General features: G+C 36.5%; 101 protein-coding genes, 10 tRNA genes and 2 other annotated features (1 of these 113 running past the window's edge). Of the genes, 75 read left to right on the top strand and 36 right to left on the bottom strand.

What is annotated here, in order from left to right:
- Positions 1–10: 10 nt before the first annotated feature.
- A complete protein-coding gene (locus NMG63_RS00780; protein ID WP_254007142.1) occupies positions 11–1,081 on the top strand; it encodes an NAD/NADP octopine/nopaline dehydrogenase family protein in 1,071 nt (356 codons plus the stop codon).
- Between the two features lie 31 nt (positions 1,082–1,112).
- Here the strand turns inward: NMG63_RS00780 and NMG63_RS00785 are convergent, their stop codons facing one another.
- Positions 1,113–2,255 carry a TraB/GumN family protein gene (locus tag NMG63_RS00785; RefSeq protein WP_254007143.1) on the bottom strand — a complete coding sequence of 381 codons (1,143 nt, stop codon included), beginning with the start codon at positions 2,253–2,255 and terminating at the stop codon, positions 1,113–1,115.
- 159 nt (positions 2,256–2,414) lie between these two features.
- Between NMG63_RS00785 and NMG63_RS00790 the strand changes: the two genes are divergently transcribed.
- The 10 genes from NMG63_RS00790 (at position 2,415) to NMG63_RS00835 (ending at position 16,083) form a co-directional block, all read left to right on the top strand.
- Positions 2,415–2,801: a helix-turn-helix domain-containing protein gene (locus tag NMG63_RS00790; RefSeq protein WP_254007144.1), complete on the top strand. Its 387-nt coding sequence runs from the start codon at positions 2,415–2,417 to the stop codon at positions 2,799–2,801.
- Positions 2,802–2,927: 126 nt separating this feature from the next.
- Positions 2,928–3,041 (top strand) — a sequence feature (ribosomal protein L10 leader region).
- A gap of 35 nt (positions 3,042–3,076) precedes the next feature.
- Complete coding sequence (rplJ, locus tag NMG63_RS00795) at positions 3,077–3,649, top strand: 50S ribosomal protein L10 (RefSeq protein ID WP_123171976.1); 573 nt, start codon at positions 3,077–3,079, stop codon at positions 3,647–3,649.
- 22 nt (positions 3,650–3,671) lie between these two features.
- Positions 3,672–4,043 carry a 50S ribosomal protein L7/L12 gene (gene rplL / locus NMG63_RS00800; RefSeq protein WP_003775867.1) on the top strand — a complete coding sequence of 124 codons (372 nt, stop codon included), beginning with the start codon at positions 3,672–3,674 and terminating at the stop codon, positions 4,041–4,043.
- Between the two features lie 24 nt (positions 4,044–4,067).
- A complete protein-coding gene (locus tag NMG63_RS00805) occupies positions 4,068–4,652 on the top strand; it encodes a class I SAM-dependent methyltransferase (RefSeq protein ID WP_254007145.1) in 585 nt (194 codons plus the stop codon).
- 98 nt (positions 4,653–4,750) lie between these two features.
- Positions 4,751–8,869, top strand: a complete 4,119-nt coding sequence (gene rpoB / locus NMG63_RS00810) for a DNA-directed RNA polymerase subunit beta (RefSeq protein WP_254007146.1) — start codon at positions 4,751–4,753, stop codon at positions 8,867–8,869.
- A 17-nt stretch (positions 8,870–8,886) separates the two neighbouring features.
- Positions 8,887–12,663: a DNA-directed RNA polymerase subunit beta' gene (rpoC, locus tag NMG63_RS00815; RefSeq protein WP_254007147.1), complete on the top strand. Its 3,777-nt coding sequence runs from the start codon at positions 8,887–8,889 to the stop codon at positions 12,661–12,663.
- A gap of 125 nt (positions 12,664–12,788) precedes the next feature.
- The gene (locus NMG63_RS00820; protein WP_013852487.1) at positions 12,789–13,556 is read left to right on the top strand and encodes an inositol monophosphatase family protein; all 768 of its coding nucleotides are present in this window, start codon (positions 12,789–12,791) and stop codon (positions 13,554–13,556) included.
- Between the two features lie 10 nt (positions 13,557–13,566).
- A complete protein-coding gene (locus NMG63_RS00825) occupies positions 13,567–14,334 on the top strand; it encodes an inositol monophosphatase family protein (RefSeq protein WP_254007148.1) in 768 nt (255 codons plus the stop codon).
- Positions 14,335–14,338: 4 nt separating this feature from the next.
- Positions 14,339–15,166, top strand: a complete 828-nt coding sequence (locus NMG63_RS00830) for an alpha/beta hydrolase (RefSeq protein ID WP_238048160.1) — start codon at positions 14,339–14,341, stop codon at positions 15,164–15,166.
- A gap of 68 nt (positions 15,167–15,234) precedes the next feature.
- Entirely contained in the window at positions 15,235–16,083 is an 849-nt protein-coding gene (locus tag NMG63_RS00835) for an AraC family transcriptional regulator (protein ID WP_254007149.1), read from the top strand.
- A 66-nt stretch (positions 16,084–16,149) separates the two neighbouring features.
- Here NMG63_RS00835 and NMG63_RS00840 read toward each other — a convergent pair whose 3' ends face one another.
- Positions 16,150–19,290, bottom strand: coding sequence for a polysaccharide lyase family 8 super-sandwich domain-containing protein (locus NMG63_RS00840; protein ID WP_254007150.1), 3,141 nt, complete (start codon positions 19,288–19,290; stop codon positions 16,150–16,152).
- A 227-nt stretch (positions 19,291–19,517) separates the two neighbouring features.
- Between NMG63_RS00840 and NMG63_RS00845 the strand changes: the two genes are divergently transcribed.
- On the top strand, positions 19,518–20,807 hold the full coding sequence (locus NMG63_RS00845) for a D-alanyl-D-alanine carboxypeptidase family protein (protein ID WP_013852491.1): 1,290 nt from the start codon (positions 19,518–19,520) through the stop codon (positions 20,805–20,807).
- Between the two features lie 98 nt (positions 20,808–20,905).
- Here the strand turns inward: NMG63_RS00845 and NMG63_RS00850 are convergent, their stop codons facing one another.
- From NMG63_RS00850 to nfsA, 3 genes are all read right to left on the bottom strand, one after another.
- A complete protein-coding gene (locus NMG63_RS00850; protein ID WP_367399273.1) occupies positions 20,906–21,925 on the bottom strand; it encodes an IS3 family transposase in 1,020 nt (339 codons plus the stop codon).
- Entirely contained in the window at positions 21,865–22,569 is a 705-nt protein-coding gene (locus NMG63_RS00855) for a helix-turn-helix domain-containing protein (protein WP_254006375.1), read from the bottom strand. The genes NMG63_RS00850 and NMG63_RS00855 overlap by 61 nt, the downstream gene beginning before the upstream one ends.
- A 90-nt stretch (positions 22,570–22,659) precedes the next feature.
- Positions 22,660–23,409, bottom strand: coding sequence for an oxygen-insensitive NADPH nitroreductase (gene nfsA / locus NMG63_RS00860; RefSeq protein WP_254007151.1), 750 nt, complete (start codon positions 23,407–23,409; stop codon positions 22,660–22,662).
- A gap of 92 nt (positions 23,410–23,501) precedes the next feature.
- Between nfsA and NMG63_RS00865 the strand changes: the two genes are divergently transcribed.
- Together NMG63_RS00865 and NMG63_RS00870 are read left to right on the top strand one after the other, a co-directional pair.
- Entirely contained in the window at positions 23,502–24,182 is a 681-nt protein-coding gene (locus NMG63_RS00865) for a DsbA family oxidoreductase (RefSeq protein WP_013852493.1), read from the top strand.
- A 77-nt stretch (positions 24,183–24,259) separates the two neighbouring features.
- Positions 24,260–25,864 carry a hypothetical protein gene (locus NMG63_RS00870; RefSeq protein ID WP_254007153.1) on the top strand — a complete coding sequence of 535 codons (1,605 nt, stop codon included), beginning with the start codon at positions 24,260–24,262 and terminating at the stop codon, positions 25,862–25,864.
- Between the two features lie 62 nt (positions 25,865–25,926).
- Here the strand turns inward: NMG63_RS00870 and NMG63_RS00875 are convergent.
- Together NMG63_RS00875 and NMG63_RS00880 are read right to left on the bottom strand one after the other, a co-directional pair.
- Positions 25,927–27,080 (bottom strand): IS3-like element ISErh1 family transposase gene (locus tag NMG63_RS00875; protein WP_254006834.1). Its coding sequence is split into 2 segments (ribosomal slippage): positions 25,927–26,807 and positions 26,807–27,080, totalling 1,155 coding nucleotides; the frame shifts between segments, so codons are not numbered across the junction.
- Positions 27,081–27,207: 127 nt separating this feature from the next.
- Entirely contained in the window at positions 27,208–28,605 is a 1,398-nt protein-coding gene (locus NMG63_RS00880) for an MATE family efflux transporter (protein ID WP_003775842.1), read from the bottom strand.
- Positions 28,606–28,766: 161 nt separating this feature from the next.
- Between NMG63_RS00880 and NMG63_RS00885 the strand changes: the two genes are divergently transcribed.
- The 6 genes from NMG63_RS00885 to NMG63_RS00910 all read left to right on the top strand — a co-directional run bounded on the left by NMG63_RS00885 (position 28,767) and on the right by NMG63_RS00910 (position 36,018).
- Positions 28,767–29,309 (top strand): NADPH-dependent FMN reductase, encoded by a 543-nt coding sequence (locus NMG63_RS00885; RefSeq protein ID WP_003775841.1) that lies wholly within the window; start codon positions 28,767–28,769, stop codon positions 29,307–29,309.
- Between the two features lie 72 nt (positions 29,310–29,381).
- On the top strand, positions 29,382–30,488 hold the full coding sequence (locus NMG63_RS00890; RefSeq protein WP_254007154.1) for a glycosyltransferase family 1 protein: 1,107 nt from the start codon (positions 29,382–29,384) through the stop codon (positions 30,486–30,488).
- A gap of 86 nt (positions 30,489–30,574) precedes the next feature.
- Positions 30,575–31,135 (top strand): chromate transporter, encoded by a 561-nt coding sequence (locus NMG63_RS00895; RefSeq protein ID WP_254007155.1) that lies wholly within the window; start codon positions 30,575–30,577, stop codon positions 31,133–31,135.
- Complete coding sequence (locus NMG63_RS00900) at positions 31,132–31,695, top strand: chromate transporter (RefSeq protein WP_254007156.1); 564 nt, start codon at positions 31,132–31,134, stop codon at positions 31,693–31,695. Before NMG63_RS00895 ends, NMG63_RS00900 begins: the two co-directional genes overlap by 4 nt.
- 64 nt (positions 31,696–31,759) lie before the next feature.
- A complete protein-coding gene (locus NMG63_RS00905) occupies positions 31,760–32,170 on the top strand; it encodes a helix-turn-helix domain-containing protein (RefSeq protein WP_254007157.1) in 411 nt (136 codons plus the stop codon).
- 299 nt (positions 32,171–32,469) lie between these two features.
- The gene (locus NMG63_RS00910; RefSeq protein WP_254007158.1) at positions 32,470–36,018 is read left to right on the top strand and encodes an LPXTG cell wall anchor domain-containing protein; all 3,549 of its coding nucleotides are present in this window, start codon (positions 32,470–32,472) and stop codon (positions 36,016–36,018) included.
- A gap of 49 nt (positions 36,019–36,067) precedes the next feature.
- On the opposite strand, the gene tpx is transcribed toward NMG63_RS00910, so the two are convergent.
- The gene (tpx, locus tag NMG63_RS00915; protein ID WP_254007159.1) at positions 36,068–36,556 is read right to left on the bottom strand and encodes a thiol peroxidase; all 489 of its coding nucleotides are present in this window, start codon (positions 36,554–36,556) and stop codon (positions 36,068–36,070) included.
- Positions 36,557–36,677: 121 nt separating this feature from the next.
- Here tpx and rlmD point away from each other — a divergent pair, with 121 nt between their 5' ends.
- Positions 36,678–38,045: a 23S rRNA (uracil(1939)-C(5))-methyltransferase RlmD gene (gene rlmD / locus NMG63_RS00920; RefSeq protein WP_254007160.1), complete on the top strand. Its 1,368-nt coding sequence runs from the start codon at positions 36,678–36,680 to the stop codon at positions 38,043–38,045.
- 49 nt (positions 38,046–38,094) lie between these two features.
- Here rlmD and NMG63_RS00925 read toward each other — a convergent pair whose 3' ends face one another.
- Positions 38,095–39,426: an FAD-dependent oxidoreductase gene (locus NMG63_RS00925; RefSeq protein ID WP_254007161.1), complete on the bottom strand. Its 1,332-nt coding sequence runs from the start codon at positions 39,424–39,426 to the stop codon at positions 38,095–38,097.
- A 256-nt stretch (positions 39,427–39,682) separates the two neighbouring features.
- Here NMG63_RS00925 and NMG63_RS00930 point away from each other — a divergent pair, with 256 nt between their 5' ends.
- The 3 genes from NMG63_RS00930 (at position 39,683) to NMG63_RS00940 (ending at position 45,266) form a co-directional block, all read left to right on the top strand.
- The gene (locus NMG63_RS00930) at positions 39,683–44,254 is read left to right on the top strand and encodes an alpha-1,3-galactosidase-related protein (protein ID WP_254007162.1); all 4,572 of its coding nucleotides are present in this window, start codon (positions 39,683–39,685) and stop codon (positions 44,252–44,254) included.
- Positions 44,255–44,340: 86 nt separating this feature from the next.
- The gene (locus NMG63_RS00935; protein WP_123171950.1) at positions 44,341–44,730 is read left to right on the top strand and encodes a pyrophosphohydrolase domain-containing protein; all 390 of its coding nucleotides are present in this window, start codon (positions 44,341–44,343) and stop codon (positions 44,728–44,730) included.
- Between the two features lie 35 nt (positions 44,731–44,765).
- Positions 44,766–45,266, top strand: coding sequence for an HNH endonuclease (locus tag NMG63_RS00940; RefSeq protein WP_254007163.1), 501 nt, complete (start codon positions 44,766–44,768; stop codon positions 45,264–45,266).
- 9 nt (positions 45,267–45,275) lie between these two features.
- On the opposite strand, the gene NMG63_RS00945 is transcribed toward NMG63_RS00940, so the two are convergent.
- The 3 genes from NMG63_RS00945 to NMG63_RS00955 all read right to left on the bottom strand — a co-directional run bounded on the left by NMG63_RS00945 (position 45,276) and on the right by NMG63_RS00955 (position 48,003).
- Positions 45,276–45,551, bottom strand: coding sequence for a hypothetical protein (locus tag NMG63_RS00945; RefSeq protein ID WP_254007164.1), 276 nt, complete (start codon positions 45,549–45,551; stop codon positions 45,276–45,278).
- 148 nt (positions 45,552–45,699) lie between these two features.
- On the bottom strand, positions 45,700–47,472 hold the full coding sequence (locus tag NMG63_RS00950) for a glycerophosphoryl diester phosphodiesterase membrane domain-containing protein (RefSeq protein ID WP_254007165.1): 1,773 nt from the start codon (positions 47,470–47,472) through the stop codon (positions 45,700–45,702).
- 84 nt (positions 47,473–47,556) lie between these two features.
- Positions 47,557–48,003 (bottom strand): CopY/TcrY family copper transport repressor, encoded by a 447-nt coding sequence (locus tag NMG63_RS00955; protein WP_254007166.1) that lies wholly within the window; start codon positions 48,001–48,003, stop codon positions 47,557–47,559.
- A 176-nt stretch (positions 48,004–48,179) separates the two neighbouring features.
- Here NMG63_RS00955 and NMG63_RS00960 point away from each other — a divergent pair, with 176 nt between their 5' ends.
- On the top strand, positions 48,180–48,821 hold the full coding sequence (locus tag NMG63_RS00960) for a LytR/AlgR family response regulator transcription factor (RefSeq protein ID WP_238048265.1): 642 nt from the start codon (positions 48,180–48,182) through the stop codon (positions 48,819–48,821).
- A gap of 62 nt (positions 48,822–48,883) precedes the next feature.
- Complete coding sequence (locus NMG63_RS00965) at positions 48,884–49,885, top strand: ketopantoate reductase family protein (protein WP_254007167.1); 1,002 nt, start codon at positions 48,884–48,886, stop codon at positions 49,883–49,885.
- A 37-nt stretch (positions 49,886–49,922) separates the two neighbouring features.
- Here NMG63_RS00965 and NMG63_RS00970 read toward each other — a convergent pair whose 3' ends face one another.
- A complete protein-coding gene (locus NMG63_RS00970; protein WP_013852509.1) occupies positions 49,923–50,480 on the bottom strand; it encodes a TetR/AcrR family transcriptional regulator in 558 nt (185 codons plus the stop codon).
- A gap of 138 nt (positions 50,481–50,618) precedes the next feature.
- Between NMG63_RS00970 and NMG63_RS00975 the strand changes: the two genes are divergently transcribed.
- Positions 50,619–51,284, top strand: a complete 666-nt coding sequence (locus NMG63_RS00975; protein ID WP_003775812.1) for a peroxiredoxin — start codon at positions 50,619–50,621, stop codon at positions 51,282–51,284.
- A gap of 83 nt (positions 51,285–51,367) precedes the next feature.
- Here NMG63_RS00975 and NMG63_RS00980 read toward each other — a convergent pair whose 3' ends face one another.
- The gene (locus NMG63_RS00980; RefSeq protein WP_238048267.1) at positions 51,368–51,925 is read right to left on the bottom strand and encodes a thioredoxin domain-containing protein; all 558 of its coding nucleotides are present in this window, start codon (positions 51,923–51,925) and stop codon (positions 51,368–51,370) included.
- A 140-nt stretch (positions 51,926–52,065) separates the two neighbouring features.
- On the opposite strand from NMG63_RS00980, the gene NMG63_RS00985 reads away from it, so the two are divergent.
- The 15 genes from NMG63_RS00985 (at position 52,066) to NMG63_RS01050 (ending at position 63,853) form a co-directional block, all read left to right on the top strand.
- Positions 52,066–52,869, top strand: a complete 804-nt coding sequence (locus NMG63_RS00985) for a putative RNA methyltransferase (RefSeq protein ID WP_254007168.1) — start codon at positions 52,066–52,068, stop codon at positions 52,867–52,869.
- The gene (locus NMG63_RS00990; protein ID WP_003775809.1) at positions 52,866–53,480 is read left to right on the top strand and encodes a pentapeptide repeat-containing protein; all 615 of its coding nucleotides are present in this window, start codon (positions 52,866–52,868) and stop codon (positions 53,478–53,480) included. The genes NMG63_RS00985 and NMG63_RS00990 overlap by 4 nt, the downstream gene beginning before the upstream one ends.
- Positions 53,481–53,498: 18 nt before the next feature.
- The gene (locus NMG63_RS00995) at positions 53,499–53,897 is read left to right on the top strand and encodes a restriction endonuclease (protein ID WP_254007169.1); all 399 of its coding nucleotides are present in this window, start codon (positions 53,499–53,501) and stop codon (positions 53,895–53,897) included.
- Positions 53,898–53,906: 9 nt separating this feature from the next.
- On the top strand, positions 53,907–54,041 hold the full coding sequence (locus NMG63_RS09165; protein WP_256478986.1) for a hypothetical protein: 135 nt from the start codon (positions 53,907–53,909) through the stop codon (positions 54,039–54,041).
- A 58-nt stretch (positions 54,042–54,099) separates the two neighbouring features.
- Positions 54,100–54,305, top strand: a binding site (T-box leader).
- A 34-nt stretch (positions 54,306–54,339) separates the two neighbouring features.
- Positions 54,340–56,742 (top strand): leucine--tRNA ligase, encoded by a 2,403-nt coding sequence (leuS, locus tag NMG63_RS01000; RefSeq protein WP_238048270.1) that lies wholly within the window; start codon positions 54,340–54,342, stop codon positions 56,740–56,742.
- Between the two features lie 77 nt (positions 56,743–56,819).
- Positions 56,820–57,140, top strand: a complete 321-nt coding sequence (locus tag NMG63_RS01005; RefSeq protein WP_238048271.1) for a hypothetical protein — start codon at positions 56,820–56,822, stop codon at positions 57,138–57,140.
- A gap of 39 nt (positions 57,141–57,179) precedes the next feature.
- The gene (locus NMG63_RS01010; protein ID WP_238048272.1) at positions 57,180–57,821 is read left to right on the top strand and encodes a CpaB family protein; all 642 of its coding nucleotides are present in this window, start codon (positions 57,180–57,182) and stop codon (positions 57,819–57,821) included.
- A 139-nt stretch (positions 57,822–57,960) separates the two neighbouring features.
- Positions 57,961–58,788, top strand: a complete 828-nt coding sequence (locus NMG63_RS01015; protein ID WP_437124118.1) for a CpaF/VirB11 family protein — start codon at positions 57,961–57,963, stop codon at positions 58,786–58,788.
- Positions 58,782–59,600 carry a beta-carotene 15,15'-monooxygenase gene (locus NMG63_RS01020; protein ID WP_254007170.1) on the top strand — a complete coding sequence of 273 codons (819 nt, stop codon included), beginning with the start codon at positions 58,782–58,784 and terminating at the stop codon, positions 59,598–59,600. The genes NMG63_RS01015 and NMG63_RS01020 overlap by 7 nt, the downstream gene beginning before the upstream one ends.
- 235 nt (positions 59,601–59,835) lie before the next feature.
- Positions 59,836–60,318: a hypothetical protein gene (locus tag NMG63_RS01025; protein WP_254007171.1), complete on the top strand. Its 483-nt coding sequence runs from the start codon at positions 59,836–59,838 to the stop codon at positions 60,316–60,318.
- On the top strand, positions 60,315–60,467 hold the full coding sequence (locus tag NMG63_RS01030; protein ID WP_238048275.1) for a hypothetical protein: 153 nt from the start codon (positions 60,315–60,317) through the stop codon (positions 60,465–60,467). The genes NMG63_RS01025 and NMG63_RS01030 overlap by 4 nt, the downstream gene beginning before the upstream one ends.
- 387 nt (positions 60,468–60,854) lie before the next feature.
- Positions 60,855–61,628 (top strand): type III pantothenate kinase, encoded by a 774-nt coding sequence (locus NMG63_RS01035; RefSeq protein ID WP_238048276.1) that lies wholly within the window; start codon positions 60,855–60,857, stop codon positions 61,626–61,628.
- A 56-nt stretch (positions 61,629–61,684) separates the two neighbouring features.
- Positions 61,685–62,485, top strand: coding sequence for a metallophosphoesterase (locus NMG63_RS01040; protein WP_254007172.1), 801 nt, complete (start codon positions 61,685–61,687; stop codon positions 62,483–62,485).
- Between the two features lie 115 nt (positions 62,486–62,600).
- Positions 62,601–62,942: a PadR family transcriptional regulator gene (locus NMG63_RS01045; RefSeq protein ID WP_238048278.1), complete on the top strand. Its 342-nt coding sequence runs from the start codon at positions 62,601–62,603 to the stop codon at positions 62,940–62,942.
- Entirely contained in the window at positions 62,939–63,853 is a 915-nt protein-coding gene (locus tag NMG63_RS01050) for a permease prefix domain 1-containing protein (protein ID WP_254007173.1), read from the top strand. Before NMG63_RS01045 ends, NMG63_RS01050 begins: the two co-directional genes overlap by 4 nt.
- An 8-nt stretch (positions 63,854–63,861) precedes the next feature.
- Here NMG63_RS01050 and NMG63_RS01055 read toward each other — a convergent pair whose 3' ends face one another.
- The 6 genes from NMG63_RS01055 to NMG63_RS01080 form a co-directional block, all read right to left on the bottom strand.
- Positions 63,862–64,311 carry a low molecular weight protein-tyrosine-phosphatase gene (locus NMG63_RS01055; RefSeq protein WP_254007174.1) on the bottom strand — a complete coding sequence of 150 codons (450 nt, stop codon included), beginning with the start codon at positions 64,309–64,311 and terminating at the stop codon, positions 63,862–63,864.
- Positions 64,312–64,323: 12 nt separating this feature from the next.
- Positions 64,324–65,025, bottom strand: a complete 702-nt coding sequence (locus NMG63_RS01060; protein WP_254007175.1) for an LrgB family protein — start codon at positions 65,023–65,025, stop codon at positions 64,324–64,326.
- A 2-nt stretch (positions 65,026–65,027) separates the two neighbouring features.
- Positions 65,028–65,378, bottom strand: coding sequence for a CidA/LrgA family protein (locus NMG63_RS01065; protein ID WP_238048389.1), 351 nt, complete (start codon positions 65,376–65,378; stop codon positions 65,028–65,030).
- A gap of 156 nt (positions 65,379–65,534) precedes the next feature.
- Positions 65,535–65,610, bottom strand: a tRNA-Lys gene (locus NMG63_RS01070).
- 4 nt (positions 65,611–65,614) lie between these two features.
- Positions 65,615–65,690: transfer RNA gene (locus NMG63_RS01075), tRNA-Thr, on the bottom strand.
- 30 nt (positions 65,691–65,720) lie between these two features.
- Positions 65,721–65,796, bottom strand: a tRNA-Val gene (locus tag NMG63_RS01080).
- A gap of 204 nt (positions 65,797–66,000) precedes the next feature.
- Here NMG63_RS01080 and glpK point away from each other — a divergent pair.
- Positions 66,001–67,506, top strand: coding sequence for a glycerol kinase GlpK (glpK, locus tag NMG63_RS01085; protein ID WP_254007176.1), 1,506 nt, complete (start codon positions 66,001–66,003; stop codon positions 67,504–67,506).
- 27 nt (positions 67,507–67,533) lie between these two features.
- Here glpK and NMG63_RS01090 read toward each other — a convergent pair.
- The 10 genes from NMG63_RS01090 to NMG63_RS01135 form a co-directional block, all read right to left on the bottom strand.
- A protein-coding gene (locus tag NMG63_RS01090) for an IS3-like element ISErh1 family transposase (RefSeq protein WP_123171090.1) occupies positions 67,534–68,687 on the bottom strand; the annotation gives its coding sequence in 2 pieces (ribosomal slippage) (positions 67,534–68,414 and positions 68,414–68,687; 1,155 coding nt in all).
- Positions 68,688–68,828: 141 nt separating this feature from the next.
- Positions 68,829–69,656 (bottom strand): acyl-CoA acyltransferase, encoded by an 828-nt coding sequence (locus NMG63_RS01095; RefSeq protein ID WP_254007177.1) that lies wholly within the window; start codon positions 69,654–69,656, stop codon positions 68,829–68,831.
- 243 nt (positions 69,657–69,899) lie between these two features.
- Positions 69,900–69,973: transfer RNA gene (locus NMG63_RS01100), tRNA-Gly, on the bottom strand.
- Positions 69,974–70,151: 178 nt separating this feature from the next.
- Positions 70,152–70,225, bottom strand: a tRNA-Gly gene (locus NMG63_RS01105).
- An 8-nt stretch (positions 70,226–70,233) separates the two neighbouring features.
- Positions 70,234–70,309: transfer RNA gene (locus NMG63_RS01110), tRNA-Lys, on the bottom strand.
- Positions 70,310–70,316: 7 nt separating this feature from the next.
- Positions 70,317–70,400, bottom strand: a tRNA-Tyr gene (locus NMG63_RS01115).
- 14 nt (positions 70,401–70,414) lie between these two features.
- A tRNA-Thr gene (locus tag NMG63_RS01120) sits at positions 70,415–70,490 on the bottom strand.
- Between the two features lie 7 nt (positions 70,491–70,497).
- Positions 70,498–70,573: transfer RNA gene (locus tag NMG63_RS01125), tRNA-Val, on the bottom strand.
- Between the two features lie 240 nt (positions 70,574–70,813).
- Positions 70,814–71,794 carry a phosphate acetyltransferase gene (gene pta, locus NMG63_RS01130; RefSeq protein WP_003775786.1) on the bottom strand — a complete coding sequence of 327 codons (981 nt, stop codon included), beginning with the start codon at positions 71,792–71,794 and terminating at the stop codon, positions 70,814–70,816.
- A 93-nt stretch (positions 71,795–71,887) separates the two neighbouring features.
- Entirely contained in the window at positions 71,888–72,715 is an 828-nt protein-coding gene (locus tag NMG63_RS01135) for a helix-turn-helix domain-containing protein (protein ID WP_254007178.1), read from the bottom strand.
- A gap of 97 nt (positions 72,716–72,812) precedes the next feature.
- Between NMG63_RS01135 and NMG63_RS01140 the strand changes: the two genes are divergently transcribed.
- The 8 genes from NMG63_RS01140 (at position 72,813) to NMG63_RS01175 (ending at position 83,699) form a co-directional block, all read left to right on the top strand.
- Entirely contained in the window at positions 72,813–73,916 is a 1,104-nt protein-coding gene (locus tag NMG63_RS01140) for an ABC transporter ATP-binding protein (RefSeq protein ID WP_254007179.1), read from the top strand.
- A gap of 53 nt (positions 73,917–73,969) precedes the next feature.
- A complete protein-coding gene (locus NMG63_RS01145; protein ID WP_254007180.1) occupies positions 73,970–74,272 on the top strand; it encodes a hypothetical protein in 303 nt (100 codons plus the stop codon).
- Positions 74,273–74,420: 148 nt separating this feature from the next.
- Positions 74,421–74,495: transfer RNA gene (locus tag NMG63_RS01150), tRNA-Gln, on the top strand.
- Positions 74,496–75,014: 519 nt separating this feature from the next.
- A complete protein-coding gene (locus NMG63_RS01155) occupies positions 75,015–76,400 on the top strand; it encodes an InlB B-repeat-containing protein (protein ID WP_254007181.1) in 1,386 nt (461 codons plus the stop codon).
- A gap of 355 nt (positions 76,401–76,755) precedes the next feature.
- Positions 76,756–78,129, top strand: a complete 1,374-nt coding sequence (locus NMG63_RS01160; protein ID WP_254007182.1) for an InlB B-repeat-containing protein — start codon at positions 76,756–76,758, stop codon at positions 78,127–78,129.
- 178 nt (positions 78,130–78,307) lie between these two features.
- On the top strand, positions 78,308–81,400 hold the full coding sequence (locus tag NMG63_RS01165) for an InlB B-repeat-containing protein (protein WP_254007183.1): 3,093 nt from the start codon (positions 78,308–78,310) through the stop codon (positions 81,398–81,400).
- 162 nt (positions 81,401–81,562) lie between these two features.
- Positions 81,563–82,471, top strand: coding sequence for an ABC transporter ATP-binding protein (locus NMG63_RS01170; protein WP_254007184.1), 909 nt, complete (start codon positions 81,563–81,565; stop codon positions 82,469–82,471).
- Positions 82,464–83,699, top strand: coding sequence for an ABC transporter permease (locus NMG63_RS01175; RefSeq protein WP_254007185.1), 1,236 nt, complete (start codon positions 82,464–82,466; stop codon positions 83,697–83,699). Before NMG63_RS01170 ends, NMG63_RS01175 begins: the two co-directional genes overlap by 8 nt.
- Before the next feature lie 51 nt (positions 83,700–83,750).
- Here NMG63_RS01175 and NMG63_RS01180 read toward each other — a convergent pair whose 3' ends face one another.
- Both NMG63_RS01180 and NMG63_RS01185 read right to left on the bottom strand, forming a co-directional pair.
- A complete protein-coding gene (locus NMG63_RS01180; protein WP_254007186.1) occupies positions 83,751–84,536 on the bottom strand; it encodes an aspartate dehydrogenase domain-containing protein in 786 nt (261 codons plus the stop codon).
- Between the two features lie 90 nt (positions 84,537–84,626).
- Positions 84,627–85,166, bottom strand: a complete 540-nt coding sequence (locus tag NMG63_RS01185) for a 4'-phosphopantetheinyl transferase family protein (RefSeq protein WP_254007187.1) — start codon at positions 85,164–85,166, stop codon at positions 84,627–84,629.
- A 135-nt stretch (positions 85,167–85,301) separates the two neighbouring features.
- Between NMG63_RS01185 and NMG63_RS01190 the strand changes: the two genes are divergently transcribed.
- The 7 genes from NMG63_RS01190 (at position 85,302) to NMG63_RS01220 (ending at position 92,794) form a co-directional block, all read left to right on the top strand.
- On the top strand, positions 85,302–86,816 hold the full coding sequence (locus NMG63_RS01190; RefSeq protein WP_254007188.1) for an amino acid adenylation domain-containing protein: 1,515 nt from the start codon (positions 85,302–85,304) through the stop codon (positions 86,814–86,816).
- Complete coding sequence (locus tag NMG63_RS01195) at positions 86,813–87,991, top strand: alanine racemase (protein WP_254007189.1); 1,179 nt, start codon at positions 86,813–86,815, stop codon at positions 87,989–87,991. Before NMG63_RS01190 ends, NMG63_RS01195 begins: the two co-directional genes overlap by 4 nt.
- Positions 87,988–88,218: an acyl carrier protein gene (locus NMG63_RS01200; RefSeq protein ID WP_254007190.1), complete on the top strand. Its 231-nt coding sequence runs from the start codon at positions 87,988–87,990 to the stop codon at positions 88,216–88,218. Before NMG63_RS01195 ends, NMG63_RS01200 begins: the two co-directional genes overlap by 4 nt.
- Entirely contained in the window at positions 88,218–89,735 is a 1,518-nt protein-coding gene (locus tag NMG63_RS01205) for an MBOAT family O-acyltransferase (protein WP_254007191.1), read from the top strand. Before NMG63_RS01200 ends, NMG63_RS01205 begins: the two co-directional genes overlap by 1 nt.
- Before the next feature lie 8 nt (positions 89,736–89,743).
- Positions 89,744–90,694, top strand: a complete 951-nt coding sequence (locus NMG63_RS01210) for an SGNH/GDSL hydrolase family protein (protein ID WP_254007192.1) — start codon at positions 89,744–89,746, stop codon at positions 90,692–90,694.
- Between the two features lie 95 nt (positions 90,695–90,789).
- Positions 90,790–91,485 carry a response regulator transcription factor gene (locus NMG63_RS01215; protein ID WP_254007193.1) on the top strand — a complete coding sequence of 232 codons (696 nt, stop codon included), beginning with the start codon at positions 90,790–90,792 and terminating at the stop codon, positions 91,483–91,485.
- Positions 91,478–92,794: a HAMP domain-containing sensor histidine kinase gene (locus tag NMG63_RS01220; RefSeq protein WP_254007194.1), complete on the top strand. Its 1,317-nt coding sequence runs from the start codon at positions 91,478–91,480 to the stop codon at positions 92,792–92,794. Before NMG63_RS01215 ends, NMG63_RS01220 begins: the two co-directional genes overlap by 8 nt.
- 34 nt (positions 92,795–92,828) lie before the next feature.
- Here NMG63_RS01220 and NMG63_RS01225 read toward each other — a convergent pair whose 3' ends face one another.
- The 3 genes from NMG63_RS01225 to NMG63_RS01235 are packed head-to-tail and all read right to left on the bottom strand — an operon-like array spanning position 92,829 to position 94,411.
- Positions 92,829–93,146: a DUF6693 family protein gene (locus NMG63_RS01225; protein WP_254007195.1), complete on the bottom strand. Its 318-nt coding sequence runs from the start codon at positions 93,144–93,146 to the stop codon at positions 92,829–92,831.
- A 14-nt stretch (positions 93,147–93,160) separates the two neighbouring features.
- Positions 93,161–93,448 (bottom strand): MFS transporter, encoded by a 288-nt coding sequence (locus NMG63_RS01230; RefSeq protein WP_254007196.1) that lies wholly within the window; start codon positions 93,446–93,448, stop codon positions 93,161–93,163.
- A gap of 15 nt (positions 93,449–93,463) precedes the next feature.
- Positions 93,464–94,411, bottom strand: a complete 948-nt coding sequence (locus tag NMG63_RS01235; protein WP_254007197.1) for a linear amide C-N hydrolase — start codon at positions 94,409–94,411, stop codon at positions 93,464–93,466.
- Positions 94,412–94,616: 205 nt separating this feature from the next.
- Between NMG63_RS01235 and NMG63_RS01240 the strand changes: the two genes are divergently transcribed.
- The 5 genes from NMG63_RS01240 to NMG63_RS01260 all read left to right on the top strand — a co-directional run bounded on the left by NMG63_RS01240 (position 94,617) and on the right by NMG63_RS01260 (position 98,405).
- Positions 94,617–96,311 carry a Na/Pi cotransporter family protein gene (locus NMG63_RS01240; RefSeq protein WP_254007198.1) on the top strand — a complete coding sequence of 565 codons (1,695 nt, stop codon included), beginning with the start codon at positions 94,617–94,619 and terminating at the stop codon, positions 96,309–96,311.
- A gap of 27 nt (positions 96,312–96,338) precedes the next feature.
- Positions 96,339–97,073: a class I SAM-dependent methyltransferase gene (locus NMG63_RS01245; protein ID WP_254007199.1), complete on the top strand. Its 735-nt coding sequence runs from the start codon at positions 96,339–96,341 to the stop codon at positions 97,071–97,073.
- A gap of 108 nt (positions 97,074–97,181) precedes the next feature.
- A complete protein-coding gene (locus NMG63_RS01250; RefSeq protein WP_254007200.1) occupies positions 97,182–97,355 on the top strand; it encodes a hypothetical protein in 174 nt (57 codons plus the stop codon).
- A gap of 238 nt (positions 97,356–97,593) precedes the next feature.
- Positions 97,594–98,241: a DDE-type integrase/transposase/recombinase gene (locus NMG63_RS01255; protein ID WP_254006428.1), complete on the top strand. Its 648-nt coding sequence runs from the start codon at positions 97,594–97,596 to the stop codon at positions 98,239–98,241.
- Positions 98,193–98,405, top strand: coding sequence for an integrase core domain-containing protein (locus NMG63_RS01260; protein WP_254006429.1), 213 nt, complete (start codon positions 98,193–98,195; stop codon positions 98,403–98,405). Before NMG63_RS01255 ends, NMG63_RS01260 begins: the two co-directional genes overlap by 49 nt.
- Before the next feature lie 54 nt (positions 98,406–98,459).
- On the opposite strand, the gene NMG63_RS01265 is transcribed toward NMG63_RS01260, so the two are convergent.
- The gene (locus tag NMG63_RS01265) at positions 98,460–99,638 is read right to left on the bottom strand and encodes an ROK family protein (RefSeq protein ID WP_254007201.1); all 1,179 of its coding nucleotides are present in this window, start codon (positions 99,636–99,638) and stop codon (positions 98,460–98,462) included.
- A gap of 223 nt (positions 99,639–99,861) precedes the next feature.
- On the opposite strand from NMG63_RS01265, the gene NMG63_RS01270 reads away from it, so the two are divergent.
- From NMG63_RS01270 to NMG63_RS01325, 12 genes are all read left to right on the top strand, one after another.
- The gene (locus NMG63_RS01270; protein ID WP_254007202.1) at positions 99,862–101,142 is read left to right on the top strand and encodes a PTS sugar transporter subunit IIC; all 1,281 of its coding nucleotides are present in this window, start codon (positions 99,862–99,864) and stop codon (positions 101,140–101,142) included.
- A 21-nt stretch (positions 101,143–101,163) separates the two neighbouring features.
- Positions 101,164–102,063 (top strand): DUF7916 family protein, encoded by a 900-nt coding sequence (locus tag NMG63_RS01275; protein ID WP_254007203.1) that lies wholly within the window; start codon positions 101,164–101,166, stop codon positions 102,061–102,063.
- 21 nt (positions 102,064–102,084) lie between these two features.
- Positions 102,085–104,184 (top strand): family 16 glycosylhydrolase, encoded by a 2,100-nt coding sequence (locus NMG63_RS01280; RefSeq protein ID WP_254007204.1) that lies wholly within the window; start codon positions 102,085–102,087, stop codon positions 104,182–104,184.
- A gap of 181 nt (positions 104,185–104,365) precedes the next feature.
- The gene (locus tag NMG63_RS01285) at positions 104,366–105,931 is read left to right on the top strand and encodes a PTS transporter subunit EIIC (protein WP_254007205.1); all 1,566 of its coding nucleotides are present in this window, start codon (positions 104,366–104,368) and stop codon (positions 105,929–105,931) included.
- Between the two features lie 134 nt (positions 105,932–106,065).
- Positions 106,066–107,460, top strand: a complete 1,395-nt coding sequence (locus tag NMG63_RS01290; RefSeq protein ID WP_254007206.1) for a family 20 glycosylhydrolase — start codon at positions 106,066–106,068, stop codon at positions 107,458–107,460.
- The gene (locus NMG63_RS01295; protein ID WP_254007207.1) at positions 107,442–108,668 is read left to right on the top strand and encodes a family 20 glycosylhydrolase; all 1,227 of its coding nucleotides are present in this window, start codon (positions 107,442–107,444) and stop codon (positions 108,666–108,668) included. The genes NMG63_RS01290 and NMG63_RS01295 overlap by 19 nt, the downstream gene beginning before the upstream one ends.
- A 354-nt stretch (positions 108,669–109,022) precedes the next feature.
- Entirely contained in the window at positions 109,023–109,961 is a 939-nt protein-coding gene (locus tag NMG63_RS01300) for an ABC transporter permease (protein ID WP_254007208.1), read from the top strand.
- An 8-nt stretch (positions 109,962–109,969) separates the two neighbouring features.
- Entirely contained in the window at positions 109,970–110,881 is a 912-nt protein-coding gene (locus NMG63_RS01305) for a carbohydrate ABC transporter permease (RefSeq protein ID WP_254007209.1), read from the top strand.
- 53 nt (positions 110,882–110,934) lie between these two features.
- Positions 110,935–112,380 carry an ABC transporter substrate-binding protein gene (locus NMG63_RS01310; protein ID WP_254007210.1) on the top strand — a complete coding sequence of 482 codons (1,446 nt, stop codon included), beginning with the start codon at positions 110,935–110,937 and terminating at the stop codon, positions 112,378–112,380.
- An 87-nt stretch (positions 112,381–112,467) separates the two neighbouring features.
- Positions 112,468–113,079: a YesL family protein gene (locus NMG63_RS01315; RefSeq protein ID WP_254007211.1), complete on the top strand. Its 612-nt coding sequence runs from the start codon at positions 112,468–112,470 to the stop codon at positions 113,077–113,079.
- Positions 113,057–114,790, top strand: coding sequence for a sensor histidine kinase (locus tag NMG63_RS01320; protein WP_254007564.1), 1,734 nt, complete (start codon positions 113,057–113,059; stop codon positions 114,788–114,790). The genes NMG63_RS01315 and NMG63_RS01320 overlap by 23 nt, the downstream gene beginning before the upstream one ends.
- Positions 114,783–115,343, top strand: partial view of a response regulator transcription factor gene (locus tag NMG63_RS01325; RefSeq protein ID WP_254007213.1) — the 5' end (the start) only. It continues 933 nt past the right edge of the window; the window shows 561 of its 1,494 coding nt (coding positions 1–561); the start codon lies at positions 114,783–114,785; the stop codon falls past the right edge of the window. The genes NMG63_RS01320 and NMG63_RS01325 overlap by 8 nt, the downstream gene beginning before the upstream one ends.

Consider the following 115,343-nt stretch of genomic DNA (forward strand, 5'->3'; position numbering starts at 1 on the left):
AGGAATGAGTATGAAAAATATTGCGATCATTGGTGGCGGAAACGGCGCTCATGCTGCAGCCGCAGATTTAACGCTTAAAGGATTTTCGGTGAACTTAATTGAAGATGCACGATTTAAACATCATATGCAAACGGTTTTTGATTCGTTTCAAATTCACGTAACAGGGGTTTTGGATGGTATTGCGAATCTTAAATCTGTAACAACAGATTTACAAAAAGGTATCGAAGATGCGGAGATTATAATTGTTGCGGTACCAGCCTTTGCTCACAAAGATTACGCTTATCGCCTAGCACCATGCTTGAAGGAAGGTCAAACAGTCTTCATTGTTCCTGGTACATTTGGAAGTTTAATCTTTAAGAAAGCCATGGAAGATGTTGGTAATCAGGCGAATGTTGCCTTTGCAGAAGCTCATACGCTTCCTTATGCGACCCGAATTATCAAACCGGGACATGTCATGATTATGAGTCGCTTTAACCCACTTAAAGTAGGTGTATTACCGGCAAAAGAAACAATGCGAGTATGTCATTTATTGTCCGACCTTTATGATGGCATTCAACCTGTGGAAAGTGTTGTTGCCTGTGGATTAAACAGTTTGAATCCAGTTATTCATGTTCCAGGATGTATACTAAACGCTGGACGCATTGAAAAGGCACAAGGTGAATTCTACTTTTATACAGAAGGATTTACTTCGTGTGTTGTGCGTACAACAGAAACTTTGGATCAAGAACGCATCCATCTTCTAGAAGCTTTCGGATATGATTCTGAAACGGTTAATAAAGGAGTTGGAGGTCCAAATGCATCGGATGATCTTCATAAAGTAATTTCAGAAAATGAGAGTTTTGCATCGATTAAAGGACCTGCCGATGTGAAGGGAAGATATTATTCTGAAGATATTCCTTTTGGGTTAGCTACTTGGGCTAAATTAGCATCACATCTTCATATAGGAACACCAATTATGGATAGTTTAGTGACTTTGGGTTCTTCTATTTTGGAGAAGGATTGCTGGGCAATGGGACCAAGCATGGAAGATTTAGGTCTTAAGGATATGAATATCCAGCAAATTAAAGACGTTATACAGTAAAAGAGTCCAGTGTGAATGCACTGAACTCTTTTTATTTGAATAATGAACCGATTATATTTCCACCGGCGATAAATGTACCGATAGAACTAAACAGGGATGTGATTACAAAAATTAGTAAAATTCGTAAAACTTTATTTTTATACCACATTTTTGCATGTGTTGCGTGTTCGGATAAGGAATCAAAGTCTTCAAAGGTTGGTGGTCTTTGATACGCTTCCATGAGACCTGCAAACATGCCAACACCTAAAACAGGTGAAAGGGTTCCAATCCAAGCGGTAAGTGCGGTCGTGAGGATTGTAAGGGGGTGTGCTAGGCACAAGAGGGCACCTAAGACTGCAAGGCCACCACTTAGTGCAAACCAAACGATAAGGTCATTAAGCGCCATGTGTGGATTTTTAAGCGTGAGGGCAAAAAGTAAGGCGATGATAACGCCGGGCACAATCCATCCGGAAATATTAAACCGTTTTTTAGCGGGGATTTGATTCAAATCGTATAGTGAATGTTCGTGATTAAGAGACTCAATAAGACCTTCGGTATGTGCAGCACCCACCACGATTACGATTTCTTGCTCGGGAAGGGCCTTAATTTTTTCGGCCATATAGGCATTACGTTCATGTAAAAGGCTTTTGGAGATTGCAGGGAGTTTTTCATCCATCTCCCGAACTGCTTCAAACAACAAATCACTCTCTTTTAAATTTTCCACATCAGCCTCGGAAACATTATCATCTTCAAAGACACTAAAAAGAAGTGTGGAAAGAAGTGAGATTTTCTTAAAAAATGTGAGATTACCCCAAATACGCTTAAACGTTACTTGAACATCTCGATCAATATAATGGACTGAAGCATCAACATCTTTAGCACTCTCAATCGCCTGTCTCATCTCTTGTCCAACGGATGTATTGAGATCGTCAGCAAGTTTTTTCTGATAAGAAGAAAGAACCAAGGTGGCGATAAAGGCACCAACCCGTTTGGTTTTTATAATTTGTTTAATATCGATTTCTTTATACTTGTCAGATTCCATGAGATTTCGAGCACGATTATCATCCAATTCAATGCAAACGGCCTGTGGTTGTATTGTTTCAATTGCCTGTTGAACATCAAGAACAGATTGTTTAGATACGTGAGCAGTGGATACAAAATGCAGTGTTTTATCTTTAAATTTAATTGTCTTCATAGTATACCTCGTGTCATCATCATAACAAATTATAAATGCCACCCATAGTACCAAATCTAAATTTACGGTTAAACATTAAGATTACTTAAGAATATAATAAAAAAATGATATATTTTTTTCATTTCTTGTCGATTATAATCAATTCGAGGGGTGAGCACGATGTTAGACGCTAATCTAAAGAAAATACGATTAAAAAGAAAATTAACGCAGCGTGAGCTCGCGAAACGTGTAAATTACTCCCAACAAGCAGTCGCAAAGTGGGAAGTAGGTATTTCAAATCCCGATATTTCAAATCTCGTAAAGATATGTGAGGAATTGAATATTTCTGTTGAGTGCCTATTGTGTCAAAAACCAAAGCATATGCAAGAGTTTGATGAGTGGAGCTTACATTTAGCGTTTTATCATGTATTAAACTTATGCGCAACACATCACGAAATAGGTTTTAATATTCGCGAACTTGATGAGGAAAATAAAATTAGACTTATTAATGACCTGGTGATGTTCTTACGAAAAAAAGCACATTTAATCACAGACGAATGTAAATAAGCGGATGGATCGGACATTCGCTTATTTTATATAACAATGAAGATTATACATATTATTTCGATTTGTTTGAAATAATAGACACTCATATCATAAAAATCTTGACTTTTCGATTAAAGTTGGTAGAATAACTATGTTATCAATTAACCAAAGACAGTAACGGGGCAACCTTAATAACGTTACCGAGGTGAAAGTATAAAACTTTTGAACCTGTCTTTTGGATAGGTTTATTTTTTTTGGTTTAATTTGATTTCCGAGATCGAATGGAGGTGAATCATTTGCGTACAGAAATTTTAGAAAATAAAAAAGCTGTTGTTGCAGAGATTCAAGATAAAGTAATGAATGCCGGATCAACAGTTATTGTTGAGTACCGTGGACTAACCGTAGATCAAATGACTGAACTACGTCGTCAACTTCGTGCAGAAAACGTGGAATTTAAAGTTTATAAAAACTCAATGTTCCAACGCGCTGTCGAAGGCACAGACTTTGAAGGTTTAAAATCCGAATTAACAGGACCTAACGGTGTTGCGTTTGGAGAAGATGCTGTTGCGCCTGCTCGAGTATTAGCTAACTTCGCTAAGAAGAACAAAAAGTTAATCCTTAAAGCTGGTATCGTTGACGGTAACTTAGTAGACCAAGAAGAAATCAAAGAACTCTCAGCATTACCAAACCACGATGGCATGGTTGCTATGTTGGCTGGAATGCTCCAATCACCAATCCGAAGCTTTGCTTACGCTGTATCACAAGTTGCTGAACAACGTGCAGAAGGCGGAGAAGTTGTTGAAGAGGCAGCAGTTGCTGAAGAAGCACCTGTTGTAGAAGAAGTAAAAGAAGAAGCTACAGAAGCTTAATTAAATAGGAGGAAATATTAAGATGGCAAAATTAACATCAGAAGAACTAATCGCTTCCCTAAAGGAAATGACAATCTTAGAATTAAATGAATTAGTAAAAGCAATCGAAGAAGAATTCGGAGTTTCAGCAGCAGCACCAGTTGCAGTTGCAGCAGCAGCAGACGCTGGCGAAGAAGAAGGACCAAGTGAAGTTTCAGTAATCTTGAAAGAAATCTCAGGTTCAAAAGTTGGAGTTATCAAAGCATTACGCGACATCACAGGTTTAGGTATGATGGAAGCTAAAGCATTAGTTGACGGAGCACCAACAGCAATTAAAGAAAACATCAAACCAGCAGAAGCAGAAGAAATCAAAGCTAAACTTGTTGAAGCTGGCGCAGTTGTAGAAGTTAAATAATTAACACGTTAAGAAGGATATTCTGTGAGTCATTACTTTACAGACAATTCTAATTTGAATAAAAACCGGAGAGATATCCCTTTCCGGTTTTTAGACATTAGTTTTTCAGTTATCTCGGATGATGGGGTTTTCTCGAAAGATGGTCTCGATCGCGGTACCGAAGCACTACTCAAGGTTTGTGTGGATCAGCCCTTAAAAGGGAAGGTTGCTGACCTTGGATGTGGTATCGGGGTTGTTGGCGTTATACTTTCGCATTTCTTTAGTGATATTGAATTGACGGGCGTAGATGTTAATCCGCGTTCGGTTGAACTCGCCAATATAAACTATGAAAAATATAATGTGAATGGAATTAATAAAATTCAAGATGGATTGGATGGCTTGTATGACTTTGTAATCAGCAATCCACCGATTCGTGTTGGAAAAGAAAAAATGTATTCTTTATTTGATAATGCTTACGATGTTTTGAACAAAGATGGGATGTTTATCTTTGTGATTCGTAAGTCACATGGAGCAAAGTCTGCGCAAGCGAAATGTGAAGCATTATTTGGTAATTGCGAGTTATTGAAAAAAGAAAAGGGATATTACATCTATTGTGCCTCAAAGCGTTGACTGTAACCCACATTAGTGATAATATATATAATTGCATAATAGTGGATTTATGCGCGTTTTTTTGGTTGTTATAAAAAGTACAGGAAAGGATGGCATAAATGGAGAAAAACCAAGTATATAGTGTAAAGAAATTTGGTAATAAGGCTACCCGTCGTGATTATTCTCAAGTTAGTGGAACCTTAGAATTGCCTAATTTGGTAGAAATTCAAACGGATGCGTATGAATGGTTTAAAAACGAGGGACTCTTTGAAGTTTTTAACGAAATCTATCCTATTCAAAGCTATAATGAAAATGTAAAACTAAAGTTCATTGATTATTCTTTTGGTGAACCTAAATATAACGTAGACGAATGCCGATCACGCGAAGCAAACTATGCTGCGCCACTTCGAGCTACAATGCGTCTAGAAGTAATTAATAAACAAACTGGTGAAGTTATTGAAAAAGAAGAAGAGGTGTTCCTCGGTGATCTTCCTTTAATGACAGAAACAGGAACCTTTATTATTAATGGAGCGGAACGAGTTATTGTTTCGCAAATTGTGCGTTCTCCTGGAGCGTATTTTAAGTCTGAAAATGATGATAAAACAGGTCGTGACACGTTCATGTCCGAATTAATTCCAAGTCGTGGTACTTGGTTAGAATTTATGAGTGATGATCGTAAAGCGGCTAATGGTCGAGTTATTAACATGAAAGTTGACCGTAAGCGTACAATCGTTTCCACAATTCTTTTCAAGTCTTTTGGTTTAAGTCTTGATTTACAAGAAGGTGAAGATGCGTTTGATACACACTCATTTAAAACGTTCTTAAACGCTATGAATTTACCTGTTTATGATGAATGGGAAGAAATTGATAGCGAAAAACGTGAATTCTTAACTTTATATGCGTTACTCTATACAGCATTCTTTGGAAACTATCCTGAGATTGTTAACTCATTAGTATTAGATAAAACTGTTACGTTCGAAGATTCATTACGTGTAATGTATGAAAACCAACGTGCTGATGAAATTCCTACAACTGACGGTGCTATCAACTTGATGAACGCGAAGTTCTTAGATCCACGCCGTTATGACCTTAATAAAGCAGGTCGTTATAAAATTCATAAAAAACTCGAAGTTTACAACCGTGTAAATGGAACAGTTCTTACAAGTGATATTAAAGATATTAACGGTAATGTTGTTTTTGAAAAAGGAACTCACATTACACGCCGTGATGATGTCTTAAAATTACGTGAAGTATTACGCGAAGGCGGACATATGAACGTATTCCCACTTAAGAATATCTTCTCAGCACCTGATGTTCGTGATATTACAGTTGATGGTACGCTTCATTTAGTTGGACGTATTTTATCAAAAGATGTCGATGGTGATGATTTTGAGTTTGAACGCGGAACTGTTCTTACAGCAAGCGACATTGAAACCTTAAAAGGCGAAGATATTCAAATTTATACAGGTATTATGGCTAAAGAAGTCGTGATAACTAAAGATAACGTATGGGCAGTTCTTAACTACTCACAACGCTTATATACTGTTGGACGTATTCTTAATGCTTCTGGCGCAGATATGATGTCTGCAAAAGGTAATTTAGTTGCGGATCGTTTCACACCAAATTACAATGTACCGAAGATTAATAAAACAAATGAAAAATTGATTGTTGATTCATTAGAAGACGGACCTGTAACAATGTGGTTAGTTGGAGCAGCAATGCAAGAATTATTTGTTGCACAAGAAGATGATGAAACAGAAATTGTTAAGATTGTTGGTATTGATCCATTACTTGAAAAAACAACAATCGTAGCTTCAGATATCTATGCTACATATTCATATTTCTTAAACTTCATTGATGGTGTTGGTAATGAAGACGATATTGACCAATTAGGTAACCGTCGTATTCGTACTGTTGGAGAATTAATCCAAAATCAATTCCGTATTGGTTTAAGCCGTATGGAACGTGTTGTTAAGGAACGTATGTCAATCTCTTCAGATTCATCAAACTTAACACCGAAAAATCTTACAAACGTTCGTCCATTAACGGCAATGGTTAAAGAGTTCTTCTCTTCATCTCAATTGTCACAATTTATGGACCAATTGAACCCACTTGCAGAACTTACAAACAAACGTCGTATTTCAGCTTTAGGACCGGGTGGACTTACCCGTGACCGTGCTGGTTTCGAAGTTCGAGATGTTCATACATCACACTACGGTCGTATTTGTCCAATCGAAACACCTGAAGGACCGAATATCGGGTTGATTTCGAACTTAACTTCATATGGAAAAATTGACAAGTATGGATTTATTCAAACACCATACCGAATCGTTACTCCAGATGGAAAAGTTACTGAAGATATTATCTACTTATCTGCAGATGATGAATTTGAATATGTTATTGCGCAAGCGAACGAAGTTCAAGATCACAAACTTGTGAATGAAGAAGTTGTTGTTCGTTACCGTGGTGAAAATATTCTTGCACACCGCGATACGGTAGAACTTATTGACGTGAGTCCAAAACAAATCGTTTCTGTTGCGACCGCAGCGATTCCATTCTTGGAAAATGATGATGCTTCTCGTGCCCTCATGGGTGCCAACATGCAACGTCAAGCTGTTCCGCTTTTAAAACCGAATTCACCATTTGTTGGTACGGGTATTGAACACCGTATTGCGAAGGATTCAGGGAGTGCGGTAATTTGTCATGAAGACGGAATCGTTTCTTATGTTGATGCAAACCGCGTTATTGTAAACGGAGTATCAGGAAAAGAACGTACTTATTTACTACAAAAATTTAGACGATCAAACCAAGGAACATGTATTAACCAAAAACCTTTAGTGGCTCTTGGTGAAAAAGTTTCAAATGGTGACATCCTTGCGGATGGTCCATCCATGCAAAATGGTGAGCTTGCTCTTGGTCAAAACGTTACAGTCGCATTTATGACTTGGAACGGTTATAACTATGAAGATGCGATCATCATGAGTGAACGTCTTGTAAAAGAAGATGTTTATACATCAATTCATATTGAAGAATACACACTTGAAGTTCGTGAGACAAAACTTGGACCTGAAGAAATTACACGTGATATACCAAACGTGAGTGAAGTCGCATGTCGTCATCTTGACGCGCGCGGAATCGTTATGATTGGTGCCGAAGTAAAAGAAGGCGATATCCTTGTTGGTAAAGTTACACCTAAAGGACAAAGCGAAATTTCTCCGGAAGAAAAATTATTACTTGCAATCTTCGGTGAAAAATCACGTGAAGTACGTGATAACTCACTCAAAGTTCCACATGGTGGATCAGGTATCGTTCAAGATATCAAAATCTTTAGCCGCGCAGAAGGGCATGACTTGCCACCTGGAGTAAGTGAATCTGTTAAGGTTTACATCGTTCAAAAACGTAAAATCCATGAAGGTGACAAGATGGCTGGACGTCACGGTAATAAAGGGGTTATCTCTAAGATTCTTCCTGTAGAAGATATGCCATACATGGAAGATGGTACACCTGTTGATATTATGCTTAACCCTCTTGGGGTTCCAAGTCGTATGAACATTGGACAAATCTTAGAATTACACCTTGGTATTGCAGCGAAGAACTTAAATATTAAATTTGCTACAAGTGTTTTCGATGGTATTGAAACAGATGAACTATTCAATATCATGAAAGAAGGTAACGTTTCACCGGATGGTAAGATGGTACTTTATGATGGACAAACTGGTGAACGTTATGATGAACGTATTTCAGTAGGTGTTATGTACATGCTTAAGTTATCACATATGATTGATGATAAACTTCATGCGCGTGCAACAGGACCTTACTCACTTGTTACTCAACAACCACTTGGTGGTAAAGCACAAAATGGTGGACAAAGATTTGGAGAGATGGAAGTTTGGGCGCTCTATGCTTATGGAGCTGCAAACACACTTCAAGAAATCCTTACAATTAAGTCTGATGACGTTAATGGACGTACGAAAACTTATGCCGCTATTCAAAATGGTGAGGATATTCCAGAACCTGGAATTCCAGAATCATTCCGAGTACTTAAACATGAACTCCAAGCACTTGCACTTGATGTGAAATTCTTGGACGAAAACAAAGAAGAAATTAAAGAAAGTCTTGTAGATGGTGATGAAGAAGTTGCTTCAGCACCATCGCAAGATGTTCCGCAACCAGAAATTGTTGTGGAAATTGAAGAAACTAATGAGGTTGAATCACTAAACCTTGATGAGCAAGCGTAGAAGGAGGCGGTAATCTCATGAGTATTAATAATTTTGACTCGATACAACTCGCTTTAGCGTCCCCTGAGCGCATTCTAGAATGGTCTCATGGAGAAGTTAAAAAACCAGAAACAATTAACTATCGTTCACAAAAACCTGAACGAGATGGATTGTTCTGTGAAAAGATTTTTGGTCCTACAAAGGATTGGGAATGTTACTGTGGTAAGTACAAGAAAGTACGCTACCGTGGTGTTATTTGTGACCGTTGTGGTGTTGAAGTAACGAAATCAGCTGTACGTCGTGAACGTATGGGACATATTACTTTAGCTGCACCTGTTGCACACATTTGGTATCTACGTGGTATTCCATCACGAATGAGTTTATTACTAAACATTACCCCTAAAATTTTAGAAGAAGTTGTTTACTTCGTAAAATGGGTAATTGTCGATCCTAAGAAATCAGGATTACAATACAAACAAATTATTGATGACCGCGAATATCGTGAATACATCAATCAATACGGACCAAATGGTTTCGTAGCTCAAGCAGGTGGAGAAGGTATCAAATCCTTGCTTGAAAATATGGATTTAGAAAAAGAACGTAATGAAATTCTTGATTTATTGGAAAATGCTAAAGGGGATAAACGTAAGAAGTTAATTCGTCGTCTTGAAACTGTTGAAGCATTCATTAATTCTGATAACATGCCAGAATGGATGGTACTGACTGAACTTCCAGTTATTCCACCAGATTTACGTCCGATGTTACAACTTGATGGTGGACGTTTTGCTGCTTCAGATGCAAACGATTTATACCGTCGTGTAATTACACGTAATAACCGTCTAAAACGTTTACTTGAAATGGGAACACCACAAGTTATCGTTCAAAACGAAAAGCGTATGCTTCAAGAAGCTGTTGATGCATTAATCGACAATGGCCGTCGTTCAAAACCTGTTACAGGTGCTGGTGGACGTCCTCTAAAATCACTTTCACACAGTCTTAAAGGGAAACAAGGTCGTTTCCGTGCCAACTTGCTTGGTAAACGTGTAGACTTCTCAGGTCGTTCAGTTATCGCTGTTGGACCGGATCTTAAGATGTATGAATGTGGTATTCCTAAAGAAATGGCAATTCAACTCTTTAAACCATTTGTTGTTAATGAGATGAAAGTTCGTGGAATTAGTAATAATGCTAAAGCTGCTGAAAAACTTATTGAACGTCAAGATCCACGTGTTTGGGATATAGTTGAAGAAGTAATTCAAGATCACCCAGTGCTCTTAAACCGTGCCCCTACACTTCACCGTCTTGGTATTCAAGCCTTTAAACCTAAAATGATTGAAGGTCGTGCAATTCGTCTTCACCCTCTTGTAACACCTGCGTTTAACGCGGACTTTGATGGTGACCAAATGGCGGTTCACGTTCCATTATCAGAAATGGCTCAAGCAGAAGCAGAATTGCTCATGCTTGGTTCACGTAATATTCTTGGACCTAAAGATGGTAAACCTATTGTTACACCATCCCAAGATATGGTTCTTGGAAACTTCTACTTAAACATGGAAGAATCCCCAGAAGAATTTGAAGAAAAAGCATTACAATGTGAAGCTCGTGGTGATATGGAAGAAGGCGCAAAATGGCGTCGTTTTGGTGAGAACCAAGGTAAAGCATTCCGTGACATCAATGAGGCACAACTTGCTTATGAACATGAGTTGATTCACTTACATACTCGTATTTGTGTTCGTGCATCATCACTTAAAAAATCAACATTAAGTGCAAAACAAAATGAGATGTATCTTGTTACTACACTTGGTAAATTAATCTTTAACGATATGTTCCCAAGTGACTTCCCATACTTGAACGAAGTGTCACCTGATAACTTCAAAGCAATACCCGATAAATTCTTTGTTGCGATGGGACAAGATGTTCGTGAAATTATCAGTGCAATGCCACTGAATAATGATTTCAAGAAAAAAGATCTCGAAAAAATTATCAAAGAAATCTTTGATCGTTACTCAATTGATAAAACAGCTGAAATCTTAGATAACATTAAAGACTTAGGTTTCCGTTATTCAACTGTTGCGGGTATGACTGTTGCGTTAAGTGATATCAATGTTGCCCCTAACAAAGAAAAATATGTTGAAGAGGGGAAAGAACAAGCTGCTAAATTAATGAAACAATATAAACGCGGACGATTAACAGCTCAAGAGTGGGAAGGTAAACTGATGACTCTATGGGATGGTATTAAAGGACGCGTCGGTGCGGAATTAATGGACGAACTTGCTCGTAAAAACCCTATCAATATGATGGCGACATCCGGTGCTCGTGGTAACGTTTCTAACTTTACTCAGTTATCCGGTATGCGTGGTTTAATGGGTAAACCTACTCAATCAAAATCAAAATCAGGCTATCAATCATCAATTATTGAAGTTCCAATCTACTCATCATTCCGTGAAGGTCTAAACGTTAGTGAATTCTTCGTTTCTACTCACGGTGTGCGTAAGGGACTAACGGATACTGCTCTTAAAACTGCGGAATCTGGATATCTTACACGTCGTCTTGTTGACGTTGCGCAAGATGTTACAATCGTTGAAGATGATTGCTATAGCGATAACGGTTTCCTTGTAGAGGAAATTCTAGATCGTAAATCAAATACAGTTGTTGAATCATTACATGACCGTCTTGTTGGACGATACATTAAAGAAACAATTGTCGATCCAAAAACTAAAGAAGTTATTATCGAAGAAGACGAATATATCGATGAATTTGCTGCGAAACGTATTGTGAATTCAGGAATTAAACAAGTTCGAATTCGTTCTGTATTCTCATGTGAATCAAAACATGGTATCTGTAAAAAATGTTACGGACGTAACATGGCTACAGGTGAAATTGTTGAGGTTGGAGAAGCAGTCGGTATCGTAGCGGCTCAATCAATCGGGGAACCAGGTACACAGCTAACCATGCGTACTTTCCATACTGGTGGGGTTGCGGTTGCTGGTGGAGAAGATATCACTCAAGGTCTTCCACGTGTTGAGGAACTCTTTGAAGCACGTTCACCAAAACTAGGTGCTGCGATTTCTGAAATTTCCGGACGTATTACGGACATCCGTAATGCTGAAGATGGTTTCGGTTATATCATTACCGTCGCAAACGATAAAACATCTGTTGAACACCATACATTACCACATCAACCTGCTCGTGGCTGGTTAAAAGTTGGTTCTGAGGTTTCAGCCGGTGAAAAACTAACAGAAGGTTCTGTAGATCCTAAGAAACTTATGGAATATGCAGGCCGTCTCGATGTACAAAAATACATTCTAAAAGAAGTTAAAAAAGTTTACCAAAGTGGTGGTATCGAAATCTCTGATAAGCACATTGAAGTTATGATTAATCAAATGATGCGTAAAGTTATCGTTATTGACGGACAAGACACAGGAATTTCTCCTGGAGTTCAAATGCACGTTGATAATATGACTCAAATCAATGAAGATATCCTCATGGAAGGTAAGAACCCTGCACGTTATCGTCCAGTGTTACTTGGTATTTCTAAAGCTTCTGTTGAAACTGAATCATTCTTATCTGCTGCTTCATTCCAAGAAACTACAAAAGTTCTTACGGATGCTGCAATCAAGTCTAAGATTGATCCACTCATGGGTCTTAAAGAAAATGTTATCATTGGTAAGAAAATTCCAGCGGGAACAGGTTCTGAATTATACCGTGAATCAACCGAAATGGTTAAAGAATTGGCAGAAATTAAGCGCCAAGAACGTATTGAACGAAATACAATTGAAGAAGAAGATTCAGTTATCAGCGAAATTATTCGCGGATAATAGGACTTTAAAATCAATGCATTTCGAGAATTAAGCTCCTCCATTCAATAATACGAATGGAGGAGCTTTTTTTTATATAGATATTTCATAAGAAAGGTTTATAATGATAAGATGGAGGCGTTACTATGAATAAAAAAGCAGAATTTACGATTAATCTTGTACGCGAAGCCGGCGAACGGATTAAAGACATGATGAAAGAAGACATTAATATTAGTTTAAAATCTTCAAGATCTGATTTTGTAACTAATGTCGACAAACAAACTGAGGTGTTTCTAGTCTCAGGTATTAAGGAAGCATATTCAAATCAAAATTTCTTAACTGAAGAAAAAACCGTAGAAACGATGGGACAAGATCATCTCTGGATTATTGATCCCATAGATGGAACCACAAACTTTATTTACCAAAAACAGAATTTCAGTATTTCTGTTGGTTACTACCACAAAGGGGAACCGGTTTTTGGAATTGTTTACGATGTGATGGCAGATGAAATGTTTGTAGGTATTGTTGGAGAGGGAGCATATCTAAATAACATAAAACTACCCATGCTTGATCAATCGATACTATTAAAAGATTCTATTGTTTCTGGTGATGTATACCGTCCTGGTTTATTTAGCTTAACACCTGAAGAGCTAAAACCCTTATTTATTACCCATCGATTTTTAGGGTCTGGAGCTTTGGAGGTTTGTCATATTGCGGCAGGAAGATGGCAGTCTTATGTCTTTCCAAGTCTAAAGGTTTGGGATTTTGCTGCGGCTGTTATTATCTTACAGTGTGTGGGTGGAACGTATCATTTTGGGGATTTGGAAGATGCCCTTTATTTTGATAATGAAGCACGCGTCTTTATTGCGGCATCCAATCAAAATATAAAAGATAGTTTAAAAGTATTATTATAAGGAGAATCGTATGCAATCAAAATTAGTATTTGCGAAGCAGTTAGTTTATGAAGCAGGAGACTATGTTCGCGAACATATGAAAGAAGAATTAAATATTGATACAAAATCAGCTCGAAATGATTTTGTCACAAATGTGGATAAAGGCACAGAAAAGTTTCTAGCGGATCGTATTAATGCGAAGTATCCCAATCAAAATTTTATAACAGAAGAAAAAATGGTTGCATCTACAGGTCTAGATAATTTATGGATTATTGATCCTATAGATGGTACTTCAAACTTTATATTTGAAAAACGTAATTTCGCGATATCTGTTGGATATTATGAAGATCAAAAACCTGTATTTGGGATTATTTATGACGTAAGTCGTGATGAGATGTATGTAGGCGTAAACGGGGATGGTGCTTATCTTAATGATCGAAAACTGCCAATGCTATCGCAAACAATTACGTTAATGGATTCTGTTGTTTATTCAGATACGAAGACTTTAGACCTTATGTTTGGTGATGCAGTAAAAGCCCATGATGAGTTTATGTCGGTACGTTATATGGGTGCTGCTTCACTGGAAATTTGTGGTGTTGCTGCTGGACGTCATCAAGTGTATCTTTCACGTCGTTTGAAGGTGTGGGATATTGCCGCCGCAACAATCATTCTTGAGGCAGTTGGTGGTGCATTCACTTACGATACATGCGATAATAAGATTATATTTGAAGATAAGAATTTTGAATTTATGTGTGCTTCAAATCCCACTGTGATTCAGGAATTAAAAGATAGGAGATAAGAATATGGAATCTTATTTAAAAATTAATGATGAGGTTTCGCTGCGTTATGCAGCTGATTGTGTTGATAATCCGAAAGCAATTGTTTTAATTAACCATGGTTTTGCGGAGCATATTGGTCGATATGATCACGTTACGGAGCATTTTAATAAGGCAGGACTTAGTGTATATCGTTATGATTTAAGAGGTCATGGTCGTACAGACTCACCGAAAGGTCATATCGATTCATATTTATCATTTATCTCAGATTGTAATGAGATGGTTAAGTTTGTAAAAGATGAGAATATTGGTGTACCTGTTTTTATGTTAGGTCATAGTATGGGTGGTCTTGTTACTACAATGTACGGGATTGCACATCCTTACGAACTAAAAGGGCAAATTTTATCCGGACCTGCAGTAGCACCACTTCCACCCGTGGAAGGAAATATGGGTAAAGTTTTAAATGTTGTTGGTAAGTCCTTTAAGAAGATTAATATTCGAAATGTCGTTGAAGATGATATTTGCTCTGTTCCCGAAGTTGTGAGTGCTTATAAAAATGACCCGGATGTCCTACGTAAAGCTACCGCTGGGTTTATGCGTGAATTTTTAATTAAGGCTCCTGAATTTGTTGCGAAGAATGTATCACGTTATCGTTATCCAGTTTTAATATGTCATGGAGAATCGGATAAAGTGGTTCCAATTGAAGTTGGCGAATGGCTTTATGAAAACATTAGTTCTAAAAACAAACGTTTTATTGCCTATCCGGGACTTTACCATGAAATTCTTAATGAGACGATGTATCCCGAAATTTTGGATACTATGGTTGAGTGGATGTTCCTTCAGTTAAGCAAGTAATTCGGTACCCCAAGAAATGACCGGCTTCATCTTTGTCTATCGTCTATACTATGGGTGGAGGACGTAATATGAACACACTTGAACACTTACAAAATGCGATTGATTATATCGAAACACATCTTGATTCGTCTTTGAAATTAGAAGATATTGCGATACATTCAAATTATTCACCTTACCATTTTCATAATTTATTCTCTGCCTTAACGGGTATGGGGGTTATGGATTATGTAAGGCGAAGACGCTTGAGTGAAGCAGGGATGCTTTTTATAAGACATAAGGCTAAGGTCCTTGATTTAGCGGTGCATTATGATTATGAAAGCGCAGAATCATTTAGTAAGGCATTTAAGAAACAACATCATTACACTCCAAGTGAAATTAAAAAACGAAAAGGTTCGTTACAAACGACGTTTCCAATTAAAATCACACACAATCAAAAAGGAGCAGTTAAGATGAAGATGCGTATTGAAGAAAAAGAATCTGTAAATATAGCGGGGTATCAAAAAACATTTAGTTATGAAAACGGCGCGAATTTAAAAGAAATTCCAATGTTTTGGGATGAAATTAATCAAAGTGCCAAAGATCTTGATTTGTTTAAAATGAATGATCATAAAATAGAGGGTATCGTTGGTTTGTGCCAACAAGCTTCCGATGGTTTTATGACCTATTTAATTGGAACTTCTTGTGATTTTCAAGAGGGACTGGTGAATGTGGAATTACCTAAAAGTAGATGGCTTGTGTTTGATGCAGTAGGGGCATTACCGCAATCCGTGCAAAACACCTGGCGTGATATTGTTTCACTATATTTACCAACGTGTAGCGAAGAGATTGATGGTTCAATGGATTTAGAAGTCTATTCTCAAGAAGATCCCAATAGTGAGTCCTCAGTAACTGAAATTTGGCTTCGAATTAAAGCATAAAAAAACATCTCAGTTTGACTTAATGTCAGACTGAGATGTTTTTGTTTATTGTGGAGCGTTTAGTGATTAAGAATCTTTTCGTTTAAAGAGTAATCCAAGTCCAATAATCATGAATGCAGCAAAGGATCGTGTCTCGGAATGGATACCTGTTTTGGGCAGTGTTTCCAATTCGACATTATCGATTTCAGGTTTTATAATCGGTTTTGAAGGGTCGATGTTTGGTGTTACTTCGACATCTGGTTTTGTTTCTGGTTTTGTCTCTGGTTTTGTTTCTGGTTTTGTTTCTGGTTTTGTCTCAGGCTTTGTCTCGGGTTCTTCTTTGATTTCTTTGAGTTCAAGATGATCGTAGGCAGTCTGAAGTTGTTCTAAGCCTTCTTCAAGATTTTCTAAGGTACGTTCTGTATCATCGATTGTTTTTTGTACACGAGTTCTTGTTTCGGTTAGGTTATTGCTTGTTTCCTCAGTATATTTATTTAAATCGAGGGTATCGATTGTCTTAAAGAGGGACGTGATTTCTGAAATTACTTCGTTTTCAAGTGCCTCAGTATCAAGTCTTAATTCAATAACACTTGATGCACCTTCAAGATCTTTCGTATTGATGGTGAACTGATTTCCATTTTGAGTGATGTTTTCATCCATTTTAATTACAGATTTGTAGGGACGGGTAATGGTTACTTGAATTTCTTCCTCCACATGTTTAGGATCACTTACCGCTATGGTTAAAATACGATTGTTTGTCGTATGTGCAGTAACAGATGCGGAACGGTCAACACCAATTCCTTCTAAATCTGCACCATCAACACCCCAAACATTCATTGCGAAGGCAGTATCTGTTTTGATTGCTTGAATTAAATTTGAATTCTCAAGGATTTCAAGTGTATTGTTTTTTGCATAGTCTTTAATTTGAGTTTCACTGCTGTTTGGTAACATTACGTATTCATAGGCATCATTATCAACAGATTGACCATGGTTAATACCCAGTTTAAAGAAATTAGAGCTGTATTCAATTTTGTCATCAAACATTAAGTTTTGATCTACAAATTTTCCACTGTGTCCGGTTTTACTTATGTCTACATTGGTTTTTGAAGGGAAGTAGTATCCAAAGGTTCCTTTTTCCCCATTATCAAGTGTAACGGTATCACCAGTATTGACTGTTAATTGTATGGTATTGGTGATTGCTGAATTGTTATGTTTAATTTGTGCAGTTTCATCAACTTTACGGTTTTCGATTGTTGTTTCAATAGATGTTGGCGATGTTCCTGTGATGTTTGTTCCCAGTGCTACGATCGCATCATCTAAGAAGAACCATGATTTTTGAGCACGAAGGTCCATACCATTATTAAACGTATTTGTGTTGTAGTATATTCCTGCACTTCCTATTTTACCAGTTGATGAACCACCAACCCATGCTTGTTTGGATAGTTTTCGGTGGAGTGCTTTATTCGCTAATGGACGTGTATCAACGGTTGTTCCTGGAAGGCGATATTTATCAACTGCCGCCCAATAGGTACCATCATATTGATCAATGTCGTTATCTGTGTACAGATAGAGCATACCACTTCCCGTATGCCATCCTTGCATGTTTTCGTTGTTTATGGATTCATAGTTTGAAATTCGTTTTGAGAACATGCTGAGTGCTGCGGTATAGTCGTGATTACGATTTACAACACGATCCATCGATCCATATATTTTCACATGTTGAGTTGACTCAAGTGTTTGGATGGATTCATCTTCAAAAATTTGTTTGGCTTTAACTAAAGATTCGAAATCACGGGTACGATTAAAGTAATCGTGGTAACGATCTGATGCGATAATCCATTCTTTGAGATGTTGTTTGTAAGTAGATTTTAGTGGTTCTGGTGCTGCATCTGCAATCAAAATAATATTTGCGATACTTTCTTTACCTGTATCAAATTCTTGTGCAGTTGGACTCATGTAAGGTGCTCGCGAAACACTACGTCCATTTACCATGGACATCATTTTCCCTTTATACATTAATGGGATATATCCTTCATCAATAAGTGTGTAAATATTTTGCATGGTAGCAGGATCCATCGCCCATGGTGTATCCGCAACGATTGAGGCAATTTTTCCAATGCCTTTTACGAGGTCGTTTCCATAGGTACCAAGGTATGCAATATCTTTATGTTGTACAAGTGATCCATCTTTATAAAGACCGTCACCTGATGATACATATTGAACAACTTCCGGCATTTCTTGATTTACATAATCAAGTAGGGAAGCATCTTGTTTCATAATACCTACGCCTAAAGTGATTAATCCTACATCCGTTTTATTTGCTCCGGTAGCAGGTGCACCGTTGAGTAAGGTTGTAAGGCTTGTGTTATATACTTCAATTCCTTTTAAGTAACGGGTGATATCATCTTGTTCGATATAGTCGTTTACGATGGCTAAGATATCGAGTAGGCGCATTGGAATTCCAATTTGCCAGTCCCACCAGTTTCCGTGAGTTTTAACGGTGAATGGACTTCCGTACATTTGATCATTAATTAAGAAATCAAGTTGTGTCGTGATGAAGTTTAACGTTGCTTCATCTTGGTAGTATTGACTGCCGTAGGTACCAAATGCGATTGCAATGGATTTTAGATTGGTAAACTGGCGGGTGTTGTGAGCGGCAACAGTTTTGTTGTCTTCATTACCCCATGGAAATTCTGGGTTCATATTTTTGTCAAGTGTGTTAAAAGCTTCATCTGCTTTCCCATCCACAACGCGAATATAATCTTGGATGTGTTTATCGTTTAGATTGATGCCTTCGTCACCGACTGCACGTTTTTGCCATCGGGATTCCATCGTGATAAAGTGTGGGTCAAGATTATCGTCTTTTTTGATATCGATCGTAACAGTTTGTACGGTTTCTGAAGTATCTTTCGATTTGATAATGATTGTGGATTTTCCTTCTTTAAGTCCAGAAATAAGACCGTTTTCAGAAATGCTTGCAATCGCTGGTTCGGTAGATTCATAGAGATAGTGGCTCTGTGGATCATTGAGGTACGAAGTAATAAATTTTCGATGGCCTTTTTGTATAGTCAGAGCCAAGTCTTTTGGGTTTACCGGTTTACTTTCGGCATTTAAAAAAAGCGGTTGTTTCTCAGTGATTGTTGTCGGTTCATCTGCATGAATTAACATTGCATTAGAACTCAGTACGAGCGCAAGCCCGGTACAAAGTATTGTCTTGGTATGTTTCATGGTACCCTCCCTTTTGAATACGCTTACAGATGAATTCTACATTTTCCCTTGATGTTGGTCAATCGTTCCATTGAATTCTATAAGTGTTTGGTTGAAAAGTGAAAATGATATTTTCTAAATAAATTTACAAAAAATTTAGGGATTCCTGAAGACAAAGTTTAGTTAAAAGTGGATATGGTTGAAATAACATGAGATAATAAATGCAATATGTGATAAGGGGATGTTGGATGATAAAATATATGCAAGAACATAAATATGGTGTTATGGGTGTTGCACTTGCAGTCACCTTATTAGGTTTAGCGATGATGGCTTACATGATGTCAGGAGCAACAATTCGTGCAGTTGACGATGAAGTTATTTTGGTGGAGAAAGATAGTGATGTTTCTCTATCGCTTTTACATGACAAAATCGCGGTAGATCCAGAAACATCTGAGTATGATGTCGTTGTTGTAAGCGATAATGGAGAATTATCTGTACAAGATCATAATGATATGGTGATTCAGAAGCGTAAACTCGATCTGAAACCGAAAGGGATTTTAGTTGAGGGCGACCTCAAATTACGTATTTTCTTAAAAGAGAATCCCAAACGTGATGTTTTTTTGAATCTTAAAGTAGAAGATACGATTGCTCCTAAAGTGATTGTTTCTTATGAAGGAAATACAGTAAAAGAAGATGAATTATCGATTCAGGTAGGTTCATCAAAAATTACTGCGGTGGCAAAGGATTATGCATTTGGATCACTCACAGAGTCATTGAAAGTAAATGTGAAAGGTTCCATTGATTATGATGAAGCAGGAACTTATGAATTAATCTATAGTGCTGATGATAAAACAAATCAAGTAGAGCGAAAAATCAAGGTCAAGGTACTAGAGGAAGATGTTGAGATTGCGACAGAAACAGAAAAAGCGACTGAGGATGAGAAAACAGAAATACCAAATGATTATGATAGTGGTACATCTTCAGTGGTTGATTCACATTCTGAACTTGTCTTAGTAAATAAGCATCGTTCTTTATCGCGAGATTTTTATCCAAACTTAAGTTATATTCCAGCGGAATACGCGGTTAGTGAGGGTTATGAAGCAACACCAAATACCGTATCATCATTCGTACAGATGGTCGATGCACTTTATGAGGAAACGGGATTATGGTTGTTAGCTACGTCATCCTATCGTGGCTATGATTTCCAAGAAGAATTGTATACGAATTATGTTGCGTCACATGGGCAAGCACAAGCAGATCTAATGTCTGCACGACCTGGCCATTCCGAACATCAAACAGGTTTAGTTATTGACGTAGTGACACCAGGTGGGAATATGTTTGCATTCTCGGAGACTCATCAATCTTTATGGGTAAATCGTAATGCGCATCGTTTCGGTTTTATTGTACGTTATCAAGCTGGTAAAGAACATATAACTGGGTATCAACCCGAAGCATGGCATTTGCGATATGTTGGTACTAAAGCTGCAACTGAAATATACAACAGTGGTCTTACACTGGATGAATATTTGAACCAATAAAAAAGCCTATCACATAATGAACTGCTCCCTGTCAAGTAGACAGGTGAAATAAATAAAATATCCAAGATGATTTATCACTTTATGATGAATCATCTTTTTTATGCTACAAGTGACTGCATTTGTTTTTCTCTAATGTTTGACCAGTAAGCTTCAATCTTCTTGTTAGTTGGAATCGCGTAGACTACAGGTGTCTCTGTTCCTAGCGCTTCAGTTCGAACCATCATTGGTGTTTTGTTTTTGAAGCGTTTCTGAAGTCTCTTGTTGTTATAAAAATCAATATACACTTCAATTGCTTTCTTCAATTCGCTTCTTGTACTGAATTCATTAGGGTAGTACATTTCTGATTTGATTGTTCCCCAAAATCCTTCCATAGGACCATTATCAATACAATGTCCCACTCTAGACATACTTTGCATCACTCCTTGATCTTCTAGCTGTTTCCTAAATGCCCTACTTGTGTATTGGAATCCGCGGTCACTGTGAAATAAAGGTTTTGCCTCTGGATATCTCGCGATAGCTTTATGATAAGTATCAAACACAAGTTGATTATTGTTCCGATCACTTATTTGATACGCCACAACACTTAAATCATAAAGATCAATAATCGCACTGAGATATAGTTTCTTACTTGAACCTTTAATCTTAAATTCTGTGACGTCTGTCAGCCATTTTTCATTCGGTTTTGCGGCAAAGAAATTTCGATTTAAAATATTTTCAGCTGTGATTTCAGGAGTGCTTCGTGAATATTTTTTAGACTTTTGACGAATCACTGATTTCACCCCTAGCATCTTCATGAGTCTATGAATCCTCTTCGAGTTATATTGAACGCTATTCAACTCATTGATCCAATCCGTCATGCGTCGATAGCCTAAGATATGTCCAAATAGTTCATCATAATCAAGAATGAGATTGCAAAGCTCATGATTTTCAATTTCATTGCTTGTTTCAACACGATGCGTCCATTTATAATAACTACTTCTTGCGATTTTAAGTACCTTACACATCCACTGAATACTCCAGCCATGTTTATGATGTAGTTCCTGCACTGCGAGATACTTTACTTCTTGTTTTGCTTTGGAGAATATCGCCCCCTTTCGATTTCCTTCACTTTTTTTAATAGAATGTTCTCGCGTTCTTTCAGTTCGAGTTGTCTTTCAAGTAGTTTTACTTTACGTTCTAAACGTTCTTCATTACTAAGTTGATCTTCTTGTTTTCGCTTGCCACGTTTATCAAGAAGACCATCATCTCCCAATTCGTTATACTTTTTCACCCACTGATAAACCTGAGCATAAGAAAGTTCATAGCGCTCAGCAGTCCCCTTATAATCGTAGTCATGTTCAATACAATATGCGACAATTTCCTGACGCTCCTCAATTGTTGTTTTTCTACCTTTTGTCATATAGACTTCTCCTTTAGGATCGTAATCCTTTATAGTTTCAAGTCTATTATACTTTTTTATCCATCCGCGCAAAACCTCATGGGAACTTATACCATATTTAATACTAATATCTTTAAGAGAACCTGCGCCTTCAAGATAATCCCTAATTGCGGATTCCTTGAGCTCTTTCGAATAACTTTTGTTTCGATCTTTATCTGAAAAAACTTCAATACCATAAGTTTGATACTTTTTCACCCAACTACGTAATGTACTAGAATCAATAGATAATTCTTCAGCTATTTCTGGTGCACCTTTTATGCCATTCAAATATTCATTAATTGCTTGTTCTTTTATTTCGGCTGGATATTTATTCTTTCTCCCCATAGAAAAAGCTCCTCCTTTTTTGTAGTGCCCGATTTTATTTATTTCGGGTGTCTACTTTAAGGGGAGCTTATCATAAGTGATAGGCTTTTTTTACTTAATACCAAGTTTTTGTTTGTTCATTGTTTCTTTTAATTGCATGCGTCCAGGATGTCTTCGACTCATGCTTTGTTTGATTTGATTTGTGAAAGAGTCAATGCGCTTATTTGCATCACGGAGGTCATAATATTCCGTCACGGTTTCATCATAATCGCACATTGCGTTAGTTATTGAGTCGACTTTGGGATAGCGATTCTCAAAATGAATGAGATGTTGCGGCATGCGCGGTTTGAGTTGTGGTTCTTGATTTGGATAACCAAACCCGAGTCCGAGAACTGGAAAAACGTATTCTGGCAGCTCTAACACGTCAATAATTGCCTGCGCATCATTGAGGATACTCCCAAGAAAAACACCGCCCATTCCCATGCTTTCGATGGCTACCATCGTATTTTGGGCTGCAAGGATTGCATCCGTATAACCAATCATCATGCGATCAAAAGTCTGAAGCACTTCGATATCTTCAATGTTTCCTTCCTTCGCAATGGTTGCATTACGATGTTGATCAATAACGAAAATAAATAAGTGTCCAACATGTTCAATATAAGGTTGTGCACCAATTGATGCGATTGCTTTTTTCTTCACTTTGTCTGTAATACTGATAATCGAATAAGATTGCATGTAGTTACTTGTGGATGTCGCTTGTGCGACGGAAACCAAGGTATCAATAATTTCTTGTGATATTGGCTCATCTGTAAATTGTCGTATGGTACGATGGTTGAGTTGTTGTTTAATTGTGTTATTCATAATTCCTCCTTGGGATTATTATACCATGGGGGGCATATTGTTGGCGCTCCAATCGCTTAATAGATACAATAAGAGTCTAAGAGGTGAATGTGATGAAAGTACAAGTATGGTCCGATTTTGTCTGCCCGTTTTGCTATGTGGGAAAAAGACATTTGGAAGAAGCAATAAAGCAATTAGATAAAGATATAGAAGTTGAATTCATGAGTTTTGAATTAGATCAAAATTACGTTGATAATCCGGATTTAAATATTCATGAAATGTTGGCTCAAAAATATAACATATCCGTAGATGAAGCACGTATGAATAATGAGCGTGTTGGTTCAATGGCTCAAAGTGTTGGCTTAAATTATGATTTTGATGCAATGAAATATACGAATACATTTAAAGCGCATAAAGTATTTCAGTATGCGAAGTTAAAAGGTTTAGGGAATGAGTACAGTGAAATGTTAATGGACGCATACTTTTCAAAAGGTGTCTATTTGAATGATTTGGATGCATTAATTGAAATGGGTGCTTCAATAGGGCTTGATGCGGAAGGTATTAAATATGCCTTTGAATCCGACGAATATGGATTAAGTGTGCGTCAAGATGAACAATGGGCTCAAATGATTGGGGCACGTGGTGTTCCGCATTTTGTGATTGATGATCAGGTATCATTATCGGGTGCTCAACCGATTGAAACCTTTAAGTCTGCATTACAACATGTGGAAACACTTAATGCTCAAAAAAATGATTCAATGATGTGTACGGACGGTGTTTGTACCATCGATTAAGAAAGCTAGTTAATCTAGCTTTTTATTTGCACTGCGTACCAGAAATCGTTAAGATATAAGTGGATGGAGGTTCTTCTATGAATAAACGTAAATCTATACAAATTGGTATCGTTATTCTTGTTTTTATCATACTTGATATCTGGTTTGGAAATACTTATCACTATATGGATATTGGATCCATGTTATATCTCAGTACATTTATTTTAGTGATTGCAGGTATTTTATTTATTGACCGAGAAAACTATAAAAAATTCTTTAATACCTTTGGAATTATTGTTGGGGTTTTTGCGGTTGTTTTCTTAGTCGGGAGTGTTACATCATCACGAATGATTAATGCGAAACGTTATGCAAATGTTTTAGGTCAGGTAAGACCTGTGGAATTTAAAGACTTATATGGTGAAGATCACAACATTGAAGTTTCTTATGTTGATAAAGATTCGGCACTCCTTTCTGCAGAGAAAAAAATGGGAGAGTTAAGTGAAGTATCCTCTCGTTTTGATATTAATACGAATGAATTTACTCAGATTAATTATCAAGGCAAGATGGCTCGTGTTGCGCCTTTCGTTTATGCAGATACCTTTAAAAAATATACAAACTTCTCAAGTGGTGTTCCTTACTACGTTCTCGTAACAACAGGAGATGGGAATATGAATGCGAAGTCGGAGATTGTAACGTTACCTTCCCCGATTAAGTATTATCCGGGAGCACCGTTACAATACGATTTAAGACGCCATGTTGCGTTGCATCATAAATTTAGTTATCTCGATGATTGGAATTTTGAGATTGACGATACAGGTCATCCTTACTGGATTGTGCAATCGATTACAAAGCGTGTCGGTATTTGGGGCGCTAAAGATATGGATTCTGTAATTGTTGTGGACGCGGTATCAGGAGAAACTGCTCGATATGAGCTTAATGAGATTCCTGAGTGGGTAGATTCTGTTTATCCAACTGATATGATGTTATCGCATGCGAAAGATCACTTCACACTAAAGGGCGGGTATTTTAACTCCTTTATGCAACAACAAGGTGTGATGGCTGTTGACCAACAAGAGGGTTCATATAACTATGTAAGTATTGATGATGAAATTTATATCTTTACAGGAATTCGGCCAATTAAACTGGATTCAAGTTCTACAACGGGTCTCTTATTTATGAATAAGCGAACCGGTGAGACACTTCAAATGGATTTACCAGGTGTATCCATTACTGCAGCAGAGATGACTTCAGTGGGTTCGATTCAAGAAAAGGGATATACACCTACAACCCCAATTCTTCAGAATGTAGGGGGATTCCCAACATATGTGATGTCTCTAAAAGATACCTCGGGTGTAGTTCGTGGATTCTCAATGGTTAATTACCAAGACTATACGAAGTCGGCTGTTGGTGATACCTATCAACTTTCAGAAAAGAACTATCTCAATGTTATGGGAAATCAAGTGGGTATCGTTCCCGAAGAGATTGTGGAAAAAACAGGTGTTGTTTCAGATGTAAAGCAAGTTATTATTGATGGAAATACACACTATTTCATACGTCTTGAAGGTGAAGAAGCCATATACCAAGCAAATTTAATTCTTAGTGATGAACTTGCGTTCTTAACTAAAGGTGACAAGGTAATGATTACCACCAACGGTTCTAAGATTGTATCCTTTGAAATTGTGAAAGAGAAAGTAAATAATTAAAACAAAACACCATCATTAAACAGGAACTGACCTAGTTCCGTGGGACTAAAGAAAAAACCAAGTTAGGATGAAGTTAACCGATAATTTACGGGCGATTGATATCCTAGCTTTTCTTGTATTCGATTTTCATTGTAATATTTTAAATAGTTTATCACAGTTTGTGATACAATTTCAGTAGAACCCTTTAGTTCTGGGTTTAATTCGAATGTTTCACACTTTAGAGAGGCATGAAACGATTCGATAGGAGCATTATCAGCGGGTGTCCCCTTACGGGACATACTCATGGTAATGCTTTTATTTTTTACTCTAAGTTGATACTCTTTTGATGTATAGACACTTCCTTGATCAGAATGAAGAATACATGGCTGAACGATATCCGGAAGTTGATTTAATGTATCAACCACACATTCTAGGTTTTGTCTGTCACTCAATGTAGACGCAATAATCTCACCATTATATAAATCCATGATCGTAGATAAATAGAGCATTTTATGGCCATAAGGGATGTAAGTGATATCTGTCACCAATTTCTCTAGAGGACGTAGTGATTTAAAGTCGCGATTAATGATATTGGGCATAATGATCTTCGGATTTTTGTTTTTTCGATACCGTTTGACCTTAACACGGCATTGACATTGGTGTTTCTGCATTATCTTTTGAACAGTATTCTTATTGATAATTCTTTCTTTTCGAATTAATGCAGTTATTTTTCGATATCCATAACGAAATTTATTTTCTTTACAAAGTTCAATTACTAATGCTTCATTGACAGAATAATTATTAGACTCTAGTTGCTCTTTTTTAGTCCAACGGTAATACGTTGACTTAGGTACCCCAAAAAGATTCAAGATATCTTTAATTGATACAGTGTTGCGATACTCTTCAACGAGCTTGATGATTATTTCAGGAACCACATCCTTTCTCTTTCCAAATACTTTTTTAATAGTTCAATTTGTTGCTCCAAAGATTTAATTCTAAGTCTTTGTGTTTCTTCGACCGTGTCTCCTTCAGGCCCTTTTCCAAAAGTATATTGCTTGCCTACAGGTTGAGAAAATCGATAGTGTTCACCATTTCGATACCATCTCCACCATGTTTTGACTTGTGTTACATTTTTTATTCCAAGTTCAGTCTGAATAAACCTGCTTGAGTATCCTGCCAATTTCATTTCTATAACTTTCATCTTTGTCTCATAGCTATGCATAGTTCGTGTTCCCATATAAAAACCTCCTATATTGAACTATTTTACAATAATTCTCATACAAGAGGTTTTTTTCTTTAGTCCCACGGAACTAGGTCAGTTCCAACATGATGGTGTTTTTGTATTCGTTAATGTGTAATCTAAACTAAGATTCAAATTCTAATATCAAGGCTTCTTCTTGTTTTTCTTCTTCAGCAAGGTTAACGATCCATTTTTCTTTATTCACAAATCGTAATGCAAGCATCATTTTTAAAACATCTGTGGATTGACCAATAATATAGAGCCATAGAATGCTTAAGTCTGTTGTGTATGTGGCAACACCAACAGCTACGAGGTTAACACACCACATATATCCTGAGTCCAGCATTAAAGTAGAACGTGTATCACCACCAGCACGCAGGATGAAATAACAGGTTGTATTAATTACATAAATACTAAACAGTGGTGCTTGAATTCGTAAGAATGTTTGAGCGGTCCACATTGCTTCAGCAGATACGGAATATATTTTTGGAATCATAAAGGTTGATCCTAAAAGTAAAGTTCCAAATACAGCACTCAGAATTACACCAAAACCAAGGAGTCGATATCCATTTTCGCGTGCTTCATCAAGTTTGTTTGCCCCAAGAGGTTGTGAAACGAGAATGGTAATCGCGACAGACATCCCAGCATTCATGGTAAAGAACATATCTGAGACCGTAGTTGCAATTGAATAACCGGAGATAACTTCAGCACCACGAGTTGCGTAGAATCGAAGTAATAATGCCATCCCTGAAGCCCAAAGCACTTCATTTAAAGCGAGTGGGAATGCTTTTGCGGTAATTCGCTTCACAAGAGTTCTAGAAATATCAAACATATCACGAATTCGTGTTTTAAACGCATAATTTCCAGTAACAAGGAAATAACTAATAAACGTTAACTCAACACATCGTGCAATAAAAGTACCAATAGCACCACCAAGTACACCAAGACGTGGCGCACCGAAGTTACCATAAATCAAACAATAATTAAAACAGAAGTTTGTAATCATTGAAATAACACTTGCGACAAGAGGAGTTTTTGAATCTCCTGTTGCTCTCATTGAACCTGCAATGGACAATGTAAATAGGTTGGGAATAAACGCCAACGCACATACGTAAATATATCTCATACCTTGCTCTATTACTTTTGGATCCTTTACAAAGAACCGGATAATATTTCCTGGAAAAAGTAATGCGAGGATGACGAATGTACTCATTATCAACATAGATGTTAGAATTGAAAACCGGAATGTTTGCTTCATATGTTCTTCGTCTCTTGCCCCGAAGAATTGAGCCATAAATACAGCTGATGCAGCAATCACGCCATTGGTTCCAAAAACAGCGATAATAAAGTAACGATTTACGGTGGCAACACCCGATAATGCATGGTCCCCGAGCTGACCAATCATCAAGTTGTCTAATAAGTTTACAGACGTACTGATAAGTTGTTGTAGCATTAACGGAATTGCAATAAATAAAGCTTTTTTGTAAAAGTCTTTATCGCCTACAAATCGCTTTAGATTCATCGATTCGACCTCCTTCTAAAAACGCTAAGACTATCATATAGAAAGAGCAAGATAATATCAATTAAAAAACACTATTTCATCACATTAATTTAACATTTAATACAGTTTTCAAATACGCGTCCTTAAAATCACGTATACTATAAATAAAAGGAGCGAATACTATGATTAAAATTGTGATGATGGTTGGAAGTTTACGTAAAGGTTCTTACAATATGATGCTGGGGAAACATATCCAAAAACGGTATGCTGATCAGTTAGAAATTGAAATTTTAGATATTGATGTTCCAAACTATAACGGAGATTTGGATAATCCAACGGATACACCAGAGAAGGTAAAAGTCATGAATCAAAAAATTCATGATGCGGATGCAGTATTTATGATAACTCCAGAGTATAATCATGGATTATCAGGTGTTTTAAAGAATGCGATAGATTGGGCCAGCCGTACCCAACCTGGGCTTAAGAATAAACCTGGCTTAATTGCATCATGTTCAATGGGACAAACTGCAGGGGCACGTGGATATTTAAACCTTTATACAGTACTTGATACAATGCCTATGTGGCTCTTACCGGGGAATGATATTCTTATTGGTGCAGTTCATACGAAATTCGATGAATCAGGGATGTTAATTGATGAGGGTACTGTAACGTTTATTGATGGTGTCATGAATCAATTTATAGAATACTATAATCAAGTAAAATAATAACGGTTGAGTGGTATTTTATGGTCATTGCAATCGTTATTTTTAAATGATACGATTATTTTCGAGGTGTCTATGAAACCAATTAAAGTATTATTTGCCCATGGTGGTACGCTTGAAAAAGCAGGTACTGAAGCGTATATGATGAGTGTATTTAGAAATGTTGATCCAAACAAGGTACATATTGATTTTCTTGTTTTTGGATGCAAGGAAGGCCATTATGATAAAGAAGTCATAACAAAGGGTGGAAAGATTTTTAGAATTCCTTTAACACCACAAGAATTTTTTGGTAATTATCCTTCACGTAAAACAATTCTAAAAATGCTCGAAAAAGAGCAATATGATATTATTCACAGTCATATGAATGCATTGAATCCATTGTTGTTTCGATCTGCTCGAAAAATAGGGATTCCGTATATGATTTCTCATTCTCATGGGAGTCGTCATTTTGTTGACAATGTCTTGCTGATTAAATATAAAGATCAATTAATGAAGAAAATTCCTGATTATGCGGATGTGCTTTTAGCGTGTTCAAAAGAAGCGGGAGATTTTCTTTATCCAGACCATGATTATACAATCATGAATAACGGTATTGATCTTGCACAATACGAATATAATGAAGTAACACGCAAACGATTGCGTAAAGAATTAAAGTTGGATGATCAATTGGTATTTGGTCATATCGGACGGTTTAATTTTCAAAAAAATCATAAGTTCCTAATCGAAGTTTTTGCGGAAATTTTAAAAACAAAACCCAATGCGATTTTAGCGCTAGCAGGTGAAGGAGAGTTGCTTGATGATGTGGAGAATCAAGTTAAAAATCTTGGAATCGAAGATCACGTTAAGTTTCTCGGGTTAAGGGATGACATTCCGGATGTATTGCAGGTTCTCGATGTCTTTATGCTACCTTCTGTTTTCGAAGGCTTACCTTATGTATTAGTAGAGGCACAAGCTGCAGGACTTTTATGCTTTGCATCCGATACGATTGATCGTCAAAGTGCTTTGACCGATAACTTTCACTTTCTACCAATCGATAATCCCCATGAGTGGTCGGATTACATTGTTGGGCATTTAGACTATGAGCGTCGAAGTACCCGTGATCAATTGATTGAAAAAGGATTTGACGAAAAAGTAAACGTAAAAAAACTAGAAAAGATTTATGTAAATTTAGTTAAGAAATAAGAGCGTGACATACGCTCTTTTTTTATCGCATTTGCAATCTTGAAAAGATACACGATAAAATAGTAAACAGTGGAAGGTCGTGGATTATGAAAAAATCAGAAGTTTATTGGAAGTTGTTTAAATCATCGTTTCATTTAAGTGCATTTACGTTTGGTGGCGGATATGTCATCATTCCGTTGATGCGGACTAAGTTTGTGGAAGAATTAGAATGGATTGAGGAAGAAGAGATGATGGACCTGATGGCGATTGCGCAATCGTCACCGGGGTCTTTAGCGGTTAATTCATCAATCTTAGTGGGATATAAAATCGACGGAATCATAGGGGCTATGTTTTCCATTCTCGGTACAATCTTACCGCCTTTAATTTTACTTACAATAATTTCTCAGTTTTATGCGGAGTTTAAAGCGAATGTGTTTGTGAATGCTGCATTACACGGTATGCAAGCGGGTGTTGCGGCAGTCATTGTGGATGTTGTGATGTCGATGGCGCGTCAAGTATTTAAACTTAAGCGTACATTGCCCGTTGTTATAATGGTTACGTCTTTTATTGCAGCGTATTTCTTAAAAATTAACGTGCTTTATATTATTATTGCTGCAGGTTTTATAGGAGCCTTGCATCAAGGTAGCACTTCGGAGGTATCGCAATGATTCTTTGGGAACTTTTTATTTCTTTTATGCAAATTGGACTTGTAAGTTTTGGTGGCGGTTATGCTGCCCTTGCGCCGATTCAAAGTCAAGTCGTTGTAGGTCATGGTTGGCTTACGATGACTGAGTTTACTGATTTAATTACCATTTCGCAAATGACTCCAGGACCGATTGCTCTGAATGCCGCTACGTTTGTGGGATTAAGGGTTGCAGGGATTCCCGGTGCTGTAGCAGCAACCTTGGGTAATGTTTTTCCATCGATTGTGATTGTGCTTTTTCTTGCAACGATTTATTACAAATTTAGTGACGTCACCATCATTCAAAATGTTTTGGATGGACTTAGACCTACAGTAGTTGCTTTAATTGCTTCAGCGGGGCTTACAATCCTTATTACAGCGTTTTTTGGTGAAGGAACAATTGATTTTAGTCAGTTTGATGTTTCGAATGGTTTCTTGTTTGTGATTGCAATTATTGGTTTACGAAAATTTAAGTTAGATCCTACCAAGATAATTATCCTTACAGGTCTATTAGGAATTGGTGCAATGGTTCTTGAAAAACTATGATGCAACAAGATGTGTCTTTACGTTTGAGGAGCCGTTTGATAGGCTTTAACTATTAGGAGGCTTTATGAAACTTAGTGATAATTTAAAACGGTTACGAGAGGAGAAATCCCTTACTCAGGAAATGGTCGCACAGTCTTTAAACGTATCACGACAAGCCGTTTCAAATTGGGAACAAGGCAAACGGTATCCCGATGCGATTATGTTGATACAGATATCAGAGTTTTATGGTGTGCCTGTTGATGATTTACTAAAGTCGGATAGGGACTATGCAAAGGCACTAGTTATTGATAAGGCTCGTTTCGAAGAAGTGTTGTTTATAGGAACTCAAATCTTAATGATGATCACGATCTATTTTTGGAATGATGTTCCAGGAATGGTTTTTATATTTATGGGATGTATTCTTGTATCGGCTTATACCGATGAAGTTTGTGAATATATCGAATGGGGCTTAAACAATATTAAAATTAAAAAATGATTGGCAACGATCATTTTTTTGTTTTTTATGACAAAATTGCACGAAATTTAAGAAAGTGTGAGTAATTAGGTGTGAAGGCTTTGATATCTTGCTATTTCGGATAAAAGCGTACTTAAAACTACATCAGTTTATACATAAAAAGTCTTTGTAAATGTCCTACAACCGTAAATATAATTGATTACAATATGCTTAGCGTGAGTTAATATGCTCACAAAATTAATAGAAAAGGAAGGGGGATTGCAGAGGTTTAAGTGTTGGATGTTCGTATATTTTTTTATAAAAACAATGAGGAGAAAAAAATGGACAAAAGAAATGAACATAGAATCCTAAAATGCTTAACCATATTTGTACTGTCGATTGGACTTGTATTTAGTCATGCACGACCAATTTATAGTGATACTCAACCCGTAATCGATTTTGTAAATACTACAGGTGAGTCTGAAGTTATTTCGATGACTGAGTCAAAGGAATATAAAGCGACTGTAATGTTTGAGGGGAAAACACCTGAGGAGCTTAAAGCCTTGGCTGAGAATGCATCTTGGACTTTGACACGAGATGAAGGGGGCCAAAACGAAGAAGATTTTCCATATCAATATTTGGGAGCACCCTTGAATGAGTGGACAGTCTTTAAAACTAAATTTACCACTGCAGGAGATCCTTTATTCAAGGATATTAAAACAGAGGTAATTCCAGGAGGACTACAGTTAACGTTTAAGAATGTGTTAATGTTTGGTGTGAATGGAATAGATGGACGTGAACGACCATTAATCCGAAATGCACTCCTAGATTACACAGGGACTTATGACTTAAAACTGGTAGAGGGCGACCAAGTCTTAGCGACCACTCCTGTTTTATTTAAACCGTATAACAGTTACACACTTTACAGTGAAATCGATCAACGACTGGCAGACCTTGCGGCCTTAGCTTTATCAAAAGGAATTCACGCGGAAGTACGTGAATTTGGCCAAACTGCAATGGGAAGACCGATGAATGCGATCTTTATTGCGGATACGGCTGAGACGCTTTCAAATCATATGGCGTTAAATGAACGTGCAGAATCTGATCCACAATCAGTGATTCAAGATATTGAATCCGGGGCAATCGATTATAAAGTTCCGATTCTCTACAACAACATTCACTCCGATGAAAATCCAGGAATTGATGCGATTATGGAATTTTTAACTGTGATGATTGAGAATGCAGATGGAAGTGTTGAATACCGTCGTGTTAACGGATTAACATCTGAAGGAAAAGCACAAGTCGAAGCAGAAAAAAAGAGCAGAGGTATTAAGTGGTCTGAACTTATTGAGAATGATGTGACTGGTGTAGGTTATATTCGGGATGGGGTTGAAAGTGAAGAACATCCAGGCAGTACCGATGCAGCCGCTGATTTAAGTGAAGAACAACTTTCAAAATTCTATGAAATGGAGCATGTAGACTTAAACATTAAAGCAATGCTTGAGGATGTGTTCTTTATCGTCGTACCTGCTGAGAATGCGGATGCCGCAGCAACAAATGTCCGTACAAATGGAAACGGGTTTGATTTAAACCGTGATAATACATATCAAACACAACCTGAAACTCAAGCAATGGCGCGTCTTATTTCAACGTGGAACCCTGTAAACCTTTATGAAATTCATGGTTTCTATAATCAATTCCAAATTGAGCCGTGCTCACCAACGCATGAGCCAAATGTGGAGTATGATCTCTTTATTGAAAATGCACTCGCTCAAGGAGAGGAATTTGGTGGTGTTGCCATTACCAATAATAAATCAATTAATAGTTTCCAAATGCCAATGCGTGATTACCTTAAGTCAAACAAAAATGGTGGTTATGAATGGGAACCATTTGATGATATGTCTTCAAGTTATACACCACAATATTCAATGTTACACGGTGTGGTAGCTTATACCGTTGAAGTTCCGTATGGAAATGAAGATGCAACCCAAGCTGTTAAGTATGCGTTATTAAACAACGGTCGTTATGTGGGAATGCATAAGAAAGAATTCTATACCAATCAACTTAAAGGTTGGGATCGTGGTATCAAAAATATTGATGCGGACGAAATTCGTCCATACTACGTAAACCAACAAGATGAAAAAGGCGCAGAAGCAGATATCTTCCGTGCACGTTATGAAGAAAACAATAACTTCTTCCCAGAGTATTATGTAATTCCAATGGAACCATCCATGCAAAAAAACTTGCATGCGGCAACTGAAATGATGGAATATTTATTACGTAATGATGTGAAAGTTAAAGTGTTAGGCAATGAAGTAGAAGTTAAGGGAACCAAGTATCCTAAAGGAACCATGCTTGTTGATTTGCATCAAGCTAAACGAAACATGGCCAATGCTGCCCTCTACAATAACATTGTCATTAAAAATTGGACTGACCTTTATTCAGAACCACTTACTGCATTCTCAGAGTTACGTGGCTTTGATATGGATGTGATCACCCAAGTTGGTGCATTTGAAAGCGCAGAATTTGCATGGCTTGATGAAGCGCCAGAAACCGTAACACATGTTGATGGTAAGGGTGAAATTGTGATTGTCTCTAATAACAGCGTCGCTTCGATACAAGCAATCAATGAGTTGCTTAAGTCTGAAGAAGCAGTTGGATTTATAACATCAGGTGATCATAGTGGTGACTTTGTAATGTCTGAGGCAACATTTAATTTGATAGAGGATTCTTATGTACTTCAAGCAACACGAACCAATACAATGCCTAAGGCTCAAGTTATCACAAAATCCGCAAAACTTTATGTACCAGGTGCTGCACCAACATATGCAGTGAAAAAAGACACGGGTGAGCCGTACGGTCATACAAACTACACCAATCGTCTTAATACAAACCTCAATTGGGATTATTATGTTTGGGGACAAGAACTTGGTTTTGACTTGACACGCGATCTTGATGAAGCAGATATTGTGATTGGGAATCGTTCATTACGTGATGATGAACGTAATGCCGTAAATGCCGGAAAATCCTATATTGGATATGGGGGATATGCGCTCGATTCTCTTGAAAAAATGGGATTAGACATCGAAGCAAATTACGACATGAGTTATGATGCACTCACAACGGTGACGTATCCAGAATCCAGTTACATTACAGCGAAATATGCTCAAGACAATGATTATATTATGTATGGTCACGGTGGAAACAGCATCGTTAAAGCACCAGAAGGATCAAAAGTACTCATTAAAACAACCGATGAAGAACCCATTGAAGGCTTTATGTCACAAGAACACATTGATACCTATAAGAATTCAATTCAGGCCATCGAACTTAAAAATGATACACATGACCTTCTCATTTTCGCAAACTCGATTACAAACAAAGCACATCAAAAAGATGATTATCGCTATGTGACCAATGGAATATTCACAAAATATTTAGGTGATACGATGAACATTGATGTTAAAACACCGGAACCAGAACCAAAACCAGAACCAAAACCAGAACCAAAACCGGATCCAAAAGAAACTTTAAAACTTACCGGATTACCGGATAAAGTTCGTGTCGGTGATGTTTTTGTTCTAACACCAAGTAGTGATGACCAAGCTAAGGGTGAAGGATGGGTATATGATGACGTATTCTTCTCCGCAACCTTCAACAGTCCGGCAACCTTTACCGCATTAAAAGCAGGTAGCACAGCCATCACATATACAAATAAAAAAGGTGAGAAAACAGAACTACCTATTACAATCTTAGAAAAAGAAGCAGAAAAACCTGGTGGTAAATTACCAGGAACGGGTGTTACACCGACTCAAACTGCAATTTATGTAGGAATTGGAGTCGTCCTCATTGGAGGTGTCTTCTACTGGTTCTCAAAGAAGAAAAAATAAAATAAAAAAAACGAACATGTTGATTCATGTTCGTTTTTCTTTTATAAAATTAGAGGGTTTTTGTGGCAGCAATCGCTGCTTCGTAATTGGGTTCTTGTGCCATTTCTGGAACTATTTCTGAATAAACAAGTACACCAGCTTGATCAATCACAAAAATCGATCGTGCAAGTACTTCAAATTCAGGAATCCAAACACCATAAGCATCTGCAAATGAGTGATCTTCATCACGCAACATTTCACTATCGATGCCATTGGTTGCACACCATGATGCAAACTCTTCTTTAGTATTATTAGAAATATTCACAATCGTTACGTCTTCAAGTTCGCTTGCAACTTGGAAGAAATGACGCGTCTGTAAATCACAGATACGCGTGTTGATGTCAGGGAAGACACTAAGCAAGACAACTTTCCCTGCAAGTGTTTCCGTCCCTACATAAACATCCTCTAAATTCTTAAGTTTAAATGCTGGTGCTTTTTGTCCAATAACAGGAAGAGATCCTGCTAAAGAAGTTGGAACTCCTTTTTTTGTAATTTCCATATCAATCACGCTCCTTATATCTATTATAGAATTAAAGCGTGTTGCTTGCATCTTGTATGCTTAAAGTTGTGTCAACGGTCCTGATTTATGCTATTCTTAAAGGAAGAAAAAGGTGATGGATATGAAGAAAATACCCGTAATAAAAAATGAACAATTAACACTCGAAGTAAGGGACCTCACATTTGAAGGATTTGGTGTGGTTAAGAAAGATGGTTTTCCAATCTTTGTGGAAAACTCAATACCGGGTGAAACCATAACAATCTCTATCACAAAAGTGACCAAACGTTATGCTTATGGGCGTATTATAAGTATTGAAAACCCATCACCCAAACGTGTAGCGTTGGTAGATAAAGTTGGTACACGTATTGGAACCATGCCGCTTCAACACATGGCATATGATCTCCAATGTGAGTTTAAACAAAATCAAGTTAAAGCGACCTTAGGACGTGTCATTGATCTTGAAGATGTTCTTGTGCTACCAACGCTCGGAATGGAAAATCCATGGCACTACCGTAATAAAGCAACCATACCGGTACAATCCGTAAAGGGCGTATTAGAAACAGGATTCTTTAAACGTGGTACTCATGATCTTATTCCAATCGAAGATTACTATATTCAAGAAGAAGCTCTGGATAAAGCAATCTTAATTATTCGGGATCTACTTCGTCAATATAAAATTACGGCCTATGATGAAACACATCATACAGGATTAATACGAAATATTATGGTCCGACAAGGCCACTATACTCAAGAATTAATGGTGGTTTTGGTTACAAATGGTTCTAAACTTCCTTTCGAAAAAGAAATTGTGAATGCCATTGTGGAAGCATTACCCAGGACGGTAAGTATCGTTCAGAATATTAATACTAAACAAACAAATGTTATTTTGGGAAGCGAACAGAGAATTCTTTTTGGAGAAGATCTATATCATGATCAACTCTTAGGAAAGACATTTAAGATTTCTTCGAAGTCGTTCTTCCAAATCAATACAAAACAAACGGAAGTCCTTTACCAACAAGCCATTGAAATGGCAGAAGTTACAAACGATGATGTTGTCGTAGATGCTTATTGTGGGATTGGTTCAATTACCTTAAACTTGGCAGACAAAGCGAAGTTTGTTTATGGTGTTGAGATTGTTGAAGATGCAATTACCATGGCAAAAGAAAACGCGAAACTAAATCACATTGAAAACGTACAATTTGAGGTGGGAGAAGCCGAAAAAATCATGCCTGCGTGGGTTAAAGAAGGCATTGAAATTGATGTCTTGGTGGTGGACCCACCGCGTAAAGGACTTGATCCTGTATTTATTGAAGCAGCCATTACTTCGAAACCACGTCGCATTGTTTACGTAAGTTGTAATCCAATTTCTCTTGCGAAAGACTTAAGATCGTTTATAGATGGCGGTTATCGCGTTGAAAAGGTACAACCAGTCGACATGTTCCCTCAAACTACACATGTGGAAACAATTGTATTGCTGATTAAAAAATAACGAAAAAAAACAGAGTGAGACGCAAATATGTGCGTTCCACTCTGTTTTTTTATTTCAAGATGTCGTTTAAGGACTCGGTGATTGTAGGATGTGTGTAAATACGATCCCGCAAGATTCGATAATCGAGTTTTAAATCCATGGCAAGGGTTATTAAGTTAATCATTTCATGAGACTCAATCCCAAAGAGAGAAGCACCAATGATTTGATTTGTGGACCGGTCAATTAGGATTTTGAAGAGCCCTTTTGTATTGCCGCTCACATGTGCTTTAGGGATGGTGCTTAGAGGTTGTTTGAACACCTGGTAATCGATGTTTTGTTCGAGAGCTTGTTGTTCAGTAAGCCCAACTCGTGAAAGTGGTGGTGTGATAAACAGGGTATAGGGTACAGATGTTCGATTTTCAGTTGTGCGTTGTCGATCCCCAAAGAGATCATCTTCCACAATGCGGAAATCATCCAAAGATATATAAGTAAACTGTTGTCCACCTTTCACATCACCTAATGCCCAAATGTTGGGCGCATTTGTTTTAAGGTGTGCATCAACGATAATTGCCCCACGTTGATCCCGTTTGATATCTGTATTTTGTAAGCCTAAATCATCAGTGTTTGGCTTACGGCCGATTGCACCGAGTATTTTAGAGGCTCTAATACTGTGAAGTTCATCTTGGGTGATATAAGTTACCAAAGCATGGTCTTGGTAATCATCCACAGCGCTGATCGTAACGCCCATATTAATCGAGATTCCCATATCTGTAAGCGTATCATAAATCGAATTCGCGATATCACGATCTTCACGTGGAAGGAATACCTCTTTTTCATCAAGGATGGTCACATTAGAACCATAAGCCTTAAACATTGAAGCAAATTCCAAGCCAATATATCCAGCTCCGATAATAACTAAATCAGAAGGAAGATTTGTGAGATTCATGGCTTGCGTTGAATCGATAAGATACTGACTGTTTTGAAGCGTTGGGGACTGAGGGGGGATGGGAACAGATCCCGTATTAATAAAAATCCGTTCGGCTTCGATTTGATATGTTTCCATCGCATCGCTTGTTACTTCGAGAATTGTGTTTGAAACAAAACGGGCCGCGCCATCTACAACTGTAATGAGTGGATTGTCACTAAGCATGTGATAATTCTTATTTCGAAGAAGGGAGACCGTCTGGTCTTTCGAACTGACTGCATTTTTAAAGGGGATGTGAGCCTCACTGCCGTGAATTAAAGCTTTTGAGGGAATACATCCAATATTAATACATGTACCACCATACATTTCAGGTGATTTTTCAATAACTAAGACCTCTTCTTGTTCAGAAGCAAGTCTTTTTGCGAGTGTTTTTCCGCCTTTTCCAAAACCAATAATAACATTCTTTACCTTTTTCATTGGGACCTACTTTCTTTATCAAGAACCAGTTTTTAAAATAGAAATCCGGTTCTTTTTAATCACTTTGTATCTTAAATATAACAAATTCCCAACAAAATATTCCAATCATTTGCGCACATTCATATAAATTTTTAGAAGGAGGATATATGTTTAGTAAATTTCAGTATCTTTAACTCCAAATGTTTACGTGTTTAAAGTTGATAGTCGTCATAGATTTAACTATAATGATTAATGAAAGCGTATACAGGAGGGGAATATGAAAAAAAGTAAATATCGCATGGTTATGACACTTTTATCAGTTAGCCTAGCGATACCATTGTTACCAATTACAAAAATTAGTGGGGACGACTCTATGAAAATCATCTCAGTAAATGATTATGGTGCGGATGCATCGGGAATGAAAGAAAGTGGACCGGCAGTCACCAAAGCACTTGAGGAAGCCAAAGCATTTGAAGGACCGGTCGAAGTTCAGTTTGATCCCGGAACATACCGTATAACCAAAGAGTTTGCGCAAACGCGGGAAATCCACACATCCAATACAGACAGTGTTGATTTTCCAACCAAACATATTGGACTTTTAATCGAAGATAACCATAATCTAACACTCAATGGTCAAGGGTCACAAATACTTTTCGAAGGGAATATGATGGCTTTGGGTGTTGTGAAGTCTTCAAATATCAAAATTCAAAATTTATCATGGGATTTTTTAGTTCCCACAACATCCGAAATGACTGTTTTTGATTTCGATACCGATAACAAAACAGTTGATTTCTATATACCATCTTATTTTAATTATGAGATCCAAGGAAATTCTATCCTGTGGAAATCAGAATTAGATTCAAGTGGCAATCCGTATTGGACGGAACGTAATGGTCACCGCAACTATGGAATTCAAGTAAAATATCCGACTGAAATGATGGGGCGGAGCTATTATGCGAACCAAGACCCTTTCCATGGTGTCTCCAATATTGAAACCTTATCCAGTGGTCTTTTACGGTTCACCTACAACACAAAGCCCCAAATTGATCCCGTAATAGGTATGAACTACCAATTACTATCAAATACTGAACGCAGTACCGCCGGTGCGCTGGTATGGGAAAGTAAAGACGTGACATTTGAGGATGTTAAGATTTCCTACATGCATGGATTTGGGCTTCTTGTTCAGATGTCCGAGAATGTCTATTTTAATCGTTTAAGAATGGAAACAGATATTGAGACCGGAAAAAACACTTCTAGCTATGCCGATGGCATTCATGTATCCGGCTCAAAAGGGAAAATTGAAATTACCAATTCATTCTTCAATAATACCCATGATGATCCCATCAATATTCATGGAACGTTTACTCGTGTAGAAAAAAGAATATCCGATACGACCTTACAATTAAATTATATTCATAAACAACAGGGTGGTTTTCCACAATTCTACCCTGGAGATAAGGTAGTATTCTACTCGCGTGATACCCTGGAATCCAAAGACTCTGAAACAGAGTATACCGTCAAACGTGTTCAAGGACCCAATTCGAGTGATCCGCGTAAAATGGTTGTGGAATTTGAAGAAGCGATTCCAAGTTATGTGGATGAGAAAATTGGAAATCAACCGAAGTATGTAGCGGAAAACATTACATACACACCTGAAATTCTTATTAAAAACAATGATTTTAAAAATGTCTTTACGCGTATGATTCTTGTAACATCTCGAAAGAAGGTTATCATCGAAGACAATCGCTTTGATGCTCCAACAATGCCAACCTTGTTTTTCTCCAATGACTCGGATGAATGGTATGAATCAGGTCCTATTCGTGATTTAGAAATACGAAATAATACATTTAAAATTCGATCTCTAGGAAGAACATGGTGGAAATATGCACCAGCTATCTACTTCCATCCTGTTACTAAAGGAGGTCAGTTCCCATCTGCAGAGAATCCAATCCATAAAAATATTCTTATTGAAGACAATACATTTTACTTGGAAAGTGATGGGGTACTACGAGCTGAAAGCGTTGAGAACCTTACATTTATAAACAATAAAATACTCCGACTTAAACCGGAGATTAAACTCCATCTTGATGGAGATGAAACACTTGCTCTCGGGAGTGAATACCCACTTCGTCTTGAAGCAAATGGCAATCAAGTTGAAGGTTTAGAGGTCTTGCCAAATGGTCCTGAGAATAATTCTGGATCTGTCGCGAATATCTTAGAATTTAAAAACAGCAAAAATGTATTTGTAGAGGGTAATACTTATGATGATGGACTCAAGAAAAATGTTCTCATTGAAGGCATGCAAGATCATCATTATGAGATTAAAGATAAGGATTTACATATCCTAACCCAGCGTGAAAATCGTAATCCGACAGAACCTGTTGGTGACATACATTATGTATCGACCCATCCAGACATTGCGAGTGTGGATGGTGATGGAATCATTCGAGCACACCAATCCGGAAAGACGGATATTTATGCTTATACCGTTTGGAACGATACACTTATTAAATCAAACATTAAATCAATAACTGTTGATGAATCAAAAACTCAAAAACTCAATGTGGAGGATCCGATTATACAAATGAATCCTTCCAGTGAATCGTTATCCGTTCTTATCGATGGCGTTGCAATCCGTTTACAGGACTTACATATTAAGAGTTTGGATGAGGCAATTATTTCATTCGAAAATGGAACACCAAATATTAAGAAAAGTGGCATTGCGAAAGCATCCATAAACCATGAAGGTAAAGAAGGTGTTGTGTACTTCGTTGTGGATAATCCCGAGGACCAACTTGTTTTAAATCCACGAATCTCAATAGAAGATCAGAATAAAGGATTAAGTCTTAATTCGACATCATTCTCAATTGATCGTGAGAATGGTCAAGATTTATGGGGGAACGATAACCGCTTATCAAATCTTGTAGGTGTTGATTTAAAACCGCTTAATGACGGAAACCGCGTGATTGTGGCGACATTGGATGGATTACCATTACGTGCTGCTAACAGCTGGGATTCGAGTTATATGATGCTTATGAAGCAAAAACAAGATGGATCGTTAGATCGTGATAATTACATCTCAATTGGAAAACGTGCTCATGCAGATGGAATTGGGTTTGTACAAGAGATTCATGGACAAGGTAAAGAAGCAGCAACCAACACAATTGAGGATAATCCTAAAGTAAAACAAACTTTCGCATTGGAGCACCTCAATCACAAAGTTAATGCCTATGTTCTGAAAGAAGAAGGATTTAAACTCATTCATACCTTTGAAAATATTGAGCATCTGGGGGAGAATCCTGTATTAGCGTTTGCAGGATGGGGTAATACGCAAAATAATCGCACATTTGAAGTGAGTGATCTTAAAGTCTATAATGGTTCACTTTCTGAGCGTGAAGGTGTAGAACCACTTAAAATACAAATTCCAGATTCGAATACGTATAACCTTGAAACCCTTGATATTGTGCATACAGAGGCAAACATGTATCACGTTAAAACGAATTATGAAGGGAAAACGCATGTATTTGTGAGAAATCAAGAGCAATTAAAATATGTGGATAAGGCTATACTCTACTTACAGGATGGGAGAACATATGACATTGATGTAATTCATCAAGCATCAAGTGGGAAATTCTCAAATCGTATCCACCAAACCTATACAACCCAAGATCAAGAAGCTTATGCTTCAATCCATAATCAAAAACTTGAAGATAAGATGACTCTCACAATTCCGGCAGATCTTCTTAAATTATCTTACATTGATTTAGATGGAAAATTACAAGCGGTATCAATTGAAAATCGTGATTCGATTACACTTGATAACAAACACGTTTATCTTAATAAAGTTAAGTCGAACGCCGTTGAGATTCAAGATATTAAACCATCGTTTGGAACGGTTGATTTAAACCAACGTGACTCGTTTATTTATACTGATCGTGAGAATACGCTCGAACTTAAAATCAAAACAAACGTACCAAATGAGAATATTACTGTTGTGAATGAAGACCACGGTATATTTAAAACCATCGATGAAGTGGGGACTGTGCAATTAGACATTTTTAATGGCGTAACAAGCTATCATGTTAAAGCACGTGCAGAAGATGGTATTACAACAGATACGCATGTCATACACATACTCCGGAATGCCCCAATTACCAAAAATATAGAGAAAATCGAACTGGGTGAAGCATTAATTGAACTGGATACGAAAACGATTGATTTTAAACATAAATATCATTTGGAAGATTTAAAGGTGAGTGCAGGGGATTCCAACATCACCACATCATTTTATAATGTTCCTCGCGAAAATCTAAGTCGTAAAATGACGACAAGCCAAGATGTAATTATGAAAGTTGAATTCGAAGACCATCGTACGGTAATCTATAAAGAATTTGAAGCAGTAAATCTTGCGGTAAGTCTGGAATTGAATCAAATAAAAGGTTTGATTCAATTAATCGAGAATTTAGTAAAAAGTAAATATACTTCTGAGAGTTGGAATGCGCTTGAAATTGTCTTGGATGATGTGAAGGTGTTATTAAGTCAAGAGGGCATAACACAAGATGATGTCGATGAAGGATATCATAATTTAATGACTGCATACAAAAAGCTTGAAGAACATAAAGCGGACAAACCAACAGACAAACCAACAGACAAACCAACAGACAAACCAACGGAAAATCCGATGGACAAACCGACAGATATCGGAACGGAATACCCAGAACACACGAATCCTGATGATTCTGCAAACGAAAATTATTTGCCACTCACTGGTATGTCATCAAAATATGAATCAGTTTTCCTTGTTGGTTTAGGAATGGCGCTTATCATGGTAAATCGTCGCAGAAGATAAAGGTAAGTCAATGACATGAATTTCCCTACTTTATTTGATATGATTAAGACAACATATCTTAATATCAGATATAAAAGGAGTTTACTATGGGAATGAATAAAGAATTTAATGCCGTTAAGGAATTTCATGAGAAATTTGGACATCCGGTTAAAGATGAGCCTGTAATGATGGATGCAGATCGTGCAGCGAAACGATATGCATGGATGCTTGAAGAAATTAATGAATTTATTGAAGCGGAAGATATTGTCGAACAAGCAGATGCGATGATCGATACAATTTATTTTGCTTTAGGAACACTTGTAGAGATGGGAATTGAACCGGAACCACTCTTTGAAATCGTTCAACACGCAAATATGAGTAAGTTATGGGAAGATGGTAAACCGCACTACAATGAAGATGGGAAAACTATCAAACCTAAAGGATGGGAAGATCCCCATAAAAAATTAGAACAAGCAATTGAATCAATGAAAAAATAACACAGATATCTGTGTTATTTTTGTAGGAGGTTATAATGACAAAACGAATCAAGACAACTAAACAAGAGATTGCGGATTATTGGGCATCCCAAATTGACGCGCTCAATTTGACTGTGACTTCGAAGCAAGCAGGCACACACTGTTGGCGATGTGGTATAAAAAAACGTTTAGATCGTTGTCATATTCTTGCGGAGTCTTTAGGTGGCGTGGATACTCCATCGAATTTTGTATTGCTTTGTAAGCATTGCCATATCGATAATCCTAATGTCAGTCATCCTCAAATTATTTGGGATTGGTTGAGGGCGTACGCAGTGAGCTCGGATCAAGTGTATTGGTTTGAACAAGGTCTTCGAGAGTATACATATATTTATAATGAAACCGTGGATAGAGAATTAATCGATTCTAAGTTGTTTCAAGAGTGTTTTCTTGAACAAATGGAGGAAGTATCGCACCATTTTGGACAACCCCGTAATAATCCTGCGACAATCGCAGGTGCCATTAAATTAGCGATGGATGAAATAAATAAGGACCGCTAAATGCGGTCCTTATTCTTGAAATAGATTGTGCTCGTTTTGTGACAAAATCGCATCTCGTAGCCGAATCTGTGCAGCTTCCATTTTATTTAAATTATTGTCTTTAGCAAGAGTTCGAATTTCTTCCTTAATAATATCGGGGCTTTCGCTGGTAATTCGAGATATTTCTTCGACAAATACTCTTAACTCAGATTTATAGGGAACAGGTTGTGATTGCTTCCAACCAATGTAGCTTAAAGAACATAGATTGGTAATAATTAGAAATACAATTAAATACTTTTTTTTCATACTTACAACATCCTCTCGGCATAAGTTTATAGATTTTCACTTAAATTGAAAAGGCTTGTAGCACCGGTTTTTAAGAAAAACAGTGATTTTAGTATAGAAACAAAGAGTTTGTTAAGAAAACGTTGATTGGAGTATGACTTTCACAATTTTATTTTAATGAAGATAATACATCCTTATAAATTCGATCAAAGGGTGTTGCTGCTTTTAGATCTTCAATAACTTTTTGTGCAGCTTCTACATGATCAGTTATAATTCCCGTAACTTCCATGGTTAGGTATAAATCCATACGATCTTCTTCGTTTACAGTCCAAACGAAAAGGTCTTTATTGTAACGTTCGATATCATTTAATGTACGAGAAGAAATCGAGGAATCTTCGATAGAATAAAAATCGACATCCAATCGTTCTAATCCACCAATGTTTAAGCCTAATATGTAACCGGTATATGTATCTGGGTAGTTTTGCTTAAGTTTTAGAATAGCGGTTTTATCGAGTGATTGAAAGGCGGTCACAGGACGCATTTCATATTTGTCGAGCGTGGCAATCATTTTATCGATAAAGTCATCTTGATCATACTTTGAAGTCTTAAGCTCAACCATGAGAGGTTGGTTAAGTTTTTTTGCTTCGGCAACATATTCATCAAAAGTAGGAATTCGACTTTCATATCCATTATGTTCTAAGACTACTTTTTGAATTTCCTCAAGTGTAAGAAGATGAATGTTGTCAGATTGCTTGCTAAGGCGTTTTAACGTATTATCATGGAATACAACGAGATGTCCATCTTGTGTCATTTGAATGTCCATTTCAACGTAGTCAGGCTTGTAGGTACTTGCAATTTGTAACGATTCAAGTGTATTCTCAATTGCTTTTACCGATTCGCCCCGGTGTGATACGACTTTGGTTGAGGAAGTCAAAGCGTCGCTGGGTGTATTCAAGTATACATTAACACCAAAAACAATAAATACAGCGACCATCACAATATTAACGAGAAGATGGTGTTTTTTAGGCGCAAAGTTTTTTTCGCGTAAATATGGTTTTTCTCCAAGAATCTCATGATATGCAACGACAGTTGCTTGTAAGGTAAAGATACTTGAGTACGAAATCGTAAATGCTAGAAAAAAGAAGATTAGAGATACAGAAAGTGCTCCTGTAATTTTGGCAACTTGAATATTGGTATCAGGTACTATAGCCATCGGGATAGAGAGAAGGAATACACCTGCAACTGTGATAGCAGACGTTAATAAGGTAATTACCGTAACAAGTTGGAATATTTTGAAACTTCTTTTTTTGGTTAGTTCCCAACTCGCTTTCGCAGCGTCTATAAAACTAAGATCATCTCGTGTTATAAAGATGACAGGTGTGAAAAAGAGTTTAATATTTAAAATGAAGGCAGCGACAATAGCTGTAGTATATGCGATTAAGCCTGCAGGATTTTCCAATACGGCATCGACAACAAATCTGGGTAAGTGTACATTGGATGTTATATTTGTTGTGAGGCCGATATTCGCATTAGGCATGATTAGAAATATATAAACTAATATGAGTAAAATTTCCGATGAAAATATTTTACGTAGCGGTTTGATAAAATCATTTTTTCCCAATTTCCGATTTTCATAGGGACGATTCGCGAATTTAATGATTATAGTAAGTTGGAATAAAATAAAAATAGCGATGAGTAGGACACTTATAATTAAAAATAAAAGTGACGTGGGACTTCCTAAGAGTTCCCAAAAATTTTCGTTTGTGATACCGATGATGTTTGCTCTAAAAAGAGCTATTTTAAAGACGCGATCCGCAATCTGTTTAATTAAGAGTAACGACATTGATTCTGCAAGAATTATAATGAGTACGTAGCGAAATGTGTCATCTTTGATTTGAATAAAACTTTTCTTAAGTGTCTCAAGTATTTTGAATGTTTTCATAAAAATCCCCTTTCGCTTCTATTATATGAGAGATTGGTATTAAAACCTATTAAGACTCTCTTAAGAACAAAAAAAGAAAGCGTATTACGCTTTCTTGCAGCTACAGTTATCTTGGTCACAACCGCATGAAACAACGCAGTTACAGTCAACAGAATCAACGGCTTCTTTATCGTTCAACGCAACCATCAACATCTTCTTATCCTGATGCGAAAGATCATAATGATCGATAATATTTCGCAACGTACTTCCAACTTCTTGAGCACATATTGAATCAAATGCTTCCATGATTCGACTCTGCGTTCCTTGTTTCTCAGTCATTGTAGGACGGTAGACATAAGCTTTACCTTCAGTATCCGCTTTAACGTAACCTTTTTTCACCAAACGGCTAATCAATGTTTTTGTTGTCGCAGGTTCCCAGTTCTTAACGTTTTTAAAATGGTCGGCCACCTCACGACTTGTGGCATGATTTAGTGTCCACAATACGCGTAATACTTCCCATTCTGAATCTGATACCAATTTCGTGTGTTTCATTGAATCACCTCTGCTTATAGATTACGTTTGTAGTCGGTATAAGTCAAGGTAAATGATTAGGCATTGTATGAAAAAAAGTGTAATTAAAAATACCACTTATGCAAATAAATACCACTTAAGCAAACTGCATTTACAAGCGTTTATACATTCGATAAATTTGTGGAGAAAGATGTGAGGTGATCGAAGTGATATTTATTGCCATGTGTATTAAAACAGAAAAAAATCGAGAACTTGTGAAAAAAGTAGTGATGCAATGTAGTGAGATTTTATTGTTACCAATTGTTGCGGATTCTGTTCGAAAAGTTGATCAACACTATCAAATTGTGATTACAGATCATAATTGTGCGCATTCAAAACACCAAGGATTAGATCAACATGTTGTGTATCTAGATGTTCCTATGGTGGATGATATCCTAAAATATACATATCATATTCCATTTTGTCCGAATAAACTTTATCAATGCTTGTTGACGATTATTCAGGAGCACCGTCCTTGGTCTGATTGCATTGTAATTGATGGAAAACCATCGCAACGTGTCTGCGCAGAGGATATTTATTATGTGGAAACAGAAGGTAGAAAAATTGCAGTTGTAACGAAGAATGGAAGATTTTATAGTAATCGTATCTTTTCGATTTGGGAAAATCTATTATCACGATTTACATTTGAACACTGTTATCGTGGAATAATGGTTAATTTAAAATATGTGAGGGCAGTGTCTTCGAGTTTGCTATTTTTAAACGATGGAACGCGTTTGCCAATCTCAAGAAGACGTTATCAACGGTTCTATCGGAACTATAATCGTTTGAGAAAACAATAAGAAAGATGAAAATAATTTAGAAATCGTTTAAAATAGAGTTAAAGGAAGTGAGGCGTGAGCTCATGGATATTTTAATTCTTGGACTTGGGACGATTGGAACGCTTTATGGTTCTTTGTTTTCTCGTGCCGGTCATAATGTGGAACATTTCCTTCGCGAAGGAAAAGAACATGTCGATTGTGTTCATGTGAAGTTACTTGATGGAAGACTTAATCCTAAAGGAAAAGAACTATCCTACGACTATAAAATTAATCCATCAACCAAAAAAGAGTATGACTTTATTTTTGTTAGCGTGTCATCAGGAAATCTAAAAGAAGCAATGGATTGTTTAAGGAATGCGAAAATTCATGGTACCGTATTACTATTCACTGGAGTATGGACAGATCATAAACGTCTTGATGAAATCATGGGCTTCTACAATTATATTTTAGGATATCCTGTGGGTGGTGGCTCAATGGATGAGGACGGAGTTCTTAAAGCAGTTGTTAATGAATATGTTATGATTGAGTCGAAATCACATGCTCGCATTCAAAACTATAACCTTATGATGTCCCTATTTAAAAGTTGTGATATAACATTTGAGATTCCACATGATATGTTGGAATGGATGTGGGTGAGGATGTCCGTAAGTGCAGCGATTGTTTCTACCGTGGCACTTTATGGAAATCTTAGTTTTCCAGGTCCCTCTGTCGAGTATGTCATGACAAACAGTAAGGCATTAGCCCACTGTATACGTACAATACGAGAAACGTTGTTAATCGCTCGTGGAAGAGGGATTAACATGAATCATTTTAAACAAGAGATTTTACCGTATAAATTTCCAGCAGGAATTTCTGGTTGGGGAATGAAGGTAAAGTTTAAAACAAGTCGTATTGCGCGCGAATCAATGAAGAGACATAACAACATCGATGATTTAATGTATATCTGTTATGAGGTTTATCAAGAAGGAAAACGTCAATGTGTACCTATGCCGCACTTCACAGAAAATATGCAGGCAATGCTTGTGAAACTTGAAGAACAGGAACATATTGATCAATCTTTATACAACCACATTACAAGTTTTTAAAAAGACCACATTCAGAAAATGTGGTCTTTTTTATAAGTTATTGGAAGAAAGCAATTAATGAATGATATAGAAAATCAATGTTATCCTGTTTTGATAACGGATAATTTTCAATCAAAAATGAAAGATTAGATAATAATGAATAAATTAACTTTGTGATGATTTCAGTATCAAATACCCAAGGATTCGCAATGGGCATATCTTTAAAGACTTCTTTAATATTCGTAAGAACAAAACCTTGTAGATCTTCTAAGCTCTCAGCATTCATTCCTCGAACTCGTTTAAAATGAACTCCAAGTCCATGTCTTTTTTCGGAGTCGTAGTATAAAACCTCTAAACGTTTACGAAATTTTGCGTTAAAGTCGACCTCTGTCGTAATGCAATTTTTTAAACGAGCAAATGTATCAGCCCAACTTTTATGCACTACAGCGGCATACAGTGACGCTTTATCGCGATAATAATTATAAAGCGTACCAACGGCTATGTTTGTTTCCTTAGCAATCATCTTCATACTCACATCTTCATAGTCGTGTAAATAAAAAAGATGTTCTGCACTCGCAAATATTTCTTCTTCAATATTATGTATTATCTTTGGCATAAGCTCCCTCAATCCTTGTAAATATAACACAAGCATACCATAAATGAGCTTAGATTATCATTAGATTTCATTGACAATGATAATCATTATCACTATAATGGATGTATAAGGCAAGTGCCCTATACTAGGAGGATATATATGGAAAACAACAGTACATTCCCATTGTTGGGAGAAAAATTTCCTACATTAAATGTGAAAACCACTCAAGGTCAAATGACTTTACCGGATGCATATGAAGGAAAATGGTTCGTTCTATTTAGTCACCCAAGTGACTTTACACCTGTGTGTACAACAGAGTTTATTGGATTTGCGAAAGCTGCCGATGAGTTTAATGCAATTGGAGCAGAATTAATTGGGTTATCAATTGATGGTGTTCATGCTCATATGAAATGGATCGAATGGATTGATGAACATGCAAACGTCAAGATTCCATTCCCAATTATTGCGGATGAATTAGGACGTGCAGCATCACAACTTGGTATGCTTCACTCTGCAATGGGAACAAACACAGTTCGTGCAGTTTTTATCGTAGATGATAAAGGTGTTCTAAGATTAACAATGTATTATCCACAAGAAGTGGGACGTAGTATTGATGAGATACTTCGTGCTACAAAAGCACTTCAAACAGCAGATAAATATAGTGTTGCAATCCCTGAAAACTGGCCAAATAATGAGTTTATTGGTGATCACGGTATTGTTCCACCTGCATCAACAATCGCAGATGCGGAAAAACGAAAAGCACAAGCAAACGAAGGCGATACAGAGTACCTTGACTGGTGGTTTGTTCATAAACCAATTAAATAAGTCATTATAATAAAAGAAACGAATTCCCATTCTTAATTAAAGAAGAGGAATTCGTTTTTTGGTTTTAAATATTAATAATTTTATTAATTTCTGTGTGCATCGATTCCGTCAAACATATTTTTAAGACGTAAATGCAGGAATTTAACTTGAGTTTCTGTTAGTGCTACTGGAGGTTTGTGACCATCAACCGTACCTAGATGTGTTTGAATTTTTCCATCTTTATCAATCGCTACAACAAAAGGTACATATCCATTTGAACGTAGTGCCTCTGGAAGTTTCTTATCCCAATCAGATAGGCGTTTTTTTAAGTCATCGCTATTACTATATTCAGAATTTTGAACATCTAACATCATGATTTCAGGTTTGATCTCAATGCCTTGTTCTTTATAGCTTGTTTCTAAGTCTGTTATTACGGTTTCCATTTCAGGTACCAATGCAACACACCATGGACAGTCAGCATAACCGATGTAGTAGATGCCTTCTTTAGAATCTTCTAAATTCTTAATAATCGTTTCCGAATCAGTTGTTACATAATGGTGATCTTTTTTGGTGAAACCTTTATAATCTTTCATAAGATTATTTGAGGTGCAACCGGTTAATACGAAAATTGAAACGAGTAGGACTAGTAATGTTTTTTTCATAATGACCTCCTTAGTCTCTTAAATTATAGAACTTTTTTCTAAAATTGCAAGATAAACATAGTGATTGAATATGTTAAGTATGTTGGTCGAAAAGGGATTTAGGTGTGGTATAATTGTAATTAAGTAAGGCAGGGATTTATATGACATATTTTAAGTGTCCTAATTGTGGACAAGCATTGGAAGAGCAGGAACGTTCTTACGTTTGTTCGAAGGGTCATCAGTTTGACCGGGCCAAGAGTGGTTATGTAAATTTGCTCATGTCACAGCAAGATAAGACGAAACAGCATGGCGATGATAAGCAAATGGTTCGGGCACGAAGAAATTTTTTAGATAAAGGTTATTATGCGATGTTGTTGGAGCAAATTCAAAATGTCTTTGATCAGTTTTCGTGCAATCATATCTTGGATGCTGGTTGTGGTGAATGTTGGTATACAGAATCGTTACTTAAGCCTGGACGAACGATTTATGGTGTTGATATTTCTAAGAATGCCGTTGATTTAGGATTAAGACGAAATTGCGATTTAACGCTCGCTGTTGGAAGTACCTTTGATTTACCGATTATGAGCGATACCTTTGACGGGTGTTTATCTGTTTTTGCGCCATTTAAGATTGAAGAAATCCTAAGAGTTCTAAAAGAGGATGGCATTTTTATTCAGGTATTTCCACTTGCAAATCATTTGATGGAACTGAAAGAAATTGTTTATGATCAACCTTATCCCAATGATGTTGATGTGAAGATGTATGAAGGATTTCAATTGCTTGATGTAATGCAAATTAAGGGGCCTATCGACATTACATCGACCGAGGATATTTTAAATGTTTTCGCGATGACACCGTATGCACATCGCACGCCTAAAGAAAATATTGATAGACTGACAAAGTATTCACACCTCAATGTGGGTCTGGAGTTTGGTCTTGCAATCTATAGAAAAGAGACATTATGAAAAGACCTCAATTTATCGAAGAGTTTGTAGTGAGCAATGCTCGAGTGCTATTTTCGGAATTAAAGCGTAATACTCGGTATGAATCTTGTTTGATTTATCAAGATCACGCATTAGTAAAGTGTGAACAAGTTTGTTTTAGTAAATGTGAATTCGAGATGGATGCTTGTGATCGTGCGGAGTTTTTAGATGTCGTGTTTGACCGCTGTGACCTAAGTAATCACTCATTGCAAAAAAGTTATTTATACCGTTGTGAATTTCTGTCCTGTAAGTTAATGGCCAGTGAAATTTATGACAGCAAAGTTAAAGATGTAGTTTTTAAAGATACGCTTATGAATTTTATGAATTTATCGCAATCAAGTTTCGAAAATGTTTTGTTTGACGGATGTCGACTGAATGAGTCGTCGTTGATGATGGCAAAGTATAAAAATATGAAGTTTAAAAATTGCGAGCTAACGGGTTTGAATCTATCCGATACACGTTGCAATGCTTTGGATTTAACCTCTTGTACATTTGATACAATTGTTTATTCTCCATCACTCATTAAAGGGATGCGCATTCGTGCAGATCAAGCGAGTGCGTTGATTGGTTATCTTGGTCTAATTATTGATTAACGAAAGGTGGTATTAAATATGAATTTTATAGCTTCGCTTTTTAAAACTAAAACACCTGAAAAGGTTTTAGAAGTTCGCAATCAAAAAGAATTTGTAAATTATTTTCTAAATCTATTGCCATTGTTAGGTTATGATTCGATTCAAGTTCCTGAAACGAAATATGCTCATGGCGTTAATGTCGTTGCAAAAAAAGACGGAATGCGTTGTGCTTTTAAAATTGTATTTAATCCTAAAGAAGTTGGGACAGAGGCGATTTCTGAGCTCGCGGCAGCATTGGTGTTTCATAAAGCAAAAATTGGTATTGTTGTTACAAACGGTGTGTTCACCGAAAAAGCAGAGCAATACTCAAATATCAAACGCATTAATCTCTGGGATGTTTATCACTTAGATAAGTTGGAATCAAAAATAAATTTATAGGAGGCTATGATGAAGAAATTAGTTAATAAAGCAGTGAAAAAGGCGAATCGTAAGCCTTCAATGCTTTTGGCAGCGGGATTAATCGTAACCAATATTGTTCTCATGGCAATTGTTAAAGAAGGATCTAAAAATGAAGAGGCGTAAGACGCCTTTTTTTAATGACTTGGTTTGTTGACTTTTAGTGATGTTTCCACTATTATTTAAGAAAGCGATGATAAGAAATAGTAGAAAATTAAAATAGTTAAGAGAACTGATGGTTGGTGTGAATCAGTGTATGAAGATTTTCGAACTCATCTTTGAGCATAATTTCTGAATCAGTAGGAAATTACGTCCCCTGCGTTAAAGGATTGAGAGTCTATCGAATATCGATAGGAATTAAGGTGGTACCGCGAGCAATTCGTCCTTTAGAGGTACTTTTTTTTATGTTATAGGAGGATAAAAAATGTATAACCATTTAAAAATCGAGAAAAAATGGCAAAAATATTGGGATGAACATGAGACATTTAAGACAGATGTTCATAACTTTGATTTACCAAAATACTATGTTTTAGACATGTTTCCGTATCCATCAGGTAATGGACTTCATGTTGGTCATCCACGAGGCTATACGGCAACGGATGTGATCGCACGTTATAAACGTATGAATGGTTTTAATGTATTACATCCAATGGGTTGGGATGCTTTTGGTTTACCTGCAGAGCAATTTGCCTTGAAAACTGGAAATCATCCAAATGAATTTACAAAGCAAAACATCGCTCACTTTACTGATCAAATTAAAAGTCTTGGACTTTCCTATGATTGGAGTCGTGAGATTTCGACAACGGACCCAGGTTACTACAAATGGACTCAGTGGATCTTTACAAAGCTTTATGACATGGGACTGGCTTATGTTGATGAAAAGCCTGTAAACTTTTGTCCTGAATTGGGAACTGTTCTTGCGAATGAAGAAGTCATTGACGGTAAGAGTGAAGTTGGTGGTTTTGATGTTATTCGTATGCCAATGCGTCAATGGGTTTTAAAAATTACGGAATATGCAGATCGTTTGCTTGAAGATTTGGATTTGGTTGAATGGCCAGATTCAACAAAAGAAATGCAAATTAACTGGATTGGTCGCTCCGAAGGATCGAATGTTATCTTTAAAATTGCAGATCATGATAAAGAATTTACAGTATTTACAACACGTGCAGATACATTATTCGGAAATACATACTGTGTTCTTGCACCAGAACATCCTTTTGTTAAGGAAATTACAACACCGGAAAATATTGACGAAGTCAATGCTTATGTTGAAAAAGTGTTGCATAAGTCTGATTTAGAACGTACTGAACTCAATAAAGAAAAATCAGGTGTATTTACTGGAGCCTACGCAATTAATCCTGTTAATGGAAAAAAAGTTCCGATTTATATTGCAGACTATGTTCTTGCAGCTTACGGTACAGGTGCAATTATGGCGGTACCTGCACACGATACACGTGATTTTGAGTTTGCTAAGAAATACAATCTTGAGATTATTCCAGTGATTGAAGGTGGCGATATTTCAGTTGAAGCGTACACCGGAGATGGAATTCATATTAATTCTGGATTTTTAGATGGTATGGGTAAAGATGAAGCAATAGAAACAATGCAATCATGGTTGGTTGAAAATGGTTATGGTGAAGCGAAGACTACATATAAACTTCGTGACTGGCTATTTTCAAGACAACGCTATTGGGGAGAACCAATTCCAATTGTTCATCTAGAAGATGGAACTATGAGAACTGTTGAAATCGATGAGCTTCCTCTTGAACTTCCTGAGGTAGAACATTATAAACCGGCAAGTGATGGTCAATCGCCACTTGCGAATGCAGGTGACTGGTTAGACGTAACCTTTGCGGATGGTACTAAAGGACGTCGCGAAACAAATACAATGCCACAATGGGCAGGATCTTGCTGGTACTACTTACGCTACATTGATCCAGAAAATAATGATGCAATCGGGGATCCAGAACTTCTAAAACATTGGATGCCTGTGGATCTTTATATGGGTGGTTCGGAGCATGCTGTACTCCACCTACTTTATGCACGATTCTGGCATAAAGTACTCTTTGATTTAGGTGTTGTTGATACCAAAGAGCCATTTGGTAAACTCTACCACCAAGGCATGATTCTCGGCGCTAATAATGAGAAAATGAGTAAGTCACGCGGGAATGTTGTGAATCCTGATGATATTGTTGAAAGTCACGGTGCGGATGCACTTCGTGTTTATGAAATGTTTATGGGACCATTGGATGGTGCTATTGCATGGAGTACACGTGGCCTTGATGGAATTCGTAAATGGCTTGACCGCGTTTACCGTTTAATGGTTGAGTCAGATAAAATTACCGAAACCAATGATGGCAGCCTTGATTTTGTTTATAACCAAACGGTTCAAAAAGTTACACATGATATTGAAACATTTGGTATGAATACAGCAATTTCACAGTTAATGATCTTTGTGAATGAAGCATATAAAGCAGAGACACTCTATAAAGAATATGCGCTTGGTTTTATTAAAATGCTTGCTTGTTTTGCACCTCATTTAGGTGAAGAACTTTACGAAATTGTATCTGGAAATGGGGACATTAGTTATGAACCATGGCCTACATTTGATCCAAGTAAGTTAGTGCTTGATGAATTAGAAATTGTCGTTCAAATTAATGGTAAGGTACGCGCTAAATTCGTTGCACCAAATAATTTACCAGAAGATGAATTAAAAGCGCTTGTATATGATCAAGCTCAAGTTCAAAAGAATCTTGAGGGCATGACCGTTATCAAAGAAATTGTAATTAAAAATAAAATTGTTAACTTGGTTGTTAAGCCAAACTAAAGCAGACGAAAGTCTGCTTTTTTTATATATTTTGTAGGAATTGTTAGTAATTCTCTTTAATTAAGAGTGGGTGGTATATGAAAAGTTTTGTTTTGGCCTACGGATATGTTCTGTTGGTTATGATGTTGTTTCTTTCAATGTTGTCGTTCTCTGTTTTTAAGCGTGAGTATCAACAAAAACGCTTTCAGTATCGAAATGCGTTGGAAATCCTAATCAAAGAAATGCATCCAGATGATAAACTTAGTACTAAATTTATGGAACTTATGAATGATCAAGATGGAGAAATCGTTGATCTTTCGTCCCATTTTTATCCAAAATTACTTCAAGTTATTTATAAAACGAAGATAAGGGGATTGGATGTTGTATTTGCGGAATTGATGATTGAGGAGGGGTTTTAAATAAAAAAAAGAGTTATCCTATCTGTATTGTGTGTGATTATGATTGTAAGTCTTGTTGAAATAATGACGCGTATTCGATGTCGGTTTGAGAAGGTTTATCGACTCAATACTGATTTAACACAACGTGAAAAAATTGAAGAACATCATCTGGAGGAAATCTCGCTGCCAGAAAAAGGAATCAATGAATTTATGATTCGTAATAAAGAGAATATCATTGGTCGGTATGTACGACTTGGACATACGGTGTATAAGGGGCAAATTGTTGATCGACGTGACTTTGAGCATTTTGATGACGCACACGGAAAACCGCTACTGTTACTCGAGCCTGAAGAAGTACTAATGAGTGCAGAAGCCTCGATGATTAATACAGGAGGGAATCTGTTGAGGGCTGGTGATTACGTAAATTTAAGTGTAAAAATTCGCGAATTTGATGGTGGGAGTAGGATAATTCCCTTACTGAAAGGTGTTCGAGTTGTAAACGTACGAGATCGTGATGGACATGAAATTGATGTGGGAAAGCAACCAAGTGTCCTAAGTTTCGCGATTCCCCGAAAAGTGGAAGCTATTATTCATAGAGCTTTAGAAATGGGGGATTTATCGGTAGTGATTTGTAGTGGTATTCCAAGTGTAATAAATGATTTACAAAAAGAGGTGGTAGAACATTTTAACACCAGCATTTGATTTTGGTCTGCTTACGCCTTTTGTAGAGGATGAAAATATTACAGATATTAATTTCAATGGTGTGGATTTATGGATAGATGATTTAGTAAGAGGAAGGCTCGTACATCGTAATTTTTCGAGCCATGAAATCATTTGGAGAATGTGCTCACGTTTATCAAATATTGTTAATCTTCCATTTAACCAACAACATCCTGTGCTTGAAACTGATTTGAATGACTTACGTATCAGTGTCATTCATCCAAGTGTTACACGCTTCTTGAGTGTCTCAATTCGAAAGACAACGTTTAAGTTGCGTCTGAGTGAATCGTATATTGAATCTTCGTCCTATATGAGTATTTCTGCTCTAAAATTTTTAAAGTATGCGGTACGTTCTAAGTGTAATATCTTGGTAAGTGGACTTCCGGGAGCAGGTAAGACTGAATTGATTAAGTTTTTGGCGGGTTATATCAGTCGTGATGAGCGAATCATTACAATTGAAGATTCCTATGAATTACACCTTAAACAGATTTATCCGCCTTTAGATACAGTAGAAATTAAAGTTGATGATCGTTTCAACTATTCGCAAGCGATTAAAGCGAGTTTACGTCAAAGACCAAACTGGTTATTACTGAGTGAAGTGAGAGGCGCGGAAATCGTTGATTTATTAAGATGCATTTCCACTGGTGCGAGTGTTATGAGTACGGTCCATGCACGAAGTGCGATGGAAATTCCAGATCGAATTCAACAGATGACGCCAATCAATGCGACTGAATATATAAATGAGCAGAAGATCTTTGACGCAATTAATATTGGTATCCACATTGATCTAAAAATTTCTTCTGCAGGGATTCAACGTTATGTTCGAGAAATTGTTGTCTATACACGTGAAGGTCATTATCGATTGTATACATTTAAAGGTAAACGTCTACAGTCTAAAATTCCAGAATTGATTAAGGAAAAAGCTGAATTGTATGGTGTAAAATGGTAGTCGTTTTATTAATTGCATTTATATATATTTATCGTAACCGTCACGATTTTGTACAAGCATTGAAGTGTATTACTAAACCGAATCTCCATATGGGTATGTTCAAGGCTTATCAACTCTATTTGGTCGCGTTTATCCTACTTGTTTCCATCGTCTCTGTCGGAATTTTATTTAGACTTAAGACTTCATTCATCGCCTTACTGAGTGTATTCTCGATTTGTTGTGGTGTTATGCAACTTCATATTATTTGTTGTTATCAAAATCAAAAAAACAACTTTCAATCTTTGTATCTATTTCTAAGTTCAAATGCATCGTTTTTTAGAAACTGGGAAAAAGTATTGCCATGTTTAGAACATATTGTATCTACTGAACCCTCTTTCAAATCGTATATAGACATCATCTTAAGTGCAATCGAATGTGGAGAATCCATAATTAGTGCATATAGAAAAATCTCGACACATTATCTTGTTGTAACGCTCGCTGTAATAATGGAAATGGCAGAAACATATGGAAATGCGGGACTCGATCACGCACTTCTTAGTTATGAAGAAGATCTCGATCAGTGGAAGGCATATACAGAAAAACTAAATCAAGAACTATTAGGGATGCGATTAAAGGTATTGCTACTCACTATAATGAGTATTGGAATTGCTTATCTTTCGATTGGAATGTTAAGTGAAACTGTGGAAATTGTTCATTCATGGCTTTATCAGTATGCAGTAACTGGATTTTTGATTGTGATTTTAATTGTTCTTATGGAAACAATGAAAGGAATGAAAGCATCATGGTTTGGCGAGGAAGAATGTATTGATTAGGGTCTGTATCAGTGTTCTCTATATTTTTATAGTGCATATATTTGGGGAACCGTTGTTAGATTTATTATTTCTAAAACTATATCGTAGATATCAGCGAATAACGCGCGTAAATCCATCGTGTAATATGAAACTTCATAAAAACTTATTGTATATTTTGGTTCCTTGCATTTTAAGTGGTAGGAGAGCTGTTTTATTCGGATCTATCATGCTGTTTCTTATAGAAGGTTTAGTTTTTTTGAGAGCATACCGTCAGTATAGGAAAGAACTCTCGATGCTTTTATATGAATTTCCCATATGGCTAAGAGAACTGCAATGCTTATTAGCCTATAATACGGTTTATCAAGCTATCAAGACAAGTTGTGAGATTGCACCAAAGTCACTACGCTATTCTATTAACGAACTTGTTAAGGGGATTGAAATGTATCCATCGTCGATTGAACCTTATCATAATTTTCTAAAAGACTACGATAGCTTGGAAGTAAGAAGAGTAATGAAGGTACTTCATCGAGTGGGTACAGCAGGTACTGATGATGCATCTATACGTCTTAATGCGATGATATCAGAATCACATCAATGGCTAATGTTCTCTAGAAATCAGAAGAAAGAAATGAAGATTACGCAAATAAGTGCAATGGGTTTAATTCCACTAGTGTGTGTAGGAATTCTGTTTTTACTTCTAATGGGAATCGTAGTTGTATCACTCATGGAAGGGGGGTGAGTTGTATAAAGGCTTTTTTTGAGGAATACGGTCTTGTGCTTGTGGTAACAGTAATCGCGACTGGTATGATTATTTTTTCGAATGAATTTAAAGATGTGTTGAAAACAACACTTCTTAATCAATGGCAAACCATGACAACACGTAACTAATGAAACAAGCAATAGAAGGATACTTACAATTAATGCTTATGATGATTTCTATCTGTGTACTATTTTGTATTGTTGACTTAAATCATAAACAAAATAACTTGGCTTTGTGTAAGGAACATGTAATCACCAGAATGAATCACTTTCACAGCCCAGAAATAAGATCATCGGATTTAGAAATGTGTAAGGGAGTTTTGATTCAAACAAGACGGGATGGGGATCGCTATCGGGTAAAACTGATAAAACACATTACGCTCTTTTCAATTGATTTGCCACTAAAACTTGAAGATTCAGGTCTCACATACATGATACAGACTTAGAAATCTGTATCATGAATTATAGAAAATTATGATGAAATGGTGTATGGTAATTATGAAAAGAGGTATGCTTATGATTCTGACAATTGATGTTGGTAATTCAAATACGGTAATAGTTGGTTATGAAAAGAATCAAATAGTCTATAAAGAAAGAATCAATACTGAAAAAAATAATGTTGCTTCGTATTACACTTCTCAGTTTGAATCGTTAGATTGTGATATGGAGGCTGTAATCTTATCAAGTGTTGTTCCAAACATTACAGATACGATTATTAGTGTTTTAACTAAACAATTTGCTTGTAGTATCGATAGTGTATCGATTGATAATGTTCAAAATTTTGATGTTAAATTAGACAATCCTAAAGAAATTGGAGCGGACTTCATTGCGACCGCAGTAGGCGCTTTCTCACAGTATCAAGCACCGATTATCATCGCAGACATTGGAAGTGCATCAAAAATAAGTGTCGTTGATAGTGAGGGTGCATTTTCTGGAGGTGTCATTATTCCAGGAATCCAAACATCTCTGGATGCTCTTGTGCACTATATACCACATCTCCCTACAGTAGCACTTGAAGTTCCTCCCAATGTGATTGGCACAAACACACAAAGCTGTATTCAGTCGGGAATTACCTACGGCTTGGTTGCACAGATTCAAGGTCTTGCAACGATGATGGAGAAGGAATTAGGAATGAAGTGTACTAAAATAATTACAGGCGGTTATGCGCAACTGATTCATTATAATCTTCCTGATTTCATTCATAAACCCGATCTTCTCAATGACGGATTACGCATCTTATATCAAAATGATTATTTTAAATCAACAAGTGTTAGCGATGACAATGAATAATGAACGTGATATAGTTTGTTTTCAAACTTTTTATAAGTTTATGAATGGAGTGACCTATGGTATTTAAAATTGTATTATTCATTTTTATTCTTATAGTAGTTTTAGTGCTCTACGGATTACTGGAATACTATTGGCTCAAAACAAAACAAATTAATATAAAAGATTTTAAAGTAAGCAAAGATATTCCTAATCAATTAAGAGGAAAAAGAATTGTATTTATTTCTGACTTTCAATTTGATCATCGCGGTCGTAATTTTCTAGACCATGCGGCACAAAATGTTGTTAATAAAACGAACAGTCTTGAACCTGACTTAGTTATTTTAGGAGGAGACTATATTCATCAAAAACATCGCCGGAACAATCGTATTTTTGATTACTTAAAGGAAATTGAAGCGCCAAAAGTAGGTGTATTGGGGAATCATGACTATCGTGATCTCGAAACATCACTCAATGGTTTGAAACACGCAAACGTACAAGTCATCAAAAATGAAGTGGTTCGCTTTCATGGTATGAATATTATCGGAGTCGACGACTATAAGCGTGGTAAAATCAAACTTCCTGATTATGATGATAGTCTGAATTTACTGGTTACTCATAATCCTGATTATGCGCCTAAGCTAGATGGAGATGCGGATATCGATTTTGCCTTAGCAGGTCATCTTCATGGTGGACAATTAACATTCTTTGGTCTTTATGCGCCTGCAGCGAATCATAGTGAATACGGACAACGCTATCGTTATGGATTAGTCCATGATAAACACCATAGTATCTATATTACTTCAGGCGTAGGTGGAACCGTTAATCTTATCCCGATTCGAATTTTTGCTCGCCCTGAAATTGTAGTAATCGATTTTTAAAATCCAACCAATTGCAAATCGCAGTTGGTTTTTTTGTGGAATTAATAAAAAAGTACTTTACCTGTCGTAGTAGATGTGTTATATTTACTACGACAGATGAAGTAGAGGTGGTTCAATGCTTAGTAGTGATGTAATGAGAGGATACAATGATACGATTGTTCTTTATATTTTGCGCTCAAATGATTCATATGGATATGAGATTGGCCAAAAAATTCAAGCACTCTCAAATCGGAAGTATACTATAAAAGAAACAACGCTCTATTCCACATTCGCCCGTCTCGAAAAAAACGGGTATATCAAATCATATAGTGGTGGAGAAGAAACAAAGGGACGTCAACGAACCTACTATCATATTACGGATTTAGGAAACCAATACTATCTTGAGAAATGTGTTGAGTGGAATCTCGTAAAGGAAATAATAGATATTTTCACACAAAATCAGGAGGAGACATTATGAATCAAATTTTAGATTATATCGAAGTGATGTTTAAATCACTACCGCACACAGACGAAGTTGAAAAACTAAAAATGAATATGACGGATTCAATGGAATTAAAATTTAATCAGTATCTTGAAGAAGGAAAACGGGAGTCGGAGGCAATTGGTCTTGTAATTGGAGAGTTTGGCAGTATCGAAGAACTCAAAGAAGCCCTTGGTCTTAATATGAATGATGATGAAGGCGTCATTTATCTTGAGACTCCGCGCGTTGAGGAATATCTCATATTTATTAAAAGGTTCGCAATGATGATTTCGATGGGTGTTGCAGTAATTATGGTCGGAATCGGCGCAACTGAGTATTTTGATAATTTAATTATTTTCTTTCTTTCTCTGATTGTGGGTGTAACGCTTTTTGTATATTATGGAATGCTTTACGCAACCTATGATGATATAACAGACACAGGTATTGTGGACTCAGTTCAGTATCAACGACTCAATAAAATTCAAAAGAATTATCAACCATCATTTATTCGTTCGATCGTTCTTGGTGTGGCATTATGCATCATCGCAGTATTTTCAGTTGTATATTTAGAAGATTTTATGCATGTTAAACAGTATTCTTCATTATTGTTTATGTTTATTACTGCTATCGCGGTCGTTTTGTTTATCAATGCGGGTGTAAACCATTCTCATCTTGTAATGCTCACATCACGACATGAATGGACTAAAAGTAAAGCCGGTTCCTCTGATTTAAAAGAAACCTTAAAACGTGAGGAACGTATTGAGAGTATCACAGGTATACTTATGGGACTTGCAGCGATGGTGTACCTTATTCTTGGATTTACCATGAACTTATGGCATCCAGGTTGGATTATCTTTCCAATCGTTGCCTTAGTGGGTGAATTAATTACAAACATAAAAAAAGAATAAACTTAGGTTTATTCTTTTTTAGTTAGGAATTGATGCCAAGCATGAGAACCATGTAAGATAAGATTTTTAGTCTCTTCAAAGTCGCCAGTATAGTATGGATCGGGTACTTCGTGCCCTTTTAAATTATCTACTTGATCTAGGAATAGATACACTTTGTGTTCTGTTCCTTTTGGTGCAATCTTTAAGATGTTTTCTACATTGCTTTTATCCATTCCGATTATATAATCATATCGATAAAAATCGTCGATTGTTAGTTGTGATGAGAACATTCCGTCGGTGGAAATCCCCATCTCTTCTAAAATAGATGCTGTTCCAGGATGTACAGGATTCCCATGTTCCCAAGAACTCGTAGCCGCAGATCCCACAACGTATTGATCTCCATATAGATCTTTAAATATACCTTCGGCCATCGGAGAACGACAGATGTTCCCAAGACAAACAAATAAAATATGTTTCATAATTCACCTCATCTACATTATAGCAGTAATAATTTTCAATGTTAACGGGCTCAGTGCTACGGTAACCAGTCCAGTTAGAATTAAAGACAAAGTAGCCATCGTACCTTGTAACTCACCCATTTCAATGGCTTTAGAAGTTCCGACTGCATGTGCAGCAGTTCCTAATGCGAGACCTTGAGCTAAGGGGTTGCTAATATGGAATCGTTTATTGATAATCGGTGCGAGGGCTGCCCCTAGAATTCCGGTTACAATCACAATGCAGATCGTCAGTGTTTTAATTCCCCCTAAACTAAATGCAACATCTGCAGCAATAGCAGTAGTGACTGATTTAGGAATAACGGTTGCGATCATCTTTGAATCGAGATTTAAAACTAAAGAAAGAACTAAAATACAAAGTGCATGGACGATTACGCCGGTAAGTGTACTAATGAGTACAAGTCTCTTATACTTTTTAAGCAAATCAAGATTATTATAGAGTGGTATTGCAAGTGCTACGGTAGCAGGACCGATTAGAGCCGTTAAGAATTTACCACCTTGATTATAACTCTCATAATCGATACCAAGCACGGTGAGAAGGATAATAATTGTTAGGGAAGTAATAAGGAGTGGATTCAAGAGGGGTGATTTAAATTTTCTTTGTAATTGCTGGGATCCAAGATAGACGCCAAAAGTGATCACCAGTCCAAAGAGGGGACTACTGTATAATGAATTCATAATTAGTGTACGCCTTTCTTATTTAAAAACTCAGCAACCACTCCCGTAATAATATACGTAATTAAAGTTGAAACGATTAATACGATTGTAATATTCAGCCAAGATTTTTGGATAATATCGAAGTAGGGCATAATCCCAACGGTTGCGGGAACAAAAAGAAACGCCATATTATTCTTAAGCCACGAACCTGATTCTTCAACTTGTTTTACTTTAATAAGCTTCAACTGTAAAGCACCGAATAAAAGAAAAAGGCCAACAATACTTCCAGGAACTGGTAAGTGGAGTAGTGTTGTGATCGTTTCACCTGCATAAGTGAATGCGAGGATTAAAAATAATTGACTTAGTATGTTCATAAGAAATCTCCTTAACAAAACTGCATTCATTTTATCACTTTTTGCGAGAAATGTGTAAAATATCCTAGATGTTATCGCTTTCTCATTTATTTTTTTAATATAACAGGCTAAGACATAAAAAAAAGCATCGATAGGATGCTTGTAATTTATATTAAATGGTGTCTCGTGTAGGACTCGAACCTACGACCCACTGATTAAAAGTCAGTTGCTCTACCACCTGAGCTAACGAGACATTATGGTGCCGACTAGAGGACTTGAACCCCCAACCTACTGATTACAAATCAGTTGCTCTACCAATTGAGCTAAGTCGGCAGTTTGAGCAAAAATTTGAGCAAAAAAAAATGGTGGAGGTTAACGGGCTCGAACCGCTGACCCTCTGCTTGTAAGGCAGATGCTCTCCCAACTGAGCTAAACCTCCGAATTACTTCCTTAATGCTTTACTATATTAACAAACAAATTGGACAATGTAAAGCAAATAAAGGGAAAAAACGAAATAATATGATTTATTATTCAAAACGTGATTTATTCTCTACATAAAAGCTCAATAGTCATCTTAAACAGACAAATTATCAACTAAGAAACGGAACAGAATGGTATAATAAAATCAAATAAGGAGATAATCATGAAGAACTATATTATTACACTTGATCAAGGAACTACGAGTTCACGCGCTATTATTTTCGATAAAGAATCCAACATCATCGCGAAAGCACAGACGGAGACAACCCAGATTTATCCAAAGCAGGGATGGGTAGAACAAGACCCTATGGAGATATGGGCAACACAAAGTGGTGTTCTAAACGAAGTCTTAGCACGGGCAGGGGTTGGACCCGAAGAAATTGAAACGATTGGTATTACAAATCAACGTGAAACGACAGTTGTATGGAATAAGAATACTGGAAGACCAATTTATAATGCCATTGTTTGGCAATGTCGTCGCACTGCTTCCATATGTGAAGATCTAAAGCAACAAGGTTTATCCGACTATATCAAAAAGAATACAGGATTAATAATTGACGCCTACTTTTCAGGAACTAAAGTAAAGTGGATACTTGATCATGTTGAAGGTGCTCGAGAACAAGCAAATCGTGGCGAATTATTGTTTGGGACTGTAGATTCGTGGTTACTTTATAATCTTACTGGTGGTAAAGTTCATGCAACAGACTATACCAATGCTTCAAGAACTTTGTTATACAATATAAAGCGTTTAGAGTGGGATCAGACCATTTTAAACGCGTTGGATATTCCAATGAGCATGTTACCAGAAGTGTTCGACAGCAGTCACTTATATGGCTATACAAACATTCAAGGGTATCAAATTCCAATATCCAGTGTTGTCGGAGATCAACAAGCCGCATTATTTGGTCAAACATGTTTCAATTCTGGAGATGTAAAGAATACTTATGGTACTGGGTGCTTTCTCCTCATGAACACTAAGGACCAATTTGTCGAGAGTGAAAATGGTCTTCTTACTACGATTGCGATTGGTTTGGATGGAAACATTGAATATGCATTAGAAGGTTCGGTGTTTATTGCGGGAGCCGTTATACAGTGGCTACGTGATGAACTGGGTATTATCGATGATGCCTCCGATGTGGAATACTTTGCGCAGAAAGTTCGTGATTGCGGTGGTGTTTATTTTGTTCCAGCACTTACCGGATTGGGTGCACCCTATTGGGATATGGACGCGACCGGTACAATATTTGGTTTAACACGAGGAACAAATAAAAATCATATTATACGAGCTGCTCTAGAATCCATAGCATTCCAAAGCTACGATATAATGAAAGCGATGGAGGAAGATTCAAAAATTAAAATTAAATCTTTAAAAGTTGATGGTGGTGCATCGAGCAATAATTTTTTAATGCAATTTCAAGCTGATCTTTTGGATGTGAATGTTCAACGATCCTTTACTCCTGAGTCTACATCATTAGGTGCATGCTTCTTAGCGGGATTACAAACTGGATTCTTTAAAAACAAAGATACTCTAATAGATGTACGCACAAAAAACACCTCTTGGGATTCTAAAATAAGTGATGATGAACGCTTAAAGAAATTATCTGAATGGCATCGCGCTATAGAAAAAACACTAACACAAAAAAACACACATAAAATGGAACTGACCTAGTTCCTTGGGACTAAAGAAAAAACCAAGTTAGGATGAAGTTAACCGATAATTTACGGGAGATTGATATCCTAGCTTTTCTTGTATTCGATTTTCATTGTAATATTTTAAATAGTTTATCACAGTTTGTGATACAATTTCAGTAGAACCCTTTAGGTCTGGGTTTAATTCGAATGTTTCACACTTTAGCGAGGCATGAAACGATTCGATAGGAGCATTATCAGCGGGTGTACCCTTACGGGACATACTCATGGTAATGCTTTTATTTTTTACTTTGAGTTGATACTCTTTTGATGTATAGACACTCCCTTGATCAGAATGAAGAATACATGGCTGAACGATATCCGGAAGTTGATTTAATGTATCAACCACACATTCTAGGTTTTGTCTGTCACTCAATGTAGACGCAATAATCTCACCATTATATAAATCCATGATCGTAGATAAATAGAGCATCTTATGGCCATAAGGGATGTAAGTGATATCTGTCACCAATTTCTCTAGAGGACGTAGTGATTTAAAGTCGCGATTAATGATATTGGGCATAATGATCTTCGGATTTTTGTTTTTTCTATACCGTTTGACCTTAACACGGCATTGACATTGGTGTTTCTGCATTATCTTTTGAACAGTGTTCTTATTGATAATTCTTTCTTTTCGAATTAATGCAGTTATTTTTCGATATCCATAACGAAATTTATTTTCTTTACAAAGTTCAATTACTAATGCTTCATTGACAGAATAATTATTAGACTCAAGTTGCTCTTTTTTAGTCCAACGGTAATACGTTGACTTAGGTACCCCAAAAAGATTCAAGATATCTTTAATAGATACAGTGTTGCGATACTCTTCAACGAGCTTGATGATTATTTCAGGAACCACATCCTTTCTCTTTCCAAATACTTTTTTAATAGTTCAATTTGTTGCTCCAAAGATTTGATTCTAAGTCTTTGTGTTTCTTCGACCGTGTCTCCTTCAGGCCCTTTTCCAAAAGTATATTGCTTGCCTACAGGTTGAGAAAATCGGTAGTGTTCACCATTTCGATACCATCTCCACCATGTTTTGACTTGTGTTACATTTTTTATTCCAAGTTCAGTCTGAATAAACCTGCTTGAGTAGCCTGCCAATTTCATTTCTATAACTTTCATCTTTGTCTCATAGCTATGCATAGTTCGTGTTCCCATATAAAAACCTCCTATATTGAACTATTTTACAATAATTCTCATACAAGAGGTTTTTTTCTTTAGTCCCACGGAACTAGGTCAGTTCCGTTCCAATATAAGTGTGTTTTTATTTATGTTCGTGATAATCACCCAGGAAATATTTTACAACTGAATTTTAAAACTGAAATAATGATCTTGCTCCCTAAAACCATTGGCCGTAGCTGCTGCAAGTGCGATGGCATTATCTGTATCTACAAAGAATATAATTTCTTCAATTCCCTGATCTGCACAATAACGTACAGAGCGATTTAAAAATTCGTATGCTGATTCCATATTTGAATAGAAAGAAAATACTTCAGCACAAACACGGTTATATTTTTTTAGCGTAATCGATCCGACTACAGACTGATTGCTCATTTCTAAAAAAACGAACCACGGTTTCTTGTTTCTGAATATTTTATCAGCGGACCAGAAAATATCGGGATTAACTTGATCGTGATGATGTTTAAATCGTTGTTCATTTGACTCTAGAAGCGGCTCCATGTGGAGTGTAGCACGCTTTAGTTTCGGAATTCGCTCTACATCCAAAAGCATAACAGTACAATCATCAATTAAAACCGCATCGAATTGATCGTATGCTTCAAGAGCTGATTGATTTGAAATTGGAAAACCGCATAGTAACTGATAATTAGGGAAAGCACGCTTTAAATAATCAACAAATGAACTTAGAACGTCCTGTAAATCATCGGAAGCGTAAATACCTGCAACAGTCTGCATTATGCGATCATCTTCAGCAATCATAAACGCACCAAAGCCTATAATTTCGTTATTATCATTGTACTTCGCGAGACAAAATGATTTTTTTATTGTTTTTGAAAACTCGGATTTCGTTTTATACCTTGGAAATGATTGAGTTAAAGGATTTGATTGATGAGACCAAGCATAATCCGTTGCTTCTTCCAAATCCATAACATCACATGTACGTATCATATAAATCTCCTTTCGACTATTATAACTTGGATATGACTTAAGATAAAGTCAAAAAAAGCAGAATAAAATTCTGCTTTTGCTTTCGATCACATATCTTGAGCACTTTTATAATAACGAGTGTGAAATACGAAGTCAATCGGTTCTAGAATCAAAGCAATTCTCTAAGGGGAATAAGGCTAAATAGATCATCAACTGATAAAATAAAGCAAAAAAAAACCGATTTCTCGATTGGTTTAAATTAATTGGAGCGGGTGAGGAGAATCGAACTCCCGTAGCCAGCTTGGAAGGCTGGAGTTTTACCATTAAACTACACCCGCAAGGTTTGCTTGCTTAAATATTCTAACAAATCTATTGTGAATTGTAAATATGAGATTAATAAAAATATCCTTTTTTTTATGTATTGTACTTTCGTCATTATTTTATAAATAAATCCTAACCCTGAATCGAACCAGATAATAAAAAAAATCGTAATGTACGATCTTGAGTTTATATAATTGGAGCGGGTGAGGAGAATCGAACTCCCGTAGCCAGCTTGGAAGGCTGGAGTTTTACCATTAAACTACACCCGCATTTTGAATGGTGTCTCGTGTAGGACTCGAACCTACGACCCACTGATTAAAAGTCAGTTGCTCTACCACCTGAGCTAACGAGACAAAAGAATGGTGGGGAGAGGCGGATTCGAACCGCCGAACCCTAAGGAGATGATTTACAGTCACCCGCGTTTAGCCACTTCGCTATCTCCCCATTCTTATTCAAAATGGTGCCGACTAGAGGACTTGAACCCCCAACCTACTGATTACAAATCAGTTGCTCTACCAATTGAGCTAAGTCGGCATATATATGGTGGAGGTTAACGGGCTCGAACCGCTGACCCTCTGCTTGTAAGGCAGATGCTCTCCCAACTGAGCTAAACCTCCAGGTCTGTTGCGTTTGCTTGTATTCCTTAACGCCTTAATAATATACCATACGCTTCTTGATATAGTCAACACTAAAAGTCGATTTATTTCAATTATTTCGATAAAGTTTTAACTTAACGATAAAAGGTTCTTTAAAAGGTACAATAAGCCCGTTTTAATGCACTATTAAGCAAATTTTATACAAATATTTTATTTGGATCCTCCTTTAAAAATAAAAGAACACTCCGAGGAGTGTCCATATTATTTAATTAATGTTTGAGCTGCGGTAATAATTGCAAGTTTGTAAACATCTTCTTCAACACAACCACGTGATAAATCTGACACAGGTTTGTTAAGTCCTTGAAGAATTGGTCCAATCGCTTCATATCCACCAAGACGTTGAGCAATCTTATAACCAATGTTACCTGATTGTAAATCTGGGAAAATAAAGACACGTGCATTACCTGCAACATTTGACTCAGGAGCTTTTAATTGAGCAACTGTGGGTACAAATGAAGCATCAAATTGTAGTTCACCATCAATTTGATATTCAGGAGCAAGTTCTTGAGCGATACGTGTTGCTTCAACAACTTTATCAACTTCGTCGCTCTTTGCAGAACCTTTAGTTGAGAAACTTAGTAACGAAACAATTGGATCGATATCAAAGAGTTCAGCTGTTTTTGCACTTTCGACAGCAATTTCTGCTAATTCTTGTGAATTAGGGTTGATGTTAATTGCGCAGTCTGAGAATAAGTATGACTCATGACGTTTGAAAATAATAAATGCGCCACTTGTACGGCTTACTCCAGGTTTTGTTTTAATAATTTGTAATGCTGGACGAACAGTATCACCTGTTGAGTGAATTGCACCACTCACCATAGCATCCGCATCACCCATATATGTTAACATTGTTCCAAAATAGTTAACGTTTTTAATCCACTCGTAAGCATCTTCTTTAGCTAATTTACCTTTACGACGTTCCACAAGGGCATCAACCATTGCTTCTTTTTTGTCTTCAGGGTAAGTTTCTGGATCGATAATCTCTACTTTATCCATCAAGAAACCTAAATCTTGTGCTGACGATAAAATTACTTCTTTATTACCTAAGATAATTGGATGACATAGTCCATCAGCTGCTAAACGTACTGCAGCACCGATAATACGTGCATCAATACCTTCTGGAAAAACGACTTTAATGTCTTTCCCGGAAATCTTTTCTTTTAAACCTTCAAATAAATCCATTTGTAAGTTTACCTCCTATATACATTTACTTATTATACACCAAATGTTCACGAGTAAAAGAAAATGGCTTAAAAAGAAACCAAAAAGAACAATTTATACAATCAGAAGATAGGCTAAAAGAAGATCATCCAAATGACGCAGGGATAAACCAGTTAACTCATTAAACTTATCAATACGATAATTGAGTGTGTTTCGATGGATAAAGAGTGCTTGTGCAGATGAAGTTACATTGCCTTCATGATTCCACATACATATGATCGTTTCAACCATTTCATCTTGAGATAAAATGAGTTGTCGAATTGATGATCCAATTGAACTTGATCTGATTTTTGGCGTCACATATGCTTTCAAATAGGTATTCGCAAAGGTGTTGATACGTGTTGGATATCCAGATTTATGAAATAATAAGGTCTCTTCTTTAAAGAGGGCAATAAGGTCATCATGAATCATTCGATCCGCTCCTATATATAAGGAAGTGTTGGTGGAAAAATCATCATCAAGTGCAGCGATAAAACCTTCAAGGGATTCGATGTCATAATTTCTAGAATCTAAGATAATAATACCTGAATGATTATTAATATAGAAAGCATCAAGAGGTGTTGTAAAGAAGTGTTTGAATGTTTTTAGCCACAAGTCATGATTCTGGTTTAAATATTTCACATGAAAATGAACGAAATGGTAGAGCTTATGAGACGTGATATTTAAAGCTTCTCCATTAATGAGGTGTTGATACCACATTGAATTTTGATCTTTTTCTTTAAACATTAAGGATAGTAAATCTTTCTCTGTTTGGTTGAGAACAGAAAGGCTAATCATCAAATATTGATGTCCATCATAAAGGACAAATTCTGATTCGGACGCATTATTAATTTGGCTTATACGAGCACTAGGGTAGAGTTTTTGTAAGTCGTTAAATGTCATATGGTCTCCTTGCACAATTTCTTTGTTCAACAATACTATATCATATTTGTAACCGCTTTATTATAATGGGATTAAGAAAGTAAAAGGGGATAATAGTATGGCAAATATTAGCTTAAAGAGTATTTATAAACGTTATGATAAAAATGATCACGATACGGTAGTAGATTTTAATCTTGAAATTCAAGATCAAGAGTTTATTGTGTTTGTTGGTCCATCTGGATGTGGTAAGTCTACGACATTAAGAATGATTGCGGGACTAGAAGATATTACTTCAGGTGAATTATGGATTGGAGATCGACTTGTAAATGACGTCGAACCAAAAGATCGTGATATTGCGATGGTTTTCCAAAACTACGCTTTATATCCACATATGACAGTTTATGATAATATGGCATTCGGTCTTAAGATTCGTAAGACACCAAAAGATGAAATCGATAAAGCAGTTAAGAATGCAGCTGAGATTTTAGGTTTGGATACTTACTTAGATCGTAAACCAGCAGCGCTATCAGGTGGTGAACGTCAACGTGTTGCGCTTGGACGTGCTATTGTTCGTGATGCAGAGGTATTCTTAATGGATGAACCATTGAGTAACCTTGATGCGAAATTACGTGTAGCGATGCGTGCAGAAATCACAAAACTACATCAACGTCTTAAAACAACAACAATCTATGTTACCCATGACCAAACGGAAGCGATGACAATGGCAGACCGTATTGTAATTATGAAAAAAGGTATTGTCCAACAAATCGGAACACCGAAAGAAGTTTATAATTCACCGAATAATGTATTTGTAGCTGGCTTTATCGGATCACCAGCCATGAACTTCTTTAATGGTCGTGTTGAAAATGGACGCTTTATCGCAAGTGAAAATCTAAATGTTCCAATTCCAGAAGGAAAATATAAAGTGCTACAAGATAATGGCTACGAAGGAAAAGAAGTTATCTTCGGAATTCGTCCCGAAGATATTCATGATGAACCACTTGTTCTGGATTCACAACCAGAATCGATTGTGAAGGCATTGATTTCTGTATCAGAGTTATTGGGGGCTGAAACGATGGTTCATGCTTCAATCGATGGACAAGACTTTATTTCTCGTCTTGGAGTTAATGAAGCATACAGTTCAGGTCAAGAAGTCGAACTTTCAATGAACTTAAGTAAAGGTCACTTCTTCGATATCGATTCAGAAAATATTATTAAGTAAGTTTTATTAAAGGAGACACAGTCTCCTTTTTCCCATATATATAAGGAGAAACTATGAAAGAGTATAAGAATATTATTTATATCGCATTAGGTTTGGTTCTTTCTGCAGTTACGTATGGTTTAAGCTTTATTTTACCGTTTAATTTTTATTCAATGCTAGAGTTTTTAGCATCTTTGGTTTTATTGGGAATTGTGTTGGTTGGACTTGGTAACGTGATTTTAGGTCGTAAAGAAAAAAAACATCCTAAAAGCAATCATAAGAAACAACGCTCGGAGTTGGTCAGTGTTTCTACGGATATGTTTTTTATTGTATTACCGATGTTGATTCTTATTGTGTATAATTATGTTACTCGCTAAAACAAACGGTTTGAGTTGAGATTCGTGAACGAAAATCACATTTATAATCGAATTTTTGAAAGATTGATAATTATGCAAAAAAATGCGTTTTACCCCTTGCATTGCCTACGTGTTATGCTATAATAAACAAGCAAACACGGAAAGATATTGGGCCATAGCCAAGCGGTAAGGCATCACACTTTGACTGTGACATTCCCTGGTTCGATCCCAGGTGGCCCAGCCAATATGATAAACAAGCAAACAATTTTATTGTTTGTTTTTTTTATATATTTTATAGCTGTGAAGGTAATTATAATCAGCAAAAAAATTTATAGAGTGAGTTTTTATTTTCCCTTCATAATACTCATACGACACAGAATTGTTTTTCCTTTTATTAGAACATGGATGAGCAAATAGTTTTGATTGTGTGCACGAAAGGCGCGTTGTGTACTGTTATACTTATTTTATATGATCGGTGGTTGAGATAAATTCTATCTAATATGTAATATATGTATAAAAGGGCAGTTGCTTCGAATTTACGGGATACAATGTTCATATTAATGTTTTCACTGATAAACTAAGTGATGGGTTCGCTTACATTGTAATGATTCAACTCAATATGCGCAGAAGATGTAATATAATTTTAACCATTAACGTAAATTTGTGTCCGTTTGTTACAAATATCGCAACGATTATATCAAATGAATCTTAATTTTCTTAACAGATGTTAAATTGAAAATACATCTAATAAAGGAGAATTAAGATGAAAAATTTAAGAAAACATATTTTAAGTTTTGTCTTAGTAACGATGTTGATGTTAAACGTCGTGAATATTAATGGTGGTGTTAAAGCTGATTTTGTATTGAGTGATCAAATCGAGGTATTTGTACCAACCGTTCGCTCTCCGTCCTATCAAGTTGGAATTCAGCCTCAAGCTGTTAACCCTTCTTCGCTTACATATCCAGTTGTATTTGAACTTTATTACGAATATGATACAGGAGAATTCAGATATATTGATTCAATAACTCGTGCAAATGAGACTGAATTAACAGAATTTGTACAGTTCAAAATCGAAAGCAATGTTGACGTTGGGATGGTAAGCTCTCATGTTACCATGAAAAATAAACAATCAGGAGTAAGTCTCTTTACTTCGTCTTATTCTTCAAACATGTATTTCGTAGAATTCGATACTCAGGGCGGAACGTTTACAGATGGATCCGATTTTAGAGAGAATTCAGTATACTATAACCAACTTATAACTTATGGTTCAGAATATCAAGAACCTGTGAAACCGGGATACACATTCGAAGGATGGGAAATGGATCGCCCGGGTAGCGGTAATATGTGGGATGTAGAGAATCGTTTAATCACATTCCATGAATATTTATTTGCAGTATGGTCTGAAGATCCAGTAGTTGTGGATTATGCAGTATCATATGATGCGAATGGAGCTAAAAGTGGTGATGTACCAAGTGGAACACGTGTTGAAGAAAACACAACGTATACAATTCTTGATGCGCTTCCAAATTTAGTTAATCCAGGATTTACATTTGATGGTTGGAATACAGCGCAAGATGGAAGTGGAAAATCTGTTCAACCAAATGATGCATTTACAGTTACTGAAGATACAGTATTCTATGCACAATGGAAAAAAAATATTGTTCCAGCAGTAAAGTACTCTGTATCATATGACGCGAATGGTGCAACACAAGGATCTGTCCCAAGTGGATCAACTGTCGAAGAATACACAGCTTATGAGATTCTTGGAAATATAAACAACTTAGCATTCGATAACCATGAATTTGTGGGTTGGAATGATAAAGCTGACGGATCAGGGGAACATTATGATGCGAAAGATACCGTGACAATCACATCAGATAAAGTACTTTACGCACAATGGGAATTAGAACAAAATCCAATTCCTACTGAACCTGAAGTGACGAAACCTGAAGTTACAAAACCAAATATTCCAGGATTCGAAGAAAAAACAACAGCTCAGAAAGCACAAGTTTCAGGAATCGAAAGTAATGTTCAATCTCAATTACCCAATACGGGATTAAGTACATCGAAATTCCTCCCTTCATTAGGATTAGGAATTGCATTAGCTCGATCAGTATTGATGGTATTAAGAAAAAAGAACGAAAAATAGTTCAATCGTAAATCGAATAATGAGTACTTACTCATGCCCCTTGAACCTATTCACAGGCTCGAGGGGTTTTTTCTTGATTCGAAAGTGTATTTATTAAGTTTATGAATTTTTACGATTAAGCAAACCAGAAAAAAGTGAAATTTGTTGATGCATCAATAATCGTTGATATAAGCCTAAGATATGCTCTTTTTAGGCTAATATCCCGTTAAATTTACCTTTTTCATAACATTATATTAAAAGAAATCAGATCTAAATCCGTCTTTTAATTACAAATTTTGACCGTATCATGTCATATGAATCTTAATTTTCTACATCGATGTTAAATTTTATATACATCTAATAAAGGAGAATTAAGATGAAAAATTTAAGAAAACATATTTTAAGTTTTGTCTTAGTAACGATGTTAATGTTAAACGTCGTGAATATTAGCGGTGGTGTGAAAGCAGACTACAGTCCAGCAGATCTTTTGGGAAATCATAGTTCAACTATTTTATCACCATCATACCAGGTAGGATTTATCCCCGAGGTCACAAATCCCTCATCCTTATCTTATCCAATCGTATACGAACTCTATTTCGAATATGAGACAGGCGCTATTGATTTGATTGACACAGTGATTTGTGAAGATGAAGCCGATGTTATGGAGACGGTCAGATTTAAATTAGTAGATAATGTTAATTTAGGCCTAGTCCAATCACACATCTTAATGGTGAACAAACAGCCCGGACTTATTGCTAAGAGTACATTTGATTCATCAAATAGATTTAATGCAGGATTTTATGCAGAAGGTGGAACATTTCAAAATGGTTCAAACACTTATTCGATGGCATCTTACTTGGATCAACTTTTAACATATGATCAAAATTATGAAGAACCTGTTCGTCCTGGATTTACATTTGTAGGATGGGAAATGGATTTTGCGGGTAGTGGTTATATGTGGAATCTCGATAGCCAATTGGTTGATTGGCATGAGGACTTATTTGCTGTTTGGTCTGAAGATCCTATGATTGTGGAGTACTCAGTATCATATGATGGAAATGGTGCTTTAAGTGGTGATGTTCCTAATGGAACACGTGTCGAGGAAAATGCAGTTTATACAGTTCTCGATGCACTTCCAAATCTATCGAAACCAGGATATACATTTGATGGATGGAATACTGCACAAGGTGGAACGGGTAAAGCAGTTCAACCTAATGAGTTATTTACGGTAACTGAAGATACAATATTCTATGCACAGTGGAAGAAAGACATTATTCCAACGGTTGAGTATTCTGTAAGCTATGATGGAAATGGTGCAGACCAGGGAGTAGTACCAAACGGAGCGAAAGTTGAAGAGAACACGGTATATAAAGTTTTAGGAAATGAAAATGACCTTATCCTTGCAAACCATAAATTTATGGGTTGGAATGATAAAGCGGATGGTTCAGGTAATCATTATGACGGTGAAGACACATTGACTATCAAGTCCGATATCGTATTTTACGCTCAATGGGAAATACAACAAAAACCGATTCCAACAGAGCCAGAAGTAACAAAACCAGAAGTGACACAGCCTGATTTAAATATCGATGAAATACAGAAAGATCATCCAGATGGTGTTGGAAATGTACAAAGTGATGCAGTACTACCAAGTACAGGTGTGAATGAAAACCTTCTTGTTCCAATTGTAGGATCAGGATTAACCATTATTGGTATTACACTTATTATGTTAAAGAAAAAAGAATTATAGTTAGAAAAGGATGAGCGTATATTCATCCTTTTTTCATTATGGAACACGGATAATAACCCAAAAATTCCAAACTTGATTCATAAACTATATTTTCTTTATAACGTAGATTTATCGATTAATGACATTTGAATATTTTTTTCTTTGATAGAAAATATAATGTCTACATGGAGGTAAGGGTATGAAAAAACAAAATATTTATGCTAAAAAATCATTGGTTATTATGTTATGTCTAATGCTCGGTGTGGGAACCGCACAAGTTGCATTCGCAAATGAAGATGCTGAATTTATTTCAGAAGATTCCGTTGTCGAAACTGAAGCAATAGATCAAGAACAAGAAGAATCCACAGAAGTTGTGGAAGAAGACGTAACAATCGAAGGTGAGGAAACTGAGGAGACTGAACCTGTAGTCGAAGAAGAAAACGTTGAAACTGAGGAAGAAACAACTTTAGAAGAAACGAATGAAGTTGCAGCAGAAGCAGTTGAAGAAGAAAAATCAGAAGCAACTGAAAAAGAAGCTGTGAAAACAGACGTGAAAGATGAAGCTAAGAAGGTGAAAGCCGTTAAATATAATCTTGGCGCAATCAAAAACAAAACTGAGCTTGAAGCTGCATTTGCGGGCGCTCTTGAAGGTGATGTTATTACTTTAGCATCTGATTTTGTAGCCGAAGATGTTTCAATTACTGTTCCAAATGCAAACATTACGTTTGATGCGAATAATGTGATTTGGACAAATTCAACGCTTGAAGTTACGGTAACTCATAACGTAACACTTAATATTAAGAATCTTGTTATGGATGGGGTAGGACATACATCAAATCTACTTCGTATTTCAAATCAAGCAGGTGTTACTAATTTAGTTAACAGCAAATTTATCAATAATGGTGCAACTCCAATTACTGCTCAATTACAACCTGGAACTGAGTTCAATATTGATACAACACTTATTGATAATAATAAGGGTGTGAGTGGTGGATCAGCTGTTCATCTTCATGAAAACAGTCGAGGAACCTTTAACATTACAAATAGTACAATTTCAAATAATAGAGGTACAAGTGGTGGATTTACTTCTGGAGCAATCGGTGGTAAAAACATCTACAGTGATATTAATATTGCAAATACAATTTTAAGTAAGAATCATAATGATTCCATCAATACTGGTGTATTTGGTGGTGGCGGTGGTGCCATTTCATTACACTACTATCGCGGAAATATGACGATTAAAGAAAGTTATTTCAAAGGCAATAAAGCGGGTGGTGATGGCCATTCTGAAACTTATGATGGTGGTGCAATTTATATCTTTGATGGACGTGATGGCGCAACCGTTGATATTGACCAAACAACTTTTGCTTATAATGAAGCAAAAGATGATGGTGGTGCAATCTTATTCCAAGGTACTGGTAATCCTGGATTAACTACAAACATCCATAACAGTACATTCTATGGCAATAAAGCCGGTGGTACTGATGGAGCAAATCTACCCGGTGGTGCTATCATGTACTTTAGAAATGGTGGTTCTTCGAAGATGACGAACACTCTTTCGGGTTCTACATTCATGGATAATGTCGCAGGGAATGCAGATGTAAATACTGAATTTAGAGGTGGAGCGATTTCTTTAAGTGGTGCTGGTACTCTTGCTACTGCAGGAATCAGCTACAAGGGATCACTGTTCTTCGGTAATCAAGTTTACAAAAATGGTGTGATTGAACCAACTGCAAAATATAAAGATATTTCAAATACTCTATCTACAGCAAACTCAAAAGGTAATATCCTTAATGTTGACCAAACTACAGCTGAACTTGCTGCACAAGCAAAAAAAGATATCTTTGGTTATAAAAATGTTGGTCTCAGTCGTGATCAATCTGAATTAATTGCAGGGATTGAAGGAGAAATCATACCTACAATCGCAATCAAACCAGAAGGTCCAGCTGATGACGCATTCCGCGGAGGACATACTGATGGATACGATCAACGTGGGAAGAAACGTTTAGGAGATATTGGTGCTGTAGAAATCCTTTGGATTAACTATGATGCTAATGGTGGTGACTTCGACTTAGAAGAGATGAATGATTACGAAGGTGAAACATACTATGAAAAAGATGCATCTTCAAAAGTCGTTTCTTATTATGATATAACTTCTGCTGATACTATTAAAGAAGAACAAACAGAAGATAGCATTCATCCAGAACGTACAGGATACAAGTTTATGGGTTGGTCAAAAGATAAGGATGCAACAACTCCAGATCCAGACTTTAACACACGTAAACCTGTGAAAGTTCAAGATGATAGTCTACGTCTCTACGCTATATGGCGTGTAGGGGATGCCTTCACAGTTACATATCATGGAAATGGAAATACTGATGGTACAGTACCAACAGATACAAATACTTATGATACAAATGAAAAAGCAACTGTTTTAGGTGAATCAACCTTAGTTAAAGACGGTTGGAGCTTTATTGGCTGGAATACGCTTGCTGATGGAACAGGAAATGACTACGCTAAAGATGCAGACATCACAATGATTCAAAATGTTGATCTTTATGCACAATGGGAAAAAGATGTAACACCACCTGTTACTGAAAAATATACAGTAACGTATGATGGTAACGAAAACACATCAGGAACAGCACCTGTTGATGCTACTAAGTATGAAAAAGGAAACTCAGCAACAATTCTTGGAGCTGGAGATCTTATTAAAGATGGTTACGAATTTATTGGATGGAACACCCAAGCTGATGGAAAAGGTAACACAGTAAGTGGTACAATGACCGTTAATGAGGATGTTACATTATACGCACAATGGAAAAAAACAATTGTTGTTGTAGATACATATACTGTTGTTTACGATGGAAATGGAAATACTTCCGGAAATGCTCCGATTGATGCACATCTTTATGAAAAAGGTGAAAATATCATTGTTATGAGTTCTCACAACTTAGTTAATGATGGTTTCAATTTCATTGGTTGGAATACTCAAGCTGATGGAAAAGGTGATAGTTATGCACCTGGCGACTCAATTGATGTTGTTGGTAATGTTAAACTTTACGCACAATGGAGTAAAACGACAAAACCTATAGATCCAACAAAACCTGTTGACCCTACAAAACCAGTAGATCCAACAAAACCTGTTGATCCAACAAAACCAGGCGAAAACAATCAAACAGATTTACCTCAAACAGGGGTATCTGAAAATAATACTGCACTAATCGCAAGTCTAACTCTTATTGGGTTAGGATTGGTAATTGTTAAAAAACGCAAACATGAAGAAGCATAGTTTGGATTGATTTTATGAGAAGCTTAGCATCGAAAGATGCTAGGCTTTTTTTTACCTACCTCAAATATGTCATTTAGGTACAAAATCAGTCTATTCAGAACGACATCACAATTTTTGCATAACCGTATGATAATATATTTTTAAAGCGAGAAGGAGAAAGTTATGAAATTAGAATTTAATCAAATTAACAAGTATTTTGATGAGCATCATGTACTGAAAGATATTTCGTTTGAAGTTAACAGTGGACAAATCTTCGGATATCTTGGTCGAAATGGTGCTGGAAAAACAACATCAATTCGAATTTTAATGGATGTTTTCAAGGCAAACTCAGGATCGATTACTATAGATGGGAAACCCTTTAATCCTGAGGATTATCAAATTGGGTACTTACCGGAAGAACGAGGAATGTATTCAAAGACACGTGTTGTTGATCAACTTGTATATTTTGCAATGCTTCGCGGTGCAACTCGTGAGGCTGCATTGGATTCTGTAAATTATTGGGCGAAACAGTTTAAGATTGAAGAGTATCTCAATCGAAAATTAGAAACCTTATCAAAAGGGAACCAGCAAAAAGTGCAAATTACCCAAGCATTTTTAAATAATCCGGACATCTTAATTTTAGATGAACCCTTTAGTGGATTAGATCCAGTTAATTCTCAAGTGTTTCAAGATGCTTTAACAGACTATATTGCTGATGATAAAATTATTATTTTTTCAAGTCACCAAATGAGTTATGTCGAAACATTTTGTGATGACATTGCGATTATCAATCAAGGATCAATCGTTTTAAATGGATCCCTAAATTCAATCAAGAAAGAACTTGGAAAAGATAAAATTCGTATTCAGGCACATAATTATGACTCGAAGCAATTAATGGAAAAACTAGGCAGTAATTCTGTTCATGTCGAATCGGATGATAAATCGGTGATTGTGTCTTTATCTGAGGAATTATCAAAGAAAGTTTGGATGACATCGGTGATTGAATCTGATATTGATATAAAACTTCTGTCAGATTATGAACCAAGTCTTCAAGATATTTTTGTAGCAAAGGTAGGAGATCATCATGAATAAACTCAAAACGGTATTTAAATTTGAATTTTTAGAAATGTTACGCAAACGTAGTGTAAAAGTAACAACGTTAATATTATGTCTTGCGGTTTTGTTGATAACATCAATTCCGACCATTCAATCTTTATTTAAGGATGATCAAATAAATGATCAACAGACAAGTGAAGTGGTACCTGAGGAACGTAATGAGTGGGGATTTATCTTTGAGGATTCATCAATTGATAAGGAAGCATTTACAACCATCCTTGGTCTTAATCATCTTAAACAGTTTGATTCAGAAGAAGCAATGAAAACTTCCCTCCTCAATAAAGAGATTAAGAAGGGTTATGTTTTATACAATAGTACTTCCTACAAAGTCCTAACTATAGATAAAGATATGTTTGGTTTTGAAGATAGTATTATCGAGGACACTTTAAAGACAATGGCCATTAATGAGAATTTTAAAGCCAACAATATTGATGTAGAAGATGCACGTAACGCCATGAATGTTTCAATTACATCTGAGGTAGAAGCGATTGGTAAGGATTCATCACAAGGGTTCTTTATTGCTTACGTCATTATGTTTGCGATGTATATGTTGATTCTTTTCTTTGGTCAATCCGTAGCAACATCGGTTGCTCGTGAGAAAGACAGTCGAACCATGGAACTACTCATTACCAGTACTGATCCGAAAGTTCTTATTTTGGGGAAAGTATTTGCGATGGGAGCTGTTGGACTGTTACAAGTTGGTACAATTTCATTATCTGTATTTATCGGTTTTATGGTAAATAAAGTTAATTATGATGCTGATATTTTAATGATGGTACAAGGTTCACTAACCGTCTATACAGCAATTGTGTATTTAGTATTTTCTATAGCAGGTTATATTTTATACCTTTATATTTTTGCGGCATTGGGATCGTTGATTTCTAAAGTAGAGGATGTAAGTTCTGCTACTACGCCTATTACCTTGTTATTTGTGATAGCATTCTTTATTGCTTCAAGTAGTTTGAGTGCACCGGATAGCCAATTGACAATTATTAGTTCTTATGTACCATTTGTCTCGTTATTTACAATGCCTATTCGTTTTATGTTGACCTCAGTGAACTGGATTGAAATAGTAATCTCAATGGTTATTATGATTTTATCAACCTTGGCAATTGCGAAGATTTCAGTCTATATCTATCGATTTGGTTCATTAAATTATGGTAACAAATTAAAAATTAAAGATATTTTAAAAGCAAAAAAATAACTCTCACGAGTTATTTTTTTTGTATATTGATATGAGTTAGATCGGTTAAATCTAAAATACGATTGGTGCAACGATGTTTTGAAGCACTGCAACGATACTCCAACCTGCCACACGACTTGTACGGCTATAGATTTTTAAGTCTGTTTTGATTTCTTCACCTTCAAGCATAATGCGGTGTTCGTCACCTACGTAACCAGGAACTGCATTGATATTTAATGTGGTTTCTTCTGGACCAGCACTTGCAAGTGCAATAGCAACTGAAACATTAACATGAGTTGGTAATGCAGCGATTGCTTCTTTTGTTGTTCCTGAGAATACTTCAACTGGTTCTTGAATATCAATTAGACCTTCACGATTTAGTGATGTATGGACTAATGCTCGAGGTGATTTCATCCCCGTCATTTTTACATTTACAGGACTCATGAGTGTCGCAGTACGAAGTATATCAAAACCTCCTACAGCTCCACTTGCTATATGAACTTTTTTACCTGTTTCGCGAGCAACATCTTGTACATGGTTATAGAAAGTTGCATCAGCAAAAGCTCCAATGGATAGTACGACAAGGTTTGAACCAGAACGAAGTACTGTTTCAGTATAGTCAACGACAGACTTAACAGAAGCTGCTTCAGATGTATAGTCTGGTTCAAGAGCCATTAATTCTTCAATTGTTGAGCATGCTTTACAACCATAATGGTTTGCGAACGCAGCGGTACGAAGTGGGTTTCGACCTAATACTCCAACAAGTTCGTATTCAGGTAGATAGCCATCCACCCAAGCTTGAGCCACGATATCGTTTAGAAAACCAGGCCCAATTAAAGCTAATTTTAATTTTTTCATAATAAATCCTTTCCTATTTTATATATGTATCTTAACATAGATTTCGTTAAGTGAACCGGTTTATAAAGATTTTGTTTGGACTTGCTTTATTTAGTCCTTCATTTCGATGGAAATAAATTCAAATGTAGTGGGTGCTTCAGTAAGTAACGAACCAAAGTACTCATTACTTAAGGGAAGGAGAGTACAAGTTAGATTTCTCATATTATTATCTAGGATTTCTAATACAGAGAATTGAGGAAAGTCTTTTTCAATACGCAGGTCAAAAAATTTGATATAACACTCTTTAAGACACCAGATTTTGTAGAAACTCCGGATGCCATGTTTTTTGACATACTCAATTTCTTGAGGGTGGTAAAAACGGTCTGAGATTTTTTGGTAATTCACATGCTCATCAAATTTTTGGATGTCGATACTTATTGGATGAAGACTGAATGCATAGCTGGAAAATGCTTCTGTAATTGTTTTACTGTAATAAAAATCATTATTTAAGATGATGGGTTTACCGTTTTCGGTTTTGTAAAGATACCAAGTGTTATCGATCTTATTACGCCGAGTAAAGTCTTGAATACACATTTCAAGAGTGCGGATTGATGTTTTTTTTGTTTGATAAATGACAACGTGATTTTCCATATTTTTCTCCTTAATAATGCAAGCATAACACTGTTCTAGAACTTTTTTTGTTCTCTTAAGAATCTATAAGTCGTTCTTAAGATTGTGTTAAGAAAGCGAATGGTATAATTGGCACGAAATAAAAGGAGTTTTATGATGAATCATATACTAAAGTATTTTGAAGCAACTGTAGAGCATCATCCAAAAAAAATCGCAGTTGTTGAACCGAATCAAACGATAACTTATGAGAATCTGTTTACTCAGGCTCAAATCGCAGGAACGTTTTTTATAAATCATTTTGATAAAAATAATCCAATTGTTATTTTTAGAGAGAAGGGAATCGATACACTTTCTTTAATGTTTGGTGCAGCCTATGCTTGCTGTCCCTACGTGATTGTAGATCCATCACAACCTGATGATCGTGTTGTTTCGATTCTTGAAACACTAAAAACGAAATATATTATTGCTGCTGCTGATCAAAAATGCCGTATTGAGCAATTGGGTTCAAATATTAAATTCATAGATTTCAAATCAGTACTGTGCGGAAGTTCAGATGATGCACGGATTGAGCAACGCATGGCTTCGCATATCTCCACAAATCCGCTTTATATACTCTTTACATCAGGTTCCACAGGAAATCCTAAGGGTGTAGTTGTTTCACATCAATCTGTAATTCGGTTTATTCGTGATTTTACCGATAAGTTTTGTTTTTCTTCAAACGATGTGATTGCGAATCAAGCACCTTTTGATTTCGATGTATCAGTTAAGGATATTTACAGTTCAATAATGAAAGGTTCTACCTTGGTGTTAATACCAAAATCATTTTTTACAAATCCTGTAACATTACTGGATTATATTTGTGAGACGAAAGCGACTGTTTTAACGTGGGCTGTATCAGCACTGTGTCTAGTAAGTCAATTAAAAGGTCTATCCTATCGGAAACCAAAGCAACTGCGACAAATAATGTTTAGTGGAGAACGTATGCCCGTTAAACATCTAGAGAAATGGCGTGAAGCCTGTCCAAACACGGAGTTTGTAAATCTATACGGTCCAACTGAAATTACATGTAATTGTACTTACTATATTTTGGAAACAGATCGACATTATGATGAGGAACTTCCAATTGGTATACCGTTTTATGACGATCAAGTATTTTTGTTAAATGAAAATGATGAGCTTGTCAACGATTCGGATGTACTTGGAGAAATTTGTGTTGGTGGTTTGAGCTTGGCACTAGGATATTTCAATAATCAAGAACAGACAAATCGTGTTTTTGTTCAAAATCCGTTAAATCCATTTTACCGGGATGTTATTTATCGTACCGGAGATTTAGGATACTATAACAAAAACGGTGAATTATGTATTAGAGGGCGTAAAGATTTTCAGATAAAACATATGGGTCACCGTATTGAATTGGAGGAAATTGAACGCAAAATTGAGGAACATCCTAGCGTTTCAAGAGCTTGTTGTGTCTATCATGAAAAAAAATATAAAATCTATGGCATCTATCACGGGGATCTCGATGTAAGGGAACTTATTTCATATTTAGAAACAAAGCTTCCTCATTATATGATTCCTAATACGTTTATACAGGTGCATCAAATGCCCTTAACTAAAAACGGAAAAATAGATCGTCAACTTTTAAAATCGGAAGTAGGGATACACGTATGAATCTAATGGAACTGTGCACATCGTGCAACGAACTCAAAACACCATGTTATATATTTGACGTTGATTTTTTAGAAGAACATGTTCAATCAATCAAAGCATCATTACCTGCCAATACGAAGTTATGTTACGCAATGAAAGCCAACCCATTTTTAGTTGGTATTCTCGATAAAATAGTAGATTCATTTGAAGTATGTTCTCCTGGAGAATACCGTATTTGTCAAAGGAATAATATTTCCAATCGAAAAATAATACTTTCTGGTGTTTATAAAAACTCTGAGGATATCAGGGAAATTATACAGATGGAAGAACAACCAATCTATACAGTCGAGTCTATCAAACAACTGGAATTACTTAATGATTTATCAACCGAGTATCAGAAACAAATCAACGTAATCTTACGATTGACAAGTGGTAACCAATTTGGAATGGACGCTACTGAAATTGAGCGAGTCTTTGATCAAACAAACGAGTTCCAGTTTCTAAAATGGCATGGTATTCAGCTTTATTCAGGAACGCAAAAGCATAAACTTAACAAAGTTCAGGCCGAACTCGAATCGTTAAAATCATATATTGAAACATTGAGAAGTCGTTATCAAATAGAGCTCCCTTGTTTAGAGTTTGGACCGGGATTAGGTGTTCAATACTTCGAATCAGATAAACCAACACTTTCCATTCCCGAATTTAGTTCAGTTCTCAAAAGTTTGAGCTTCGATGGGGAAATTGTTTTAGAGATGGGCCGAATTATTGTTGCAGGTTGTGGCACATATTTAACGCGTGTTGTGGATATAAAAACAAACGACATGAAGCATTATGCAATTTTAGATGGCGGAATTCACCATGTTAGTTATTACGGTCAGTTTTTAGGAATGAAGTGTCCAAATATTGAACGTATTGCTTTAAATGAATCTCCCGAATATTCTGCACAATGGAATTTGTGTGGTTCTTTATGTACGGTTGCGGATGTCTTGGTAAAAGATTATGAATCAGTCCTCGCGCTGAATGATGTTGTCGCATTCAAAAATGTAGGAGCCTATAGCGTTACAGAAGGAATAAGTTTATTCCTTAGTAGAGACCTTCCACAGGTTAACCTATACCGTAAACAAAGTGGTATTGAGGTTATTAGAGATACTGTAGAAATAGATATACTGAATTCAATTAAGGAGAGAAAAATATGAATAAATTACTTGAAATTTTAGAAGACATAAAACCAAATATCGATTATGAAACAGAAAATCAATTGGTTGATAAACGGATACTTGATTCGTTCTCAATCCTGACTTTGGTTGCAGAACTTGAAGATTCTTTTGATATCGAAATTCCCTATGATGAAATCAAACCGAATAATTTTAATACACTCAAGAGTATGTGGGAAATGGTAAGTCGTCTTAGCGGTGAAAACTAATGGCATATCATAATTACATTTATCTTTTCTTGTTTTTGCCGATTATGATGATTATGTATCAATTATGCAATCAAAAATATCGGTACCTTGTAATGCTTCTTGGAAGCATTACTTTTTATCTCTTGATGAGTTCAAAACTGATTGTATATTTGGTACTCATCAGTCTATCTACATATGTCATTGGTTTAGGATTATCTCAATCGAAACAGAAGCATAAAGGCCTTTTTCTGTCTCTTGGAATTCTGATTCCATTAGGGATTTTAACGGTCTTCAAATATTACAACTTTATTGGAGAAAATCTGAATTCTGTGCTGAAAGGTCTTGAATTAACCATTCCATATCGAAAATTTATTCAACCAATCGGTATTTCGTTTTTTTCATTACAAGCGATCAGTTACCTTGTAGATGTTAAAATGGGGAAAATTAAGGCAGAACAAAACCCGTTTAAAATCCTACTATATCTATCGTTTTTTCCAACCATTATTGAAGGACCGATAGCACGATATGATCAGGTTATACCACAGCTTAGTACAGGTGAGGCGATTACATATTCTTCGTTAACATTTGGATTACAACGAGTACTGTGGGGCCTTATTAAAAAAGTTGTAATTGCCGATCGTCTCGATCCGTTCGTGGGATCTGTTTTTAAGAATGTTGACACAAATGGTGGTGTCGTGATTTTAATTGCAGTTCTTGCATATACGCTTCAACTTTATTCAGAGTTCTCGGGTACGATGGACATTGTTTTAGGAAGTGCTGAGATATTTGGGGTGAAATTGCCCGAAAACTTTAACCAGCCTTTCTTTTCAAAAAGCGCATCTGAGTTTTGGCGACGTTGGCACATGACCTTAGGTGGCTTTTTTAAAGACTATATTTTCTACCCTATTTCATTATCAAAATTTAATCGTAAACTAACAAAATGGCTCAAGACTAAAATCGGAAAAAGATATAGTCGTCTATTACCAACGCTAGGCGCATTATTTGTTGTGTGGGTGTGCAATGGACTGTGGCACGGAGCTCAATGGCAGTACTTAGCCTATGGTATGTATTATTTTGTGATTATTGCATTTGGAATGATTCTGGAGCCATTGTTCTTAAGTCTATTCAGTAGAACAAAACTAAATCGAGAAAGTAAATTTCTTAATGGATTAAGATGGATAAGAACTATGCTTATTGTTAATTTTGGAATGATGTTGTTTCGCTCTCATGGAATATCGAAGGCCATTTCAATGTTAACTAAAATGATACAAGATTTTAATGTGAATCAAATTATGGATGGATCCCTCCTTAATAAAGGAATGGATATTCATGATTTCGGAATCATTCTATTTGGGTTAGCTATCATGATTATTGTCGGTTTTCTTAAAGAAAATGGTATTCAAATAAGAATCCAAATTGCGCAGTGGAAGAGTTATGTTCGCATTCCGTTTTATTATGGTGCAATGTTATTCTTAGTTATTTTTGGAGCTTATGGTTATGGTTACGCAATCGTAGAACTTATTTATGCAAACTTTTAGGAGGTCTTATGAAAATAATTAGATCAATTTTGTTTACCCTTGGTTTTATTGCTATATTATTTACAATAACACCTCTTTTTGCTCCCTATGAAATCGACCAATTCGCAAAAGGGAACAGTACAGCGTTCAATGGTATTTTTGCAGAAGACACGAATCGTCTAGATATGCTTTTCACGGGTGACAGTGAGTCGTTTACGTCATTTATGCCAATGCGATTTTGGGAGAAACTCGGTATAAAATCTTACAATATAGCAGTCGCTTCTCAAAATTTAGCGGATGGACATAAGACGATTAGTCATATTATTCAAAAGCAAAATCCTAAAATGATTGTTTTAGAAACGAATCAAGTTTATACCAACATTGGAGGACTTGCTAATCTTGTAGATAAGTCGATGACAAACACGCTGGCCAATGTGTTTCCAATCTTGAACTATCATGATAATTGGAAGCAAATTCTTTCGCTAAAAAAAGCGCAAAGTGTAGAGATCAAGCGAAATCCTCTGAAGGGGTGGCGCATCAATCGTAAAGAAAATGCCTATGAAGGCGGACCGTATATGCATCAAACGTTAGAAGAACGGGAAATTCCGACTTTGAATCGACATTATCTTGATGAAATCGTTTCTTTATGTAAAGAACATAATATTCAATTGCTTCTTGTTAGCGTACCGTCTCCAAGAAATTGGAATTACGAAAAACACAATGGCGTAAGCGCCTATGCAAAAGAAAATCAGATACCTTTTTTAGATTTAAATCTTGAAGCCGATTCAATAGGGATTAATTGGCAAGAAGACACCTACGACAAAGGTGATCATTTGAATTTAAAAGGCGCCGAAAAGGTTACGAGACGCCTCGTTGATTACGTAGCTCAAAATTATAAAATTAAGAGTGAATATACTGAAGAAGAAAGAGTGTTGTGGCAAGAAGATTTTAACGCATTTATTCAGCAGATTAACCCATAGTTCAATCGAAGCGTTGATGTGCTAAATCTTAAAATTTCTTAAATAACACACAAAGTATAGTAAAAGAAACATATAATAGAGGAAAGGAGGTGCTTATGAAAAAGATACTTATTGTTGATGATGACAAAGAAATCAGAGATTTAATGAAGCGTTATTTAGAAATCGATGGATATGAGGTTGTAGTGGCTTCAGATGGAAATGATGCAATGAAATACCTCGATGAAAGTATAAAACTTGTAATACTCGATGTTATGATGCCTGAAATTACAGGCTTTGAGGTCAGCGAGGTAATAAGGAAAAAATATAATGTTCCAATTTTATTTGTTTCCGCAAAAGCTACGGAGCAAGATAAATTTGTAGGTTTTTCTGTTGGTGGTGATGACTATCTTAGCAAACCATTTTCTTTTTCAGAGCTAAGCCTTCGTGTAAAATCACTCCTAAGACGTTATATTCAATATGATCGTGCAACTGAGAATATTTCTGAAAAGAACCACGTTAATACGATTGATTCAATTACAATTGATCTTGATAAAGGCATTACGTTTAAAGATGGGTTGCCTCTGGATTTAACGGAGCGGGAATTTCGAATTCTCAAATTATTAGCCACAAATCGTGGAAAAATTTTTTCAATCCAAAGTATTTATGAGAACGTTTGGCAGGATGAGTACTTATACTCATCTGCAAATACAGTCATGGTGCATATTCGTAACTTAAGAAAAAAAATTGAAATTTGTCCGGAAAATCCGAAGATAATAAAGAATATCTGGGGTAGAGGTTATAAAATTGATTAAGCATCGCAAGCAGTCGCTCACATTGGGTCTTAAAATATTCCTCATAACGGTTGGGTCAATTTTGGCGTCGTTATTTGTGTTTGTAATCACGATAACGTTATCCATTGATCCAATTGCTACGTATGTGAAAGGCGATGAGCGGATTCACTCAAGAATGCTTCGAGATAAACAGGATTTACAACACTACATCATCGATAATGATATTACACCGATGAATATTGAAGATTTGAGTCCCTGGCTTGAAAATCATAAATATATGATTATCTATATCGTCGATGTAGAAAACAATAACATTGTGTATACTAATGACGATCTTTTTGTAAGTAAAGAACTTGAAATAGCCGGAAATACGTCGCTCGAATCGACGATGCTTTATATCGGTGGTAAGTACTTCTATATAGATATGTTATATTCTGTGCGAGCAGAAGTAGAAAATTACGCAACCTATCTCGGTTTAATCCTTTCATCAATGACCTTTTTACTTGTTTTCTATTATGGTATTCGAAATATTACCAAAAGAGTTAAGCAACTAACTAATGAGATTGAAATTATTGGAGCAGGAACACCAAACAGTTATATAAGTGATAAAGGGAATGATGAGCTAGGACGATTAAGTTTTGAGATTAATGCGCTTATTACAGAATTATCTCAAAAAAACCAAGAACTTGTTATTTCTGAAAATGCACTCAAAGAACTCGTAACAAGTTTGGCTCACGACTTAAGAACGCCACTGACTTCTTTAATTGGGTATATCACCCTTATAAAGCTTGAGGCTCAATCAGAAGATATCGAGGATCTTGCGAACCGTTGTGAACAAAAAGCACTCCAAATGAAGACAATTTCCGATGAGTTATTCTCACTTTTCTCGACGCTCTCTTTAAATGAAGATAGTGAGTTACCCCTTGAACGCGTACATGTTCAAGATTTTATGGAAGGTGCAGTTGATCGTCTCAAATCGGATTTAAATCTAAAAGAATTCGAGGTAGTGATTCATCAGACTGTTAATGAAGAAAACCATTATGTAAGTCTTAATCTATACTACATGGATCGTCTTTTCGAAAATATTATTTCAAATGTATTAAAGTATGCGGAACCGAAGTCAACGATACAAATTGAAGTTACAATTGAAAATTCATGGTGTACCCTTGAGATTGTAAATGGAATAAGAGTTGACCAAGTTACAGAAGAAGCATCTGGTTTTGGATTACTATCGTGTCGTAAAATTGTTGATACTCATAAAGGACACTTTTCAACTTCACGAGATAAAAATATCTTTAAGACGAGCGTTGAGTTGCCAACCAGTCAATAAAAAACAGCGGAAATATCTCGCTGTTTTTTATTGATTAATAATCGTAGTTGCCAAGCATTTCAGTATTCTCTACACGCCATGAGATAAGTTTTACACGTACAATAATTCCATATAATCCAAATGTAATGAGAGTCAAAATCCACCAGATGACCCAATGACCGAATAAACTTACAGAATCACCGTTGAAGCGAAAACGTTGTCCATTGATAACTGTATGTTCTGACTCCCAACGGTAGGTTCGAACGAGAATCCAAGGTGTCCCTAAACCTAAAGTAACAATTGCAATGATAATATTTACTAATTGTAATCCAATATAGGACCAAATTGATCCGTCAAAATATGATGATTTCATATAAATCCTCTTTTCTATTTTTTATTTCGATGTTTTAAAAAATAAAACATGATTGATCCAAGTGCCACCGTTATAATAGTAGCGAAAATCATGGTTTGCCATGAACCAAAGATGACAATCGCGACATAATTAATAATTGCGATAATAATACCTATTAACGTGATTAATCCATAATAGCTCTTCATGGCAATACCGAATTGGTTGCTGATGATATGTTTTTTCTTTTCAGCAAAATAACCAGCAAATAAAATTGCGAAGGTCACTACAAAAACTAACCAATTCAATTTAAAAAATGTACTCATCTTCTATTCCCCCTGTTATATTTTAATCAACTCAGACTGATCAAGATCGAAATCATGGATGCAGTGGCTATAAGTGTTATAGCTATCATAGGTTCTATAAGCATAGGTCTGCGTTGAATTAACCATAAACGACATATATTGAGTATAGTCGATGGTTTTTCTTTGTGTTACGACACTTCCTTTAGCAATATCAACACCGTTAAGAATGTGACTTGCGGCAATAATAAGTTCTCTATCCGTATTTGGTTTTTGTGCGCTCAGTTTCGAATAGAGCGCTTTTATAAAACGAGAAGGAGGGGTTAAGTCTCCGGGAATTCCAAAGGTTCCACTTCCTTGCCCAAAGGGTTTAAACTCTTTTCCGTATAGTGTTCTTGGTTCAACTTGTCCCGGATCAAGACCAATATAATTTCGAATATTAGTCAGATGCCAAGTATAATCGGGGCTGTTTGTAAGTACACCAATTTGATTATTATGAATCTGAATTCCATGGTCCGTAGGTTCTACAATTATGGATGCGCCATTTGCATCCTGGAATACCCAATGCAGGGAAGGGACGATCCCTAAGAACTCAATAACATGATGTGTAATTGGATGTTCTTGAAACATCATCCGGACATCTTCAATTGTCTTACAATGTGCAAGAGCCCACATGACCACTTCATGGGGTGCAAGTGATTGATTTGGTATGCTCTCTTGAACATAACTCGCGTAACCTTCAAAATATAAAGCCGCTGCTGCCAGTCCATATTCATTGATACCATCCGCGAGCGCGTAGGTACCAATGTTTTTTGCGAGCCCAAAATATGCATAATGACTCGAAATCTCATGATTTAAATAAGCAAAATGAAGTGGAACATTGCGTGGAAATAAAACCATTTCAGGGTCTAGTTCAAATGAAAAATCCATTGTTCGTGCCATTAAAAAATGATTTTGAGTACTTTTTAACGTGATGTTTGTACACATAAAAACACCTCCCAAGTTTGCCTTGCATAATTATTATAGGGGAAATCTTTATACAATACATAAATCTGATATGATTTCGCAAGAATATCATGGTTTCATCACAATTTGATTTTCATCCACATCTTCATTTATTAACAAAATATCACACTAGATTTGGCTCTGGGTGTTACGATTAGTTTAAGAATCCAATAGCAGGAGGTGCATGATGTTATTAATCGGTGAAGTTGCACAGTTTTCAGACATTGCATTTAATGTAATACTTGGTGGTTTTGGTATGTTCTTGTTGGGCATTAAGTTGCTTGGGGATGGCTTCAAGGATGCGGCAGGATCCAAAATCAGAGATTATATCGAACGTTATACGGGTAATTTACTCTCCGCAATTCTAGTTGGGACAGTAATCACTGCGTTGATGCAATCGAGTACAGCCGCTACTGTAATTTCTATTAGTCTTGTTCGTGCAGGTTTGATGAGTCTTGAAGCGGCGATTGGAATCTCTGTGGGGGCGAATTTAGGGACGACGGTTACAGCTTTAATGATCGGACTGAATATTGAGGCGATGGGTTATTACTTTGTCTTTATTGGGGCTCTAATTCTACTCACAAAGAAACGATACAAAAGTGTGGGTCAAATATTCTTTGGGCTCGGAATAACATTTGTAGGGCTTGAATTAATGAGTGATCAGTTAATTATCTTGCAAGATGTTCCTCAGTTTGAAGCATATTTAGTTAAAATGTCAGATAATCCGTGGCTAGCCCTTTTGGCTGGGACCATTGGAACAGCAGTGATTAATTCATCAATGGCTGTGATTGCGCTTGTCCAGAAGATTTATGCCGGTGGTGGGATGACAATGGTTGCAGCATCTGCCTTCGTATATGGTTCTAATGTCGGGACAACATTAACGGCGATCCTTGCTTCAGCCGGAGGATCTGTATCCACAAAACGCGCTGGTTGGTTCCATGCCCTTTATAATGTGATTGGTGCTCTAATTACTATGTTATTTATCTATCCATATTCAAACTTTATTTTATATATTAATGGGAAAATGGGTGGTTCACCCGAAATGGCTGTAGGGATTAACCACTTCGTCTTTAATTTAATTTGGGTTGTAGGAATCATTCCATTTATTCCGGCCTGTATTCGACTTCTTAAAATCCTAATACCTGGAGAAGATCGTATTAAGGAACGTGAAAAAATTGAGGCTCTGGATTATGAATTAATTAAGACGTTTCCGGATGGAGCCTTTCAATTAGCACAGAAACAAACACTACAGATGGCTGATTTGGTTGTGGAATCTTTTGAAACGACACATGATTATCTTACAACACGTGATGAGGAAGACTTTGATGTTATTGGTCAGTTGGAAGAGATGGTTAACGAATTGGATTACAATTTAACACGATACCTTCTTGCGATTGCGAAGGATACACAACTGGATGGTCGCATGGCGGAACAATACTCAACCAGTGTTGATATCGTTAAAAATATTGAAAGAATGGGCGATATAACCACAAATATTGCGGAGTTTTATGAAAGAATATTTGAAAATAGAGGATCGTTTTCCGAAGAAGCATTGTACGATCTTGAAACGATGTACAAGTTGGTGTTGGATATGATTCAACGAAGTTTTAAAATGCTTAAATCGGATTCACTTCAAGGATATGAAAAACTTGTACAGGATGAGGATTACCTCGATTTAATCGATGAGAAATACCGTGAACGTCATTTCCATCGTATCTCGGATGGTATTTGTGACGATCCGATTGCAAGTAGTTTGTATGTAGATATTCTTGCCTCTTTAGAACGCTTAGGGGATCACTGCATAAATATTGTGGAGAAGGTAAAAGAACGTAATCCTGAGAAAACGATTGAAACTGAAATACAAGTTGATACAATGAATTAATATCGAATAAAGAGAGGTTTTTAGTAAATGTATTCAAAATTAAGTACGATGTATTATGAAACATCAAAACCCATTGGAACATCACTTGGTGGTGACATGGAGTTTTATTATCAAGCAATCAAGGACGCACGATCTATCCTTGAAGTTGGCTCGGGAACGGGTCGGTTATTAATTCCGTTTTTAAAAAATGGACTGGAAATTGAAGGTATTGATGCTTCTAGCGAGATGGTCTCGATGTGTATCAGTAATTGTATAGATCATGAAGTAAAACCACGTGTTAAACAAATTGATGTCTATGATATGAGTGAAGTTGGAACATTTGATTCGATTATTATTCCTACAGGAACATTTTGTTTATTTAGCGACCCAAATGCAGTGATTGAGAACTGTTATGAACATCTCGAGGAAGGTGGGAAGCTAGTTCTTGATTTAATCTTTCCACATGGATTTGTTCCGGGGAGTGTTCATCGCCACGTAGTTTATCCGAATCAAAAGGATGTATTGTTTCTTGAAGATCATCAACATACAATTAATTGGCAAGCACAGCAAACCAGACAGTTTTTTAAATATGAACTCTGGCGTGAAGATAAATTTTGTGAACAGGAATTAGAAGTATTTGATTTATATTGGTATCAAATAGATCAGATGGAAACGATGTTAAGGAATAGTGGTTATGGTCAGATTGAGTGGTTTGGAGATTACACTAGCGGATATGATGTTGGAGCAGATTACGAGGTTCTAACACTATGTGCATATAAATAAAAAAAGAGTCAACTTTAAGTGGAGTAGTAAACTAAAAGTAGACAAGTAAAAAAGACTTGTCTACTTTTTTTGTGTAATAATTAAATCCACGATAAAACGGAGGGATTAATGATGGGAAGACCCAAAGGTGGATTAAATGATAAATGGACTTATGAGGATCGCATTAAAGTCGTTACACGTCATGTTGATGAACATATAAGTGTTGCGAAACTATCACAAGTCCTAAAGGTACGATTAATGGGTGGATTGATCGATTCATGCGCGATGGTAAAGAGGGTTTAAAAAAATAAGAAAAAGACAGGAAATCATTTTTCTGCGCTTCATACGAGTAAATCATTAACTGAGATTGACGACTTCAACTCGAAATTCTAAAACGAGATATTGAGATTGCACGATTAAAAATAGGGTACCAGGTGAAAGGAGTTGGTGTAAACAAGGAGTTCGTTACTTTAAAAGACAAGAATTCCAAATAGCACATGATTTATCTTTTAAACATCCGATTACGTTCATTCTTAAATTTATGAATTTGAACCGATCTGGTTATTACAAGTGGTTAAAGCATAAAGATGATCTCAATATTTATGAACAAAAAAGAGCGATTCTTAGCGTTGTGATTAAAGACTGGCATCGACGTTTTCCAAGTTATGGTTATCATGATATCGCTGCAGTCATGAGAAAGCAAAGTGATTTAGGGTTTGAATTTTCAGATAATTTAATCCGCAAGTGCTGCAAGTTTTTAAATATTAAATCAAAAGTTAAACACTATTCCTATAAAAAATCTGGAACACAAAGTCGAATTTATCCTAATATTATAAAGAATCAATGGAAGGCAACAAAACCTTTAGAAATTATTGTTTCAGATATGACACATATTCGAAACAAAGGGATTAATTATGAATGGACCTTAATAGTTGATACCTTCAACAATGAAATTATAGGTTCTGCATTATCGCGTACAACTGGTGATCCTAAGCCTTACTACAAGTGTCTCGAGGATATTCTTGCGCTACTTAAGGATAATAAAAAAACAGCTCCCACGATTCTTCACACAGATCAAGGAGCTGTCTACCACTCTAAAGCTTTCGCTAAAGCGCATGAAAATTATAACATAATTAGACTATGTCACGAGCTGGAACACCTACAGATAATCCAATTGTCGAATCATTAAATGGATGGATTAAAGCAGAAATGGCGTGTGATTATCAATACTGGTCCGTAGATAACTTTGAAAATTTTATCGAAGAATATGTACATTATTTTAATTTTGAAAGACCTGCTTACTGTTTAAATTACAAAACCCCTATCCAATATAAAATGGATAAGGGTTTCTAGTCTTTTATTAATGTCTGCTTTTGTTTGACAACTCCAACTTTAAGTTGGCTCTTTTTATTGACAAAGTAATGTTTCACTAATAGCCAGTGCACAAGCTGCACGTGCTCCATTTGCTTTTGAATACGGTTTAATTTTTTTCTGAATTGTTTGTCTTGATATGAATTCGGAATCATGTTCTCGGATTTTATTCAGTAACAATGTAGACAATTGTTCATCATCAAACAATTGACCGTGTAAATAAATTATATCCGTATCGAGGGTAACAATGATGTTATTGAGGGCGATTGCTAGAAAATTAATCGCATTTTCTAATAATTGAATTACAGCAGAATCACCGAGGTGATAGGCTTGCAATAAAATATCCATCGATAATTCATGTTCTTCGTTTACCAGCTGTTTTAGATAAGTATTTGCGGAACTGTTGAATAGTAGACTTGCTTTATGAAGTAACCAGGTTTGACTCGCATAGGTTTGCAGACACCCAACTTTGCCACACTCACATTGTTCTCCGAATGGATTAACAACCAAGTGTCCGATTTCTCCAACAAAGTAATTATTACGTGCATAGAGATCGCCTTGATAAACATATGAACAAAAGATTCCACGTCTAAAATGAAGGAATAAAAAATTCGCATCGGTTTTATCATGCCCAAATAAACGCTCGCGTATTGCCATTGCGTTAACATTATTCTCAAAATAGACTGGCAAATCGAGATGTTGCTTTAAATAATCGAGAGAGAAGTTAGACCATGAGTGGTTATTGGTCAGAATATGGGCTGATGATCCATCATAGTGTCCGGGGATTGCAATACCGATACTTGTAACGGGGGTATCGCTATGTTTATTCATAAAATCTTTCATTGCTTTTACTAATAAGTCATGACGCACATGATCGGATTTAGAGAGCGTAAATGCCTCTTCAAAGAGAATGTGGTTAAGATTATCGGATAAAGCCAATGTAAAGGAGTGCTCAAACAACTCAACACCGAGATAATAAGAATGATTGGGGAGAAGTCCTAAGAGTATTTTACGTCTACCTACTCGTGTATTGTCGGTATCTTCTCCGATTTCGCAAATTATTTTGTCGTTGATTAAGTGCTGTGTTAGATCACTTACGGTTGCTGGGGTAATGTGAAGCGTCTTTGAAATATCGATGCGTGAAAGTGGGCCTTTTGAGTATAATAAGTCAAGAATTAAAGCTGTTTGCTTTGTTTTTGCTTTACTGAGTTGCATATTTCACCTCCATTAAGAACATTGTAACCTATTAATTATTATTTGTAATCATTAATGGGTGAAATTTAACAAAACCAACACAATTATCAAATGTAAGGCTTTACATTTATTATGAAGTGTTCTATAGTGTAGGTAGTTGGTAATATAAAATAATTAATTACTGAGATATTGCGCACATTTTCATTCTAATTGTTCTATATTATAACCAAAAGAGGAGGATATTATGAATAAAGTAGGAGATTTTTTAGAAGAAAAAGTTTTGCCTGTAGCAGCAAAACTTTCAAGTAATAAATTTTTAATTGCAATTCGTGATGGTATTACACTTTCAATGCCATTGATTATTATCGGTTCTATTTTTATGGTTATAGCAAGTTTTCCAGTACCAGGTTGGGAAGCGTGGTTGGGAGATATTGGTGTTGCGGGCTACCTTTGGAAAGGTGTAGACAGTAGTTTTGGATTAGTTGGATTAATCTCAGCATTTGGGATTGCTTACAGTATTGCAGATCAGCACAAAACAGATGGGATTTCAGCAGGTATTATTGCCTTATCAGCATTTATCGTTGTAACGCCATTTGTTAAGGGGGAAACAGGTGCTGGTATTACGGTTGGACTTGTGGGTGCTCGTGGGCTCTTTGTAGCGATCATCTTAGCAATTATTAGCGGTCTTATCTACCAATGGTTTATCAATAATAATATTGAAATCAAAATGCCAGATACAGTACCACCTGCAGTTGCGAAAAGTTTTAGTGCAATTATTCCGGGTGCAGTGATTATTACAATGTGGTTAACCATCTTTGGTTTACTTGATAAATTTGGTTTACCAAACTTACATGATATTGCAGCTGTTGTGTTAGGAAAACCGTTTGGATTACTTGGAAATAACATTATTGGTACAATGATTGTTGTTGCATTTAACAGTATTTTCTGGTTCTTAGGAATTCACGGGGGCCATGTTGTAAACTCAATTATGAAACCAATTTGGATTGCAAACTTAGATGCGAACCGTGTTGCTTATCAAGCAGGCGAGGCATTACAACACATTATTACAGAACCATTTATGGATAACTTTGTATACATCGGTGGTGGTGGAGCCACAATCGGTCTTGTACTCGCAATTGCATACTATGCACGTAAGAAAAAAACAAGTTTACGTACTAAAGCTCTTGCGCCAATTACAGTTGTACCAGGACTCTTTAATATTAATGAGCCAACAATGTTTGGACTTCCAGTAGTGCTTAACTTATTATTAATTGTTCCATTCATCTTAGCACCAATGCTTAATGCACTTATTACTTATTTCGCAATGGCATCGGGACTTGTTCCTTTAACACGTACTGTAGCAACTTGGACAATGCCACCAGTAATTAGTGGATTCTTAACAACTGGTAGTATACGAGGATCAATCTTACAAGTTATCTTAATTGCCCTTGATATTCTCTTATACTTACCATTCTTTGCAATGGTTGAAAAAGGATTTAAGGCAGAAGAAACAACAGAACAGTAATTATTATATAGAAAGTGTGAAATGATGAAACGATTAATTAGTGCAAATACGAGTGATATTTTAAACATGACAGCTGAAGAACTTAAACAAAGTATTAAAGCGAGTGAAGGACGCGTAGTTTTATCGGAAAACTACGCTGCTCGCGAAAGCTTTGTGGGAGATATTAGTAACTCTGAGATTGCACGTGCATGTGGTGCAGACTTGATATTACTAAATGGCGTCGATGTATTTAATCCGGATTTATTTGCAATTGAGTGTATCGAAAAGAATTTTGTGGATGAGCTTCATCGTTTAGTTGGAGCTCCCATTGGTGTTAACTTAGAACCTATTGATCAAAATGCAGAGATGACAGAGTCACGCTTTGAGATTGCTTTAGGAAGACAGGCAACTGTAGAGACAATTGAAGAGATAGAACGTCGTAATTTTGATTTTGTTTGTTTTACAGGAAATCCTGGTACAGGAGTCACAAACGAAGCGATTATCTCTACAATTAAAATCGCAAAAGAGAAGTTCTCGGGTCTTGTTATTGCAGGTAAAATGCATGGAGCCGGTGTTGTGGGTCCAATTATTGACTTAAAAACAGTAGAAGCGTTTATTGAGGCAGGAGCGGATGTTATTTTAGTCCCTGCTGTTGGAACGGTTCCAGGATTTGATGCGAACGAACTTAAGGAAATTGTGCAATTTGCACATGCCCGCGATACTTTAGTTATGAGTGCAATTGGGACGAGTCAAGAAGGTTCAACGCCTGAAATTATTGCACAAATGTCAATTCAAAATAAGATTTGTGGCGTGGATATTCATCACATTGGTGACGCTGGATATGCAGGATTAGCTCCGGTTGAAAACATTTTTGCAATCGGTCAAGCAATCCGTGGTATTCGACACACACTCTCATCATGTGCCCGCTCTGTAAATCGCTAAACATTAATAAAGGAGCATGAAATGCGTAAAGGTTTAAGAAATATCGTTACAGTATTTATGGTTTTAGCTTTATCAATGACATCAATCTCAGCGCTTGAGGGTGATGCTAAGAATTTAATTCAAGATGGTGATTTTGAACAAGGTGGGTCTTCATGGACACAACGCAATAAAGGTGAGGTTCAAGACAAGGTCTCTTATGATGGCAAGTATGCTGGGGTTGTTCCTCATACAGCAATTTCAGGTAACTTTGCAAATGGTTTTATTGGTCAAGTTATTCGACTTGAGCCCAATACAACCTATCATGTAAGTGCTTATGCGAAAGTGGATGTTAAAGGGGCGGATGCAGTCTTTACAGGCCGCTTTTGGGATGGTCAACAAGGGGATGTTATTAAGGGAGAGAACGGTCAAACCGTAGATCAATTAGTTTCATCAACAGACTGGCAAAAAGTAAGTTATACATTTAATTCAGGTACGGAACAAGGAGCATTAATTCAACTTGTAAAGTGGTCTGAAAAAGAAGAAACAAAGCAGTCCAATGCTTATGTTGATAACGTTGTGGTAACGAAAGAATTAAATGTTTCAGAAGAGAAGAATGAGGACGTCTTTACAGAAGTATGGCGTGATGATTTTGAGCAAGAATCCCTGAATATGGAAGACTGGGGTTATGAGCTGGGTTCGATTCGTGGAATTGAACAACAACATTATGTAAACAATCCAGAGAACGTATTTTTACGTGATGGTAAGCTTGTGTTACGTGCAACGGATCGTGATGTATCGGATCAATATTTACATCCACGTGATGCATCTCGCAAAGTAATTTATAACTCAGGAAGTATTCGTACACACGGACAACGCGAATTCTTGTATGGTAAATTAGAAATTCGCGCAAAACTTCCGAAAGGAAGAGGCGCATTCCCAGCCTTTTGGACTTTGGGAGCTGATTTTACCCTTGATGGTAAGATAAAAGCAGAACAAGGTCGTGGTTGGCCAAGTACGGGTGAAATTGATATCATGGAATTAATCGGTGAGGATCGCGATGGTTCCCATGGTAACCGTACGGTTTACCAAACTGTTCATTATGGTCCTGCTGAGGACAATGTGGGACGCTTTTCTGGAAACGGTACAGCGCATACCATTCCTCAAGGAAACTTTAATGATGAATTTCATACATTTGCATTAAACTGGACCGAAGATGCTTTGGAGTGGTATGTTGATGATCAAAAAGTTCATACGGTACCGTATGGACAGGATCCAATGGCTAAAGATATTTTCAATAAGCCTCAATATATTCAACTTAACTTAGCGATGGGTGGAGCATGGCCGGGACCTGTGGGGGAAAACCTTGCAGGAACTGAATTTGTAATCGACTCGGTATCGTATCAACAAACCGCTGCCCAAGCGAAAGCTGCGCAAGCCTATTATGACAAGGCACCGAAGTTAGAAGGGGTTAAACCACTCACAATCATGCAAGGTGGAACAATTAATCCCCTTGATGGAATTAAGACAATAGAAGGTTATGATTTAGACTTCTCAATCGAAGATACACCAATGTTTAATCCACGCGGTGGAAATTCTAATGTGAAACTTCTTGTAAAGGGTTTGGCTGAGAAGGATCTCATTTCAAATCTTCCAGAAGGAACGTATAATCTTCATTATAGTGCAACGCCACAAGGTGTTGATTTAACACAAGATATTAAATCACCGGTTGCACGTCAAGCAACAACACTTGTTGTTTCAAAGCAAGCCTTTCCTCAATCGTTTGAACTTGAAATAACAGAAGGGAGTACACTATCGACACTTACTTTACCACAAGGATGGACATGGAAGAATCCAGATTTTGTTGTGAAGGAAGCTGGAATGTTCACCGTTCTCTATGGTGTCAATAATGACGAACATTCTGTGCATGTATCACTTCGAGAAATTGCAGAAGTACCTAAAGAAGAGAACAAGCCTGCGGAAGTTCTTGGTGAGAAAAAAGACAAGGACGTTACATCGACTGAAATGACTCTACCGAATACGGGTCAATACACATCAAGTTTCGCAATTGTGGTTGCGTTATCACTTACATGTATTGGTTATGTGATGTTGAAGTTAAATAAAGAATCAAAAGAAAATGAATAGTTTAATTTTTTAGGAAGCCAAAAGACTGTTGATTAATCAACGGTCTTTTTTTTTTCGAAGTGTATATTTCGCTATAAATCAAACACCTAATTGTGTTATCTTAATTTATCATTTTTTATCAAAATCATCTTGAAATCCCTTACTTTTTTCGGTAAAGTATAAACACTTGAGGAGGTAAAGTATGAAAAAGAAGGTTTTTGATTTTCTACAGCAATTAGGACGTACCTTTATGTTGCCGATTGCTTTATTACCGTTTGCGGGGCTTTTATTGGGATTGGGGGCAACTTTTACCAATCCGTCTTTAATTGAAATGTATCATCTGGAAGGCGTTCTAGCGCAAACGGGAGTATTGTATAAAATTCTCATGATTATGAAAGCTTGTGGTGAGATTGTGTTTGCGAACTTACCGCTTCTCTTTGCGATTGGCGTTGCTTTTGGGATGGCAAGAGAATCGAAAGAGGTTGCGGCATTGGCAGCTGCAATATCATATTTAATGATGAATGTCGCTATGGCATCAACCATCGAACAATTTGGTAATCTCGATACGTTAATGAAAACGTCGGGTTTGATTACACAGGTGTTGGGGATTGAAAATACTTTGAATACGGGTGTGTTTGGTGGGATTATTGTGGGGATTATGGTATCAATACTTCATAATAAATTTTATCAAATTGAGTTTAACGATGCCTTTTCATTCTTTAGTGGAACACGATTTATACCGATTATCTCATCCATTGTTGCGATAGCGGTAGGGATTATTTTTGTTTGGATCTGGCCTTACATCGCGTTTGGAATCGCTTCGTTGGGAGTTGCGATTTCTAAAATGGGGTATTTTGGAACCTTTGTTTATGGATTGATTTATCGTGCATTGATTCCACTAGGACTTCATCATGTCTTCTATCTTCCTTTCTGGCAAACTGCTCTTGGTGGAAGTACTGTTGTGGCAGGGACGGTAGTTGAAGGAGCTCAAAATATCGTGTTCGCTCAACTTGCTGCGGGGGTCCCAGTCGATGCAAGCTACGCTCGTTTCTTTTCAGGAATGTTTCCATTTATGATTTTTGGTTTTCCAGCCGCAGCACTTGCAATGTATAAAACGGCATATCCTGAAAACAAAGCAAAAGTTAAAGGTTTATTGGTATCTGCATCAATCACATCAATTGTGACGGGAATTACGGAGCCTATCGAATTTTCGTTCCTATTTGCATCTCCTTTCCTTTACTTTGGGGTACACGTAGTTCTGGCGGCATTTTCATTTATGCTGATGCATATGCTCGCTGTTGGGGTCGGTCTTACTTTTTCTGGAGGACTTCTTGATTTTGTCTTATATGGAATATTGCCGGGTAACCAAATGACCCACTGGATTCCTGTAGTTGTGGTTGGACTCATCTATGGTTTGATTTACTATGCGGTCTTTACCTTTGCAATTAAGAAGTGTGACCTCAAAACACCGGGCCGTGAAAAGAACGGAAATGTACAACTCTATACTAAGAAAGATTTGAAAAATAAAGATGATGTTTCAGCACTGATTGTGGAAGCGCTAGGGGGGCAAAACAATATTGTAACCATCGATAACTGCGCGACACGACTTCGGATTGAAGTAAAGGATGCACAAAGTGTAAACAAAGACCAGTTCAGTCAAACTGGCGCCGCAGGTTCTTTAATTAGTGGAAATACAGTTCAAATTATTTATGGACCCAAAGTCACAAATATCAAAACTAAAATCGATCAATATTTAAATAAAAAATAAACACATCATCTTGATGTGTTTTTTCTATCTGAGTATTAATTTTAGACATTTCGATACATATTATTGAACTTCATGATTTGGTGATGACGCGGTATGAAAAGCATGGTATTACTTAGTTATATAAGGAGGAGCTTATGGAATCTAACTTAGAGCGTACCATCATTCCAGAAGTAAAACAGTATCAACTTCATGACGGTGTCGTTAAACTGAAACCAAAAATATTTATTGAAACTGAGCGTCTTATTTCAAAAGCAATCTACAAGCGCATTCGAGAAAATCATAAAAAAATTGTTTATGAACCTGAGGAGGACGTAACAAGCATTCATATACTTCCAATGGAAGAAGTACACCCTCGTGGTAGTTATATCATCACAATTGATGATACCATCAAAATCTATGCAAATGATGAAGAAGGAACCCTTTATGCAGTTCAAACACTTCTTAAATACGAACTGACATATGGAGCAATACAAAAAGGCGAGATTATCGATGAACCCAGTGTTGAGGAACGTGGATTCCATTTAGATTGTGGTCGTAAGTACTTTACACCGCAATGGATTCATCAACTTTTGGATACCTTAGCATGGCATAATTTTAATATGCTTCAATTACACTTTAGTGAAAACAAGGGCTTTCGCTTGGAATGCACACAGTACCCTGAAATCGTAAGCCAAAAAGCATTAAGCTTACAAGAACTTAAAGAAATTATGGAACTTGCGGATGAATATTGTATCGAAATCGTTCCTTCATTCGACAGTCCCGGTCACCTTAAGCATGTTTTAAAAACTTATCCAGAGTATGCACTTCCTGGATCCGATGGGGAAGCATGGGATATTACCAATCCAAAGGCACTTGAGATGATCTATGAGCTCTATGATTACTATGCAGAAGTATTTCAAAAATCACGCTATTTCAATATCGGGGGTGATGAATTTATTGATTTCGAGCAGTTTGATGCTTTCCCTGAACTTAAAACTTATGCGCAAAATCATTTGGAGGGAGAAACTGGATATGACACGTATCTTGATTACCTCAATACCATCGCATCACGACTAGAGACAAAAGGGTTTACGGTGCGATTATGGAATGATGGTTTGTATCGACTCAATCAAAATCCAAAGATTGCACTCAAGCCATCGATACAAGTTTGCTATTGGACTAAGTATAATCGCTACATGGCACCCATCAGTGAATTTGAAAATAAAGATATTGCCTTGATTAATTTTCATGCAGAGAATTTTTATTATGTCTTACATCCGGAAGTAGGGGTCAAATGCATTGATCCAGAAAGTTGGTTTGAAACATGGACGCCCAATCACTTTCCATCCAATCAACTTACCGATAAGGTTGAGGGCGCTTATTACTCACTTTGGTGTGATGAGCCAGAACTTCAAACTGAGGATGAAATTTTAAAACAAATACACATGCCTCTTTGTGCAATGAGCGCGAAAGCATGGCGAAAAGAAAGTACAATGACTTATCAAACACTCGTTCAAAAGGAGCAAATACGATGGACACAAATGGATTAATTAAAAAAGCACAAGCACTTTATCCCAACACGAATTTGGATATAACAAAATTACAACTTAACCAACATGTACTTGAAAATTATGAGTTTGATGGGTATCAAATTCACTATGATGATGACTTGATTATTATCGCCTCAAATACAGAACGCGGACATTTTTATGGACTTTTGGATGTATTTTCGGGGAATGCCTCTACGGCACTTAAGAAGGCAAACGTAGCAGAGCGTGGATTGCATGTTGATATGGGGCGTAAATTCTTCAGTGAGGCGTGGTTTATGGACACGATCAAATTAATGGCGCGTCTTAAATTAAATACGTTGCAGATGCATTTTTCAGAGCATTTAGGTTTTCGTATCGAATCGAAACGTTTTCCTCAAATCGTATCAAATGAACATTTAAGTCAAGATGCAGTAAGACGTATCATCAACCATGCTAATGATTATTATATTGACGTTATTCCGTCCTTTGATTCACCAGGTCATCTTCAAGTTGTATTAGAAGCCTTCCCAGAATTCCTTATGGAAAATACAACAATGGGACTGGATATCACCAACCCTGATGCACGTGCCTTTATTAAAGAAATCTATGATGAGATGGATGATTTATTTCATACATCCACAAGTTTTCATATGGGGGCGGATGAATTTATTGATTTTGGAAAATACGATGAATTTCCACAACTCGAGACGTATGCGAAAGAACACTTTGGACCTGAGGCGAAAGGCTTTGATACCTTTGTGGACTATGTAAATGACATTGCATCCCACATCCAAGGGCGAGGAAAGACGGTTCGAGCTTGGAATGATGGATTGTATCGCATTGATCAAAAACCAACAGTACTTCTTAACAAAGACATCATCATTACCTATTGGACGAGTTGGAATCCAATGATGGCACCGGTGAAAACTTTTGTGGATCGCGGTCATGATGTGGTGAATTATATGGACAGCTTGTTGTATTTTGTTTTAGGGGAGAATGCAGGTTATACCTATCCCACGGAAGCATCAATTATGACATCCTTTGAATCAGATCGTTTTCCAAACCGTCATGAAACCTGTGAAGGTGATTTAGAACAACGTGCCGAAACCTTGGGCGCAATGTTTTCAATCTGGTGTGATAAACCCGAAGCGCTGACGGCAGAGCAAGTCGCGTTACAAATTCAAGCACCGTTACGAGCATTCGCCTTAAAGTGCTGGAATGAAAACTAAGATTAATAGGTGAATACCTATAATCCGTTTCTTGTGAGCATGGGTTAAAATACGTAAACTTTATATATCAAGAGCCTATAATTCTTGATAATCGAGTACACAAGGTCTCATGACGGTGTCTCCTGTTATAGACCTTAAAAGACATGCTTTCGCATTGAGATACCTGCTTCCTTCTCGGTTGTGGTATTGATAGGATCAATGTGAAAAGGATGTCTTTTTTATAGGTTTTTTGTGGAATCATAACTATAATTTGTTGATTTATTAGTATATTTTGTCTCTTATATCTCTGAAATGAAAGCGGTACACTTAATATGTAAAACAACAGCAAGACCTTTGAATTTATAGATGTTTGGGGTGAATCAATTGAAAAAAGTATTACGCAATATTAAGAAAAATGCACCGTTTCTTTTAATGGCATTGCCTGGGGCAATTTGGATGATCTTCTTTTTCTACATTCCAGTCCTTGGAAACGTAGTTGCATTTAAGGAGTTTAGATTTTCTCCGGATGGATTTTTCGCAAGTCTTTATAACAGTAAGTGGGTAGGTTTCCAGAACTTTAAGTTTCTATTTGCTACCGACAATGCTTATATCATGACACGCAATACCGTATTGTATAACTTAGTCTTTATTATAGTCGGAACGTTTCTCGCAGTAGTCTTGGCTGTTATTATGAGTATGTTACGTTCAAAGAAAAAAATAAAAGTATTTCAAACAACAATGTTGTTTCCATACTTCTTATCATGGGTTATTATTGGATTCTTTGTCTATTCGTTTTTAAGTCCTGATAAGGGCGCGTTAAACAGTATCTTAGCCATGATGGGTAAAGAACCTGTTAACTGGTATAATGAGCCGAAATATTGGCCGGTATTTATCGTTATCATCGGAATATGGAAGAATATCGGATATAACAGTATTATTTATTTTGCTTCGATTATGGGGATTGATCCAACATATTATGAAGCGGCAATTGTGGATGGTGCCAACCGATGGCAACAAATTCGTCACGTTACGATTCCGCAAATCATTCCGCTAATTAGTATTATGTTGATATTAGCGATTGGAAATATTATTCGATCTGACTTTGGATTATTCTATAACGTAACCCGTAACTCAGGACCACTGAACCAAGTTACGATGGTTATTGATACATATGTATATAAAGGCTTATCGGCATCAGGGGATTTAGGGATGTCATCCGCCGCGGGTTTATATCAATCCGTTGTAGGGTTTGTGATGTTAGTTTCTGCTAATGCCATCATTCGCCGTGTTGATCCTGAATCAGGATTATTCTAGGAGGATGTATGAAGAAGAAAAAAATTGAAAAAGTAGAAGTACGAAGCTTCAGTAAAAATACAGACCGCGTATTTAATGTTATTATTGGGCTGTTCGCATTATCGTGTATCTTTCCATTTATCTTTGTAATTGTGGTCTCATTTACTACAGAAACAGCGTTGATGGTAAATGGTTACTCTCTCTTTCCAAAGGAAGTGAGTTTGGATGGATACAAATTCTTATATGACTTTAAGGGACAACTTTTAAATTCATTTGGTGTTACGGTATTTATTACGGTTGTTGGGACGCTTATTAATACAACATTTACGTCAACGTATGCGTATGCAATTTCACGTCCTAACTTTAAATATCGTCGTTTCTTTACCAAATTTGCGTTACTCACAATGTTATTCAGTGCTGGGATGATTCCCAACTATATTGTGATGACAAAATTATTAGGACTTAAGGATACAGTCTGGGCATTAATTCTGCCAATGGCATTAAGTCCGTTTAATATCATCGTCATGAGAACATTCTTCAAACGAACCGTTCCGGACGCAATCATTGAATCAGCCCGAATTGATGGCGCAAGTGAGTTCCGTATCTTTATTCAAATAGTTTTACCACTTGCGGTTCCTGGTATCGCAACCATAAGTTTATTTGCGGCACTGGCTTTCTGGAACGACTGGTTTAATGCACTCTTGTATATCAACTCTGAAACCTTATACCCGCTCCAATACTTATTGATGAAGATCCAATCAAATCTTGATTATATCTCACAAAATGTAGGGTTATCTGGAATTAATAGTGGCATCGGTTTACCGAAAGAATCTGCACGTATGGCGATGGTTGTTCTGTCCACATTGCCCATTGCAGTATCCTATCCATTCTTCCAGAAATACTTTGTCAGTGGTTTAACCATTGGGGGCGTAAAGGAATAAGAGCGATATAAACAGCTTTGCCTAATTATGATATTTTATAGAGGAGGAACATCATGAAAAAAGGCGTTTTTAAAACGTTTACAGTTTTAATGGCTGCATTACTTGTATTAACAGGTTGTGGTAAGAAAACTGATAAACCAGAGGGAGAAGTTGTGACATTACAACTTTATCAAGTAGGGGATGCACCCAAAAACCTTGATGAATTAACAGATGCAATCAATAAAATTTCTGAGGAAGAAATTGGGGTTAAAGTTAAATTTAACTATATTGGTTGGGGAGACTATGAACAAAAAATGTCTGTAATGGTTACAGCAGGTGATGAGTTTGACTTAGCATTTGCGAATAACTATACGATTAACGCACAAAAAGGTGCTTATGCAGACTTAACAGATTTAGTGAAAGAACACGCAAAAGAGTTCTTTGATTCAGTAGATCCAATCTACTATGATGGTAACGTAATTGATGGTAAACTATACGGTTTCCCAATTAACGGAAACGTGTTTGCACAACAAATGCTTACATTTAATTCAGATTACCTAAACAAATACAATATCGATGTATCAAACATTAACAGTTACGCTGATGCGGAAGCAGCACTTCAAACCGTAAAAGATAATGAACCTGAAGTGGCTCCATTTGCAATCGGTAGTGGCTACAAAGCAACACTTGGAAACTTTGACTATATTTTAGGTGATAAGTTACCATTTGCAATCAACCTTGATGGCGACACAACAAAAATTGTGAATGCTTATGAAACATCACAAGGTATGGAAACATTAAAACAAATTCACGGACTTTACCAAAAAGGATTAATTCCACAAGATGCAGCAACATCCACAACAGGATATGCACTTGAAAGTCCAGTATGGTTTATGCGACAAGAAACTCAAGGACCTGCAGACTACGGTGATTCTCTACTATCACAAGTAGCTGGTAAAGAAATTATTTCACGTCCACTTAATAAACCTTTAAAATCTACAGCTCAAGCACAAATGGGTAACTTTATTGTTGCAATCAACTCAAAACATAAAGTTGAAGCAGTAAAATGGTTAAACTTATTAAATACCAATGCACAAATGATGAATACATTAATCTATGGTATTGAAGGCGAAGCATGGAAAAAAATTGATGATAACCACTTAGAATTACTTGATGGTTATAAAGAAGACAATCACATGGCTGCATGGAATACAGGGAACAGTGCCCTTCTACTCCAACAAGCTAAGATCACGGATGAAATGATTGCGAAACGTGCAGAAGATACAAAGAATGCACCTGTTTCACCAATCTTAGGCTTTAACTTTAAGACAGATGAAGTTAAAACAGAAATCAGTGCTTTAATGAACGTTATGGAAGAATACTCAGCAGTTATCAATACAGGAACTGTTGATCCAGAAGTTAAAGTTCCAGAATTTGTGGAAAAACTTAAAGCAGCAGGTTGGGATAAAGTCTTGGACGAAATGCAATCACAATACGATGCATTCCGTGCTAATAAATAATAAATAAATTGAACAAAGAGCACAAATTGGGGTATCGTTTGATATCCCGATTTTTGCTATGATTATGATGTCAGGGGGTCTATTTTTATGGTTGCAACAACAATAACAAATGTCTTTGAGCGGGTCTATACCGTTATGAAGATGAGTTTAATGTTCTGGGTACTAACTTTAATGGGTGGTGTTGTTTTAGGTGTTGGTCCAGCTTTTCTTGTTTTGATGGATTTATATCATGAACATGGTTGGGAGTATCGTGGTTATGCATGGCGTAATCTTGTATCACTATTTAAAACTCACTTCAAACGTGGTAATGCTTTACTGTATACCGTTTTAGTTCCACAAATTTTAATTGGATATAATGTGTACCTTGCCACGCAAGTGAAACATCCATTGTTTTTTGTTTTAGATTTTGTCTTGATTGCAATGTTTATTTTCCTATCGATTGCATATATTTACGCTTTGGTTTTAAATGCCGCATTTGAGATTGAATTCTATAACCTTATTAAACTGAGTGTTATTTCTGTATTTGTTAATTTCTTCAAAATCTTTCGTATCCTTATGTTAATGATGTGTGTACTCGCACTAACATATCGATATAAGGGATTAATTCTTTTTGGTAGTATTGGGATTTATATTGCGCTGATGCATTGGAGTTTAAACGGTTGGATTCATGAAGTTGATGAAAAGATTGAGATCCTTTAGCGCTAATACAGAAAACACAAGTTTAATGAAAAAATTGATTCGATCCTATTCGGTTATCTTAATCATCATTATTACAATTTTCGCAATTACGGTAGGGTATGTCACATCAAAACGAGACTACGATGAGGCAGTCCTTCAGAATAAAGCGATCAGTCAAAAAATGACGGAAATTATTGAGAGTTACGAACAGGATTTACGTAAAATTGTTTTTGATTTGTTTACGGATGCTGATCATGTACAAAGTATGAAAGATTACTTTTATATGGATCTTCCTACGTATTATACGCAACAATTGTCACAAGATCCTTTTATTTTCTTTCCTAAGGATATTCAGAAACTCTACGATCGTTATGATGGGATTGAAGGGTTTATGATTACTTTAAATAATTCAAATGATTTGTACTATTCGCATACATTACAAAAAATGGGTTATAAACCAAAACGTGTTCCCAATATAGGTGAACAGCTCATGTTTCATCGGGTTTTGACGAATTATGATTCGTATGATCCCGTAGGGATTATTCATCTTATTGCGGATTCACAAAGCATTAATACACAAATTGATTCAATCAATCATTCGGTTCCGCGTTCAATTTACATCTTAACGGATAATGGGAAAATTAAGTATGCTTATACCGATCGTGAAGACGAAGGCTTGGGTGTGATGCTGCGTCAAAGTTATGAGACAGGACGCGATTACAGTGCCTTGATTGATCAGCATTATCTTAAACATGAAGTACCCCTTCAAAATGGGAACCGTGTTGTGGTAGCGGTGAATCGGGCAGATGTTGTCGCGAAATCATTTAAAACATATGCTTCAGTTATTTTGGGAAGTATTGTTTTAGATGTGCTTTTATTGTGGCTTCTCTTTAGAACTTTTGGTCGATACAGTCATCAAGTTGATGATATCTTGCAATCCATGGGTCGCGTAAAAGACGGGGCCATTGATTATCGTATTCCAACGGAAGATAAAGAAGATGAATTACGTGATATTTCAATCGGTATTAATGAAACACTCGATAGTATCAGTCAGTACGTAGAGGAAATTTACCAACTTGAGATCCGTCAACAAGATATTAATCTACGTGCTCTTCAATCGCAAATCAATCCACATTTCCTCTATAATACTCTAGAATTTATTCGAATGTATGCGGTGAGCGAAGGTGTCGATGAATTGGCGGATGTCGTTTATACCTTTGCCAGTTTGCTCCGAAATAATATTTCGTTAGAAAAAACTACGACCTTGGCTAAGGAACTCGAGTTCTGTGAGAAGTATGTTTACTTGCATCAAATGCGTTATCCAAATCGCGTGGCGTATAAATTTGATATAGAACCAGGCTTAGAACAAATCATTATGCCTAAATTCACCATGCAACCACTAATCGAAAACTATTTTGTTCATGGTATTGATTTTGGACGGGTGGATAATGCAATTAAGGTTACAGCCTATCGTGAGAAAGGACAAATTGTTTTAGAGGTTTCCGATAATGGTAAAGGCATGGATCATTCGCGCTTAGTCCATATTCAGAAACTCATCGATGAGTCAGTCTTTAACATCAACGACCACAATTCAGTGGGGCTATTAAATGTCCATGAACGACTCAAAACATACTTCAGTGATTCCCACTACAGTATGACAATCAGCATCAATAATCTTAAAGGTTTTACGGTCACAATGCGTTTTGATGAGGAGGGGGATAAATATGTATAATGTTTTACTTGTGGATGATGAGTATATGATTTTAAGTGGATTACAGAAAATTATTAATTGGGATGATTTAGGACTTCAATGTATAGGGACTGCATCCAACGGTCAAGAAGCCCTAGAATTTGTGCGTAAAAACCCAATAGATATTGTGGTGACAGATGTAAGTATGCCTGAACAGTCAGGAATTGAATTTGTACAGGCCGCACAGGAAGAAGATATCAACTTTAACTTTGTGGTTTTATCGGGATATCAAGAGTTTGAGTATGTCAAAGAAGGAATTCGACTTGGGGCGGAGAACTTCTTACTCAAACCCATTAATAAGAACGAGTTAAATGAAACCTTACGAAAGACAGTAGCTAAACTTGATAGTGAGAAGCGCCATGCTCATACGGATACATTACTTTTTGAAAATACACTTGAACGTTGGGTGAATGATGATATCGATAATGTTGATTTACGGCGGATATTAAAACAGGTGGGGAAACCCTTGCAGGCACATGCACTTTATACGTGCATGATTATTACTCAAATTCCAGAATCAGCACAGACAACATGG

The organism is Erysipelothrix amsterdamensis (assembly GCF_940143175.1).
Taxonomy (GTDB): domain Bacteria; phylum Bacillota_I; class Bacilli_A; order Erysipelotrichales; family Erysipelotrichaceae; genus Erysipelothrix; species Erysipelothrix amsterdamensis.

Bases quoted from the DNA above. Each gene is read 5' to 3' on its own strand.
- NMG63_RS01275 (WP_254007203.1), top strand. From the start codon at position 101,164: ATGATGAAACGATTAATTAGTGCAAATACGAGTGATATTTTAAACATG.
- glpK (WP_254007176.1), top strand. From the start codon at position 66,001: ATGAAGAACTATATTATTACACTTGATCAAGGAACTACGAGTTCACGC.
- NMG63_RS00980 (WP_238048267.1), bottom strand. From the start codon at position 51,925: ATGAAAAAAACATTACTAGTCCTACTCGTTTCAATTTTCGTATTAACC.
- NMG63_RS00830 (WP_238048160.1), top strand. From the start codon at position 14,339: ATGGAATCTTATTTAAAAATTAATGATGAGGTTTCGCTGCGTTATGCA.
- NMG63_RS01265 (WP_254007201.1), bottom strand. From the start codon at position 99,638: ATGCAACTCAGTAAAGCAAAAACAAAGCAAACAGCTTTAATTCTTGAC.
- NMG63_RS00925 (WP_254007161.1), bottom strand. From the start codon at position 39,426: ATGAAAAAGGTAAAGAATGTTATTATTGGTTTTGGAAAAGGCGGAAAA.
- rpoB (WP_254007146.1), top strand. From the start codon at position 4,751: ATGGAGAAAAACCAAGTATATAGTGTAAAGAAATTTGGTAATAAGGCT.
- NMG63_RS01185 (WP_254007187.1), bottom strand. From the start codon at position 85,166: ATGGAAAATCACGTTGTCATTTATCAAACAAAAAAAACATCAATCCGC.
- NMG63_RS01270 (WP_254007202.1), top strand. From the start codon at position 99,862: ATGAATAAAGTAGGAGATTTTTTAGAAGAAAAAGTTTTGCCTGTAGCA.
- NMG63_RS00900 (WP_254007156.1), top strand. From the start codon at position 31,132: ATGATTCTTTGGGAACTTTTTATTTCTTTTATGCAAATTGGACTTGTA.
- NMG63_RS01290 (WP_254007206.1), top strand. From the start codon at position 106,066: ATGGAATCTAACTTAGAGCGTACCATCATTCCAGAAGTAAAACAGTAT.
- NMG63_RS00890 (WP_254007154.1), top strand. From the start codon at position 29,382: ATGAAACCAATTAAAGTATTATTTGCCCATGGTGGTACGCTTGAAAAA.
- NMG63_RS01210 (WP_254007192.1), top strand. From the start codon at position 89,744: ATGAAAATAATTAGATCAATTTTGTTTACCCTTGGTTTTATTGCTATA.
- NMG63_RS01010 (WP_238048272.1), top strand. From the start codon at position 57,180: ATGATTGTAAGTCTTGTTGAAATAATGACGCGTATTCGATGTCGGTTT.
- NMG63_RS00930 (WP_254007162.1), top strand. From the start codon at position 39,683: ATGAAAAAAAGTAAATATCGCATGGTTATGACACTTTTATCAGTTAGC.
- NMG63_RS01170 (WP_254007184.1), top strand. From the start codon at position 81,563: ATGAAATTAGAATTTAATCAAATTAACAAGTATTTTGATGAGCATCAT.
- NMG63_RS00820 (WP_013852487.1), top strand. From the start codon at position 12,789: ATGAATAAAAAAGCAGAATTTACGATTAATCTTGTACGCGAAGCCGGC.
- NMG63_RS00870 (WP_254007153.1), top strand. From the start codon at position 24,260: ATGAATAAACGTAAATCTATACAAATTGGTATCGTTATTCTTGTTTTT.
- rplL (WP_003775867.1), top strand. From the start codon at position 3,672: ATGGCAAAATTAACATCAGAAGAACTAATCGCTTCCCTAAAGGAAATG.
- NMG63_RS01305 (WP_254007209.1), top strand. From the start codon at position 109,970: ATGAAGAAGAAAAAAATTGAAAAAGTAGAAGTACGAAGCTTCAGTAAA.
- NMG63_RS01215 (WP_254007193.1), top strand. From the start codon at position 90,790: ATGAAAAAGATACTTATTGTTGATGATGACAAAGAAATCAGAGATTTA.
- NMG63_RS01005 (WP_238048271.1), top strand. From the start codon at position 56,820: ATGAAAAGTTTTGTTTTGGCCTACGGATATGTTCTGTTGGTTATGATG.
- NMG63_RS00780 (WP_254007142.1), top strand. From the start codon at position 11: ATGAAAAATATTGCGATCATTGGTGGCGGAAACGGCGCTCATGCTGCA.
- NMG63_RS01050 (WP_254007173.1), top strand. From the start codon at position 62,939: ATGAATCAAATTTTAGATTATATCGAAGTGATGTTTAAATCACTACCG.
- NMG63_RS00865 (WP_013852493.1), top strand. From the start codon at position 23,502: ATGAAAGTACAAGTATGGTCCGATTTTGTCTGCCCGTTTTGCTATGTG.
- NMG63_RS01195 (WP_254007189.1), top strand. From the start codon at position 86,813: ATGAATCTAATGGAACTGTGCACATCGTGCAACGAACTCAAAACACCA.
- NMG63_RS00905 (WP_254007157.1), top strand. From the start codon at position 31,760: ATGAAACTTAGTGATAATTTAAAACGGTTACGAGAGGAGAAATCCCTT.
- NMG63_RS01165 (WP_254007183.1), top strand. From the start codon at position 78,308: ATGAAAAAACAAAATATTTATGCTAAAAAATCATTGGTTATTATGTTA.
- leuS (WP_238048270.1), top strand. From the start codon at position 54,340: ATGTATAACCATTTAAAAATCGAGAAAAAATGGCAAAAATATTGGGAT.
- NMG63_RS00995 (WP_254007169.1), top strand. From the start codon at position 53,499: ATGAATTTTATAGCTTCGCTTTTTAAAACTAAAACACCTGAAAAGGTT.
- NMG63_RS01240 (WP_254007198.1), top strand. From the start codon at position 94,617: ATGTTATTAATCGGTGAAGTTGCACAGTTTTCAGACATTGCATTTAAT.
- NMG63_RS01285 (WP_254007205.1), top strand. From the start codon at position 104,366: ATGAAAAAGAAGGTTTTTGATTTTCTACAGCAATTAGGACGTACCTTT.
- NMG63_RS00975 (WP_003775812.1), top strand. From the start codon at position 50,619: ATGGAAAACAACAGTACATTCCCATTGTTGGGAGAAAAATTTCCTACA.
- NMG63_RS01260 (WP_254006429.1), top strand. From the start codon at position 98,193: ATGTCACGAGCTGGAACACCTACAGATAATCCAATTGTCGAATCATTA.
- NMG63_RS01255 (WP_254006428.1), top strand. From the start codon at position 97,594: ATGAATTTGAACCGATCTGGTTATTACAAGTGGTTAAAGCATAAAGAT.
- NMG63_RS01190 (WP_254007188.1), top strand. From the start codon at position 85,302: ATGAATCATATACTAAAGTATTTTGAAGCAACTGTAGAGCATCATCCA.
- NMG63_RS01155 (WP_254007181.1), top strand. From the start codon at position 75,015: ATGAAAAATTTAAGAAAACATATTTTAAGTTTTGTCTTAGTAACGATG.
- NMG63_RS00825 (WP_254007148.1), top strand. From the start codon at position 13,567: ATGCAATCAAAATTAGTATTTGCGAAGCAGTTAGTTTATGAAGCAGGA.
- NMG63_RS00840 (WP_254007150.1), bottom strand. From the start codon at position 19,290: ATGAAACATACCAAGACAATACTTTGTACCGGGCTTGCGCTCGTACTG.
- NMG63_RS00935 (WP_123171950.1), top strand. From the start codon at position 44,341: ATGGGAATGAATAAAGAATTTAATGCCGTTAAGGAATTTCATGAGAAA.
- NMG63_RS01060 (WP_254007175.1), bottom strand. From the start codon at position 65,025: ATGAATTCATTATACAGTAGTCCCCTCTTTGGACTGGTGATCACTTTT.
- tpx (WP_254007159.1), bottom strand. From the start codon at position 36,556: ATGGAAATTACAAAAAAAGGAGTTCCAACTTCTTTAGCAGGATCTCTT.
- NMG63_RS01315 (WP_254007211.1), top strand. From the start codon at position 112,468: ATGGTTGCAACAACAATAACAAATGTCTTTGAGCGGGTCTATACCGTT.
- rpoC (WP_254007147.1), top strand. From the start codon at position 8,887: ATGAGTATTAATAATTTTGACTCGATACAACTCGCTTTAGCGTCCCCT.
- NMG63_RS01040 (WP_254007172.1), top strand. From the start codon at position 61,685: ATGGTATTTAAAATTGTATTATTCATTTTTATTCTTATAGTAGTTTTA.
- NMG63_RS01200 (WP_254007190.1), top strand. From the start codon at position 87,988: ATGAATAAATTACTTGAAATTTTAGAAGACATAAAACCAAATATCGAT.
- NMG63_RS00970 (WP_013852509.1), bottom strand. From the start codon at position 50,480: ATGCCAAAGATAATACATAATATTGAAGAAGAAATATTTGCGAGTGCA.
- NMG63_RS00955 (WP_254007166.1), bottom strand. From the start codon at position 48,003: ATGAAACACACGAAATTGGTATCAGATTCAGAATGGGAAGTATTACGC.
- NMG63_RS01225 (WP_254007195.1), bottom strand. From the start codon at position 93,146: ATGAAATCATCATATTTTGACGGATCAATTTGGTCCTATATTGGATTA.
- NMG63_RS01020 (WP_254007170.1), top strand. From the start codon at position 58,782: ATGGTAGTCGTTTTATTAATTGCATTTATATATATTTATCGTAACCGT.
- NMG63_RS01035 (WP_238048276.1), top strand. From the start codon at position 60,855: ATGATTCTGACAATTGATGTTGGTAATTCAAATACGGTAATAGTTGGT.
- NMG63_RS01180 (WP_254007186.1), bottom strand. From the start codon at position 84,536: ATGAAAAAATTAAAATTAGCTTTAATTGGGCCTGGTTTTCTAAACGAT.
- NMG63_RS01055 (WP_254007174.1), bottom strand. From the start codon at position 64,311: ATGAAACATATTTTATTTGTTTGTCTTGGGAACATCTGTCGTTCTCCG.
- NMG63_RS01175 (WP_254007185.1), top strand. From the start codon at position 82,464: ATGAATAAACTCAAAACGGTATTTAAATTTGAATTTTTAGAAATGTTA.
- NMG63_RS01320 (WP_254007564.1), top strand. From the start codon at position 113,057: ATGAAAAGATTGAGATCCTTTAGCGCTAATACAGAAAACACAAGTTTA.
- NMG63_RS01140 (WP_254007179.1), top strand. From the start codon at position 72,813: ATGGCAAATATTAGCTTAAAGAGTATTTATAAACGTTATGATAAAAAT.
- NMG63_RS01045 (WP_238048278.1), top strand. From the start codon at position 62,601: ATGCTTAGTAGTGATGTAATGAGAGGATACAATGATACGATTGTTCTT.
- NMG63_RS00880 (WP_003775842.1), bottom strand. From the start codon at position 28,605: ATGAATCTAAAGCGATTTGTAGGCGATAAAGACTTTTACAAAAAAGCT.
- nfsA (WP_254007151.1), bottom strand. From the start codon at position 23,409: ATGAATAACACAATTAAACAACAACTCAACCATCGTACCATACGACAA.
- NMG63_RS01160 (WP_254007182.1), top strand. From the start codon at position 76,756: ATGAAAAATTTAAGAAAACATATTTTAAGTTTTGTCTTAGTAACGATG.
- NMG63_RS09165 (WP_256478986.1), top strand. From the start codon at position 53,907: ATGAAGAAATTAGTTAATAAAGCAGTGAAAAAGGCGAATCGTAAGCCT.
- NMG63_RS00845 (WP_013852491.1), top strand. From the start codon at position 19,518: ATGATAAAATATATGCAAGAACATAAATATGGTGTTATGGGTGTTGCA.
- NMG63_RS00965 (WP_254007167.1), top strand. From the start codon at position 48,884: ATGGATATTTTAATTCTTGGACTTGGGACGATTGGAACGCTTTATGGT.
- NMG63_RS01135 (WP_254007178.1), bottom strand. From the start codon at position 72,715: ATGACATTTAACGACTTACAAAAACTCTACCCTAGTGCTCGTATAAGC.
- NMG63_RS01145 (WP_254007180.1), top strand. From the start codon at position 73,970: ATGAAAGAGTATAAGAATATTATTTATATCGCATTAGGTTTGGTTCTT.
- NMG63_RS00790 (WP_254007144.1), top strand. From the start codon at position 2,415: ATGTTAGACGCTAATCTAAAGAAAATACGATTAAAAAGAAAATTAACG.
- rlmD (WP_254007160.1), top strand. From the start codon at position 36,678: ATGAAGAAAATACCCGTAATAAAAAATGAACAATTAACACTCGAAGTA.
- NMG63_RS01065 (WP_238048389.1), bottom strand. From the start codon at position 65,378: ATGAACATACTAAGTCAATTATTTTTAATCCTCGCATTCACTTATGCA.
- NMG63_RS01250 (WP_254007200.1), top strand. From the start codon at position 97,182: ATGATGGGAAGACCCAAAGGTGGATTAAATGATAAATGGACTTATGAG.
- NMG63_RS01095 (WP_254007177.1), bottom strand. From the start codon at position 69,656: ATGATACGTACATGTGATGTTATGGATTTGGAAGAAGCAACGGATTAT.
- NMG63_RS01295 (WP_254007207.1), top strand. From the start codon at position 107,442: ATGGACACAAATGGATTAATTAAAAAAGCACAAGCACTTTATCCCAAC.
- NMG63_RS01230 (WP_254007196.1), bottom strand. From the start codon at position 93,448: ATGAGTACATTTTTTAAATTGAATTGGTTAGTTTTTGTAGTGACCTTC.
- pta (WP_003775786.1), bottom strand. From the start codon at position 71,794: ATGGATTTATTTGAAGGTTTAAAAGAAAAGATTTCCGGGAAAGACATT.
- NMG63_RS00785 (WP_254007143.1), bottom strand. From the start codon at position 2,255: ATGAAGACAATTAAATTTAAAGATAAAACACTGCATTTTGTATCCACT.
- NMG63_RS01015 (WP_437124118.1), top strand. From the start codon at position 57,961: ATGTGCTCACGTTTATCAAATATTGTTAATCTTCCATTTAACCAACAA.
- NMG63_RS00985 (WP_254007168.1), top strand. From the start codon at position 52,066: ATGACATATTTTAAGTGTCCTAATTGTGGACAAGCATTGGAAGAGCAG.
- NMG63_RS01205 (WP_254007191.1), top strand. From the start codon at position 88,218: ATGGCATATCATAATTACATTTATCTTTTCTTGTTTTTGCCGATTATG.
- NMG63_RS00835 (WP_254007149.1), top strand. From the start codon at position 15,235: ATGAACACACTTGAACACTTACAAAATGCGATTGATTATATCGAAACA.
- NMG63_RS00950 (WP_254007165.1), bottom strand. From the start codon at position 47,472: ATGAAAACATTCAAAATACTTGAGACACTTAAGAAAAGTTTTATTCAA.
- NMG63_RS01245 (WP_254007199.1), top strand. From the start codon at position 96,339: ATGTATTCAAAATTAAGTACGATGTATTATGAAACATCAAAACCCATT.
- NMG63_RS00990 (WP_003775809.1), top strand. From the start codon at position 52,866: ATGAAAAGACCTCAATTTATCGAAGAGTTTGTAGTGAGCAATGCTCGA.
- NMG63_RS00895 (WP_254007155.1), top strand. From the start codon at position 30,575: ATGAAAAAATCAGAAGTTTATTGGAAGTTGTTTAAATCATCGTTTCAT.
- NMG63_RS00910 (WP_254007158.1), top strand. From the start codon at position 32,470: ATGGACAAAAGAAATGAACATAGAATCCTAAAATGCTTAACCATATTT.
- NMG63_RS00855 (WP_254006375.1), bottom strand. From the start codon at position 22,569: ATGGGGAGAAAGAATAAATATCCAGCCGAAATAAAAGAACAAGCAATT.
- NMG63_RS01235 (WP_254007197.1), bottom strand. From the start codon at position 94,411: ATGTGTACAAACATCACGTTAAAAAGTACTCAAAATCATTTTTTAATG.
- NMG63_RS00885 (WP_003775841.1), top strand. From the start codon at position 28,767: ATGATTAAAATTGTGATGATGGTTGGAAGTTTACGTAAAGGTTCTTAC.
- NMG63_RS00945 (WP_254007164.1), bottom strand. From the start codon at position 45,551: ATGAAAAAAAAGTATTTAATTGTATTTCTAATTATTACCAATCTATGT.
- NMG63_RS00940 (WP_254007163.1), top strand. From the start codon at position 44,766: ATGACAAAACGAATCAAGACAACTAAACAAGAGATTGCGGATTATTGG.
- NMG63_RS01310 (WP_254007210.1), top strand. From the start codon at position 110,935: ATGAAAAAAGGCGTTTTTAAAACGTTTACAGTTTTAATGGCTGCATTA.
- NMG63_RS01280 (WP_254007204.1), top strand. From the start codon at position 102,085: ATGCGTAAAGGTTTAAGAAATATCGTTACAGTATTTATGGTTTTAGCT.